This window comes from Pseudomonas sp. SH10-3B, from assembly GCF_019891415.1.
Taxonomy (GTDB): domain Bacteria; phylum Pseudomonadota; class Gammaproteobacteria; order Pseudomonadales; family Pseudomonadaceae; genus Aquipseudomonas.
In genome coordinates, this window is record NZ_JAFLXD010000013.1 from 1 (window position 1) to 114547 (window position 114547).

Sequence of the window (114547 nt, forward strand, 5' to 3'; positions counted from 1 at the left end):
GGGCTGCGCAGCAGCCCCAAAACCCGGCGCAGAGGCGTGCCTGATACACCGCATTTGTCTTCCTAAGGGGCGCTTCGCACCCCAACGCGGGGCAAGCCCGCTCGCCACAGGGGTCCCCGTTTACTGCGCGACAGCGCCACCTCCCACATTTGATCTTCATTGCTGCTGGCGGCTGCATCCGCCGCACCAGCCTTGCGAACCGAACCCCAACAACCACCACCACTCCACTTTGGGAGCTGTCGAGCTCCGGCGAGGCTGCGATAGCGGTGTGTCAGGCACCATAGAAGTTGGCAATGCCGCCTCCATCGCAGCCTCGCCAGGGCTCGACAACTCCCACATTGATCGTCACTGTGGCTGAGCACTGCGCCGGTCGCGCCAAATCATCACGATCTGTTTGAGGAGCCACGAATACCGCTATGAGTTTCCTCGGTACCTTCCGCTCCCTGCGCAGCCCCAACTACCGCATCTGGGCCGCAGGGGCGTTGGTCTCTAATGTCGGCACCTGGATGCAGCGCACTGCCCAGGACTGGCTGGTGCTGACCCAGTTGACCCCGCACAACGCTGCGGCGGTTGGCATCGTCATGTCGTTGCAGTTCGGGCCGCAGTTGCTGTTGCTGCCGTGGACCGGCTTTGCCGCCGACCACTACGACCAGCGCAAGTTGCTGATCGTCACCCAGGCGCTCATGGGTCTGCTGGCGCTGACGCTCGGGGTGTTCACCATCACCGGGTTTGTCGAGCTGTGGCACGTGTATGTGTTCGCGTTTTTGTCCGGCTGCGCGTCGGCGTTCGATGCGCCGGTGCGGCAGATTTTCGTCGCGGAGTTGGTGGCCGAGAAGGATTTGTCCAACGCCATCGCGCTCAATTCCACCTCGTTCAATATGGCGCGCATGATCGGCCCGGCCGTGGCGGGCCTGACCATCGCCTCGGTCGGTACCGGCTGGGCATTCCTGCTCAATGGCAGCAGTTTCTTTGCGGTGCTGGTTTCGCTGTTTTTCCTGCGGGTGTCGGGTCAGCACGCCAAGGTGCGGGCGCTGCGTACCAAGGGCAGCCTGACCGAGGGCCTGCGCTATGTGTGGGCGCGACCGGACTTGAAGGCGATCCTGCTGATGTTGTTTCTGATCGGCACCTTCGGCATGAACTTCCCGATTTTTATCTCGACCATGGCGGTGACTGCGTTCCATACCGATGCGCGCGCCTTTGGCCTGCTTTCATCGACGCTGGCCATCGGCACCATTGCCGGCGCCCTGCTGGCCGCCGGACGCGAGCGGCCGCAGTTCAGGTCGTTGCTCAACGGTGCGGCGATCTTCGGGATTGGCTGCACGCTGGCAGCCCTGGCGCCGAACTATTGGTTATTCGCCGTCGCGCTGGTGATCATCGGCGTCGGTGCCATGACCTTCAGCAACACCACCAACAGCCTGATGCAACTCACCACCGAACCCGCCATGCGCGGCCGGGTGATCGCCCTGCGCGTCGGCGTGGCCCTGGGTGGCACACCGATCGGTGCGCCTATCGTCGGTTGGATCGCTGACCACCTGGGCCCGCGCTGGGCGCTGGGGGTCGGCGCGTTGTCGGGCATCCTGGCAGTGGGGGTGGCGATCTACACCCTGCGGCATCGGTTGGATCGGCCCAAGTAACCCTCGCATCAGCCACCTTGTATAGGGGGGTGGGGTATGACACCATCCGTCCCACTATAGGTAGGGGGGGTATACCGTGAGCCATATCGCAGCCAACAAAGACAGCCTGATAAAACGGGTAAAACGCATCGCCGGGCAGATTCAGGCAGTGGAAAAAGCCCTGGAGTCGGACGCTGACTGCGCCAAGACCCTGCACCTGGTGGCCGCTACGCGCGGCGCCATCAACGGCTTGATGGAAGAGATCATCGAAGAACACGCCAGGGCGCACGTGGCAGACCCCTCCCTCAGCGAGGAAGAACGCAACAAGGGTGTCGAAGAACTGCTCGAAGCCATCCGGCGTTACGCCAAATGACGCTCATGACAAACCACGCCCACGACCATGTGTTCCTCGGCGCGGCCCACGAAGAGAACGCCAGGCGCACCCTGTGGGTGGTGATGCTGACGGTGGTGATGATGGTGGCGGAAATTGCCGCCGGTTACCTGACCGGCTCCATGGCCCTGCTGGCCGACGGTTTTCATATGGCCACCCATGCGGGTGCCTTGGGCATTGCCGCCGCAGCCTATGCCTACGCCAAACGCCACGCGCGCAGCCCGCGCTACAGCTTCGGCACCGGCAAAGTGGGCGACCTGGGTGGCTTCGCCTCGGCGCTGATCCTGGCGCTGGTGGCCCTGGGCATTGGCGTCGAGTCGGTGATCCGCCTGCTGGAACCCACCGAGGTGCAGTTCGGTACCGCGACCCTGATTGCCATCGTGGGCCTGGTGGTGAACATCGTCAGTGCGCTGTTGCTGGGACACGGCCATAGACACGGGCATGACCACGACGACGAACATCATCACCACGGCAACGACAACAACCTGAAGTCCGCCTATGTGCATGTGCTCGCCGATGCGCTGACCTCCGTGCTGGCCATCGCCGCGCTGCTGGCCGGCCGTTACCTGGGCTGGGTGTGGCTGGATCCGGTGATCGGTATCGTCGGCGCCATCGTGATTGCGCGTTGGGCCTGGAGCCTGATGGGCGCGACCGCCGGCGTGCTGCTGGATCAGACCGATGAGCACGTCGCTGCCGAGATCCGCGAGTTGGTCGAACACCCCGGCGACGCCAGGATTACCGACCTGCACGTATGGCGCGTGGGCCCCGACGCCCACGCGGCGATTGTGAGCGTGGTCGGCCAGCCGACGACGGATGCAGACAGCATTCGCGAGCGCCTCAAGCCGGTACATGAAGTGAGCCACCTCACCATTGAGTTTCGTTCGGCGTGAGTGCGCCCCTTTACCCCATTTCCAGGTGACACCTTGGCTAAAGACATCGAAAACCCCTGCGTCTCCACCTGCCAGCTCAGCGGCGACCTGTGCGTCAGCTGTGGCCGCAGCAAGGACGAAATCCGCAAGTGGAAACGCATGAAGCGCCCCGAGAAAATGGCCGCCGTGCAACGCGCAACCCAACGCTTGAAGGCATTGAAAAAAGCCAAGTAAGCCGCTTGATCAGGAGCGCCCAACCGACCCCGACACCGGCAGATTACCCAGCAATTTGAGCCCGGTGCTTTTCACGAAGGTGTCGTAGTCCATCGGCTTCTGGATGCGCGTTTCGGCGTTGGGCAGCACGTAGGCCCAGGCGCGCTGGCTGGAGGCGTCGTACACCAGCTTGAACAGGCGCGTCGGCACCCAGACCTTGTTGTCGCCGATGGTGCTGTAGCCTGGGTCGAACAGCGGCCCGGTGAACACATACACGTCACCGCCCGCGCGCACCGCGAACTTGCGTACGTCGGCCTCGACCTTGCTCCAGATCTTGCGGTTGTTGGTGGGGTCTTGGGGCACCATGTTCGACAGCGAGAAGGATTGGGCCATGGCACGCGCGTTGGGTGCGTCGGCGGCCGGAGCCTGGTGGCCACGGTCCATGGCCGGGTGCTGGCTGCGGTAGTCACTCAGCTCCGCACGGCCACTTTTGGGAATGCGTGGGTCGGCGTAGAACTGGTTGGTGCGCTCCTCACCTTTGGCATTTTTCAACTGCCTGGTGTTCAGGCGTTCGACCACCACCAGTGGGGTCTTGCTGGTTTGTGAGTAGAGCACCGCAAACGTCTCGGAACACAGCGCCAGCGGCTTCATCGACGCCGGGACGGTGGCCGTCTTGATCGGCGCAGCGCCAGGGAAGAGATCGGCGCAGCCATCGAATGAGGCGCGTTGCTCGGTGGGGGTGTAAGGGTTTGCCAGACTGCGGGCTTCTACAGCGGTAGAAAGCAAAACAAGGGCCGACAGCCCGACTGCGATGGTGCGTAGGTACATGCTTTAAATCTTATGGTGAGGGTAACGGATGAGCGCGAATGTTCGTGCGGGGCTTATGGACCCTGATTCGTGTGTTTGGTGCCGCGAGACTCACGGATAAGGTTGAACCTCTCCTACGCCTAGGGGCTCAGAACCCTACATCCTCGGGAGAAACCTATGACCCAGACCGCATTAGTCGTGGGCGCCAGCGGCATCGTTGGCAGCGCCATCACCCAGTTACTGCTTGAACACCAATGGCACGTTGCAGCCCTGTCCCGTCAGCCCTCGCAGGTGCCGGGGGTGATTCCGGTCGCCGCCGACTTGCAGGACCCGGCATCGCTGCAACAGGCCCTGGCCGATCTGAAACCCACCCATGTGTTCATCACCACCTGGTCTCGCCAGGCCACCGAAGCCGAGAACATCCGCGTCAACGCCGCCATGGTGCGCAACGTGCTGGACGCCGTGCGCCCCGCCGGGAGCGTGCAGCATGTGGCGCTGGTCACCGGCTTGAAGCACTACCTCGGGCCGTTCGAAAACTATGGCAAGGGCAGCCTGCCGCACACCCCGTTCCGCGAAGAACAAGGCCGCCTGGACGTCGAGAACTTCTACTACGCCCAGGAAGATGAAGTGTTCGCCGCCGCAAAAAAGGACGGCTTCACCTGGAGCGTGCATCGCCCGCACACCGTCACCGGCGTGGCGGTGGGCAACGCAATGAACATGGCGACCACCCTCGCCGTCTACGCCAGTGTCTGCAAACACACCGGTCGCGCGTTTGTATTCCCAGGCTCCCGCGTGCAATGGGACAGCCTCACGGACATGACCGATGCGCGGCAGTTGGCCCAGCAACAGTTATGGGCGGCCACCACGCCCGCTGCCGCCAACCAGGCGTTCAACATCACCAATGGGGACGTGTTTCGATGGAAATGGATGTGGGGCCAGATCGCCGATTATTTTGGCCTTGTACCCGCAGAGTTCCCGGCCAAACCCTCGCCGCTTGAGCACCAGATGGCCGATGATCAGGCGGCCTGGAGCGAGATCGCGGCCAAACACGGGTTGAAAGAAACCGACATCAGGCGCTTGGTCTCACCCTGGCACACCGATGCCGACCTGGGGCGTCCGATCGAGGTGGTCACCGATATGTCCAAGAGCCGGAAGATGGGGTTTACCGCCTACCAAGCCAGCGACCAGGCATTTTTTGATGTATTCGATCAGTTGCGTGAAGCGCGGTTGATCCCTTGAAGAAACTGGCCGCTATTCACTGGCGGCCGTTTTTCTTTCAGTGGCCGGCAACGTTCGGTTTGCCAGTACTGCGCGCCCCCGGTTTGAAGCCATGGGCGTGCGCCGCCGCAGTGATCAACAACGCCACGCCGATCAATACCAACATCGCCCAGGGAAATGCCGCCACGCCCCAGCGGTCCAGCAACACACCGCCTGCCACGCCGCTGCCAGCAATCGCGCTGTTCCACGCCACCACGTTCAGCGACAACGCCACATCCGCGCCGTCCCCCGCCGCATCCGCCAGGGCGGTTTGCAGCAAGGTCGCCGCGCCGCCGAAGCTCAGGCCCCAGACGGCCACGCCGAGGTAGATCACCAGTGGCACATTCCCCAGCACGCCGAATAGCACGCTTACCGCCGCGAACATCACTAGGCTAACCAGTACGGTGTTGCGCAATAACGGCTCGACCAACCTGGCCGTGATCCAAATCCCCGCCAACGCAGCGATCCCGAAGACCAGCAACACCAGGTCCACGCGCTCGGCCAAACCGGCCGGCGCCACGAACGGGGCGATGTAGGTGTACAGAATGTTGTGCGCCAGCATCCAACTGATCACCACGGCCAGCACGGGGCGAACGCCCGGCGTGGTCAGCACCTTGCGCAGCGACAGGCGTTGATGGGCGGGCTGCGGCGCGTAGTCCGGGACTTTCACCAGCACCCAGGCGATCAGCACCAAGCTCACGGCGGACATCAGGCCGAACGTGGTGCGCCAGCCCACCAGGCCACCGAGCCAGGTGCCCAACGGCACACCCAGCGACAGCGCAATCGGCGTGCCGACCATCGCCAGCGCGAGCGCCTTGCCCTGTTGATGGGGCGCAACCATGCGCCGCGCGTAACCGGCCAGCAGGCTCCAGGCCAACCCCGCCGCCACCCCGGCAAAGAAGCGCGCCACCAGGGTCACACCATAGTGGGACGACAGCGCGGTGATCGAGTTGAACAGCAGGAAACCGACGATGGTCAGCAGCAGTACATTGCGCCGGCGCCAACCACGGGTGGCGATGGTCATGGGGATCACCGCCAGCACCGAGCCCAGTGCGTAGGCAGTGACCATCTGCCCGGCCATCGACGGGGAAATCCTCAGGCCGTCGCTGATCAAGGGCAACAGGCCGGCGGGCAGGGTTTCGGTGACGATGCAGATGAAGCCGGTCATCGCCAGGGCGAGCAAGGCACCAATGGGCAGGCGCTCGGATGGGGCCGATAAAGTGAGTGAGGGGGTCACGGGAAACTCCTGGGGCGAGACTTAGATACTGATCGATCTAAATGTTGCAGGCGATCGGTGCACGTTGTCAACGACTTATGTATCGACTAGTATTTATCTCGCTTTCCCACCGGAGACCTGACATGGCACAAATGGGCCGCCCCCGCACCTTCGACCGCGAACACGCCGTGGAACAGGCCATGCACCTGTTTTGGCAGCATGGCTACGACGCCACTTCCCTGGCCCAACTCAAGGCGGGCTTGGGTGGCGGGATCTCCGCGCCGAGCTTCTATGCGGCGTTCGGTTCCAAGGAAGCGCTGTTCGACGAGTGCGTGCAGCGCTACCTGGCGACCTACGCCCAAGTCACCGAATGCCTGTGGGACGAAAGCCTGCCCCCGCGCCAAGCCGTCGAAACCGCGCTGCGCCAATCGGCGCGCATGCAGTGTGAAGACGGGCACCCCAAGGGCTGCATGGTCGCGCTGGGCGTAATGAGTGCGCCCAGCCCGGAAAATGCGCGGGTGGCCGATGCGCTGACCCAGTCGCGCCTGCGCACGCGGGCGGGGATTGTGGCGTGCGTGGAGCGCGCGGTTCGATTGGGCCAGTTACCGCAACACACCCAACCGGCCGTGCTGGCGAGTGTGTTTGACAGTTTTTTGCAGGGGGTTTCGATACTGGCGCGGGACAATGTGCCCCATGCGACCCTCGACGCGGCGATCAGTCAACTGCTGCTGAGCTGGGATGTTGCCGCGTCTATTGCACCGCCCATTCACCACAGCGCTGCCGCAAAAAAACCCTAACCCGCGAGCCGACTAGAACAACAATCGCGAAAAATCGCAGCAGGTTTGCGCCATGCGTGCCACGTCCTGGTTCAAGCCAAATTGGCGGTCCACCCGGTGCAACGTCACATACTGGATACTCGGCAGTTCCGGCTGCGTGACCAGTGCACGCAACGCCCCCTGCTCGATCAGGTGGGACAAACACGCCTTGGGCAAATAACTCACGCCTATCCCCGACAGCGCCAACCCCACCTGCACCAGCAAGTTATGGCTGGTCAGCGTGCGCGGCATCTGCACATTGTGCGCGGCCAGCCAACGTTCGTAGATCAAGCCGGTGCCTGACTGCGAGCCTTGGGTCAGCACGGTGTAGTCGGCCAGCACTTCCAGGCTTACAGGGTCGGGATGAGGGATCAGCCCTGGCGCGCAGATCCAGGCGTTTTCCACGCATTGCAGCGCGGTGCTGTGGAAGCGCGGGTCGCTGTAGACGTCCGGCACAATCACCAGGTCGAGCTGGTCGCTTTCCAGCTTGCGAAACAGTTCGCTGCTCAGCTCCACCGACGGCTCGATCTGCACTTTGGGGTAGGCCTGGCGCAGCGCTTCCACCAAAGCCGGCAGCCAGGTCAGGGCGGTGAGTTCGGTGACGCCGAGGCGAAAACGCCGCACCAGCACTTCGCGGGCGCTGACCCGTTCGAGCAGCTGGTCGCGGCTGTTGAGCAGGTCGCGGGCGTAGTCGAGCAACTCACCGCCCTTCTCCGTCAGCCGGGCGTTGCGCTTGCTGCGGTCGAAAATCTCCACATCGAACGTGTCTTCCAGCTCCTGGATGCGCTTGGAGATGGCCGACTGAGACATGTTCAGCTTGTTCGCCGCCGCTTCAAAGCTGCCCAGTTCGGCAATCCAGTACAGCGCATCGATTTGCTTGAAGGTGATCATGGCGGCCAACTCATGAGAAAAAGCGATGCTATCACATCATAAAATATCGCTAAAACTCTTCGATCATCACTCCTAAGATCCGGCCATAGCCCATCGCTATCTAACAACTCTGGAGATTTGCCATGTCCTTGCCCGGTTCACGCATCCTTCCCAACGCGCCCATGGCCCCGGCCGAACTGGTCGAGGCGTTTGCCCATGTCGTCACGCCGCATATCAGCGACAACCTCGGCCGGCATATCGGCGCCCGTGGACTCACGCGCTACAACCGCAGCGGCAAGCTGGTGGGCACGGCGATCACGGTCAAGACCCGTCCCGGCGACAACCTGCTGATCTACAAGGCCATGAGCATGCTGCAACCCGGCCATGTGCTGGTGGTGGACGGCCAGGGCGACACCAACAACGCGGTGATCGGTGAACTGGTCAAGCTCTACGCCCAGCAGCGTGGTTGCGTGGGGTTTGTGATCGACGGCGCGATTCGCGATGTCGCCAGCTTCGAAGACACCCCGTGCTACGCCCGCGCTGTGGTGCATACCGGCCCGTACAAGACCGGCCCCGGCGAAGTGAACGTGCCGGTGTCCATCGGCGGCATGGTAATCAACCCCGGCGACCTGTTGGTGGGTGATGAAGACGGCCTGGTCGCGTTCTCCCAGGCCGACGCCGCCGAAGTGCTGCGCCGCGCCGCGCAACATGCCGAGCACGAGGAAGCGGTCAAGGCCGAAATTGCCAGCGGTGCGGTGCGCCAGAGCTGGATCGACAAGGCCTTGAACAACGCCGGCCTGGTGTGAAGGAATCCGAGATGAGTACTGCCTTTTTGTCGGACCGCGTCCTGGGCATTGCGCCCTCCCCCAGCATTGCCGCCAACGCCCTGGTCACCGAGTTGCGCGCCCAGGGCCGCGACATCGTCAACTTCACCGTGGGCGAGCCGGACTTCGACACTCCGGCGCATATTCTTGAGGCCGCCAGCCTGGCGATGCACAGCGGTGATACCCATTACACGGCCACCACCGGCACCCTCGCGCTACGCCAGGCCATCTGCCTGAAACTGCAGCGCGATAATGATGTGGTGTATGGCCTCGATGAAGTCGTCGCCGGCTGCGGTGGCAAGCACATCATTTATCACGCGCTGGCCGCCACCTTGAATCGCGGCGATGAAGTCATCGTGCACACGCCGTATTGGGTGTCGTACCCGGACATTGCGCGGCTCAACGATGCCACGCCGGTGATCATCCCCGGCGATGAACACCTGGGTTTCAAGCTGTCACCCGCCGCCCTCGAAGAGGCGATCACCCCGCGCACCAAATGGGTGATCCTCAACAGCCCGAACAACCCCAGCGGCGCGGTCTACAGCGAAGCCGAGCTGCTGGCCCTGGCGCAGGTGTTGCGTCGTCATCCCCATGTGCTGGTGATGGCCGACGAGATCTACGAACACTTCGTCTACGGCGACGCCCGGCATGTGCCGCTGACACGCCTGGCGCCCGACCTCAAGCCACGCACGTTGATCGTCAACGGCGCGTCCAAGGGCTACGCGATGACCGGATGGCGCCTGGGTTTTGGTGCCGGACCGGCGTGGTTGATCGCGGCCATTGCCAAGTTGCTGTCGCAGACCACTACCTGCCCGAGCTCATTGAGCCAAGCCGCTGCGGTGGCAGCGTTTGCCGGTGACCAAGCACCTATTGCCGCGATGCGCGAGGAGTACCAGCAACGCCGCGCACTGATGCTGGAGCGACTGGCCGACATTCCCGGCCTGAGCATCATCCCGCCCGATGGCGCGTTCTATGTGTTCGCCAACGTCAGCGGCCTGATGGGTAAGCGCACCCCCGAAGGTGATCGCCTCGACAGCGACACCCAACTGGTGGACTACCTGCTGCGCGACTACGGCTTGGCCACGGTCAGCGGCGCGGCGTACGGCATGTCGCCGTATGTGCGCCTGTCGTTTGCGAGTTCGCAGGAAGTGATCGAAGAAGGATGCCGCCGCCTCAAAGACGCATGCCACGACCTGCGCTGACGGCCACCCGCAACACCCGGCGGCCAGCGGACGGCTGCCATTTGACTGCCTAGAACAACAACTTAAAAATCATTGATCTCAAATGAGGCATTCCCATGCACACGCCCCGTATCGCGCTGGTCTGGCAAATCATGATCGGCTTGCTCGCCGGTATCGCCATTGGTGCCCTGCTGCACCGCTTTCCCGAATCCCGGCCGTGGCTGGTGGACAATCTCCTGCAACCGGCGGGCGATATCTTTATCAAGCTGATGAAAATGATCGTGGTGCCCATCGTGTTTTCCTGCATGGTGGTGGGTATTGCCGGGCACGGTGACGGCAAGTCCCTGGGCCGTATCGGGGTCAAATCCCTGAGCTACTTTTTCTGCATCACCACCCTGGCGATCATCATCGGCCTGGTCATGGGCAACCTGCTCAAGCCCGGTGCCGGCACTGAACTGTCCAGCCTGCACGCGGCGAATATCACCCTGCCCACCAGCAACGGCGCCGGTCATAGCCTGGGGCAGATCATCGTCGGCATCATCCCCGACAACGTGGTCAACGCGATGGCCCAGGGCAGCCTGTTGTCGGTGCTGTTTTTTGCGGTGATGTTCGGCCTGGGCGTGGCGCGCTTGCCCGCCGAGCGCAAGGACCCGGTCATCGCACTGTTGCGCGGCGTCAGCGACGCGATGTTCAAGGTCACCTCGATGATCATGGCTTACTCGCCCATCGGCGTATTCGGCATGATCGCCGTGACCGTGGCCAACTTCGGCTTCAGCTCGTTGCTGCCGCTGGCCAAGCTGATCATGGTCAGCTATGTGGCCATCGCCTTCTTTGTACTGGTGGTGCTCAACCTGGTCGCGCGCGTGTGCGGGATCAACCTGTTCGCGCTGATGCGCCATATCAAGGATGAACTGGTGCTGGCCTTCTCCACCGCCAGCTCGGCGGCGGTGATGCCGCAACTGATGAAGAAACTCGAAACCTACGGCGTGCCGCCGTCACTGGTGAGCTTTGTGGTACCGGTGGGTTACTCGTTCAACCTCGACGGCGCCTCGTTGTTCCTCGGCATCGGCACGTTGTTCGTCGCGCAGTTGTATGGCATTGACTTGAGCCTGGGCGATCAGGCCTTGCTGGTGGTGACCATGGTGCTCACCTCCAAGGGCGCGGCCGGGGTGCCGGGGTTCATGTTCGTGATTCTCTCGGCCACCCTCGCCAGCGCCGGTCTGCCGTTGGAAGGCATCGCGTTTATCGCTGGGGTGTACCGCTTGATGGAGATGCCGACCACCGCACTGAATGTGCTGGGCAATGCGTTGGCGCCGTTGGTGATTGCCAAGTGGGAGGGGCGTGAGGTGCAGGCTGGGCATGAGTCGAGGGGGAGAAATGCTCCCTCGCTGTAATGTGAACGCTACGAATAAAGGCGCTCCGAAGAGCGCCTTTATTCATTTCAGCCTTACTGCTCGCTGATGGATTTCACCTCAGCCTTGGCAGCACCGCCAATCGCAATGCGCTTAGGCTTGGCTTCCTCCGGAACCACCCTGAGCAGGTCGATGCTCAGCAACCCGTTGGCGAGTTGCGCGCCCTGCACTTCAATGTGGTCGACCAGGCGGAACGACAAACGGAACGCACGCTGGGCGATGCCTTGATGCAGGTAGGTGATGCCCTCGTTGTGTTCACGCTTGCCACCGGCGACGGTCAACACACCTTTTTCCACCTGGATCTCCAGGTCATCCTCCACCAGGCCTGCCGCCGCGATGACGATCCGGTAGTGATCTTCACCGTGCTTTTCGACGTTGTGGGGTGGGTAGGTGGTACCGGCCTCGCTGCGAAGCGCCGATTCAAAAAGGTCGTTGAAACGGTCAAAGCCGACGGAATGACGGAACAGTGGGGCCAACGAAAGAGTAGTAGCCATTGCAAAATCTCCTGAGTTTTCTCCAAGTGATTTGAGACGCGACCCGTATTCGGCATCGCGTAAAACCTAAGTAGGTTCAGGGGAAAAAATTTCAAGCGGTGCCAGCAAAAAATTTTTTGGTGCTGTGATTGCTTGAAGAGAGGCTGTAGCGCTGGCGTTGATCACCCCGGAAAAATCCAAGGCAAAAAAAAGCCTGCATCGCTGCAGGCTTTTCCTATCTGGCTCCACGACCTGGACTCGAACCAGGGACCCAATGATTAACAGTCATTTGCTAGCTGTTAGTCGAAACGATGCCACGGAAGAGCGTGGTGGAGAGATAGGGTTACTGCATAGCGTGAGCCGCATGAACGCAGCACGCCACGAAAGTTAGTCGGGTTGGATTGGGTTGTCAAAGCGTGGCAAAGCAATGACTTGTAGGAAAAGGAGGCGGCGGCAGTCAGCTAACGGGCCGTCTCCAATGCGTGTCTGATCGCGTCGACCTCTACATGGCGGACTTCAGAGGGGGGTTGTAACAATACGGGGGAGCAGTAACAGAGTTCAGACTAAGGTTAAAACGACAAACCAGATAATAGAGTCGTGCCCCCTTTCTCTGTCTGAGAGTTCCCTTATTTTCTCACCTAAGTAGCCAGCCCTCTCGCCAACAAACTCCAACGCATGAGAACCAGCCATATTACTGATGGCCTCAGCTGAAACTTAAACATAGATCTTTAGTTGGTTAGTTATCGATCACCCACTTTTATACCCCAGAGCGCCACGCACAAAATTATCCAGCAGCAAATAAATGGCATCCTCTCCTCTGCCCATAATCCAGTCAGCAAAATATCAAGCATCTGAGGCAATCAGGAATCAACGCCAACAACTTGCATCATCCAGTCATCCCTAAGCCCAACCAAAATATTCATAACATTCGAATACGTTAAAAAAGGTATAGATAATGATATGTTAGATACCCCACAAACTATGTCCAAAGGAACAAAAAAATCCAAGTCACCTGAGTGACTAGCATTTGAGAATAACTCCACACTTAGGTGACTTCGGACACTAAAAATATCACCATAAAAAACCTTACACATCAACTCACCCCCCCCAAAAGCAAAACCATCCAGATATATATCTAACCGCCCTTCTTCAAGATTGGTAGAAAATATGACTTGGCCATCTTCAGCCTCCGTATAAAAATGGCCTCGACCTAAAGCCTGTATGCTTTTCATTCTTTTCTCAAGAGTTCGACGAATTTTCATTTTCCAATACCCTTTAAAAACTCCTTCAAGCCATCTTTTGTCGCTGGAAAGCTGAAGGAAAAGTTCTGATTGACATTATTAATGCTACCAGTCCCGAGCATAGAGCCTTCCGGTGATGCATAGCGCCCTCTCAACGTAATTGTTTTTGCGCCTTGGGACTGAGAGTAAGCAAGCATTTTCTTCAACGGCCCAACCAACTCAGCTGCGCCATCGGCGCCAACCCCGAAAAATCCTTTAGATGTTCCAACTGCAAATTCATCAAATATTATTTCATTATTATTCAGAGTGACTTTTGGCGAGTAAATCGTTCCTACACCATTCGCTGCATCAAAAGATGCTTTTCCTAAATCCTTGGGTATTCCTTTCGCACTAGCCTTGCCCACACCAAACAGGACAGCTGAGGGTCTGAACAGCCTACCATCCCCCCACCGCCACCGCCCAAACGACGCCCAGGCGCCGCTTGGGAACCCAACTTTACCGAGCCAGGGTTTCAGAAGCCGCAGTACGAGGGGACATCGACTGGCACCTTGACCTTCCAGATTGATGCGCGAATGTACAAGGGCCTGCGCAGAAACTGAAAGGATAGCCAGGCCAAGCGCCTTGAAGACAAGCTTCCCGAGATCCTCGACAACCTGGTCATTGCGGCAGCCTCTGCCAAGGTGGTTCGCGAAGAAGACGAGGCCCGTCGGCAAAAATGGGCGGAAGAAGACCGTGAACGTACCCAGACAGCACGGGAAGACGAGATCCAGCGCCGGCTTCGCCAAAGCCTGGTGACCCACACCGAACAGTGGGAGCGGGCCGAGCGGTTGCGACGTTTTATCAAGGCTGTGGAGCTGCGGCAGGAAGCGATGCCGAGCCCTGATCAAGCCAAGGCGTGGCTTGCCTGGGCTCGCGAGCAGGCAAATCGTTTGGATCCTCTTCAGCAGGAGCTGGGCGAGGTCACCGAGCTTGCGGTTGAGCTGGAGAGTTGGTTCAGCGAGTCAAGCTTTGGGCGTAAGGAAAAGGATTGGTGGGGGTGAAGCACCATTCGAAGACATCTACCCCCAAGCCCTCCACCGTAGCAAAGCGAAACCAAAAGCCATCCACCCACATACAAGCACTACTTTCAAGCGGTGCTTACCCAGCTAGGAGCAGCCGACCTCTCATATAAGAAAACATCGTTCACATCACACTCCGGGTACACCCATTTACTCCAGTTATCAATCAGCCACCTTGTCGAAATCCCGTGACCAGGAGCACGACTTTCGATAGGGAGCTGAATGAGCATCAACCCTGACTTATTACCAGACGCAACGACCAAAGAGTGCCCAAATTTCTCATCCGGGAGATCAACAACCATGAAGTCCACAACACTTTCATACGGCCAACTTGCTGGCAGTCTAAATATATAGCCGCGCGAAATCAGCTCACCTGCATACTCAACCAGCTTAACACATGCCATTACTTTACCCTCAGATCATGAGCACCAGAAGAGTCTTTTGAATTATCTACAGGACTAAGATCGAACTTAACCTCTCCCATATGCGCTCCGCTCCTACCATTTAACTGCTCGAATCTACCATGCTGGGTATCAACCGAATAGATAAAACCATCACCACCGACATAAACATCTCGCGAATTCATCCTACTGAGACGGCGATCTTTCTTCCACCCAAGCGAATCAGAAAGAAAATAGGAGTCAGACCAACATTCTAATTTTTAAAGAGTAATTCTGCTGGGCTTTATAAAAAAGTGGTCTGACCCCGATTTCTTGAGTTCCATCATCAACGGCTGAAGGCCTTCTACATTTAAGCTTTGCTCTTCGTCCAAGCTGCCTTGCAAGTCAAAATAATTCTCATCTAACTGTGCAGCTAAAGCATCTAGCCCAAAAACCTGATTAGTCGTGAGTTTATTACCAGATTGTAGATACCTAAGAGACTCGGCAAAAATAAAAACTTCTAGTGGGCAGTCCTGAAATCAGGTTCGCAAGCCACTTCTACAGCACGTCTTCGTTATTCCTCACTGACTACCTTAAGTTTTTCTACAAAGCTTTTCTCAACTATTTCTAAGCGCATAATTATTATTTAGTCTCTGGCAGTGGTTTTAATGACGCGGACACATCCTGTGCGCTCTTTAAACTACAACTGCCAAAATGTCAGACAGACGCCATATTCATCGAGAAGATCGTCAGCAATTTCAAACTGAAATACCTTCTCTGGAAAGGCATCGGATAAAGCGCGCTTCCAATATCTAGTGATCTGTTCAGCAAATAAATGACAAAGACGATAATCATCTTCCGACAGACCCACTTTAAATACGGGTCTGCCCGGTGCATCCTCCCACTTTGAAAAGAACTGATTTATTGAAAAAATATTTATGTATCGTTCAACGTCTCTACGCGATGTACTTTGTTCCAACACACTAGATTCGGTCTCAACCAGCCCGTTCAAATGAAATTTTTGTGGATCGTATTGCTGAGCGTTGGGCAGCCAGAAAATGTGACCATTGACCTCAATAAAATCAGGAGAGAGCAAACCCAGAACAGAAATTGCCTGTTCTAATGAAACCAAGTGCCCTACATATGAAAAAAACTCTCCGGAGCCAATATCTGAAACAAACAGACTCAACGACTCTTTAGAAATATTACCCTGATAAACCTTCATCATTTCAACCCCAAGCTATCAAAAACCGACTGAGGAACATTTCCCTGGTAGAGCAAGAAGGTGCATAGAGCGACGACAGCGAAGGCTGATTATCCAGATCATCGGCGCAGAACGCGCCCAGATTGACGCCAACCGTGGTTTTACCCGGCCCGCCTTTGGTTGAAACGACCGCAGTGACTTTCATGATATTTACCTCTGAATCGTAGGATTTGAGATGCATTCATGCTGGCCACGCTGTGCGCTTTGATCACCCCGGAAAAATCCAAGGCAAAAAAAAGCCTGCATCGCTGCAGGCTTTTCCTATCTGGCTCCACGACCTGGACTCGAACCAGGGACCCAATGATTAACAGTCATTTGCTCTACCAACTGAGCTATCGCGGAATGCGCCGTATGTTACTGATTGAAAAGGAGAAGTCAAGCTTTCCCTGAGAATCTGGCGGATTCATCCGCATGACCGGTTGAAAGCTGTTGCTCCTTGGCCAGCTCCAGCCACGCGCGCACGGCGGGTGGCAGGTGGGCGCTGGCGCGCCAGGCTAGGGCGATGTGCCAGTCTGTATGGGGTTCGTCGAGGGGGATCAGGGCGATGTCGGCGTGTTGGTGTTTGTGCGCCAGCATGCGTGGCAGGAAGGCGACGCCGAGACCGGCGGCGACCAGGTCAACGATGAAGTCGATCTGCCCGCTGCGCGCGGCCACGCGGGGTGTCACGCCTTTGCGCTCGCAGGCAGCGAGGATCTTGCCGTTCAGGGCGAAGCCGGCTTCGAAGAGGATGAACGGCGAGTCCGCCAGGTCGGCGAAGTCGATGCGTTGACGCTGGGCCAGGGGGTGGCTCCTGTGCAGCACGGCCATCAGCGGTTCGTTGCGCACGGGCTGATAATCGAAGCCTTCGTCGACCGGCAGCAGCAGTGCAGCGAGGTCGACCTCCCCCGCTTCCAGGCACTCGCGCAATCTTTTGCTGCCGTATTCGGTGAGTTCGATGTCGATGTCCGGGTAACGACTGCGATAGGTAGCAAACATCGTCGCAAACAGTACACCACACCCCACCGGTGGCAGGCCGATGCGCAGCACGCCGCGCTTGAGGCCACGCAGGTCGTTGATCTCGGCGACCAGGTCGTGGTGTTCGGCGAGCAGCACCAAGGCACGACGGTAGGCGATTTCACCGGCGGCGGTGAGTTCGTTGCGGTGGCCCAGGCGGTCGAGCAGCGGCATGCCGAGTTCCTCCTCCAGGGTCTTGACCGCCTTGCTCACCGTGGATTGGGTCAAGGCCACCACCTCGGCGGCTTGGGAGAATCCGCCCTGGCGCACCACTTCGACAAACGTGCGCAACGTTCTCAAGTTCATGGGTATTCCTTTAGCGACTGGATGCTAGCGATAAAAGTTGTTTTTATCATGACAGATAGTTGCCTATCCTGACCCGCCCAGCCTTGTGGAGATACGCTTCATGATCATCTCGTCCGCCTCCGACTATCGCGCAGCGGCCAAACGCAAGCTGCCGCGCTTCCTGTTCGACTATATCGACGGCGGCGCTTACGCCGAGCACACGATGCGCGCGAACAGTTCGGACCTGGCCGAGATCAGCCTGCGCCAGCGCGTGCTGCGCAATGTCGACAACCTGAGCCTCAAGACCACCCTGTTCGGCCAGGCGCTGGATATGCCGGTCATTCTCAGCCCCGTCGGCCTGACCGGCATGTATGCGCGGCGCGGCGAAGTACAGGCGGCCAAGGCGGCGGCGAACAAGGGCATTCCGTTCTGCCTGTCGACGGTGTCGGTGTGTTCGATTGAAGAGGTGGCGTCGCAGAGCCCGCAGTCGATCTGGTTTCAGCTCTATGTGCTCAAGGACCGTGGCTTCATGCGCAATGCATTGGAGCGGGCGCAAGCTGCCGGGGTTACCACCTTGGTGTTCACCGTGGACATGCCAACGCCCGGCGCGCGATACCGCGACGCCCACTCGGGCATGTCCGGGCCGTTCGCGGCGCAGCGGCGCATGCTGCAAGCCGTCAGCAAGCCGCAATGGGCGTTCGATGTGGGCCTGATGGGCCGCCCACACGATCTGGGCAATATCTCCAAATACCTGGGCAAACCCACCCATCTGGAAGACTACATCGGCTGGCTGGCCAATAACTTCGACCCGTCGATCAGTTGGAAAGACCTGGAGTGGATCCGCGAGTTCTGGAAAGGCCCGATGATCATCAAGGGCATCCTCGACCCCCAGGACGCCAAGGACGCGGTGAGTTTCGGCGCCGATGCCATCGTGGTCTCCAACCATGGCGGCCGTCAGTTGGATGGCGTGCTGTCCACCGCCAAGGCGTTGCCAGCGATTGCCGAAGCCGTGGGTGATAATCTGACGGTGCTGGTGGACTCGGGCATCCGCTCCGGGCTGGACGTGGTACGCATGCTGGCCCTGGGCGCCAAGGCTTGCCTGCTGGGGCGCGCAACCGCCTACGCATTAGCCGCCGACGGGCAGCAAGGAGTCGAGAACCTGCTGGACATCTTCGCCAAGGAAATGCGCGTGGCCATGACGCTGACCGGCGTCACGTCTATTGACCAGATTGACCACAACATCCTGGTGCAATCAGCCAAATAACTGACGTCACTGCTCAATGACTGTTTTTGAGGTAAAAAACAGTCATTGATTTATAAAGGTTTTTATTAATTTAAACGAAATGGCATGAATCTCGCTCTAACACCTTCCAAGCAGGTAAAGCGATGACAAGACGTGCGGCGGGGCCCAGGGGTTATAACCCTTTGCAAAGCGGTCTAAACTGTTTCCAATGTTTTACGGAACTGACGGAACAGTAAGACGCTTGGCACCCGCCACTCTCATCGAGCCTGTAAGACAGCTAAGTGCTTAGAGGCCGTTCTCTTATGAAAACACCAACCCAGACCAACGCAATTGACTTCGACAGTGCAAAATTGCAACGCCTGGGCTTTGGTCAGCCATCCCTCCTCCCACGCCGACCCACGACCGTCCCGCAACTTCGCCAGCAACTGGGCATGCTGCTGCAGACCAGCCTGGAGCCGGATCGCATCCTCGCGGTGTTTTTCCGTGAAGTTCAGCGCCTGGTGCCCCTCGACGCCCTGCACTATCGCCACCAGACCAGTGACCTGCGCCTGGAGTTCGGCCACCGTGGCCACCATTCGGTCAGCTACAGCCTGAGTCACGAAGGCGAGCACCTGGGCGAGTTGATCTTTCGTCGCAACCAGCGCCTGCTGGAAGAGGAACTCGGCCAGCTCGAATCCCTGTTGTCGACCCTGCTCTACCCGATGCGCAACGCGCTGCTGTACCGCGCCGCCACCCGCAGCGCCCTGCGTGATCCGTTGACGGAAACGGGCAATCGCATTGCCATGGACCAGACCCTGCAACGGGAAATCGATATGGCGCGCCGGCACATGCAGCCGCTGTCCCTATTGATGCTGGACATCGACCACTTCAAGAACATCAACGACACCCACGGTCATGCTGCGGGCGATAGCGTGTTGCGCGCCGTTGCCGCGGCGATCAAGAGCCAACTGCGTAATGTGGACATGGTGTTTCGGTTTGGCGGGGAAGAGTTTCTGATCCTGCTGTCCAACACCGGCCGGGATGCGGCGGCCATGGTGGGTGAACGCTTGCGTAAGGCGGCACAGGCCCAGGATTATTGGGCGGAAGGTACACGGATCGAATTGACGGTGAGCCTGGGCTGCTCCACCTTGCTGGCTGCCGAGTCTGGCGAAAGCCTGTTGCGCCGGGCCGACAGCGCCCTGTACGTGGCCAAACGCGAAGGCCGCAACCGCCTGGCGATGGCGGGGTAAGCACCCCGCCCGCCCTTACATCAGGCTTCGCTGGCGACGCGCGCCTGTCGCTCGCGCACCGCCACTGGCGCTTTCTCTTTCTCCAGGCGCATGCAACTTTCCAGGAACAGGTACATGTAGTCGTAGCTCTTGCACACGGCCTGGCGCAGCTCTACCTGCAACGCCTTGCTCGGGTTCATCCCGGCCAGGGTGCAGATGATTTCCAGCGCCTCCCAGGGGTGGGCGTCATCGTACTGCGCGTGCATCTTCAGCCACTTCATCGCACGTTTGCGCTCTTCCTCGGGGAAGGCGGCTGCGTAGACGCCGGTGGAACACACCACGGCCGACCACTCCCCAGTCGCCCCTTCAATGGCGTAGTTGGTCGCGGCAATCGCAACGATCAGCGAATCGGCCGAACTGGTATGCCAGCACCAATGGCTCAGTGCATGCAGCTCCGGGGGGACGTTCTGCGCCTGCAACTCTTCCAGGCTGACGCCATGGGCACGGGCCCAATGCACCCAATAATCGGCGTGGTTAAGTTCCACGCGAATATTGCGCATCAGCCAGCGGCGCGCCATGTCCTCTCCAGGGTGGCGGGCAAATTTGGTCTTGGTGAGGTTCTGTGCCATGTACAAGGCGAACTGTTCCACTACAGGCCAGCCACCGATCAGGTAATGGCGCATGGTCTTGGCGCTGAGCGTGTTATCACGCATGCGCTGGTACAGTTCGTGTTCGACAACGCGGCGCTTGCTCTCACTACAGTCCTGGATCAATTGCTGCGCCCAGGCGGGGTAACTTGAGGCTTCCATAAGCGGGCCGGTTCGGTTGAAGGTGTCGATCACAGTCGGGCTCCTTTTTAAGTGTGATGTACAGACCAGCAGAGATTTCAGCGGAATGTGCCGGGCGCCTTCAATAACAGAGGCTGCGGCCGTACAGGTCGACACTGCAGGCTGTCAAAGGTAAACAATTGCGGTCGTTCAATCAGGTAGCCCTGAGCGTAATCCACACCAATGTCGAGTAGAGCCTGTTCGATTTGCGGTGTTTCAACAAACTCGGCAATTGTGCGCTTACCCATGACATGGCCGATGTGATTGATCACTTCAACCATTGCGCGGTTAATCGGGTCGTCCAGCATATCCTTTACGAAACTTCCATCGATCTTCAGGAAGTCTACAGGTAAATGTTTGAGATAAGCGAATGAGGACATTCCGGCGCAAAAGTCATCCAGCGAAAAATGGCAACCTAAGGCCTTGAGTTCATTAATAAAGCGGATCGCACTGCCTAAGTTTGCAATGGCGCTGGTTTCGGTAATTTCAAAACAGATCATGCTCGGCGGAATATTGTAAGTATGAAATTTCTCGCGCAGGAATCCGAGAAAGTCATCATCGCCAATCGTTATACCTGACAGATTAATCGCACATATGGCCATGGGGCGGCCCGGACGCTCGTGGATGCAACGGGCGATAAGCGCAAATACGTTCTCCACCACCCAGCGGTCCAGGGACGTCATCAAACCGTAGCGCTCGGCGGCCGGAATGAAGCTGTCCGGCAGGATCACGCGACCCGCCTCATCGTGCAGGCGCAGCAGGATTTCAATATGCCCATTGCCGCCGTCGGTGTGCCCGAGCGGTGAGATTTCCTGGGCGTACAGGCAAAAGCGGTTCTCCTCCAATGCCATGTGCAGACGCTGTACCCAGGCCATTTCGCCAAAGCGCACGGACAGCTCGGAGTCATCGGCGTGGTACACCTGCACCCGGTTGCGGCCTTTTTCCTTGGCCATGTAGCACGCCATGTCGGCGGCCCGCAGGGAGGTCTCCAGGGTGGTCGGGGTGCTCGATATATGCACCAGCCCGATACTCACGGTGGTCATGAACGGCCGCCCCTTCCAGACAAAATGCAGGTTTTGCACGGTATGGCGCAGGCTTTCGGCGATTTTTTCCGCCACCGCTGCCGGGCAGTTCTCCAGCAGGATGCCGAATTCATCGCCCCCCAGGCGCGCCAGGGTGTCACCTTCGCGCAGGTCCGATTGCAGCAGCGCACAGATGTGCCGCAGCAGTTCGTCGCCTGCCGCATGCCCGCAGGTGTCGTTGACCAGCTTGAACTGGTCCAGATCCAGGAACATCAACGCATGCCGCCCGCTCTGCGCCTGCCCTGCCGGGTGCAGCACCTGTTCCAGGCGGTATTCGAACTCGCGGCGGTTGGCCAGGCCGGTCAGGGCGTCATGGGTCGCCTGCCATGACAGGTTGGCGATGTATTGACGCTCCTGAGTCATGTCATGCAGCACCAGCACCGCGCCCGAGATCTTGCCGGCGCTGCGGATCGGTGCCCCCACCAGGGTGACCGAGACCGTGCTGCCATCCAGGCGCTGGATCGTTTTCGAGTGTTCTCGGCCGCCGCTGAGTTGGCCCTTGACGATGTGTTCGATCAGGGTGAATCCGTCAGGCTGGGCATTGTCATCCAACAAATTGAACAACGCGGCCAGCGGCAGGCCCTGGGCCTGGTTCGAATTCCAATGGGTCAGCGCCTCGGCCGCTGGGTTCATATACGTGATCGCACCGTCGACATCAGTGGTGATCACGCCATCGCCAATTGACTCCAGGGTAATCTGCGCCCGCTCTTTCTCTTCCTGCAGCGCATCGGCGAATGCGTGACGCTGGGCCAGCAGCTTATGGGTTCGCAACAGCGCCAGTACGATCAGGCCCAAGGCCGTCGCCAGATTAGTGATGACCAGCAACCGCAGGATCATCCGCGAGCCTTCACCCAAGGCATCGCTGAAGGCCTTGGCCGCGGGTGTCACACCGTCGTTGATCGCGATGATGTGCGCCTTCCACTGGCGCACATCGTTAGCGCCGACCTGGTCGCGAGTGACCGCTTGGTGCATCTCGCGGGCGAGGTCATTGAGTTGAACCAGGTAGCCATCGCCGACCGTCCATAGCTGGATGGCTTTTTCCAGGTAGCTGAAATGGCGAAAGTTGAGGTACAGCCAAATCAGGCTGGAGACGTCATCCGGGTGGTTGCCGCCCTTGAGGATACCCAGGCGGGCCGCAGCAAGGTCGGGCACAGGACCGTCGAGGGCAATGCGCAGCTCGTGCCCGCCCTGAGGCACGGCAATGGCCTGCTGGTATTTGAGGTAGGTGGCTTCGTCGCGATTATCGGCGTAGAGGGTCAGGTAATAGATAGCGTCTTTCTGGCCCTTGGACCACAGGCTCTCGCCGGCCACATAACCACGCACGGCAGAAAGCATGTAGAGACTGACGCACCCCAACAATGCCTGGAACAACACCACGGCGATAAAGGGCCAGACAATGCCTAACAGCCTTGGCGTTCCTAGAATCCGCTTTTGCTTCATGAAGTCCCTTGCACATGCACTGCTGGATACGCACGCGAACATCCGGTTCCGATAGCTCAGCCTAGGCTAAATCAACGCACTTGTTGCAAGTGTCCATAGAGTTTGGCGTACAGGCCGCCATCGGCAATCAGTTGCTGATGATCCCCGTCCTCAGCAATGTGACCGCCGTCGAACACTAATACTCGATCGGCTTGTTTTACCGCCGACAGACGGTGAGCGATGATCAGTGTAGTACGGCCACTGAGGAAGCGCGCCAGTGCCTGGTGCAGGTTGTACTCGGTGGCGGCGTCCAGGGCAGAGGTCGCTTCGTCGAGGATCACCACCTTGGGTTCGGCCAGGACCATGCGTGCAATCGCAAGGCGCTGCCGCTGCCCGCCTGAAAAACGCACCCCGGAACGCCCCACCACACTGTCCAGACCCAAGGGCAGTGCCTTGACGGTAGCATCCAACTGGGCGATTTCCAGGGCCTGCCAACAGGCTTGGTCGCTACGTTCACGGCCCATGGTCAGGTTGGCGCGCACGGTGTCGTTGAACAGCGCCGGGTGTTGCAGCACCACCGCGACGTGCTCGCGAATGGTCTCCAGGCCGATCTCCTGCTGGGTGGCACCGCCGAAACGGATACTGCCCGCCAGCGGTGTGTACAGCCCGAGCAACAGTTGCACCAGGGTGCTCTTGCCTCCGCCGCTGGCGCCGACAATCGCCACCTTCTCACCGGGCGCGATGGTCAGGTTCAACTGGTTGAGTACCAGGTCTTCGCCGTAGCCGAAGTCCAGGCCACGCACTTCGATGCCCACGGTTTCGCGTCCGGTGAACGGGTCTTCACCGCCGGCGTACTGCGGCTCGTCGGCACGCGCCAGCAGTTCGTTGATCCGCGTCAGCGCCCCGCCCGCCGCGTAGTAGGCGTATTGCAGGTTGAGCAGTTGCTCCACCGGGCCGATCATGAACCACAGGTAGCTGAATACCGCGAGCATTTGGCCGATGGACAGGTCGGAAAACAGCACGGTGAGCATCGCCGCCGCACGGAAGATGTCGATACCAAACTGGAACAGCAAGCCACTGGCGCGGCTGGAAGCGTCGGTTTTCCATTGCGAATGAATGGCGTAGTCGCGCACTTCCTGGGCCCGCTGGCCGAGGCGTCCAAGGAAAAAGCCCTGGCGGTTGCCGGCGCGTACTTCCTGAATTGCATCCAGGGTTTCGGTCAGGGCCTGGGTAAAGCGCGAGGTGCTGTCGTTTTCCAATTTCTTCAGGTGCTTGACGCGCTTGCCCAACTGCACCGTGGCGTAGATCACCAGCGGGTTGAACAGCAGGATCAGCAACGCCAGTTGCCAGTGCATCCACACCAGGATCGCCGAGGTGCCGACCAGGGTCAGCATGGCCACCAGGAAACGGCTGAGGGTTTCGCCGACGAATTTGTCCAGCGTATCCAGGTCGGTGACCAGGTGGGTGGTGACGGTACCGCTGCCCAGGCTTTCGTATTCGCCGAGGGAAATACGCTTGAGCCGTTCGATCAGGCGCACGCGGATGCGGTACACGATGTCCTTGGCCAAGCGCGCAAACAACCGGGCCTGCACCACGTTGAACAGCAGCGCACCGCAACGCAGAAGCAGGGTCACCAGCAGCATCAGGCCGATATAGCCGGCGGCTTTCTGCCAGACCAGGGGCAATGCGTGGTTCATCACCTTGAGCGCGGCATCACCATGGCCCAGCAGCACTTCATCCACCAGCAGCGGGAGCAACAGGGGGATAGGCACGCTGCACAGGGTCGCCAACACGGCAACACCATTGGCGATCCACAGGGATTTCTTATGGCGCAGGGCCAGGCGACGAACTTCCGCCCAAGTCAGTCGATCAGTGCGTTTGGGCTGGTCATACACAGGCAGCTCGCTCCAACCAACGGGCGAGCAACGGCGACAGCTCGGACAGCGGCTGATAGCCGTTAGTCAGCAACGCCAACTGGCCGTTACGCTCGGCGAGCAAGGTCGGAAAACCGGCGATGCCCAGGTCCTGGACCCAGGTGAAATCAGCCGCCGTGGCGGCGTGCTGCTCGGCGCGGTCGAACGCGCCGGCAAACTCGATACGCGGGATGCCCGCCGCCTCGGCCAGCTCCACCAGCACGCTGGCGAGGGTCACGTCGCGCCCCTCGACATAAAACGCGCGCTGGATCAGGCCCAGCAAGGTCCATGCGCAATCCGGCGCCAGGCTGCGCGCAGTGACGATGGCACGGCACGCAGGCTCGGTGTCGTAGACAAAGCCGTCGGGCAACGCGCCGTCGCGCTTGAACGGCTGGCCGGTGGCGTCGGTGACCGCCTGCCAGTGCTCAAGGATGTAGCGCCGCGTGGTCGGCTCCAGTGCCGCACCACTGCCGGTACGCAAGCCGCCCACCACCAGGTGCACGTCCACGCCGGCCGCCTGGGCCTGCTCAACCAGCGCCTGCGCCACCGGGGCAAACCCCCAGCACCAGGAACACATCGGATCCATCACATAGAGCAGGCGCGCGGACATGGGTCAGGCCTCGGAAGGGGTTTGCTTGTAGTTGAAGCCAATCGGGTGCGGCATATTGCGGGCCTTGGCCAGTTCAATCTGCTTTTGCCGGTCGATCGCGCTGCGACGGGTTTTCTCCGGCAGCTTATCCCAGCAATGGGGGCAGCTGATGCCCGCCACATAGTGTTCGGATGCGCGGTCGGAGGCGCTCACCGGCGTGCGGCAGGCATGACATTGATCGTAGTCGCCTTCGCTCAGGTCGTGGCGCACAGTCACGCGATTGTCGAACACAAAACAGTCGCCCTGCCATTTGGTTTCGGCCTGCGGAACCTCTTCGAGGTACTTCAGGATGCCGCCCTTGAGGTGGTAGACCTCATCGAAACCTTCGCTGAGCATATAGCTCGACGCCTTCTCGCAACGAATGCCGCCGGTGCAGAACATGGCGACCTTCTTGTGCTTGGCCGGGTCGAAGTTGGCTTTGATGTAGTCGGGAAATTCGCGAAAACTGGTGGTTTTCGGGTCGATAGCGCCTTCAAACGTGCCGATTGAGACCTCGTAGTCGTTACGGGTGTCGATCAACAGCACTTCGGGGTCGCTGATCAGCGCGTTCCAGTCCTGCGGGTCGACATAGGTGCCGACTTTCTTGTTCGGGTCGACGCCTTCGACGCCCAGGGTCACGATCTCTTTCTTGAGCTTGACCTTGGTGCGGTAGAACGGCTGGTCATCGCAGTACGACTCTTTGTGGTCGATGTCGTCCATGCGTGGGTCGTTCTTCAGCCAGGCCATCAGGCCATCAATGCCTTCGCGGCTGCCGGAAACGGTGCCGTTGATGCCTTCTTCGGCGATCAGCAAGGTGCCTTTGATGCCGTTGTCGACCATCGCCTGCAGCAAGGGCTCGCGCAGGGCGACGTAATCTTCGAGGGTGACGAACTTATACAGTGCCGCCACGACAATCGGTTGAGTCATGGGTGTTCTCTCCAGGTGGCTACCCTCGTAAGGGGTGAACCGGATGCAAAAAAAACGCGCCGGCTAAGCGGCGCGTTGCGGATTCTAGCAAATGCAGGGTTTTAGCAACACCCGCGTATCAGCTATGCCCGCCGGCGCAGGTCGGCGAGGCCGGGGCTGCGTCGATTTTCACCCATTCTTCAGGCGTGTAGGTATGCAGCGCCAGCGCATGAAATTCGCTCATCAGGTCACCCAGGGTGGCGTAGACCTTCTGGTGGCGCTTGACGCGGTTAAGCCCCTCGAACTGCTGGCTGACCAGCACGGCCTTGAAGTGGGTCTGCAACCCACGGCTGTGCATATGGCTCTCATCCAGCACGCTCAAGTGGTCCGGGACCAGGGCGGCGAGCGCCGTTTCGATACGCTGTTGCATGGTCATTCCTGCTTACTTCTTCTTGGCCGGTGCAGCGGCTTTTGGCGTCAGCTCGTTGGTCATGTCTTCCAACAGCTTGTTCACCACCGGCACGGCGCTTTCCAGCTTGGCCTGGGTCATCTGGGCCGATTGCTGGGTCAGTTGCGGCATTTTTTCCAGGACTTTCTTGCCCAGTGGCGACTGGTAGAAGGCAACCAGGTCCTTGAGTTCGGATTCACTGAAGTTGGTGGTGTAGAGCTTGACCATGTCCGGCTTCAGCTTTGGCCAGCCGATGGCTTGGTCCAGGGCGGCGTTGGCCTTTGCCTGGTAGCTGTCCAGTACGGACTGCTTGGCGGCAGGCGCCTTGGTCTGTTCGAAACGCTGGGCGAACATTTGCTGCACTTGCATGTACACCGGGGTACCCAGCTTGTCGGCATGGGCCAGGGTAAGGAAGGCTTCGGCACTGGCGTTGTGGCTGGCGGTATCGGCAAAAACCTGGCCGCTGGCGCAAACCAGAGCAACCGCGGTACAGATGGCACGAAGACGAGTCATCGAGTTTCCTTTTCTAGCAGGCGAGGTAAGACCCCAAGGGCGCCCATTCTGCGCCTAAAAAACGCTGCGGCTCAACCCCGAGCCTTACCGGGCGCGGATTGCAGTGAATGAATCCGATGAAAAGTCTTTTAGGGAACCCCCCAGGCCGATCAGGGCCTAAACTGCGCAAACGAACCTGAAGGAGTGTGCCCGATGAGCCGTATCGAAACCGACAGCCTGGGAGAAGTGGAAGTCCCGGATGACGCTTACTGGGGCGCCCAGACCCAACGTTCGCTGGTGAATTTCGCCATCGGCGAGCAACGCATGCCCCTGGCGGTACTGCACGCGCTGGCCCTGATCAAGAAGGCTGCCGCTCGGGTCAACGACCGCAACGGCGACCTGCCCGCCGATATCGCCCGCCTGATCGAACAAGCCGCCGACGAAGTGCTTGCCGGTCAACATGATGACCAGTTCCCCCTGGTCGTCTGGCAAACCGGCAGCGGCACCCAGAGCAACATGAACGCCAACGAGGTCATCGCCGGCCGCGCCAACGAACTGTCAGGCAAGCCACGCGGCGGCAAGAGCCCGGTGCACCCCAACGATCACGTGAACCGCTCCCAAAGCTCCAACGACTGCTTCCCCACCGCCATGAGCATTGCGGCCGTGCAAGCGGTGCACAAGCAGTTGTTGCCGGCGATCAACACGCTGTCCGGCGGCCTCGCAGAATTGTCGGCACGGCATACGAAACTGGTGAAGACCGGCCGCACCCACATGATGGACGCCACGCCGATCACCTTCGGCCAGGAACTCTCGGCGTTTATCGCCCAGCTCGATTACGCCGAACGTGCGATCCGCAGCGCCCTGCCCCAGGTGTGCGAGCTGGCCCAGGGCGGTACGGCCGTGGGCACCGGGCTGAATGCGCCCCATGGCTTCAGCGAAGCGATTGCCTCGGAATTGGCCGCCTTGTCGGGCCTGCCCTTCGTCACCGCGCCGAACAAATTCGCCGCATTGGCCGGCCACGAACCGATCGTGACCCTGCACGGCGCCCTGAAAACCCTGGCCGTGGCCTTGATGAAAATCGCCAACGACCTGCGCCTGCTGGGCTCCGGCCCGCGCGCCGGCCTGGCGGAGGTGAAGCTGCCGGCCAACGAACCGGGCAGTTCGATCATGCCCGGCAAGGTCAACCCGACCCAATGCGAAGCGCTGTCGATGCTGGCCTGCCAGGTGCTGGGCAATGACGTGACCATCGGCATTGCGGCGAGCCAAGGGCATTTGCAGTTGAACGTGTACAAGCCGGTGATCATCCACAACCTGCTGGAGTCGATCCGTCTGCTGGCCGATGGCTGCAATAACTTCCAGGAGCACTGCATCGCCGGCCTCGAACCCGACGCCGCGAAAATGGCCGAGCACCTGGAGCGCGGGCTGATGCTGGTCACCGCGCTCAACCCACACATCGGCTATGACAAGTCGGCAGAGATCGCCAAGAAGGCCTACGCCGAGGGCTTGACCCTTCGGGAAGCGGCGCTGGACCTGGGCTACCTCACCGACGCTGAGTTCGACCAGTGGGTACGCCCGGAAAACATGCTGGGCGCCTAAGACGCCATACGTAGCCGCCGGGCCTTGAGCCCGGCGAGCAACGACGGCGCCAGCGCGACTGCCGCCGAGCCCATGACGACCACCAACGCGCCAAAATAGCCCAGGGCATTGATCTCTTCGGCCTGTACATAGTCCGGCCACAGCCACGCGGCCAACGCCACCGCCATAAAGGTCACCAGCGGCGTCAGGGCCAGGGTCGCACTCACCCGCGAGGCTTCCCAGTGGGCCAGGGCTTCGGCAAATGCGCCGTAGGCTACCAGCGTGTTCATGCAGCACGCGAGCAACAGCCAGCCCTGCAGCGGGCTCAGGTCCAAGGCCTCCAGCGGATGCGCCCAAGGCGTCAGCAGCACGGCGCAGGACAGGTAGATCACCATCATCACTTGCAGTGAGTTCCATACCGTCAACAACTGCTTCTGGCCCAAGGCATAGAACACCCAGACAGACGTCGCGAGCAGGATCGTCAGCACCCCGGCGGTGTAGGCGCCCAAAGACGTCAGCAATTCGTCCAGGCGTTGGTTGAAGAACAGCCCGAAACCGACGATCAGCACCACCAGGCCCACGCTCTGCCCGACGCTGAAACGCTCCTTGAACACAAACACGCTGGCGATCATCAAAAAGATCGGGCCCATCTGCACCACCAGTTGCGCGGTGCCGGGGCTGAGCAGTTTCAGACCCACCAGGTACAACACGTAGTTGCCCATCAGGCCGCACACCGCCATCGCCACCAGCCAGCCGCCCTTGGGACCAAGCACTGTACGACTGGGCAGGCGCTTGGTCGCGGCGAGGTACACGAACAGGCAACTGCCGGCCACTACCAGGCGAAACCAGGTCACGGTGATCGGGTCCATCACCTGCAACACCTGCTTGAGTTTGATCGGCAGAATGCCCCAGAGCAGCGCGGTCAGCAGGGTCAGGAAAAAACCGTAGACCCAGCGGCCGGAAGAGATATGCATGAGTGCCCCAGAAAATGCCAGAGGTGGAGGAGCGGCCATTCTAGGGGCAAGCGAACGAATTGGGATACGCCGCAGTTCAAATGTGGGAGGGGCGGTGCGACGATTCGACTTGCCCCCTCCCACATGTTGCTTAGCGTACGGCTTCAAACAGTCCCGTGGCGCCCATGCCGCCGCCCACGCACATGGTGACGATGCCATAACGCAAATTACGCCGTTGCAACTCACGCACTAGGTGCCCCACTTGCCGCGAGCCGGTCATGCCGAACGGGTGGCCGATGGAAATCGAGCCGCCGTTGACGTTGTACCGGGCGTTGTCGATTTCCAGACGATTGCGCGCGTACAGGCACTGCGAAGCAAATGCCTCGTTGAGTTCCCACAGGTCGATGTCCGCCACCTGCAAGCCCCGCGCCTTGAGCAGCTTGGGCACCGAGAACACCGGGCCGATACCCATCTCATCCGGCTCGCAACCGGCCACGGCAAATCCACGAAAAAACGCCTTGGGCTTGAGCCCCAGTTCCAGGGCTTTCTCCAGGCTCATCACCAGCGTCATCGAGGCGCCATCGGAGAGCTGCGACGAGTTACCCGCCGTCACCGAGCCGTCTTCGGCAAACACCGGCTTCAAACCGGACAGGCTGGCCAACGTGGTGTCCGGGCGGTTGCAGTCATCGCGGTCGACCACGCCGTCAAGGATCTGCACAGCGCCGGTATTCTTGTCCTCGACCTTGTACTTGACCGCCATCGCCACGATTTCATCGTCGAACAAGCCATCCGCCTGGGCCTGGGCCGTGCGCTGCTGGCTTTGCAGGGCGTAGAGGTCCTGCTCTTCGCGGCTGACGTTGTAGCGGCGGGCGACGATTTCGGCGGTCTGGCCCATGGGAAAGTAGATGCCCGGCACCTGCTCCTTGAGCAGCGGGTTGATCAGGTTATCGGTGTTGACGCTTTTCATGGTCAGGCTGATGGACTCGACGCCGCCGGCGACGATGATGTCGCTGCAGCCCGAAGCGATCTGATTGGCCGCAATCGCAATCGCCTGCAAACCCGACGAGCAGAACCGGTTGAGGGTCATGCCCGCCGTGCCGGTGCCCAATTGCGACAGCACGGCCACGTTACGCCCGATGTTGTAGCCCTGGGCGCCCTCGTTGGAACCGGCGCCGACGATGCAATCCTCGACCGACGCCGGATCGATACCGTTGCGGGCCAGCAGCGCGTTGACGCAATGGGCCGCCATGTCATCCGGGCGGGTCTGGTTGAATTTGCCGCGAAAGGATTTGGCCAGGCCGGTTCGCACGCTGTCGACGATCACTACTTCACGCATGGGCTACCTCGATCTTGTCGTTGTGGGGAGATGGATCGAGGATAGATCCAGGCCTGCCCCACCGCGACGATCATTCACCCGGCATATACAAAAGCATGGTGACAACCATAAACCTGTGGCGAGCAGGCTTGTTGTGGCAAGTGGGCTTGTGTGGCGAGCGGGCTTGTTGTGGCGAGCAGGCTTGCCCTGCGTTGGGGCGCGAAGCGGCCCTGATCCAGGCGCCGCGTTCTTTCAGGCAGACCTTATTGGCTGGTTTGGGGGCCGCTTCGCAGCCCAACGCGGGGCAAGCCCGCTCGCCACAACAGACCCACTTGCCACAACAGGCCCGCTTGCCACAGAGGGCTGCAGCCTGAACAACCCCAGGCCAGTGGTTACTTCTGTTTCTTCTTGTCGTGCTTGTCGGACTTGGCGAACGCCTCCTCCAAGGCCAGGTTGATGGTGCGCAACACCTTGACCCGCGCCCAACGTTTGTCATTGGCCTCCACCAGCGTCCATGGCGAGACTTCGGTGCTGGTGCGGTCGACCATATCGCCCACCGCCGCGCGGTAGTCATCCCATTTTTCGCGGTTGCGCCAGTCGTCTTCGGTGATCTTGAAGCGCTTGAAGGGGATTTCCTCGCGGGCCTGGAAGCGTTCCAGTTGGGTCTGCTTGTCGATGGCCAGCCAGAACTTGACCACGATCACGCCCGCGTCGCGCAGTTGTTCCTCAAAATCATTGATCTCGCCATAGGCACGCATCCAGTCTGCCGGGGTACAGAAACCCTCGATACGCTCCACCAGCACACGGCCGTACCACGAGCGGTCGAACACGGTGAATTTGCCCCGCGCCGGGATCTTCTGCCAGAACCGCCACAGATAAGGCTGGGCGCGCTCATCCTCGGTGGGCGCGGCAATCGGCACGATGTGGTACTGGCGCGGGTCGAGCGCGGCCGCCACCCGACGGATCGCCCCGCCCTTGCCCGCCGCGTCGTTGCCTTCAAAGACCGTCACCAGTGCGTGCTTGCGCATGCGTTTGTCGCGCATCAGGCCGGAGAAGCGCGCCTGCTCGGTAATCAGTTGTTCTTCGTAATCGTCCTTGTCCAGGCTCAGGGTCATGTCGAGGCTGTTGAGCAGGCTCATCTGGTCCACGGCCGACGGCAACGGCGCCGGGTTCATGCCGCTGGCCTTGCCCTTGGGTTGCTTGAGGGCGTTCTGCAGGCCTTCGAGCAGGATCTTGCCCACGGTGAGGCTGCGGTAATGGGCATCGACGCCTTCGATCACATGCCAGGGCGCGTAGTCGCGGCTGGTACGGCGCAGGATGCGCTCGCCGAAATGCACGAACTTGTCGTAGGTCTTGGACTGCTGCCAGTCCAGCGGGCTGATGCGCCAGCTGTGCAACGGGTCATCGGCCAGGGCCTTGAGCCGCGCCTTCATTTGCTTCTTGGACAGGTGGAACCAGAACTTGAAGATCACTGCGCCTTCATCGCAGAGCATTTTCTCCAGGCGCTCGGCACCGGCAATCCCCTGGTCGAGCCGCGCATCCTTGATCTCGCCGTGCACCCGGCTTTGCAGCATCTGGCTGTACCAGTTGCCGAAAAAGATGCCCATGCGGCCTTTGGCAGGCAGTTGGCGCCAATAGCGCCAGGCCGGTGGACGGGCCAGTTCTTCGTCGGTCTGCTGGTCGAAGGTGCGCACCTCGATCAGGCGCGGGTCCATCCATTCATTCAGCAGTTTGACCGTCTCACCTTTGCCGGCGCCTTCAATGCCGTTGATCAGGATGATCACCGGGAAGCGCTTTTGCTGTTGCAGCTCGTACTGCACCTCCAGCAAGGCTTCGCGCAGGGCCGGGACTTCGGCCTCAAAGGTGTCTTTGTCGATGGCGTGACCGATTTCGGCAGATTCGAACATGGGCGGCTCCGTTCCAGAATTCAGCAAGACTAGCGGATTGGGCAACGCGGCGTGCCAGGAAATTCCACCGCCGCTTGCCATGGATCAATGACGCGCCTGTTGATCGGCTAGAATGGCCGCCTTGCCTTTACCGAGCCGCCCATGAATCCGATCACCCACGCCCAGCTCGACTGGGATGACCAAGGTCGCCCGCACTCGCGAGTGTTCGATGACGTGTATTTCTCCGACCAGTCGGGCCTGGATGAAACCCGCTATGTGTTCCTCGAACAGAACCGTTTGCAGGAGCGTTTCGCCGCACTGCCGGCGAACGGGCGGTTGGTGATTGGCGAGACCGGCTTCGGCACCGGGCTGAATTTTCTCTGCGCCTGGCAGTTGTTCGAACAACACGCGGTGGCCGGTGCGCGCCTGCACTTTGTCAGCGTGGAGAAGTACCCGCTGAGTCACGCCGACCTGCAACGCGCCCTCGCCCTCTGGCCGGAGCTGGCGCCCTTCGCCGAACAGCTGCTAGCGCACTACATCGCCATCCACCAAGGCTTCCAGCGCCTGGTGCTGGATAACGGCCGCGTCACCCTCACGCTGCTGATCGGCGATGCCCTGGAGCAACTGCCGCAACTGGACGCGCAGATCGACGCGTGGTTTCTCGACGGTTTCGCCCCGGCGAAAAATCCCGAGATGTGGAGCGCCGAACTGTTCGCCGAACTGGCACGCCTGGCCGCGCCGGGCTCGACCATCAGCACCTTCACCAGTACCGGCTGGGTGCGGCGGCTGATCAATGCCGCCGGCTTCAAGATGAAACGCACCCCCGGCATCGGCCACAAGTGGGAGATTCTGCGCGGTGAGTTTCTCGGCTGGCCGACCGACACGCCGCAACCTGCCAGCCCCAAACCCTGGTTCGCGCGCCCTCCCATGCCCAACGGCGAGCGCCGCGCCCTGGTGATCGGCGGCGGCCTGGCCGGTTGCGCCAGCGCGGCCAGCCTGGCGGCACGGGGTTGGCAGGTCAGCCTGTTGGAACGGCATGACGGCCTCGCTCAGGAGGCATCCGGTAATCCACAAGGGGTGCTGTATCTGAAGCTGTCGGCACATGGCACGGCGTTGTCGCAGATGATTGTCAGCGGTTTCGGGCATACCCGGCGCCTGCTGGAGCACCTGCAACGGGGGGTGGATTGGGACGGTTGCGGCGTACTGCAACTGGCCTTCAATGCCAAGGAGGCCGAACGCCAGGCGCAGTTGGCCCAGGCATTCGCCCCGCAGCTGCTGCATCTGCTGGATAAGGCTCAAGCCCAGGCCCGGGCCGGTGTGGGCCTGGAGCATGGCGGGTTGTTTTTCCCCGAGGGCGGCTGGGTGCATCCGCCCGCGCTGTGCCTATGGCAGGCCCGCCAGCCAGGCATCGAAGTGCTGGCCCATCATGATGTGCTGGAGTTGCGCAAAGTCGACGACCACTGGCAAGCCTGGGACGCCGATCATCTGCTCGCCAGCGCCCCCGTGGTGGTGTTGGCCGGGGCCGCTGAAGTCAAACGTTTTGCCGCCAGCGCCGAGCTGCCCCTCAAGCGTATCCGCGGGCAAATCACCCGACTGCCGCAGACTGCCGCCAGCCGGGCCCTGGCCACGGTGGTGTGTGCCGAAGGCTATGTGGCGCCGGCCCGCCAGGGCGAACACACCCTGGGCGCCAGCTTTGATTTCAACAGCGACGACCTCACCCCTACCGCTGCCGAGCACGCCGGTAACCTTGAGCTGCTGCAAGAGATCTCTCCGGACCTGGCCGAGCGCCTGCACGCCGCCGACCTTGCCGCGCACACCCTGGAAGGCCGCGCCGCGTTTCGCTGCACCAGCCCGGACTACTTGCCGATAGTCGGGCCACTGGCCGACACCCTGGCGTTCGACCAAGCCTACGCCTCGCTACGCAAAGACGCGCGCCACACGCCGCAGGCCGCCTGCCCCTGGCTCGACGGCCTGTACATCAACAGCGGTCACGGCTCACGGGGCCTGATCACCGCGCCACTGTCCGGCGAGTTGCTGGCAGCATGGCTGGACAACGAACCGCTGCCGCTACCGCGCAGTGTGGCCGAAGCCTGCCATCCGAACCGGTTCGCGGTACGCGCGTTGATTCGCAGCAACACGGTAAAAACCCCTCGGTAAGTGCAGGCTCAACGCGACGGCGGCAAGGCACAGGCGTCCAGGTCATCGGCTCTCAACGCCGCCTCAGTCTGGCGTTCGAGCTCGGCGGATTCTGCCCGGTCCTGCTCGCCGCCGATCCTGTCGATTTCAGTTTTATAGGTGGCGTCATCCAGGGTTTCCCGCTTATCGAACAGCTCTTCGGAGCGCGCACGAAAGGGCTGGCTCAAGGCTTCGAACGCGTCGGGGTCAGTGATTTTCAGATACTTGACCCACCACGGCTGCTTGGCCAGATACTTCAACAGCTGCGGCGACAGCTCAGCCTCTTTCACCTGTGCCTCAGCGCGCCTGAGCATATGCTGGGTTACCCCGGCCAGGCTGGCGTAACGCATATGGCGAGGTTGCCCGGGCAAATGCAGGCGCTCGACCAAGCCCGTGCGAAAGGCCAGGTGCACCTCCAGCGGATCGAGCGCCGGATGCTCGGAGCTGTAGCGGCGGGCGATGGACGCCAACTGATCCAGGCGAAACAAGCCCTTGCCCAGGCTCAGCAACGGTTTGGCCGTGGCCTCACCACTCTCGACCTTTCGTACCGCCTCACGGACCAGGACCATGGTCTGCACGTCACTGAACGTCACCGCTGCGGAATCATCACAGTTCAATGGCGTGGCCGCCAGGTCGAAGACTGTCGTGCGCAATTCATCATCGGCCGCTATCGCGTCCAGCACTTCCCAGACCCGCGTCTCCATGTCCTCACGCACATACATGCTGTCTGCCGTACCTTCCAGGCCGGCCAGCAGGTTGAACAGCCCATCGGAAACCGGCTCATCCCAAAGCCCTTTCCACGTCGCCGCCTTTTCGGCATAGGCCGGCAAGCGCTCATCCCCCAGCCACAACGCCTTGGCCCGCTGCTCGTTGAGCCGGCCAATGTGATCCTCGAGAAAGCCCATGCCCTCGCCCGTCGCTGCCTTGTGGGTGCTCAGTAACTGACGGCTGGTGTCATCCAGTGGATTTTGATCCAGATGGATGTTCTCGGGTCTGTTGAGTGTCGAATCGAACAACCAGGCCGGCAGGCTGGCAATATCATTGCCCCGCAGGTCCAGGCGTTTGAGGCCCGGAATGTTCCTGATGCCCGCCGGCAGGCTTGTAAGACGGCAATTGCGCAACGCCAACGTCTGCAAATCAAGCATCTTGTGGACGATGGGCGGATCCAGCAGCGGGTTGTTGCTCAGGTTCAGCACCTTCAACGCCCTGAGGTCCGCGAGTTTGGTGCGGGTGTACTCCGTCAGTTGCAGCCGGTTATGGTCCAGGTACAAATAACTGAGCTGCTTCATCTGCTGAAGCACTTCAGGTAATCGCGTGAGCTGGTTGTCCGTCAGCTCCAGAGCGCGCACCCCCTTGAAGTGCCGGATAAAGTACGACACATCATCGTTAAGCCCCATCCGCTTGAGCGACAGTTGCTGCACATGATCGAATTGGACGTCCGGCGGCAGGGTCGGCAAGCCTGCCAGGGTCATGCCGTCAAGGGACAGGCTCGGGACTTTCCGACCTTCTGCATCGGACGCCACCGACGCATATCGCCAGCTGTTCTTGATCGCCTCTGCGGCTTGGTGCCGCGCCTGGCGGACGTCCCGCAGGGCCTGGTCCGAGCGCGCTTGCACCACCTTTTCCTTGGCCCACAGTTTCAGGGTTCGTTGCAGCTTCTCGTACTGCTCCTCACGCGCGCGCACTGCATTGGCACGGGCCAGGTCATCGCTGCCCAGGCCCTGCAAGAAGCTCGAAACGCGCACGCTGTCGAACCAGGGGTAGAGTTTCCTGACCTTATATTCCAACCCTCGCGGGAATCGCTGCGGCTGCGCCGGAATCGCCTGGATACACACGGGTGCACGCTCCTGCGGTAGCGCACGTTCCGGCCACAGGTAACGGGCAATCCGGCTTCGCTCATCCTGGGATTTGCTGATGATGGCGTGCCGCAAGTGGCTGGCCCTGCCGTTTCCGGTAAGGTGCATTGCGTCGAGTTGCTCGCTGGTCAAACAATCGAGCAGCGCCGTGTAGAAACCTTCCGAGCCGCCGGCCAGCGCCCCCAACGGCGCCCCTTGCCCATCGTGGGCACGAAACCCCTTGGCCGACTGAACTACCACGCGCGTCACAGCGACGTCTGAATCGCCGACCTGGGCCAGGACCTCGCCCCCCACGCGCTCACGGCGCACGTTCAGTGACATGTCCTCGGGCCAGCCGGGTAGCCGCCGCAGCAAGCCGGTAGCGATGCGGCGAGTAGCATCGTTGGCCAATTCCGGTACATACAGGCCCGTCAGGGCCTCGTCTTCTTCCAGCACCTCCTGGGTCTCCCGCGCCCATTGACTGAGGCGCAACGGCACGTGCCGGGTATGACGCAAGCGCAAGCGCTCGGCGCTGGAGGCTTTGCTCATGACCTCCCAGGCGAGCCGAATGGGCAACTGTGGATGACGATCCTTGAGCAACCCATGGTCCGTGCGGTCGCCGACGTCGGCATGCGCCCGCAGCCGTTCATACAGCGCTCGATGATTCTGCTTGATCGATGCCGTCAGGCGTTGCGTCAATATGGCTGGCTCCTCCCCAGGCTGAAAGGTGCCTTCCAGCAGTTTCAGCTTCTCCTCATCGTCCAGGGCGGCCAGCAACGTGGGAATGATCTGCCCGCTTTTCAGTTGCTGCGCAGTGAGGTGGATGCTCAAGTCTTCGTAGTCAAATGGCGCGGTGTCAGGGTGACGCTCAAGCACATACCCCTCATCGTCCAGCAGTTCGAAAAAACGCCCTTGGGGCCAGCCGTCCATCAGCGGCAGAGCCTGCATCTGCACATGAGAGGTGGTGGCATCGAGGGGGGCTTCATTTTCCATTTGCCAGACCAGGTCGCGAACACCCTGGTTCTGCCTGAAGCGCTGCGCACAGTCGCGAAGCCGCTCCGGCAGCGGCAGGTTGTCCCTGGCCAGTTGCTTCAGGCGAGACAGGTTCATATCGGTGATCGCAGCGATGTCGCGCAATTGCTCGGGAGTAAAGGATTTCAGGGGCGGGTCCAGGCGCCCCAGAATGTATTCGACATTTTCCCACTCATAAGGGCGTTCGAACGAGAACTGCCAACCGCCCTGAAAGTTGTGGCTCACGGGCGGCTGGTACGCCGATGCACGCCGCGGATGCACGGCTCTCCAGCGACCGCTGCGGGCATCGAAGGTGATCGAATACACCCCGCCGTCGATATTGACGTACGACTGGCCATCGACCTGATACACCCCGCGAGGGCCGGCCACGCGTCCTTGCAGCGAGATGGACCGGCGGTAAGGCTCGGTACGGGTCCGCCATAGTCGCGTGGTCTGATCCGGCATCCGCACGCCTTCGACCTTGTCATACAGCCTCGATGTGGAGGGTGTGGATCGCCACAACCGGCCCACCACTTTCGTACCCGCCGCGAACAACGCCATGGCGGCAAGGTTTTCAGCAACGTTGGTCAGGTGCCGGAGTGCTTCGTGCTTGTCTTGGTGGACCCAATCATCCACCCCTTCGAAGACCTCCCCCAGAATTTGCCCCACTGCCACGCCCATCATCAACTGGCCGATGACCGGCACCATCAGCCCCGCGACATTCAGCACCGTCAGGCCAATGTCCAGGTAGTTCTGAATGCGCAGGCGACGCGCATCGTCATCGGCCTGGGCGTTGGGCACTGCCAATACCAAGGCATCGAGCCGGAGTTTGCCGACACAGGCGTTGAAAAAAAACGTCGACAGGTTGCTCGTTACCGCCAGCGGCTCCACCCGCACCAGGGTTTTGTTCTGGTCAAAGCGTTGAAAAAAATCGAAGCGCTCGGACTCATCCAGATAGCAGGTGAAAAAACCTCGATAAGCGCTGACCTGGAGCTTGAGCGCCAGGTAGACCTTGAACTGCTCCAGGGACTCGTAGCGATACCACGGCCGCACCGGCTCATTGGGCATGTACACCACAATCGGGCCACTGGAGAAACCCTCGGCAGCACTGCTGGAAAACACCAGCACACCCCACAGGCAAGTCCCGTTGATATTCAGGCCCTGCCAGGTCAGCGGCTGGCCGTTGAACCACACGTTTGAAATGTCGCTGGCCGGCAGGTCGACCCTGACCACGCCGAGCAACAGCGCACGGGTGGGTGCGTCGATATCCCCCTTGCCATAGGCCACCTGCAGGTCGATCTGCATATCCAGGCAACGGGGGTGACCAACCTCCCGCACCGCCGGGTTATGCCCGCGCCCGGTGTCCACGCTGCCCTCGGTTGGGACGGGCAGGTTGAACACCTCGCGGATATGGGCCTGATACGCCTCGCCCAGGTTCAGCTCCCGGCAGTAACCGACAAAGGTATGCGCGGTTAGATTCTGCGCAATGGCGCGCCCCGGCCCGACACGCACGACCGCGTTGAACGGTATGCCCCCGACCTCGGCAGCGGCGTCGGAAAAGTTCTGCATCGCCGCCTGCAGCAGGCTGTGCCTCTCCAGGTTGATGGTCTCGATCAGCCTGCCGCCAAGGTCCGCACCCACGCCACTGAATGAGCGTCTGGGCAGATCCAGGGTGTCATGGTCGATGTCCAGCCCAGCCAGCCCTTTGGTCGCCAGCAAGGCCGTGAGGCGTTCGCGGCAAAACTGATCGAGGGGCTTGAGGCGGCCCAGCAGCCGGTGCAGTTTTTCCCGTGGCCGTTCACTGTCGGCGTGTAGCTGCTCAATGGCCTGGAGCACTTGGGAATCGGCCTTGACCCACCAGGCCGGCAACCGCTCGTACAAGACCTGCGCGGTATCCAAGTCACCGGTGACATCCAGCAATGCGCTCATCAGTTCGTCCCGAGTCACCGGCACGACCACCTCACTCAAATTACCTGTTTGCGTCATTAACAACGTTCCTTCATTGCGTTGAACAATGACGCCAGACGATAGGCGCACCTTCGCCGCAAAAGGGTTCAAATAACTGCGCATTTGCCCTGCGCACCCCACGACTATTTGCATCTGAACGCGACCTAATTACCCCCACTTCGACCCACGCCATACAGGCCGCAGGGCCACTGGCCGAGGGGTACGGCTTTTTGCCATATAACTTATTGTTCTAAAACTCCGCGTATAGCCTCGGGTCAGTCCCTAGGTACCCGCCTTTTTGGCGCGGGTCTTTCTATCCCTCCCCAACGGAAAAACCGGTAAGGAACCTATGTGCGGATTAGCTGGCGAGTTACGTTTCGATCTTCAACCTGCGGACCTCGCAGCGGTGGAGCGAATCACCCATCACTTGGCACCACGCGGCCCTGACGCGTGGGGCTTCCACGCCCAAGGGCCGATTGCCCTGGGCCATCGACGCCTGAAAATCATGGACCTGTCGGACGGCTCCGCCCAACCGATGGTCGACGCCCAACTGGGCCTGTCCCTGGCGTTCAACGGTGCGATCTATAACTTCCCGGAATTGCGCCAGGAGCTTGAAGCCCTCGGCTATGCGTTCTATTCCGGTGGCGACACCGAAGTGTTGCTCAAGGGCTATCACGCCTGGGGCGAAGCGCTGCTGCCCAAGCTCAACGGCATGTTTGCCTTTGCCATCTGGGAGCGCGATGCCCAGCTCCTGTTCATCGCCCGTGACCGTCTTGGCGTCAAGCCGCTGTACCTGTCGCGCACCGGTCAGCGCCTGCGCTTTGCCTCGGCGCTGCCGGCGTTGCTCAAGGGCGGTGATATCAACCCGATCCTCGATCCGGTGGCGCTCAATCACTACTTGAATTTCCACGCCGTAGTGCCTGCACCACGCACCCTGTTGGCGGGTATTGAAAAACTGCCGCCGGCCAGTTGGATGCGCATTGATGCGCAGGGCAACACCGAGCAGAAAACCTGGTGGACCCTGCCCTACGGACCCCATGAGGACGAGCGCAATCTCACCCTCGAAGACTGGACCGACCGCGTGCTCGACAGCACCCGCGAAGCCGTGGCCATCCGTCAACGGGCTGCCGTGGATGTCGGTGTGCTGCTCTCCGGCGGCGTCGACTCGAGCATGCTCGTCGGCCTGCTGCGTGAAGTCGGCGTGCAGGACCTGTCGACCTTCTCCATCGGTTTTGAAGACGCCGGTGGCGAGCGTGGCGACGAGTTCCAGTATTCGGACCTGATCGCCAAGCACTACGGCACCCGTCACCACCAACTGCGCATTGCCGAACGCGAGATCATCGAACAACTGCCGGCGGCGTTCCGCGCCATGAGCGAGCCGATGGTCAGCCATGACTGCATCGCCTTCTACCTGCTGTCGCGGGAAGTGGCCAAGCATTGCAAGGTGGTGCAGAGCGGCCAGGGCGCAGACGAGTTGTTCGCCGGTTACCACTGGTACCCGCAGGTGGATGGCGCGAGCGACCCGTATGCGGCTTATCGCGAAGCGTTCTTTGACCGCAGCTACGACGACTACGCCGCCACTGTCGCGCCGAAATGGCTGACCGCCAACGACGCCGCAGGCGACTTCGTGCGCGAGCATTTTGCGATGCCCGGCGCGGACGCCGCCGTGGACAAGGCGCTGCGCCTGGACAGCACGGTGATGCTGGTGGATGACCCGGTCAAACGTGTCGACAACATGACCATGGCCTGGGGCCTGGAAGCCCGCACACCGTTCCTCGACTACCGCCTGGTGGAGTTGTCGGCACGCGTGCCGGGCAAATTCAAATTGCCCGACGGTGGCAAGCAAGTGTTGAAAGAAGCCGCACGCCGGGTCATCCCGAGCGAAGTCATCGACCGCAAGAAAGGCTACTTCCCGGTACCGGGCCTCAAGCATTTGCAAGGCGACACCCTGAACTGGGTGCGCGAATTGCTGCTGGACCCGAGCCAGGATCGCGGCCTGTTCAACCCGGCCATGCTCGACCGCCTGCTCACCGACCCGCAGGGCCAATTGACCCCCCTGCGCGGCTCGAAATTGTGGCAACTGGCGGCGCTGAACCTGTGGCTCAGCGAACAAGGAATCTGATTGATGAAACCCCATGCAGCGGCTTACAGCCAACGCTTGTTGAAGGGCCAGGCGCCGACGTACGAGCGCCTGCAAGCGCGTCTGGCCGAAGATGGCAGCCCATTGGCCGCCGAGCCGATCGCCGTGCATTGCGGCTGGGGCCGGTTGTTGATCGGCCATACCTTCCCGGACCCGGCCAGCCTGGCCCAGGAGCTGCTCAACGAACAGCCCGGCGAGCGCGACATCGCACTCTACGTAGCGGCCCCCCAGCAGATCCTCGGAATCGATCCGCAGCAGCTGTTCCTCGATCCTTCGGACACCCTGCGTCTGTGGTTCAGCGACTACCGCCCGGCCACCCGTGTGTTTCGCGGCTTTCGGATTCGCCGGGTGCAGACCGAAGCCGATTGGCTGGCGGTGAACCAGCTGTACCAGGGGCGCGGCATGTTGCCGGTCGACGCCGCACGCCTCACACCGCGCCATGAAGGTGGCCCGGTGTATTGGCTGGCGGAAGACGAAGACAGTGGCACGATAATCGGCAGCGTGATGGGGCTGAACCATCAAAAAGCCTTTCACGACCCGGAAAACGGTTGCAGCCTGTGGTGCCTGGCGGTTGACCCGCAATGCACACGCCCCGGTGTCGGTGAAGTGCTGGTGCGCCACCTGGTGGAACACTTTATGAGCCGTGGCCTGAGCTATCTGGACCTGTCGGTGCTGCACGATAACCGCCAGGCCAAGAGCCTCTACGCCAAGCTGGGTTTCCGTGCGCTGACCACCTTTGCGATCAAGCGCAAGAACGGTATCAACCAGCCGCTGTTCCTCGGCCCCGGCCCGCAGGCGGGGTTCAACCCGTATGCGCGGATCATCGTCGAAGAGGCCCATCGCCGCGGTATTGATGTGCAGGTGGATGACGCCGACGCCGGCTTGTTCACCCTCAGCCATGGCGGGCGCCGCGTGCGCTGCCGCGAGTCGCTGAGCGACCTGACCAGCGCGATCAGCATGACCCTCTGCCAGGACAAGAGCCTCACCCACAAGGTGTTGAAAGCGGCGGGTTTGAAACTGCCTTCGCAGCAACTGGCGGGCAGTGCCGACGACAACCTGGAGTTCCTCGACGAACACCAGCGCATTGTGGTCAAGCCGCTGGATGGCGAACAAGGCCAGGGCGTGGCGGTGGATCTGCAGAGCATCGAAGAGGTGCAGCAGGCGATCGAAGCGGCGCGGCAGTTCGACAGCCGGGTGTTGCTCGAAAGCTTCCACGAAGGCCTGGACCTGCGCATTTTGGTGATTGGCTTTGAGGTAGTCGCCGCCGCGATCCGCCGCCCCGCCGAAGTGACCGGTGACGGCCAGCATTCCATCGGCGCGCTGATCGAAGCCCAGAGCCGACGCCGTCAGGCGGCCACCGACGGCGAAAGCAAAATCCCCGTGGATGCAGAAACCGAACGCACTCTGCACGCCGCCGGCTACGACTACAGCAGCATCCTGCCCCGTGGCCAGACCCTGGCCGTGCGCCGCACCGCCAACCTGCACACGGGCGGTTGCCTGGAAGACGTCACCGCGATCCTCCACCCCACGCTGATTGACGCCGCCGTGCGTGCTGCCCGCGCCCTGGACATCCCAATGGTGGGCCTGGACCTGATGGTGCCCGCTGCCGATCAGCCCGAGTACGTATTTATCGAAGCCAACGAACGGGCCGGCCTGGCCAATCATGACCCGCAACCGACAGCGGAGAAGTTTGTGGACCTGTTATTCCCCCATAGCCAGCCGACGGCTCAATAACCCTATGGCGAGCGGGCTTGCCACAACAAGCCCCTTAGCCACAACAGCCCCACTGGCCACAGCATTTGCCTTATTTCATCAGGAGTCTTTATGACCCGAACCATTCCCGAACCGGATCTCAACTACCTGCAAAAAGTCTTGCTGGAAATGCTCGCCATTCCCAGCCCCACCGGGTTTACCGACACCATCGTGCGCTACGTCGCCGAGCGCCTGGAAGAACTCGGTATCCCGTTTGAAATGACCCGGCGCGGCACGATTCGCGCCACCCTCAAGGGCCAGAAAAACAGCCCCGACCGCGCGGTGTCCGCGCACCTGGACACCATTGGCGCCGCCGTGCGCGCGATCAAGGACAATGGCCGGCTGACCCTCGCCCCGGTGGGCTGCTGGTCAAGCCGCTTTGCCGAAGGCAGCCGCGTCAGCCTGTTTACCGACAACGGCGTGATCCGTGGCAGCGTGTTGCCGTTGATGGCCTCCGGGCACGCGTTCAATACCGCCGTGGATGAAATGCCGGTGAGCTGGGACCACGTGGAATTGCGCCTGGACGCCTATTGCGCCACCCGCGCCGATTGCGATTCCCTGGGGATCGGCATCGGTGACTACGTGGCGTTCGACCCGTTGCCCGAGTTCACCGAGAGCGGGCATATCAGTGCCCGCCACCTGGATGACAAAGCCGGTGTCGCCGCCCTGCTCGCCGCGCTCAAGGCTATTGTCGACAGCGGCGAACCGCTGCTGATCGACTGCCACCCGCTGTTCACCATCACCGAAGAAACCGGCAGTGGCGCAGCGGCGGCCCTGCCCTGGGATGTGAGTGAGTTTGTCGGCATCGACATTGCCCCGGTCGCCCCCGGCCAGCACTCCAGCGAGCATGCGGTCAGTGTGGCGATGCAGGATTCCGGCGGGCCGTATGACTATCACCTGTCCCGCCATTTGCTGCGCCTGGCAGCAGATAACGACTTGCCCGTGCGTCGCGACCTGTTCCGCTATTACTTCAGCGACGCCCACTCGGCGGTGACTGCCGGTCACGATATCCGCACCGCCCTGCTCGCGTTCGGTTGCGACGCGACCCATGGCTATGAGCGCACCCATATCGACAGCCTGGCTGCGCTGAGTCGGCTGTTGGGCGCGTATATCCTCAGCCCGCCGGTGTTCGCCAGTGATGCGCAACCGGCCCAGGGTTCATTGGATCGGTTCAGCCATCAGATCGAGCACGAAACGCAGATGGAGAGCGACACCCGCGTGCCGTCGGTGGACAGCCTGGTCGGTCAGAAGTCCTGACGCTGGCAACTGCGGTCCCGGCGCAGTAGCATCGCCGGGACCCATCACCCGAGGCTTGTATGCTGATTCCCTACGACGCACTTGAAGTCGACACCCTGACCCGCCTTATCGAAGACTTCGTGACCCGTGACGGCACCGACAATGGCGACGACACGCCCCTGGAAACCCGCGTGCTGCGGGTGCGCCAGGCGCTGACCAAGGGCCAGGCGCTGATCGTGTTCGACCCGGACAGCGAGCAGTGCCAGTTGATGCTCAAGCACGATGTGCCCAAGCATCTGTTCGACTGACTCAGGGGTTAGTGGAGGACTGGGGTTGCGTGGCTTGACGCTCAAGGATCTTCTGGTAGACCTCGGCGCGGTGGACATGCACCCCGACCGGCGCAGCAATCCCGAATTTCACCTGGTTACCGTTCAACTCGAGAATGTGCACGGTGATGTCATCGCCGATGGAGATGATTTCGCCTACGGCACGGCTTAAGACCAGCATGGCGGTTGTCCTTATTGAATAACAGGACCCCGACCATGCGCGCTGGGTGTGGGTGCAGCAATGCCTCGCGGCAAAATCAGGCAACACCTACAAATGAAGGTAAATTGCCTGACAGACTAACCCCAAATCAGGCCTTAACAGCCTGGGCCTTGGCGCGCATCTTGTCGGCCATGGTGGTCATTTCGTCGTAGAGCAACTGCGGGTTCTTCTGCTTCAAAGCCCACGCCATCCGCCCTTGCTCATGGGGCAGGATCATGAACTCGCCCTGCGCCACGCGTTGATAGATGTAGTCGGCAATGTCCGCCGCCGAGATCGGCGAACTCTCCAACAACTTGCCCACCTGAGCCTTCATGGCCGGCGTCGGCCCACGGAATGAGTCCAACAGGTTGGTCTGGAAGAACGACGGGCACACCACGTGCACCCCGACTTCCTGCTGCTTGAGCTCCACCAGCAAACTCTCCGACAGCGCCACCACTCCGGCCTTGGCCACGTTGTAGTTGCTCATGGCCGGCCCCTGCATCAGTGCCGCCATTGAGGCGATGTTGATAATGCGCCCCTTGCTCTTTTCCAGCAGTGGCAGGAACGCCTTGCAGCCCTTGACCACACCCATCAGGTTGATTGCGATCTGCCAATCCCAGTCCTCCAGGGACAGTTCGGCAAAGAAACCGCCCGAGGCCACGCCGGCATTGTTGACGATCACATCGATGCCGCCCAGCTTCACTTCGCAGGCCTGGGCAAACGCGGTGAGCTGGCTGTAGTCGCGCACGTCGCAGCGCTGGATAAACCCATCGCCACCGGCTTCGCGCACCAGCTTCAGGGTTTCCTGCAGACCTGGCTCGCTGACATCCGACAAGGCCAACTGCCAACCCTCACGGGCCCAGCGCAGAGCGATTTCACGACCCAGGCCGGACCCGGCGCCAGTGATCATCATGCGGTTTTGCATAGGAAGTAGCCTTGTGGTTCACAGAGGAAGTGATCGGCAGTGTAGCGAAGGTTTTTCCTACACCCACGCACCATCAGATTGATGAATGCCCCAGGCAAACCACAGGCCGGGTCGGATGCCCGCCTATAGCCTAAGTTCAATCTTTTTCAATTAACCCAGCAGGGTTGTGAACGGATTAAACGAAATAAGGGTGTTTGCGAAATGCTTTAAAAAAACACGGAATTTTCTGTGAAGCCGCACAGTCGGAGTTGTTAAGGCGTCCGAAATAAAACACACGGGCCTCTCGTTAAATAACCGGTCTTGCACAAGGCCTATAAGGAAAACAAAACATGAGCCTAATTCTAATCATCATCCTGATCCTCTTGCTGGTTGGTGGTCTGCCAGTGTTCCCTCACTCGCGTAACTGGGGTTATGGCCCGTCGGGTATCCTCGGTGTAGTGCTGGTTGTGCTGCTGGTCCTGTTGTTGCTGGGCCGCATATAACCGCTACGCGGTAATAACCAAGCAAAAAAAAGAGGCCTTGAAAAAGGCCTCTTTTTTATTGCCGATTAATCAGTCCGGCTTACCGTTTACAACGCCTGCGGTGTTATCCAACAAACTCTTGGTCGCGGTTTGCAGGAACGATTCGAGTTTCTGCTTGAGTGCAGCCTCGTCCGGCGATTCAGCAATCACTTTACCGGTCGGGTTGGCACCCAGTTCGTATTGCCACAGCTTCGGTGGCATTTCCTTGGGCAGTACCAGAATGCGGTCTGCAGTCACCAACGCCACGGTCTGGTCGCTGCCGGATGGCTTGATCACGCCAAAGCCCTTGTCGCCTTCCGGCAGGTTCAGCAGGTCGCGGCCCCAGCATTGGTGCAGGGTGTCGCCACCCAGGCGGCCCATGATGGTCGGCACGATGTCGATCTGGGTGCCCACGGTGTGGTCACGCTCGCCGAACTTCTCCTGCATACCCGGTGCAATCATCAGCATCGGCACGTTGAAGCGGCCCAGGTCCATCTCGGTGATCTGCTGTTCGTTGCCGAAGCCGTGGTCGCCCACGATCACGAACAGGGTTTCCTTGAAGTACGGCTCCTTGCGGGCCTTTTCAAAGAACTGGCCCAGGGCCCAGTCGGAGTAACGCATGGCCGTCAAATGCTCGTTGAGGCTGCCACGGTCGGTGACTTTCTCCACCGGCAATGGCGTCGGCAACGCGTACGGCGTGTGGTTGGACAGGGTTTGCAGCAGTGCGTAGAACGGCTTGCCGCCCTCACGGGCCTTCAACTCTTCCAGGCCACGGTTGAACATGTCCTGGTCGGACACGCCCCACGTCGGGTCGGAGAACACCGGGTCGACGAAGTCGTTGCGGCCGATGAAGTTGGTCATGCCCTGGTTGCTGAAGAAGCCCGACTGGTTGTCCCAGGCGAAGTCGCCGTTGTAGACATACACGTCGTCAAACTTGCGCGCGCTGAGCAACTGCGGCAGGCCCGACAGCTTGTGGCTGCCTTCCGGGGTCTGCATCAGGTATTCAAAACCTGGCAGGTTCGGGAAGCAGGCCATGGTGGCGAACATGCCCTGGTGGGTGTGGGTGCCATTGGAGAAGAAGCGATCAAACAGCAGGCCTTCCTTGGACAGTTTGTCGAAGGATGGCGTGATGTTGCCGGGACGACCCAAGGCGCCTACCGAGTGACCGGCGAAGCTTTCCATCAGGATCACGACGACGTTCTTGATCGGCAGGGTCTTCTCGGCCGGTGGCGTGTAGTCACGGCGCACCGCGGCGATGTCGGTATCGACCAGTTTCTCTTGTGGCAGCACCAGCATGTCACGCACGGTCTGGGTGGCCAGCGGCTGGTCCAGGGTCGCCTTCCAGATGTTGGAGCGGTCTTCACCGAACCGCGCCTTGGCCGCCGCGATCAGCGACAAGGTGCCATTGAGGCCCAACTGGTTGGCGAAGTTCGAATCGGTGGTGTACACATCGCCCCAACGCAGCGGCGGGCCCTGGCGCAGGGTGCCTCGGGCGGCGACCACGGCGATCAGCAGGCACACCACGAACACCGCGATGCGGCTGTACCACGGCGCGACTTGGCGGGTACCGATGCTGCCACCGCTGAACGGGCCACGAGGGCGCGTGGCGCGGTCGGCGCCCTTGAATGCCATGCTCAGGATCAACGTGCCCACGGCCCACGCCAGCAGGTAGCGCACCACCGGAAAACCGTACCAGAGCATGCTCATCACGGTTTTCGGGTCTTCCTTCACATACTGGAAGACCAGGCCGTTGAGGCGCTGGTGGAACTCACGGTAGAAGTCCATCTCCATCAAGCCCAGGAACAGGGCGATGCTGGACGCAATGGTCAGCCAGAAGCGGAAGAAGCCACGCGCGGCCATGGCCCGTACGCTGAACAGTGCCAGCAGCAGTGGGATCAGCAGGTATACCACCAGGCGTAGGTCAAAACGCAGGCCGTTGGCGAATGCTTCAAGGAAGGTCGAGGCCGGCGTGTCGAGGATCATCTCGCGGTTGTAAGCCAGCAGCGCCAGGCGCAGCAGGGAGAACATCACCATCATGACCAGTGCGCAGAGCAGCGTGTACGCCAGATGGGATTTGACGGTCGGTTGCAGCAGGCGATTAGAAGCTCGCTGCTGACTCAGGGCGTCCGGGTTTGCCATGTCGTTTCAGGACCCATTGGAAGTTTAAGTGACGAAGTAGTGCAGTGGCGCGAATGGTGCCCGATCAATGCCATCAAGGCTATTAATTACTGAACGAGCACGACTGCCCCGCCTTTAAAAGCACCTGAAGCAGGGCATTGGCAGGGTCGATAAAGCCGGCGGATTGTCTTGGATAAGATGTGAAAATTGTGTGCAGCGAATATTTCGACACACAAATCTCTAGAGTGCGCTGAAGACCAATGTGGGAGGGGCGGTGCGACGCCCCTCCCACATTTACTGTGCCCGCTCCAAATTGAGTGCGGGGGTCAGATCCGCACGTTACCGCGCGGTCCTGCAATGGCCCAGATGATCAGGCCCAGTACCGGCAAGAGCAGGATCAACAGGATCCACAAGACCTTGGCGCCGGTACTCGCGCCGCTTTTGAACACGTTGATGATCGCCCAGATATCCAGCGCCAGGATGATCAGCCCGATCAAGCCATTAAAAGTGGAACCCATGGTGTCGCTCCTAAGTGAGGGCATGCCCTTGTAGGATAGTCAGCCCTGGCAGGGGTTCCGTTTTATTTCAGACGTGTACGGCAACCTTCAGCGCTTCGAGGGATGGCTCGGCCGTGATGCCGACTTCGGCACACAGCGCCAGTACACGCGGCAGGTCGTTGCCGAACACCAGCACCGCCTGGATCTCGTCGTCCAGCAATTGGCTGAAGTTGAGCAGCACATAACCGCCATCTTCCGGGCTCAGGGCGCTCATCTGGATCTGGATACGGTTCAACGCGGTGAGGTCTTCAGTCTTGGCCAGTTGCTTGGGCTTGAGGTTGAACGCCACGCTCGGACCAAACGACGCGACGATCTGCGCAAACAGGTCGCCATAGGTATCGGCCTGGAACAGCACGGTGTCCGGCAGGCTACCGACCACCACCCACTCCCCCAGCGGAATCGGGAAGCTGTCGTCGTAGTTGATATCCGGGTTGGCCGCCAGGAAGGCCGCCGGGTCGGCGTAGGCCTGGACGGCCTCCTCGGCGATGCGCGTGACCTCGTCCTCGCCCATGACCCCGGCGCTGATTTTGCTGATAAGTTCGACGAGGGCGGTTTTCATGGGGCGATCCTGTAGCGGGCTGGTTTTTGAGGGCGCACAGCCTACACCAGTTTCTCCAGCTGCGCCGCCGTGTCCTTCGCGCCCATGGTCTGCGCCGCCGCCAGCGCCGTCGCGCCCTGGGCATCGGTGGCCTTGGGGTTGGCGCCTTGGCTGAGCAGGTAGTCGAGCATCTCGACGCGGTTGAACATGGCGGCCATCATCAGCGCGGTACGACCGTCGGACGAGGCGGCCTCGATTGGCGTGCCCCCTTCAATCAGCGCCTTGACCACCGGCAAGTGACCCTTGAACGCCGCGCCGGCGATGGGCAGTTGGTTCTTGTCATTGGCGATCAGCGGGTCGGCCTTGAACTCCAGCAGCACTTTTACCGCTTCGGCATGGCCGTGGTAGGCAGACAGCATCAGCAAGGTGTCGCCGTTGTGGTTACGGAAGTTGGCCGGCAAGCCTTTGGCCAGCAGCGCGGCGAGCATGGCGGCGTCACCTTTGCGGGCCACGTCGAAGACCTGCTCGGCAAATTCGGCGGCTTCGTCTTCGGTCATTTGTTTGGCTTGATCTGACATGTGGGGGGCTCCTTGTCTGGTACTGAATAGGCGCCAGTGTCGCGATGGAGTTCCCCACTGTCATGGCTTTTTTGTCAAAAGCCCCCATAGGCACAATCAATAGCGGAACTGACCACCCTGGATCTGCGCCAACAGTTGCCCGGTGACCGGTACATAGCAGTCCGACCCCGGCAACCAGGCATACACCGGGTCATTGCCGGCCTTGTCCGGATCAAAAGCCTCTTCCTTGAGCCTGACCTTCTGGTACTTAAAGGTACCGGTGGTTTCCATCTTGACCTTGATGCGCAGGAAGAGCGGCACTGCATAGGGCGGCAATTGTCCGTGGGCGAATTGCAGCAACTCGCGCATGTCCAGCGAGGCCAGGGATTCACTCGGAGTGATGGCAACCATGCCTGCGCGGCCATTGGTGTTTTCGATCTCGACGCCATAGGCCACTACTTCGGCGATCTGCGGGTGTTGCAGCAGCACGTTCTCGACCTCGGTGGTGGACACGTTTTCACCTTTCCAGCGATAGGTATCCCCCAGGCGATCCACAAATTGCGCATGGCCGAAGCCGATGCTGCGCAACAGATCGCCGGTATTGAAGTAACGGTCGCCTTTTTCGAATACGTCGGTGAGGATCACCTTGCGATTCTTCTCCGGGTCGGTGTAGCCATCAAAGGGCGATTTGTCATCGATCCGGGCCAGCAGCAAGCCCTGCCCGCCCGTTGGCACCTTGCGCATAAAGCCATCACTGCCGCGCAGTGGCTCGCCGCTGTCATGGGCGTAGTCCACCAGTGCCCAATGCTGCAGGCAAAAGCCGATGGTGTTATCGAAATTCAACACGTTGGTAAAACCGATATTGCCGTCACTGGCCGCGTACAGCTCGCAGATATGCTCCACACCATAACGTGCCTTAAACTGCGCCCACACGCCGGGGCGCAAGCCATTGCCGACCATCTTGGTCACGCGGTTATCAAGGTCGTGTTCGCCGGGTGGCTGGTCGAGCAGGTAACGACACAATTCACCGACATAGCCGAGGGTGGTTGCGTTGAATCTGCGCGCATCGTCCCAGAACTGACTGGCGCTGAACTTGCGGCGAATGGCGAAGCCCGACGCCCCGACAATCGCCGAGCCCCAGCACACACACAGCCCGGTGGCGTGGTACAGCGGCAAGGTGCAATACAAGACGTCGTCCGGCCCCATGTCCAGCGCGATGCTGCCGAAGCTGACAGCGGTTTTGGTCCAGCGACCATGTTTCATGATGCCGGCCTTGGGCAGGCCGGTGGTGCCGGAGGTGTAGATATAGAAGCACGGGTCGTTGAAGAAGATCTGCGCGGTGCTGGCCGGGTTGTCCACCGGGCACTCGGCGCTCGCAGCCAACAGGTCGATATAACCCTGCGGCACTGCGCTGGATGGCTGATCGGCGACGAACCAGGTTCGATCAGATGCGATGCCCACCTGATCGCGCACCGCGTCATGGGCAGCCACCAACTCCGCGCCGACAATAATGGCGACCGGACTCACCAAGTTCAGGCTGTGCACCAGCGTCGCCTGGGTTTGCGCGGTGTTGAGCATCGCGCAGATGCCGCCCAGCTTGGCCACGGCCAACACGTTCAAGAGCAGTTCGGGGCGGTTTTCGATAAACAGCGCCACCACGTCACCCTTGCCGATGCCCTGGGCTTGCAGATGATGGGCGATACGGTTGGCGCATTGGTTGGCATCGGTGTAGCTGAACACACGGTCGCCGTACAGCAGAGCGTTGCCGTCGGGGTTGCGCAGGGTCGCTTGCTCAAAGTGCCAGCCCAACCCGCACGGCTGCGCGGGGTCGGTGACATTCGCGGCACGCATGCCACGCACTACGCGCGGCAGGGCGCGGACAATGGCCGGCACCTTACGCAGCAGCTTGCCCCAGGTGATCATGTCGTTCTGCGGGTGGCTCATGGAGGAACGTCCTTTTTCTTATTCTTCGTATGATCCAGAAGCACAGATCCCTCCGTAGGCCGAAGGTCCAATGCATTGCAGGAAAATACGTCAGCCCTTCTTCAGCTGTACACGCGGGATTTGAAAAGTTTTGTATCCCGAGCGATGCCCCCCACAAAAAAGGAATTTAGCTGCCCGCAGGCAGTCTTTATCAGTACCGGCGCGTCCATCCCACCCCGTTGAGTAACGCAAAATGCAGGATGCATGATGGCCATTCATGCAATTTGCACGAAACTGAAAATTGGCAATTTTTTTAAGCGATTGATTTATAAAGATATTTTAATAAATCATGAGCTGGCACAATCACTGCACCTATCACTCCATGCTTGCCAACTTGAGCCAACGGAGCTGATAGACATGAGCCTGATCCAAGATAAATTCGCTTCAGTATTCTCCAACTACGACGTCACCACCCAGCCACGTCCCGACGGCGGCATCCTATTGACCCTGCGCAACAGTGACGGCAAGCAGGTCAAGCGTTCGATCTCTTACCAGCAGCTGCACACCGCCGATCAATTGACCTGGGTGATCAGCGCGATTCGTCGCGACCTGGCCGAACAAGCCAGTGAACTGCCGCAAATTTCCATGCTGCAAAGCCAGAACCGCTTTGCCCTGCCGACCTACCATTCGGCGTAAGTACTGCAGCCCCATAGAAAAGGCCGCGACGCTATTGAGCGTCGCGGCCTTTTCTGTTTATCAGCATAAACCTTGGCGTACCGCCTCATTCATCGCCTGCACCCGGTTGTTCACGCCGAATTTGCCGTAGATATTGCGCAGATGGAATTTCACCGTGGCTTCGGAGGTGGCGCGAATCTGGCTGATTTCCCAGACGGTCTTGCCTGCGGAGGCCCAACGCAAGATTTCCAGTTCCGCAGGGGTCAATGCTTTTCCAGCCAAACTCAAACGCCTTCTAACGGCGTTGGGTACGGAATAGTGTGTTGGAAATGATTCCTTTGGGCCTCTCATTAGTTTCGCTCCCTTTTATTGGCTATCGCCCTATCACCCTTCGGATTTCTCCTATTGACAGGTGATATAAACGTTGAGGCCGCAAAGAGTTACATAACCAATGGAACTAAGGCGTAGGGCCCGCGATAAACAGCCAGGCCTTACAGGAATTTGAGTTTATTCCCACAACAACTTCCACCATGCGGGGGTTGAAGTTTTTGATACGTCGCTCTTAGTCATCCAGCCCAGGAAAGCGTCGGGCGATAGCGTCGCCCGTCAACGTCGGCACTGGGCTTTGCGCCTTATTGAAAAATCGCAGCGTTATACAGTGCGGGTTCTCACCCATATCAAACCAGTGCGCCATACCGGCCGGCACCACCAGCAGGTCGTTTTTCTCACACCGCACGGCATATACGTAGTCGCCAACATGCAGGTTGAACAAACCCTGGCCGGCGATGAAAAAACGCACTTCGTCTTCGCCGTAGCGGCGCTCATCCAGGAACTCGGCGCGCAATTCGGCTTTTTGCGGGTGGTCGCTCGTGACACGGGACACTGCCACCGCAGCGTAGCCGAGCGCGTCGATCTGCGGCTGATAGGCGGCAATCATGTCAGCATCGCTGGCACCCCTTTCGATCAGGCCAGGTTGCCAGCGCTCAAACCGCACACCGTGCTCGGCCAGGGTGGCGACGATGTCGTCGACATGGGTCAGGACCTTGTTCGGGGTATCCGGTGAAGCAACGGGGTAGACGGCGACATAGCTCATTGAAGGATTCCTTGGTTCTGCTCTTGCAGTCGAAAACCGATGATAACGGCAGCGGCCAGGGCTGCGACGCTGGCAATACTAAAGGTGAAGGTCGGTCCCAGCAGGTTCCAGCTGTAGCCGGAATACAACGCCCCCAGCGCACCACCGGTGCCGGCCAAGGCGGCGTACAGCGCCTGCCCCTGGCCTTGTTGTTTGGCGCCAAAGCTGCGTTGCACAAAGGCAATCGCCGCCGCGTGGAAGCTGCCGAACGTGGCGGCGTGCATCACCTGCGCCAGCAACAGCACCCACAGGAGTTCGGCAAAAGAACCCAGCAGCAACCAGCGCAGCGCCGCCAGCAGAAAGCTCGCCAGCAGCACCCGGCGTACCGAAAACCGCGTGAGGATGCGGCTCATGCCCAGGAACATCAGCACTTCCGCCACCACGCCCAGCGCCCACAGCATGCCGATCACGCCACGGCTATAGCCCAGGTGTTCCAGGTGCAGGGTCAGAAAGGTGTAGTACGGACCATGGCTCATTTGCATCAGCGCCACGCATGCGTAAAACGCCAGTACCCCAGGGCTGCGCAGTTGCTTGAGAAAACCGTCTGCCCCCAGGCGATTGCCCTGGGTCACAGGCTGCGCATTCGGCACCCAGAGGCTGGCACCGATGATGCCGGCCATGATCACCACGACCACCACCGGGTAGATATCCAGGCTCAGCCAGTCGAACAGGCGCCCCATGATCACCACGGTGAGGATAAAACCGATGGAGCCCCACAGGCGCACCTGGCTATAGCGTGAGGTCTGTTTGTGCAGGTGGGCCAGGGTGATCACTTCGAACTGTGGCAGCACCGCGTGCCAGAAGAACGCATGCAGGGCCATCACCAGGGCCAGCCAGGCGTAGGTATGGCTGATGAAGATCAGCGAAAAACTCAGCAAGGTGCACACCGCACCGAAGCGCACGATGGCCAGACGCCGGCCCGTGTAATCCCCCAGCCAGCCCCACAGATTGGGGGCCACGCAGCGCATCAGCATGGGGATGGCCACCAGCTCGCCGATACGCGCGCTGGAGAACCCCAGGTGATCGAAGTACAGCGCCAGGAACGGCGCCGTCGCCCCAAGCAGGGCGAAGTAGAACAGGTAGAAGCTGGAAAGGCGCCAGTATGGGAGGGCTGTCACCGCCGCGCCGTCACAGCTGGCCCAGCACCGGAGTACTCACGCGCACATCGGCGTTTTGCCCGCGATTGCGCAGCAGGTGGTCCATCAGCACGATGGCCATCATCGCCTCGGCAATCGGCGTGGCACGGATGCCCACGCACGGGTCGTGGCGGCCCTTGGTGATCACGTCCACCGGGTTGCCGTGCACATCGATCGAACGGCCCGGGGTGGTGATGCTCGACGTGGCCTTGAGTGCCAGGTGCGCAACAATCGGCTGGCCGGAGGAAATGCCGCCGAGGATGCCACCCGCGTTGTTGCTGAGGAAACCTTGCGGGGTCAGCTCATCGCGGTGCTCGGTGCCGCGCTGGGAGACGCAGGCGAAACCGGCGCCGATTTCCACGCCTTTCACCGCATTGATGCTCATCAGCGCGTGGGCCAATTCGGCGTCAAGGCGGTCGAAGATCGGCTCGCCCAGGCCTGGCTTGACGCCTTCGGCGACCACGGTGATTTTGGCGCCGACCGAATCCTGATCGCGGCGCAACTGGTCCATATAGGCTTCCAGCTCCGGCACTTTGTCCGGGTCGGGGCAGAAAAAGGCGTTGTCTTGCACGCTGTCCCAGGTCTTGAACGGGATTTCAATCGGGCCCAACTGGCTCATGTAGCCACGGATGACGATGCCCTGGGTCGCCAGGTACTTCTTGGCGATGGCACCGGCGGCCACGCGCATCGCGGTTTCACGGGCCGAGCTGCGGCCACCGCCACGGTAGTCGCGCTCGCCGTATTTGTGGTGGTAGGTGTAGTCGGCGTGGGCCGGGCGGAACAGATCCTTGATCGCCGAGTAGTCCTTGGACTTCTGGTCGGTGTTGCGAATCAACAGGCCAATGGCGCAACCGGTGGTGCGGCCTTCGAACACGCCGGAGAGGATCTCGACTTCGTCGGGCTCCTGGCGTTGGGTGGTGTGGCGGCTGGTGCCGGGCTTGCGACGGTCGAGGTCACGCTGCAGGTCTTCCAGGGACAGCTCAAGGCCGGGCGGGCAGCCGTCGACAATGGCGACCAACGCCGGACCATGGCTTTCGCCTGCGGTGGTGACAGTGAACAGCTTGCCGAAGGTATTGCCGGACATGCAGGGCGCTCCGTGAAATCAGTTGAATCAAGTCAACCGTAATAACTTAAGGCGGCCAGTATACGCAGGCTAATCGACTAGTTCATCCTCGAAACCTTACCGGTCGACATGGGTCCAACCGGCACCTCCCGAATAATGGCGCGATGATGCTACGAGTTTTACTGTTTACCCTCACCCTGTTTACCGCCGTGGCTCACGCCGCCTCCCCCGTCGTACTGCAACGCCCGATCAGCCTGGACACCGGTAGCGGTGAGCTGTTTGGCTCGCTGTTGTTGCCGCAGTCCGACAAGCCGGTGCCGGTGGTGTTGATCATCGCCGGCTCCGGCCCCACCGACCGCAACGGCAACAGCGCCGACGGCGCACGCAATGACAGTCTCAAGCGTCTTGCCTGGGTACTGGCCCGGCACAACATCGCCAGCGTGCGCTACGACAAGCGCGGTGTAGCCGCCAGCCTGGCCGCCACACCCGACGAACGCAACCTGACCCTCGACGCCTACGTGGCCGACGCGGTGGCCTGGGGCAAATTACTCAAGGCCGATAAACGCATGGGCCCGCTGATTGTGCTGGGCCACAGCGAAGGCGCGCTGGTTGCCGCCCTCGCCGCCCCCCAACTCGACCCGGCTGGAGTCATTTCCCTGTCCGGCAGCGCCCGCCCGGTGGATCAGGTGATCCGCCAGCAACTCGCCGATCACCTGCCACCTGCCCTGCTGCTGCGCAGCAATGAAATCCTCGATCACCTCAAGGCCGGCCAGGTGGATGCTGATGTGCCAGGCCCGCTGGAGGGCATTTTCCGACCCAGCGTGCAGCCTTATCTGATCAGCCTGTTTCGCGCCGACCCTTCAGCGGCCTTTGCGAAACTGCGCATGCCCGCATTGATCATTCAAGGCACCAACGATATTCAGGTAGGTGTCGGCGACGCTCAGCAACTGAAAAGGGCCAAGCCCGATGCCGAGCTGACCGTGATCGAAGGCATGAACCACGTCATGCGCATCGTGCCCAACGACGTAAAGCAACAATTGGCCTCCTACAATGACCCACAATTGCCTCTCGCCGCTGAGTTGGGCAGCCGGTTGGTGCGCTTTATCGACGGACTTCAACCCCGTTAAGCGACAATTTGCCTCCAGTCCTGCAGAAAGCGGCCGATAAGCCCAGGGTCGACAGCAAAAAGACTGTCGACTGGCAGGGCTTGGACAGGATCACACCGCATGACAACCACTGAAGCAACACCGGAACCGACCGCCGACACCCCGGCTGAAAAAACCGAGGCCGTCGACGCGGCTCCCCTGCCGTGGGCGGAGGTTCAGGCCGAGCATTTCAAGATGCTGCGCCTGGCCCCACTGGCTACCGACCGTGCCACCGGTGTGCGACCGTTGCGGTTCGTGCAGTTCGGCTATGCCGAGCGCAATGACAAACACCACAGCCTGTTGCGCATGGTCATCCAGTTGCCGGGGCAGCGGGTGCGCCGCGAGCAGAACCACCTGGATATCTGGGTGGATCACGATAAACATCGCGTGCATTTCGGCCCGGGCAACAGCCTGGAAATCGAACCGGCCAACCGTGGCATCGGTCGCTTCCTGGTGGCCCAAGCCTCGGCATGGGCGAAGAAGAACTGGTCACACTACCGCGTCGACGGCGTCGACCTGGCCAACAAGGACGCACTCAACGAAGCCACACGCCTGCGCCGCGATCACTTCCTGCGCGTCCAGGGTTTCGATGTGGCCTACGCCGATGTGCAACACCTCAAGGGCAACGTACAGCCCGGCAAGGTCAGCGATGTGCTGGACAGCTGGAACACCGAGAAGGTGCAGTTCGTGGAGATCCTTGAAGCTGCGCAGATGCTGCAACAGGCCGAGCACAACCTGTTGGAGCAGGAAGTGAAGCTGCGCAAGGAAGAAGAAAAGGTCACCAAGTTCAAGCGTGAGGACAGCGGGTTGCGGTTTACCATCACCTGCCTGGTGGCGTTTACCGTGTTTCAGGCAGGGTTGTTGATCTGGATTGCCACGCACCGGTAGCCGGCTGGAATGCAATCAAAATGTGGGAGGGGGCAAGCCACCTCCCACATTGTTTGTTCTGTAAGGCTGGTTAAACCCGAGCGGCGAAGATTGCCTGATGTTCACGGCACTGTTCGGCCGTGAGCATGAACACCCCATGCCCACCCCGCTGGAATTCCAGCCAGGCGAAGTCCACTTCCGGGTACAACGCCTCGACATGCACCTGGCTGTTGCCCACCTCGACAATCAGCAAACCCTTCTCGTTCAGGTGGTCCGCTGCCTCGGCCAGCATGCGCCGCACCAGGTTCAAGCCGTCGTCGCCACAGGCCAGGCCCAACTCCGGCTCGTGCTGGTATTCGTCCGGCATGTCGGCGAAGTCTTCGGCATCCACATACGGCGGGTTGGACACAATCAGGTCGAAGCGCTGGCCCGGCAGGCCGTCGAAGCCATCGCCCTGCACGGTGTACACGCGCTCGTCGACACCGTGGCGCTCGATATTCTGGTTGGCCACTTCCAGGGCTTCAAAGGACAAGTCGCCGAGCACCACTTCAGCGTCCTGGAACTCGTAGGCGCAGGCAATGCCGATGCAGCCAGAGCCGGTGCACAAGTCGAGGATGCGCGCCGGCGGCTGGGCCAGCCAAGGCTCGAAGCGGTTTTCGATCAGCTCACCGATGGGGGAACGCGGAATCAGCACGCGCTCGTCAACGATAAACGACATGCCGCAGAACCACGCCTCTTTCAACAGGTAGGCAGTGGGCACCCGTTCATGAATACGGCGATGCAGCAAACGCTGTACGTGAGAGATTTCCTCCTCTTCCAGGTTGCAATCGAGATAGCTGTCGGCAATTTCCCATGGCAGGTGCAAGGCGCCGAGCACCAATTGCCGGGCTTCGTCCCAGGCATTGTCGGTGCCATGGCCAAAAAACAGGTCTTCCCCATGGAAACGGCTGACAGCCCAACGGATGTGGTCGCGCAAGGTGCGCAGGCGGGAAGTGATCACGGGGGCAGACTCCTGGAAAAAACGACTGGCAATTCTAACAGCCTTCGCCTGTACCGACGATGTACGAAAACCTGCCGCCGTACGTCGGATTTCATCCAAATCGCCATCATTCAGTTAAACATCTGCCCCCCTTGACATGGCTGCACGCCAGCAACGGCGTACCTTACGATAGTAGCGATTCACAGAACCGCTCAGCCAGTGGACAATGGCGCAAAAGCCCCCCTCACAGGAGCCCCAGAATGTCCGTTCCAAAGACGATGTTTCAACTCAGCGGTCGTGGTTACGCAGCAGCCAACCTTGGCCATGCGACCCTCGTGATCATCGATGCCCAAAAGGAATACCTCAGTGGCCCGCTCGCGCTCTCAGGCATGGACGCGGCGGTCGGCAACATCAAGCAACTGGTCGCCGCCGCACGCAATGCCGGGCGTCCGATCGTGCATGTGCGCCACCTGGGCACCGTGGGCGGCCTGTTTGATCCCCAGGGCGAGCGCGGCGAATTCATCCACGGCCTGGAACCCGCAGGTGACGAAACCATCGTTGACAAGCTGCTGCCCAGCGCCTTCCACGGCACCGGCCTGGAAAAACACCTGCAGGACCTAGGCTCCCTGGACCTGATCGTCTGCGGTTTCATGAGCCACTCCAGCGTCAGCACCACCGTGCGCGCCGCCAAGAACCTGGGCTTTCGCTGCACCCTGGTGGAAGACGCCTGCGCCACCCGCGACCTGCCTTGCAAAGGCGGCGTCCTGAGTGCCGAGCACGTACAGCAGACCGAAATGGCCATCATGGCTGACAACTTCGCGACCCTCGCGCTGACCAAAGATCTGATCTGATCGTCCTTCTGATGAGCGGCGCGACGTGTTTATGGCTCCGCTCATCCGCAAATGCCTGTCATTTGCTGCAATTGCCTCTGGCCCAGGAACAACCTGTGTATCTTCCGGTCGAAGGGCCGATACCCTGGAGGAAAGGTCGGAATGAAGATATCCGATGGTTTTGACGCTCGTCGCTTGCGCCCCAAGGGCCCGAGCAACTGGCGTCTGCGCCTGGTGGCCGGCATTGCCGCGCTGCTGGCGATTGTAGGTGTGCTGCTGGCAGGTGCCGGTGGCGCCGGTTTGTTTGGTCACTCACCGGCCCTTGGCGAACTGAATGCCAGCCCCGGTGGCTCTGCCCTCCTGCTGGGCATCGGCTTGCTGGTGCTGTGGCTGGGCGTGTGGCTGTGGCGTCGCAGCCGTCGGAAGATGCGTCAGCCGTTGTCGCTGAACATCGCTTCGCACCTGATGAAAAAGCACGACTGATGGCGCATAGATAGCGTTTCCAGCGCCCTGGCCGCCGCGATTTAGGTAAACTGCCCGCCCTTCGCGGAGGCTGACATGCAAGACGACGATTTTTCCCTGTTCAAAAACGAGCTGCGCGGCGTCAAGCCGATCAAGCATGATCGCGCTGACACCGGCAAACCCAAGGCCGACCGCGCGCAGATTGCCAAACTGCGCCAAGCCGCGACCGTGCGCACCGACGCCACCACCGTGGATGGCCTGTCGGACCAGTTCGTCATCGACGTAGGCCCCGAAGACGAACTGATGTGGGCCCGCGACGGCGTGCAGGAAAGCCAGATGCGCAAGCTCAAGGTCGGCCAGATCCCGTTCGAAGGCAGCCTGGACCTGCACGGCATGAACGTGGAAAAAGCCCGGGAAACCCTGTGGGCTTTCCTTGCCGAAGCCACCAAGTTCGAAATCCGCTGCGTGCGCGTCACCCACGGCAAGGCTGTGCGGTTGGACGGCAAGCGGCCGATGATCAAGAGCCACGTCAACACCTGGCTGCGCCAACATGCCCAGGTGCTCGGCTTTACCTCGTGCCAGGCACGCCACGGTGGGGCGGGTGCGGTGTATGTGATGCTCAAGCGCACGATGATGGAAGGGCGCGACGAGTAACAAGTGCCATCGTCAGGCTTGCAGCGATGTGTCGGCCACCGTAACCTTGCGCTTTGCGAAAATCCCACAGGTAGTTTCATGTCCCTGGAACAGAATTACACCGCGATCCTCGGCCAACTCGGCGAGGACGTCTCCCGCGAGGGCCTGCTCGACACGCCTAAGCGTGCCGCCAAGGCGATGCAGTACCTTTGCCGCGGCTATGAACAGACACTCGAAGAAGTCACCAACGGTGCCTTGTTCAGTTCCGACAACAGCGAAATGGTGCTGGTCAAGGACATCGAGTTGTACTCGTTGTGCGAACACCACCTGCTGCCGTTTATCGGCAAGGCGCATGTGGCGTATATCCCGAGCGGCAAAGTGCTGGGCCTGTCGAAGGTCGCGCGGATTGTCGACATGTATGCGCGCCGCCTGCAGATCCAGGAAAACCTCAGCCGCCAGATCGCCGATGCCGTAATGCAAGTGACCGGCGCCCTGGGCGTGGCCGTGGTGATCGAAGCCAAGCACATGTGCATGATGATGCGCGGTGTGGAGAAACAGAATTCGTCGATGATCACTTCGGTGATGCTGGGTGAGTTCCGCGAAAACGCGGCCACCCGCAGCGAATTCCTCAGCCTGATCAAGTAACAGGCTGCGTAGGAAAAGACCGGCGTTCATCGCCGGTTTTTTTTCGCCCGCAGAATTAAGGTAAGCTGCGGCCCCTTCATCATGGGCAAGAGGTTTCAGCCATGTTCGTCAAAGCACTTCGAGTGGGCCTCGGCCACGTCATCATCGCCGGCGACTTCCTTACCCGCCCGCGTAAAAAGCAGCGCCCTGCCGAACAACAGGCCCAGGTGAACGCTGCGGCCAAGGACCTGACCCTGTATCAATTCCACGCCTGCCCGTTCTGCGTGAAGACCCGCCGCACCCTGCACCGCCTGAATGTGCCGGTGGCATTGAAGGACGCGAAGAACAACGAGCAGGACCGCCAGACCCTGCTGGAGCAAGGCGGCAAGATCAAGGTGCCGTGCCTGCGCATCGAAGAGAATGGCCAGACCACCTGGATGTATGACTCCAAAGTGATCATCGATTACCTGGACAAGCGTTTCGCGGCGATCTGACAGACCTGCTGAGATCCAATGTGGGAGGGAGCTTGGCCCTTCCCACATTCAGTTGGATGTTGGCAAATCCAGGTCCAGCTCCAGCAGCGCCGAACCGAGGCACTTGCCATGTGCATCCAGCGCCAGCGAGCGGGTCACGCCGCCGCGCAATATCCCCGGCAGTACGAAGTTCAGCGCTTGCACGTTGGGCAACTCATAACGCCGTACCGGCGCAGCGCCAGGTTCCAGCAAGCCCGCAAAAAACTCGGCCACGCGTTCGGCCGTGAGCTGCTCACGCAGCAACGGATAATCCTCGGCACGATAGGCAATGATCGAAATGTTCGAGGTATCGCCCTTGTCGCCGGTACGGGAATGGGCCAGCGTGTGCAGTTTCATGCTTCGATCCTCGGGTTGACCGCGTCACGGGGCAGCAGTAACGACGCCACCGCCACTACCTGCCGCACGCTCTTGCTTGCACCACCGCCGCCGGACGGGCCGTTGGTGTAGAGGGTTTCCACTTCATTGCCGACCCGCACCGCTTCGCTGCGTTCTTCACAGCGGGCAGCCACTCGCAGGCGTACTTCCCAGGGCTCCACGCTGCTGCGTGGACCGTGCAGCGAGTCCATGCCGATCAGTTCGGCGCGTACATCCTGCATCTTCACGCCCATCAGTTCCAAACGCTTGAGTACGACATCCCGCGCCAACTGCGCCCGTGCGACCGCGCCGGGGCCGCCGTAGGACATCTGCCCTTCGCCAATCCAGCCATCCAGATAGCCAACGCTCACCTTCAACTGCTCGGGCCGTGCGCGACCTCCCGCCCCCTGAGCGCGAACGCGATCCACAGCCTCTTCGACAAACCCCACGTTGGAGAAGTCGGCCGTCACGTCAGGCGTCAAATACGCCGCAGGGTCATGCACTTCGTAGATCAGTTGTTCTGTGCAGGTGGCACGGCTGACCCGCCCACCGGAGCCTGCAACCTTGGTAATCACGGCCTCACCGTCGGCATCGATCTCGGCCAACGGGAAACCCAGGCGCGCAAGGTCGTCCACATCCTTAAAGCCAGGATCGGCAAAATAACCACCGCTGACCTGCCCGGCACACTCCAGCAAATGCCCGACCAACGTGCCGCGCCCCAGGCGCTGCCAGTCGTCCACCGCCCAGCCGAATTCAAACACCTGCGGGGCGAGGAACAACGACGGGTCGGCCACACGCCCGGTGATCACCACATCGGCGTCGGCGCACAGGGCATCAAGAATGCCGTCGACGCCTAGGTAGGCATTCGCGGAAATCACCCGCGCGCCCAGTGAGCCCACGGTCTGGCCGTTATCCAGTACCTGCTCGGGGCGCAAGACGTCCAGCACGTCATCGCCCATCACGGCCACGACCTTGAGGCTCAAGCCCAGCGCATCGGCAATCCGCCGCACTTCGACCGCTGCCGACACCGGGTTGGCCGCGCCCATATTAGTGATCACCCGCAGGCGGCGCCGCCCTTCATAGCGGCCGACGTAAGGCAACACACGCTGCATGCGCTCACTGAGCAGCGGGTCATAACCACCCTGCGGGTCGCTGATGCGTGCCTGTTGCGCCAGGGCGATGGTGCGTTCGGCCAGACACTCGAACACCAGGTAATCCAGGTCGCCCAGTTCGGCCAGTTCCACGGCAGGTTCGATACGGTCGCCGGAATAGCCGGCACCGGAACCGATGCGCAAGGTTTTCATCTCAAATCACTCCCAGGAGCAACGCGGTCAGGGTCATCAACACCGACGCGGCAAACAGAAAAGGGATGGTGAAGCGCTGGTGATCGGCCAATTCGATCTTGCACAGGCCCACCAACAGGAAGGTCGCCGGGGTCAGCGGACTGACCGGAAAACCGGTGGTGTGTACGCCCAGCAACGACGCCTGGGCCACTTGCAGTGGGTCGACGCCCAAGGCTTTGCCGACTTCGGCAATCACCGGCATCACGCCGAAATAGTAGGAATCGGGGTCGAACAGCATGCTCAGCGGCATGGAAATAAAGCCCACCACCGCCGGGATCAGCTTGCCGTGGCCAGCCGGAATCTGCGCAACCGCCACTTCAGCGATGGCCTTGAGCATGCCCGTGCCTTGCATGATGCCGGTGAACACCCCGGCGGCGAGCAGGATACTGGCCATGGTCAGGGCGGTTTTAGCATGGGCATCGATGCGGGCGCGCTGGGCGTCGACGTTCGGGTAGTTGATGCACAGCGCCACCACGGTGCCGAGCATGAACATCACCACCGGGTCGACCCAGCCGGCGATCATCACCACCATGACCAGCACGGTCAGGACCAGGTTGACCCAGAACAGGCGTGGGCGGCGCAGCTTGATGTCGTCGTCGCTGAGCACCCGTTGCGGCACGGCATCCACCGTGGAGCCGGCACCCAGGCCGAGGCGTTTTTCTTCACGCCGGCCGAGCCACCAGGCGCAGGCAAAGACGAAGATCAGGCCGACGATCTGCACCGGGATCAGCGGCTGGAACAGGTCCGCCACCGGTACATGCAAGGCCGCTGAGGAGCGCAGCACCGGGCCGGTCCACGGCAGGAAGTTGACCCCGGCCGCCATCGCACAGACACAGGCGAGGATGCGTTTATCGATACCCAGCCGCGTATACAAGGGCAACATCGCCGGCACCGTCACCAGAAAGGTGACCGCCCCGGAACCGTCCAGGTGCACCAGCAGGGCCAGGGTCGCGGTACCGACCACAATCCGGGTAGGACGTGTCCCGACCGTGCGCAGGATGCGATCAATGATGGGATCGAGCATGCCGGCGTCGGTCATGATCCCGAAAAACAGGATCGCGAACACAAACATGCCCACTACGGGGGCGACGTTCTTGATGCCGCTAATGATGAAGGCACTGGTTTGCAGGCCAAACCCGCCGAGCAGCGCGGCGATGATCGGCAAGGCGATCAGGGCCACCAGTGGCGAAAGGCGTTTGCTCATGACGGCAGCGAGCAGGCACAGGATGGTAATGACACCCAGGGTAGCGAGCATGGGTTACTCCAGAGCGGCCTTGGTGGCCGGTTATTGTTTTCCCTGGAGTATTGGAAGCGCGCTAGTCTTTGTAAATTGGAATATTCACCCATCAGTGTTCGGAAAAACAAAATGAAGCCATGCTTATGAAAAACAGCATCCAACACATACAAGCGTTCCTTGCAGTGGCGCGCACCGGCAGCTTTACCAAGGCTGCCAACGAGCTGCATCTGTCCCCTTCGGCGCTGACCGTGCAGGTACAACAACTGGAAGACTGGCTCGGCGTCGTCCTGCTCGACCGCAGCCCCCGGCATGTGAGCATCACCGCCGCCGGCCAGGAAGCGCGCGGCCCGATGGAAAAACTGCTGCTGGACCTGGACAACATCGTCACCGGCTCCCGCGACCTCGCCGCCTTGCGCCGGGGCGTGGTGACCATCGCCGCCCTGCCCTCGGTCTGCGCCGGCAGCCTGCCACCGGTGCTCCGTCTGTTTCGCGAGCGTTTTGGCGGAATCGAAGTCCGCCTGCAGGACCTGGTGGCCCACCGCATTCATGCCCAGGTGCGCGCAGGCGAGGTGGATTTCGGTATCGGTGTGCGGGCGCGATTGAGCCATGGGCTGGCATTTGTCCCGGTGCTGAATGATCGACTCTGTGCGTTCGTACCGCTGGATCATCCGCTGACGCGGCATAAGCAGTTGACACTGGAACAACTGGCGCAACACCCGATCATCCTCACCGGCCGCGACAGCAGCGTGCGCGAACAAGTCGATGCGCTGTTCGATGCGACGCGGCTGACGATGAACGCCGGCATGGAGGCCAACTATATGTCGACAGTCCTGGCGTTGGTGCGCCAGGGGCTGGGGATCAGCGTGCTGCCCGAGTCAGCGGCGGACAGCCTGGAGGGACTGCGGCGCATCAGCATTGATCATCCGGGGGTCAACCGCGAGATCGGCTTGATCACCCGCAGCGCCATGAATTTAAGCCCGGCAGCGCAACGCTGCTTTGAGTTGTTGAAAGACGAACTGCGCTGAAGGCCGCGCACCCCGCTGAGATTGCCAGCCGACCGGAGCGCATGACTGCATGCGCCCGAAGTTCACCCTCTAGAAGATCGAATTAATCAATATAAAGAGCCGGGAAAGCGCCGTTGCAATTTCAAGCAAATCTCACTATTCGCCATGGATATGATCACGCTCACATGACGTTTAAAGGGTGTCAAATTCATGAGCGCTTCACCAAAAACGACACGGGCCTTCATTCTTTCAGCGCTGCAAAACATAGGCGTTACCCCAGATAAGTTGCAGGCCATCGATGACGGTGCGCAGATCTACGGACCCGAGGGGTTATTGGACTCCATCCATATAGTCGGGCTGATCTCGGAGATTGGCGAATGGGTCGACAGCCGCGCCGGTAACACTAAGAGTTTCTTCGATATCCTGGATGAGGATCTGTTCGAAAACTTCAAGGATATCAATTGGATTGAGTCGTTATTAAATGGAAAATTCAGTCATGTCAGCTTTTCCTCCTGATAGTCATTATATAAACGCCGACAAAATCGAAGACATCCCTTATAAACTCCTGGCCGATAAAGTGCCCACGCCCTTTTATGCCTACAGTGCCACGCAAATAAAAACTGACTTTGCCGAACTTAAACACGCATTGCCCGAGGGCATCGATTATTTTTATTCGCTCAAGGCTAACCCGAATAAATCCCTGGTCGCCCTATTACATAAAGCCGGCGCCGGCTGCGAAGTCTGTTCGCTGGTTGAATTGGAAATTGCACTACGCCAAGGTGTAGCGCCGGCCGAGATTATTTTCGTCGGTCCCGGCAAACATATTAATGAGCTGACCCAGTGTTGCCTCGCGGGTATTAAAGCCGTGGTGGTCGAATCCATCGAGGAAATGCATTTACTCAACGACATCGCGTCCAGCCTGGGGGTAACCCAGGCCATCGCGCTGCGTATCAACCCCGACTTTACCGGGGAAAAAGCCAAGTTGGTCATGAGCGGCAAGCCCCGGCAGTTCGGTATCGATGAACAACTGCTGCCACAGGCATTTGCCACGCTCGATCAGCTCTCGCACCTGCGCCTGGCAGGCCTGCATATTTACCTCGGCACTCGCATTCTCGACTGGCAGGCCCTTGCCAACAACACGCAAAACATCCTGGCACTGGCCGCCACGCTGCAACAGACCTATGAAACAGCGCTGGATTTCGTCGATGTGGGCGGAGGCTTCGGGGTGCGCTATTTCGACAAAGAGAAAGCACTCGACCTGGCCGCCTTGGGACAAGCCCTGCAGCCCATCGTGAACGATTACCGCAGGGCATTCCCACGCTGCAAAATCGTGATCGAACTGGGCCGGTTCCTGATTGCGCGGGCCGGCATTTTCGTCACGCGGGTCAACTACCTCAAGCCGTCCCGGGACGAGTGGTTTGCCGTGTGCGATGGCGGGGCCAACTGCCACGGCAGTGCCGCCGGCATCAACTCCCTGATCCGTCGAAACTTCCCGATGGCACGCCTCGGCCCCGCCACACCGGGCGAGCTGCATCGCTACCAAGTAACCGGCCCGCTGTGCACGCCGACCGACTTGCTGGGTGAAAACATCATGCTCGCCGAACTGCGCTCAGGAGACCTGATCGGCATCGGGCACTCCGGTGCCTATGGCGCCAGCGCATCGCCGGTGGGTTTCTTGAGTTTCGGTCATCCGGCGGAAGTTCTCGTGGAAAACGATCAGGCCTTTCTGATCCGCACGGCCGATGGCATAGACGCCCTGCTCGCCCCCCAGGTGTACCAACACCTGTCTTTGGCCAGCGCCTGAAGGAATCGTTATGTCTCTGCAGTTTGCGGCTACTCACATCCTGTGGCGCCAGTTCGAAAGGCACAGCGCTGCGCCTGCCGTAGACGACGCCCAGCTCAAACAGGTCAAGGACTTCGTCGAGGCCTTTTTCCACGCCCATGGCCATACCGCTCAAGCCCAGGACCGGCATGCCTCGCGCTGGTACGCCGCCCAGCACCTCACGTTCAGGGCAATGCTGACGCAATTGGTCGGTGAACTGGCCACCCAGATCCCGCTCAATGACGTGGAACTGGTGGTGCTGGCTCACTGGACACCAGACGTGGAGGTCGGCTGCTCGGTGACCAACGCCATCATTCACCAGACCAGCGCCCACGACGCCTTTGGCATCGCCATCAGCGATCACGGTCTGAGCAGCCCGTTCCTGGCGCTGCAAGCCATCGAGGACTACCTCGACGACACCAACGCTGGCCGCCCTGGGAAAAAAGCCCTGCTGCTGATCGCCGACCAGGACGCCATCATGTACCCCAGCCCGAGCCTGGAACGTTTCAATCCGGTGGCCAGCGCCTGCGTCGTGATGCTGCAAATGCGCGCAGACGAACCCGCCGACGGCCGAGCGACCGGCATCGTGTTCAAACAGTATCGAACCGTGCCTTTCCCGGCGACGCAACACGCACTGGAGACGCTGCTCAACAGGCTGGATATGTTCACGTCGATGGAAGAACACCTGCCCCTGTTGATCCTGACCACAGCGTGTTTCGCCGCACAGCTGCGCACGCACGCACAGTGGGCGAGCCACCGCATCGAGAGCTGGGACGACGCACTGCTCTGCAGCGCCCCGTGGGCGCGTTTACAACAATTGGCACCGAACAGCCACCGTATCCTGATGATGCAGCCCCAGGATAACGCGCTGAGCTGTGCAGGCCTTGTGGTGGGGGACTGAGATGTACATCCACACGATCACCAGCCTGGTCGCAGCGAACCTCACCCCGCTGCCAGCCCTGGCGCAAAAATATGCCTGGGGCGAACGCAACACGAAAATATTCAGCCGCTTCCATCGAATGGAATCGGCCAGCCTGTTCGAACACGAGGCGTTGCCGGACCTGATCATGCAATTGCTGCGGCAGTTCCAGGCCGAGTGCGACCCGGTATTGTTCGGGAACATTGGCTATGTCGCCTGGGCCCACTCCCTCAATTGCCCCAGCCCTTTTGACGTTGTCCCTGGCCTGGCCAACGACCTGCGCAGTTTGTTGGGTCGCCCGCAGGCTGAGTTTTTTTCTATCACCCAGGCATCGTGTGCATCGGCGCTGGTCGGGCTGAAGTTTCTCGACGCCAAACTGACGGCGGCACATGCCAGGCAGGACAAGCTCTGCGGCTTACTGATCACTGGGGAAAAGTGCTTCCACGACACCGTGCAATACGTCGATCAGAATGGCTACTTCGGCGAAGCCCTGTGCGCGACCCTGCTCAGCCCGGAACCCTCGCCCGGCGCCTTGCGCGTGAGTGCCGTGCATATCCGCCAACTGGCCGCCTATGGCACACGTCTGCGCGCGACGGATCGCGACAGCGAAAACGCCTACGACCACGCCTTTATCCCCACCATGGTCGAGACCGTACAGGGCGTACTGCAGCACGCCGGACGGCGTCCTGAAGAGCTGCGTACGCTGATCCCATACCACATCAGCCCGCCCACCTTCGACCGGATCGCCGACCGCGCCGGCTTTGCCCGGGACATCATTTACCGGCGCCATCTGCACCGCCTGGGCCACTGCTTTTGCAGCGATGCATTCATCAACCTGAAAAGCCTGCGGGCACACGGCGAGAACGCGGGCGCCGTACACCCCATCCTGGCCCTGGCTTCCGGTATCGCGGGCACTTTTGCCGCCGTCGTTCTTGAATTCAATAGTGAGGATGAGACATGAGCACAAACCATTTGAGCCAGTGGCTGGTGCAGGCCGCACAGCAGTTCCCGGATAAAACGGCGCTGGTGGAAGGCGAGAATGAAGTCACCTGGGCCGCACTGCATCAACGCGTGATCAATACCGCTGCCTACTTGCGCGAGCAGCAGGTTGAACGCGGTGACAGGGTCTTGGTGTGGCTCCCCAATGGGGTGGATTTCGTCGTCTGCTTCTGGGCTGTGCAGTTTCTGCAGGCGGTGTTTGTCCCGGTAAACCCGGACACACCGCTGGCACGGGTCGGCTGGCTGCTCGATAACGCTGAGTCACGCCTGTTGATTGCCCAGGCCGGCCAAGCCACCGCGCTGGCAGCGGAACACGCAACCCCGGCGTTGCGCATGCTGTTTGATCAACTGCCGGACACGCAGCCAAGCAGTTCGCCGCTGTTGTCCCTGGCGCAGATTGCGGCACTGGCACCGCCGCCGCCGCTGGCGGTCCAGGGTGCACTGGATATCGATCTGGCCTGCCTGATCTACACCTCGGGTTCCACGGGCGACCCGAAGGGCGTCATGTTGACCCAGCGCAACATGCTCAGCGCCGCGGACTCTGTCGCCAGCTATCTGCAATTGGAGGCCAGCGACCGGATTTTCTGCACCATCCCCATGAGCTTCGACTACGGCCTGTATCAAGCGATCATGACCGCCAGGATGGGCGCGACGCTGATTATCGAAAAGGATTTCAGCCGTCCGCTGTTTGCCCTCAAACAGCTGGTCAAGCACAAAGCGACCGTGCTGCCGATCGTGCCCACGCTGCTGGCGATCATTGCCCCGTTGGCCAAACGCTATGACTTCTCCTCCCTGCGCACCATCACCAACACCGCAGCGGCCTTGCATCCCAGCGATATCGACCTGTTGCTCTCGCTGTTCCCGCAAGCCCGGATTTTTTCCATGTATGGGCTGACCGAATGCCATCGTTGTACCTGGCTGCCTCCTGCCTTGTTGTCCGAGCACAAAGACAGCGTCGGCTATGCCATCCCGAACACCGAACTGTGGGTGGTGGATGATGCCGGCGTTGCCCACCGCAACAATGCCAGCGGCGAGCTGGTGATCCGTGGCGCGACCGTGATGCGCGGCTACTGGCGCAACCCGGAGCAGACGGCAAAGAAACTGCGCCCAGGTCCATTGCCCGGCGAGTCGGTCCTGTACACCGGTGACCTGTGCCGGCTGGATGAGCAGGGCCTGCTGTATTTCCTCTCGCGCAAGGACGACATCCTGAAAACCAATGGCGAAAAAGTCGCCCCTCGGGAAGTCGAGGCCGTACTCAGGCGCGTACCGGGTGTGCAACAGGTCGCAGTGATCGGCGTCGCCCACCCGATCCACGGTGATGAAATCGTGGCCTGTATCGAATGCGTCGAGCCCTTGGACATCGCGACGCTCAAAGCCTTTTGCCAGGTCCATCTTGAAGCCTATAAACGGCCACATCGCTATTACTTCAGCGAAGCCTTGCCGAAAAACCACAACGGAAAAGTCGATCGAGGCCAACTGGCCGTCCTCCTGCCGCGCCAGCAGAAAAACCTCAACGTCGGGTGCACACAAACCACAGGGAGTCACCATGCATACGCCAACCATCATTGAAGCCATCGGGCTGGTCCTGGAGAGTTCCGACCTCTCGGAACTGAGTGCCAAGACCCACCTGGAACGCGATCTGGGATTTGAGAGTGGCCTGTATATCGAACTGATCATGTACCTCGAAGAGCGCATCGAGGACTTGGTGCTCGACCCTGCCACCCTGGAGTTCCAGCACTTCGAAACGGTAGGCAGCCTGTCGAACTTCATTGAGCTCCAGCTCTCCAGCCGGGCGGCGTAAATGGACGCCTGGTCTGAACTCATTGCGGTGTTCATGCGCTTTGGAGGCCAATCGCATACCGCCTGGCGCCTCCATTCACTGACCTACAGTTATGAGGCGCTCAGTCAGCGTGCGCAGGACATCGCCGTTGAAATCGTGAGCCGGCAGCCGAACAGTCACACGCCGCTTGCGCCGGTCCTGGTGTATGGCCACAAGTCCTTCGACTTTCTCGCCGCCTGGTGGGCTTGCCTGCTCTGCGGCTGCCCGATCGTGCCGGTGGAGTCAGATAACACACCCGAGCGTCTGGAGCGGATCGCCCACACGGTCGGAGCACGCCTGATTCTCAACACCGACGCCCTCCCGCTGTGCGCCACAGACGCCCAGGTGGTCGCTCTCGCCGACGTGCCCTGGCAACACCATGATGAGACGGCGCTCCGGCATTTACTGGACGGTACCCGCCAGCGGTTCGACAACGGCACCGACACCGCACTGGCTTACATCATGTTTTCCTCAGGCACCACCGGGGAGCCCAAGGGCATTCAAATCAGCCTGGGCAACCTGGTGGACTTCGTGGCGTGGATCGGTCGCGACTTTGCGCTGCACGGCGCGATCAGCGGGAATGTGCGCTACTGCTTCGATGTCTGCCTGTTTGAGATCTGGCTTGCCTGGCAGTTTCTGCAACCGCTGTCGGTGCTCGATCATCGCGAGCTGATCAACACCCGCAAGATGATTGCCCAGCATGCGCAAATGGCGCTGACCTGCTGGGTGTCCACACCGTCGATGATGCGTCTCTACCTGCTCGACCCGACGTTCAACGCCCAGGCACTTACGCAATTGCGCCGCTTTATTTTCTGCGGGGAAACGCTGCCCAAGGAAATCGTCACCCAGCTATGGGCACGCTTCCCCGGCAGCGAGGTGATCAATACCTACGGCCCGACCGAATGCACCGTGGCCGTTTCTCAGGTACTGATCACCGCAGACATGGTGGCCTCGTCACTGCCCCTGCCGATTGGTCGGGCCAGGCCGGGCGCGATGCTGCACCTGGCGCCGCCCCTGGACGCCTCGGGCCGCGGCCAACTGTTGATCAGTGGCGAATGTGTCGGCCCTGGCTACCTCAACGCCGCACCCGCGCGCCAGGCCAACTTCAGCCAGCGCGCAGGCCGGGCCACTTATGCCACCGGCGATATCGGCCTGTTCGATGGCTCCTGGTACTACTTCCTCGGGCGGGAAGACGGCGAGGTCAAGATCCAGGGCCACCGTATTGACCTGCATGAAATCGAACGCTTCCTGCGCGACCACAGCCTGGTCGCCGATGTGGTGGTCGAGCCGTACTGGCGCAAAGGCAACGCCGAGGCGATCCAGGCCTGTGTGATTCTCAACGGCGCCTGTGAGTTGTCACAGCTTGGCAGCGCCATGCAAGCCCATTTCCCCCCGTGGGCTATCCCACGTTACTGGTACAGCACCCCACACACCGTACTCAATCACAACGGCAAGCTGGATCGTTCAGCGGCCCGCCAACTGGCTTTGGACAACGGAGATAAATATGTTTTTATCGCAAATCAAACCGCTGTTTGAGCGGCTCAAGAACCAGCACACGACTACCGCGCTGATCACCCAGCAAGGCACCTGCAGCTTTGCCGAACTGGGCCGGCGCACCGCAGCGATTGCCCAGGTGCTCGCACCATGGGCCGGCCGCAACGTGTTGATCCACGGCCATAAGCAAGTGGATGCGGTGGCGGCCATGCTGGCGTGTGTCAGCCAGGGATGCTGCTTCACGTTCGTCGACCAGGCCAACCCGGTTTCGCGGATTGAAAAGATTGCCAGCCTGACCGCTGCCGAACTGATCCTCACGGCGACATCACAGCCGCTGGAAGGGCTGGAGCGCTGGCCGCAATGGGTCTTGCCCAGCCTGGAAAACGGCGACCCGGCGTCACTGCCGCTCGAACCGGAACTGATCCAGCCGCTGTTTTATATTCTCCCCACGTCAGGCAGCACCGGCGAGCCGAAGGGTGTCGTCGTCAGCTACGAAAACTTCGCCGCGTTTTCGGCGTGGTACAGCCCGCTGGTCATCGACGATATAGCCCACGGCTGCCATGTGAACCACGCCTGTTTCTCTTTCGACATGGGCATTCTCGATCTCTTCCCGGTGCTGTGCCAGGGCCGCGCCCTGCTGATGCTGGATCATCGCCACAATATGCTGCCACGGCAAAATATCCATCTGATGTCGAGCCAGGCACAACACCCGGTCACCAGTTGGTTTTCGACCCCCAGCTTTGTCGACCTGATGTTGAAAGACCCGTTGTTCTGCCAACAACAGCTTGGGCAGTTGAAGCGGTTCTTCATGGCTGGCGAGCGTATTTCGCTGGGCCTGGTGACCCAACTGCAGACACGCTTTCCCGGGCTGGAGGTCATGCACGGCTACGGCCCCACCGAGGTCACCTGCATGACCCACGTGTTCAAGTTGGGCTGCCCGCCCGAACAGAGCGATGGCCTGCTGTCCCTCGGCAAAGTCTGTGGCACCAATGGGGTCAGGGTGGTGGATGCCGACGGCCGCGGACTGCCCGCCGGAGAGATGGGCCAGGTGCGCTTGTACGGTCCGCAAGTCGCCCTGGGTTACCTGCCCGAAGACCACCCGCGTAACGACGCCTTCAACCAGGACGAGTTCGGCCGCTATTACGCCACCGGCGACCGGGGGTTCCTGGACGACGATCAGGCCCTGTTCATCTGCGGTCGCGACGATGGCCAACTCAAGCTGCACGGTAACCGGATCGAACTGGCTGAAATCGAAAGCACGGTCTGCCGCTACATCGAGGTCACCCAGTGTTGCGTGATACCGGTCATGGAAGAAGGCAAGGCCGTCGACCTGCAACTCTTCATCCAGTTGAGCGATGACAGCGCCCACCACCGTGACGCATTGCGTCGCTTCCTGGCCGAACAATTACCCGGCTACATGATCCCGAAATCCATGTTCTTTTGTCAGGAGTTCCCTATCACGCTGCACGGCAAGATTGATCGCCAGCTCCTGGTGAAACGTCATACGGCCCAGCCTGAAATCGCCTGAGCGCCATCTGCAAGCACATATAAAAAACCCGCCGTCGCTGCTGCGAAAATGCCCGCCATTCTGTGCAGCAGCGCCGGACGGATGGCGGGCATAACAGGTTCTTTCAACGATAAAGGCCAGCGCGATGCGTTTTAATCATATCGGTTATGTGGTGTACGACAGCGATGCAACCACTGTTGCGGTTAAACCGTTTTTCCCGGTGATCGTTCGCTACAAAGAATACGTTGCCGCGCAAAAAGTCTTCATCACCCTGCTGGCCACCACCGACGGGAACAGCCAGATCGAGCTGGTCGAACCGCTGGAAAACAATCTGCCCCTGCGTGAGTTATTGGTTAAATCGGGCAAATCGTCGCTGCCTTACCATATCTGCTTCGAAGTGAACGACTTCGACGAGCAATTCAAAATCATGAAGATGGCAGGCTGGATCGTATTGACGCGCCCCTTCAGCGCCTTTGACAGCAATCACCGCGCCAGCCACCTCTATCACCCCGATGCAGGGGTTATCGAAATCATGTCGGGCCCGCTATGAGTCAACTTTACGATGACCTCTTCGCCGGGCAGTCCTGCCCGCTGGGCGCGGACGCCCAGCAGTTTGCCGACCAACTGCGCAACTTCGACGACATACGCCAGGTCATGAGCCGATGGCCGCTCGCCCAGACGTTCAACCACCTCGGGTTGCCGGCGCGATACCAGCCATCGTCAGGTACGCAGGTGCCCAACCTGGCGGCGCGCTACGAACTGTATGAAAAGATGGGGTTCGTCTCGCCGGTGCTGATGTTCTGTGCGCCTGGACCGAGCATGGCCGCCTACGTGGTTGCCGGGCTGGGCAACGAACAGCAACAGGACGCCTTTTTCGGCCAGTTTCAACAGGCACTCTGCTGGTCATGCTTTGCGATGACCGAACCCACCCAGGGCAGTGATGCAAGTGCCATGCAGACCACGGCGACAGCGGTGGACGGTGGGTTCCTGATCCGCGGGCAGAAGATGTTCATCGGCAATGCGACGATCGCCGACACTGGGGTGTTGTTCGCGCGTGCCGCGCCAGGCCCCCTGGGGATCAACGCCTTTGTGTTTACCCCGCAGCACCCCGCCATCACCCTGCGCCCACTGGCACTGAGCGGGCTGGATGGCGTAACCCTGGCGCAGATGCAGTTCCATGACCTGTTTATCCCGAGTGCGAATGTGCTCGGGCAGCACCTCAAGCCGACCCAACGTTTCGCACAATCGGCGATCAGCACCTTCGATGCGCTGCGCCCCTGTGTGGGCGCGCTGGCGCTGGGCGTGGCGCGGCGTGCGATGCATGAGTGGCAAGCGTGCGTCACGCCCACCCCGGCGCAATCGCAACAGCTGTCACGCCTGAAACGGCGCTGGCACGCCGCGTACCGTGAGGCACTGGCGGTCTGTGAAGCCTTTGACGCGCAACAGGCACCGAGAAAAAGCCCCGGCATGGTGAAAACCACCTGCGTGGTGCTTGCCGAAGACATTGTCAACCAACTGATCCACGCATTCCCGGCAGACCGATGGCCACTTCCGAAGGCGTTATGGCAGTCATTTTGCGATGTGAAAGCCTTTGAATACACCGAGGGCACGCGACAGATCCACCGGTTGAGCCAGAGTTTTTCCCCTCACCCCATTCGCCAGGAGTGCCAATGACCATCGCTCCCTTGCTGCAGGGTCAACTGGATATTGTCAGTACCTGCGAGGCCATTACGCCCGACAGCCGACACTTTATTGTCAACTGGCGCCAGCCGCACCAGGCGCCCTGGTATGAGCACTGGCCCCACCCCGACTGTGGCGAGCGCTTGCACGCCAGGGCCGTGGTGGAACTGTGCCGCAGCGTGGCCAGCGAGCCTTACCCGACACAGTTGGTCTACGACAGCCTTCACCCGGCCGCGCGCGGGGCCACGCCCCTGTTGCAAAGCCTGCTATCGCAATGCCCAGGGTTCATCGAAACCTGGGGCGTCAGCAGCGGACACTTCGATCCGCACTACGCGGCTGCGCTGGCGGGCACGCTGCTTCAACCCGGGCAACGCCTGCTTTATCTGCATGACCCGCTGCAGCGTCTGAATAACACCCCCGCGCCTCAACAGACGACGCTGCACTATCTGCTTTTTTCCGCACAACCCTCGGGGGCGCCATGGATTCCCAGCTCGCGTCACTGATTGAACGCCTGGCAAACCCTACGGTGTTGCCGATGCGGCCGACCGAGTCGCGACAGCTGGCGGCCATGCCCACCGAAGTGATCGACTGCGGCCCCTACCGCAGCAGGGTGCTTATCCGGGAAAACCACGAACCACGGGCCAAAAACGCACTGTTGCTGCACGGCTGGGGGGGCCATCCGCTGATGCTGGCCGAGGCACAAACGTTGCTGCAAGCCCAGGGCTATCGGGTCTACGCGCCCTTCCTGCTGGGTCATGACCCACGCACTCCGGCCAGCTGTGACCTGCCCGGCCAAAGCGCACTGCTGCTGGCGATGCAGGCACGATACGGCCCGTTCGACAGCGTGGTGGCCCATTCGGCCGGCGGGCTGATCACCGCAATGGCGCACTGGCTGGGGTTCAGCTTCAACCGCGTGGCCTTGCTGGCAGCCCCGGCCTCAGTGCCCAGCCTGCTGCTGCATTCCCTGCGACAGCACCGGGCGCCGGGGCATTACCTGGCGCCGTTGAGCGGCTATTTCCAAAGCCGCTATGGCCTGCCCGCCGACGTGCGCGCGGCACAGCCCTACACGTTCAGCGGCCCGCGCGTGCTGATCATGCACGGCAAGCAGGACCGCAGGATCAGCCACACCGATGCCGGGCACATCCACGCGCAGTCAGCGGATAGCCAACTGCATATGATTGAAGATACAGGCCACCTGGGCATTCTCTCGCATCAGCGTACCCGACAGGCGCTGACCAGGTTTCTCTGTGCGAAAAACGCCGACCATGAAAAAGGGAACCTCCATGTTGGGGCATATTGAATCCATTACCGTCTACGTTCCCGAACAGCGTAAGTCACTGGCCGAGTGCGCCAGCACCCTTGGACTGTCAGCGCTGGATGTCAGGATGTTCGCACGCTTCTATGGGCTAGAGAGCTTCCCGCGCCAGCCCGGCTCAGTGGATGACCTGATGCGCGCGCTCCTGGAGCAATTCGTCGCCGCTCATGCTGACCTTATCCCGCGTATCCGGCATGTGGTGCATGCCCATACCGTGCCGGCCCTGCGTCCTTTTGACCAGTCGGGCAGGGCCTTGCTCGATACGTGCGGGTTCAGCGCCGACACCGAGTATTGCAGCCTGACGATGGGCCACTGCGCGACCTCGTTACCGGCGGTGGAATATGCCTGCAGCCGTCTCGCCGAAGGGGAATATGCCCTGCTGCTGATTGGCGAGAAAGCCTTCCATCCCAGGGTTGAACTGATCGACGACACCACGATCATGGGCGAGGCCACCTGTGCCGTGCTGCTCAGTCGGTCGGGCGACCGCGCCAGGGTGACTGCCCGCTATAGCGCGCAGGCCGGTGAGTTCAACCGACACGAGGGCAATGAACCCAGCAATGACCCAGGATTCGCCGAGGCCTATTTTGCGTTTATCAGCGCGGGCATGCGCAGCGCCGCACAGCATTTCGATTGCGCCCTCGATGCAATGGACTGGATCGCTCCGCACAACGTCAACCTGTCTTCCTGGCAGAAAGTGGCCGACGAACTCGCGATCCCGCGCAGCCGGATTTTTCTCCAGAATATTCCCCGCTACGGCCATTGCTTCGGTGCGGATCCTTACCTGAACCTGGCCGCGCTCATCCGTGGCCGGCAGCTGTCTCCCGGCGACCGCGTGATGCTGGTCAGCGTCGGCATGGGGGCGACGTTTTCCTCGCTGTTGGTTGAGGTGCCCGCCGGCAACGAAATCCCGGTCTTTTGCAACCTCAAGCAATACCCGGATGTGAGGCCGAATTAAGTTAACGCTTAGTTCTTCCTCAACTCGAACGTAGCCACCTATGAGCGATATCACCCGCTGCTATCCACAACTTCACGCGCTGTCAGAGCGACTGCTTACCGCAGGCCAGCTCGCGGAAAGTGACCTCCAGCAAGCGATTGCCTATCTGGATCACCCGGAGCTCAGGAGCGTTGCCTGCATCGGCATACCTTCGCGCTTCAATCCCTGGGAAACCGCGGCATTTTCCAATGTCAGCTACGCCCGGCACCTGCAGATCATCGAGTACCTGAGCCGCACCGATGCCAGTGCCATGATGCTGTTGCCGGGAGCGTCCCTCAGTACCCGTGCGATCCTGACCCTGGGTGATGAACAGCAACAGGCGCGGTTTTTTGCCTGCTTTGCCGAACGCCCGGCGTGGACCTTTTTTGCCGTCACGGAGCCCCAGATCGGCTCGGATGCCGGCGCCATCGGCACTGAGCTGACCCACGGTGAACAGGGCTGGCGCCTCAATGGCACCAAGATGCTGATCGGCGGCGCCCTGTTGGCGAGCGCTGGGCTGGTGTTTGCGCGTTATCAGCAGAGCCAGCGACTGGTGATGGTGTTTCCCGATGACACCCTGCCCACCCTGCAGCGTGAGCCGCTGGGTACCGTCGGTTTGGCCGGTGCCGGATTAACGCGCCTGACCTTCAAGGATTACGCGGTAAAACAGGAAAATATCCTCGGGCACGAGCGCCGCGAACTGCTGCAGGGGCTCAACTCCCTGAGCCTGGTGTTCGAACGTCATCGCCCCATGGTGGCGGCCATGGCCCTGGGCACCACGTTCGGCCTGCTCAGCGCGTTGGACAGTCGCCCCCGGCCGGCCACGGTGCGACGCTGGGTCGCCGGGCAATGGCGCAACTATCATGCCGTCTATCAGCAGATGCTCACCCTGGCCGAGGGCTACAGCAACGGCCAGCACCAGCATGCCCTCACCAGCCAGCTCAAGCTCAATGCCAGCCGCCTGGTTGAGCAAACGGCGTGCCGCCTGCCCCATTGGCTGAACCCTGACGACTGGCTGGAAGACCGGTTGCTGCGCAAGCGCTATCGCGACAGCTTTTCGTTCGAATACATGGAGGGCACCAGCAATATCCACCGGCTCAATAGCTTCCGCCCGCCCGTCGCCCAGGGGGTAAGCCTGTGACGCTCTGCCTCGATCCTGCCGATATCGTGTTCCAGTCGTTTCATCACACCGAAACGCCGCAGCCGGAATGGGAAACCGAGATCCCGCATTGGCGTTCCTATGTGCAGCACTTCTTCGCGGCCAACGGCCAGACGCTCAGCCCGCAGGACGAGCGGGTTCCCGCCTGGATCAACAGCCCGGAGCGCGCGGCCTTCTGCGATATGATCGCCGTGCTGCTGCCGCGTTTGGCCGAGGTCATCGAGCCTGCACGGGTCAAAACCGTGCTGATGGCGCACTGGACGCCGGACCTGCACATGGGCACGTCAGTGGTGAATGCCGCCATCCATCAAATGGGGCTTTCCGCTTGCCTGGCGATGGCGATCAGCGACCGCGGACCGGACGCTGCCCTGTTCGCCCTGGACGGTCTCAATGACTGCCTGGCCGGCAAAGACGAGGACGGTCTGCTACTGATTGCCGAGCAGAAGACCCTGATGTATGCCTCACCTCTGATGGAGGCCCTGCAACCGCAAAATAATGCCTGTGTGTGCCTGGTGAACAAACAGCAACGCGGGTTGCGCTACCGGGGATTCAAGCGTGCGTCCCTTGCACAATGGTCCGCTGGATGGCTGTCGCAGGCGATCGAGCAACTGGGCCTGGCCAAGGGCCGCGTGACCCTGATCGGTCCTACCCGGCTGCTGGAGGTCGCGCCCGCCGATGCTCACGCGTTTGCGATCAACCCGCACCTGGTGTGCGCGGCGCCTTTCGTTGCCTTGCGCACGCTTTGGGAACCGCAGCGTGACTACCTGCTGATCAGCGAAAACGACAATGGCATCAGCGTCTGCGGGCTCGCCGCCGCAGAAGGCCCACGATGAATATCGCTGCGCTGGCCACGTATATTCCACCCGCCAGGGTGTCGATCGATCAGGTCATTGCTCATCGCGGCGGCAACCCTGCGGAAGCCCGGACCTTTGGCCAATTGTTCGGCCTGCGACAGGCCTCTACCCTGGCCAATGAAGAAAGCGCCGAAGGGTGTTTCCAGGCCCTGCTGCAACAACTGGCAGCGAGCCTGGATGACGGGGAGCAGATCGACGCGGTCATCTTGATCCAGGGCCTGCCGGCCGGCTCCTGGCGCCAAAGCGTCAACCTCGCCGCCCTGCGGCAGCAGTCGAACGTTATCGCCGCCGATGCGCCATTGCTGTACCTGAACCAACAGAACTGCGCCACCGTGTTCTGGGGGTTACGCCTGGCCGAACGCTTGCTGGCGGGCGGCAAGCATCGCTGTATCGCGCTGCTGGTGGGCGACACCTTGGCCGACTTCGACCTGGCCGAACGCTATGTACCCGGCTGCACAATGATCGGCGACGCGTTCGCAGCCGCCCTGCTCAAGCCCGGTGGCGGCCAGCGGCAGGTGTCGGGCATCCAGTGTTTTTATCATCCCGGGTTCTGGCAGGGCCTGGATGGCAGCCGCGAAGACATCAAGCGTTTTTATCAGTCCCACAACGACCTGGTCGCACACGCGTTGGCCACCTACCCGCAAGACCTGCGCAAGCGTGCCTGGCTGCTGCCGCACAACATCAACCGCCTCAGCTGGCAAACCTGGCTGCGCCACCCTGACAACCACCACCAGGCTGTCGCCACCGACCTGATCAGCGATTGCGGGCACTGTTTCAGCGCGGACCCGCTGTTGCTGCTTGAGCGCTATGCGCCCCAGGACACCGGCCGCCCTGCCCTGCTGCTGTCGGTCGGCCTGGGTGGCTGGGTCGGTTGCGCCGCTGTGACCTCAGACGCCTCACCGGAGCCCGTTCATGCCCAGTAACCCGAATGAAATCCCGACTTTCAGGCCGTCCGCAGCTCAGTATGCACAACTGGGCTTCCTGAAAATTGCTGAAAGTGCCTGTCGCCAGCATGGAGATAAGGTGTGGATCGCCGACGACGATGATCAAGCACTGTTGCTCGCGGGCGCTCGACATATCCGGTTTTTCCTCGATAACGAAAGCAGCTTTCCCAAGGAGCTGGCAAACAGCACGTCAGCCAGGCGGATACTGCTGGGCCAATCGCTGATCACTGCAAGGGAGGGTGAAGAGTGGAGCCTGGCGCGAAAATTGACCTTGGCGACGGTCAATCCCAAATTGGCGTTGCTGAAAAAGGGCACCCACGATGCCGCCCAATGGCTGGTGGACCGGTTCCATGAACCGCAGACAGACTCCATGCAGGAAATCTGCCTGCAGTGGGCCTTGAGGTGCGTTGCGCAGGGCTTCGTCGGCACCACGGCCAGCACTGCGCAGCTTGACATCCTGATGGTCCACTTTCGCCGGATCTACCTTGAACTGATCGTCGCCGAGTCGAGCGTGGATCATGCCCAGTTGTGCCAACACCCCGCCCTGGCCACGTTCCGTGAGGCACTGGAGTCCATGGTCGGGCCATTGATAGCTGCCCAGGCTGACGCCACCCAGAACGTCGCCATGTTGCAACGCTTCTGCCAGTCCCTGGATGTCAATGCCCAGCCCCAGGAACGGGAGCGGGCGGTCAGCCTGTTGCTGGGTAACCTGGCGGCCAGCGTGGACAACACCGGGATCGCATTGCTGTGGTGCCTGGCCCACGTGTCACGGCACCCCCACTACCAGGACCGGATCCGTGAAGAACATCAGCGCGGCAAGCGCGACATGGCCAGTGCCATCGTCAAGGAAACACTGCGCATTACGCCCGTCACAGCTTTTGTCGAACGCTGCACCCAAGACCCACTCGTGATCGACGGTGCGGTGATTGCGCCGGGCACCAAAGTGCTGTTTTCACCCTGGCTGGTGCATCGCAACGCCTCTTACTGGCCCGAGCCCCTGAGCTTTCGGCCAGAGCGTTTTCTTGAGGGCCGGAAGATCGCGCGGGAGCACTTCATCCCTTTCAGCGTGGGCAAGCGCAACTGTGTAGGCATGGCGCTGGCACTCGACCAACTCACCTCGGCGATTGAAACGCTGTGCTGCCATGTACGCCTTTCGCTCGCGCCCTCGACTGCCCCTGCGGCCCTGACGCCGACGTATGCGCTCAATGTGATGCCCAGGGGTGCTATCTGTTTCACCATCGAATCCGTAGACAAGGCCACCGCGCATGAATGCATCGCCTAGCCCGGCGGGAGCTGCAATCCCGAAGCTCAGCGTGTTTTGCTTTTCCGATGTCGCCCGGGACAGTTTTGCAGAGAAGTATGAGCAATTGCTGAGCACCGCCAGGCTGGCGGATGCGCTGAACTTTCATGCTATCTGGACGCCTGAACGGCACTTCCACACCTTCGGTGGGATGTTTCCCAATCCGTCTGTCATCAGCGCCGCGTTGTCGGTCTGTACACACCGTATCGCAATCCGCGCCGGCAGCGTGGTGCTGCCCTTGCATGATCCGCTGCGCGTCGCTGAAGAGTGGGCGCTGGTGGATAACCTCTCGCGCGGCCGGGTCGGCGTAGCGTTTTCAGCGGGTTGGCAACGTAATGATTTCGTCCTCAATGCGCAGAATTACCGTGAGCGCCATGCGGTGCTGTTCTCGGCTCTGGAGCAGGTCCAGGCGCTGTGGCGCGGTGAGTCCGTGACGCGCCATGAACTGTCCCTGCCGGCGCAGCCGGAACCGGTCGCGTTGCAAACCTGGCCGCCACCCTTTCAGCGCACCATCGGGGCGTGGGTCACCACGGGAAGCAATCCCCTGTTGTTCAGCGAGGCAGGAAAACGTGGCTTGAATGTGCTGACGCACCTGGTTGCACAAAGCCGTGAACAGTTGCAGGAAAACTGCGCCAGCTATCGCCTGGCGCGCCAGGAAGCCGGCTTGGACCCGGCAGGCGGCACGGTCACGTTGATGATGCATACCCAGGCCGGAGAAGACCGGGCATCGCTGTTGCCACGCCTGCGCCCGGCCCTGACGGGCTATCTGCGTGCGTTTATGCAGCTGTCGGAAAACCTCAATACCCCCTCTATGCTTGATCAGGAAAAGACCGACAAAAAGCAGGCCTACGAGCTCAAGTGGGGCGTGGAGAAGTACCTCAACCATTACGGTTTGTTTGGCTCTGCCGCCGAGTGCCTGGAGCAGCTCACGCAGCTCAAGCGCGAAGGCATCGACGAAGTGGCTGGACTGGTGGACTTTGGCATGCCCCAGGACAGTGTTGAAACAACACTGCGCACATTGGCGACATTACTGTGAAAGAGGGAGGTCCCCCTACCTCTTCGACGTAGCGCTGTCGCGCAGCAAACTGGGATCCGTGTGGTGAGCGGCTCGCCACAGGAATGCAGTCGCCTGAAATTGTTTATGCACCACCCAAGACTCCAGGGTGAAATTTTAACCCTTTGAAATCAGTAAGTTATTTTAAGTTTGATAAGAGGTCATATGAACAATCTGAGAACGCTGAAACTGATGCTGGCATTGCTGGCGGGCACGGCCGGCAATGCAGCACTGGCCGCCGAAAAAACTTTGCCCCTGGACGCCTTCGACAGCGTTGAAGTCCGCCAGGGCATCAACCTGTCGATCAAGTGCGCTGCCGCGCCTTCAATGGTGGTTTCAGGCTCAGCCGCCGCCCTGGAAAAGCTCAAGATCAGCAGCAAAGACAAGGCGTTGTTACTGGTCAATGAGGCGGGTGAGAATGATCGTTTTGTCTCCCACACGCTGGATATCACCCTGTACACCAGCAAGCCGCTGACCGGGTTGGTGGGCAAGGCCGGGGTAAACATCGTGGCGCCTGCGTGCGCCGTCGACTCGAGCAAACTGACGGTCGCCGGCAGCATGGGCGCCGACATCCAGATCGAAGGCAAGACCGCAGAACTGGTGCTTGATCTGGCAATGGGCGGTACCTTCAACAAGAAACCGCTGCCCTTCACCGCCGATGTGGCGACTGTGCGCATGAGCATGGGCGCGCAATCCTCCCTGTGCCACATTCCACGGATCAACGGCAGCCTGTCTGCCGGCGCACGCCTGTCTGTCAGCCCATCCGCTCAAGTCGATACCGGCGCCACGGGCTCTTTTGCCAGCGAAATTTCCACCTCTGACTGCACGTAAGCGAGGGGGTGTAAACAGCCTCGCTCGTTCAATGGCCGGCAAGTTGCCATTGAACGGGCGAGTGCTGCGGCGCACCGATCGCCGTGTACGCGAGGCAAAACCGCTCTTGCCCTCGGACCTCGCAATAATGAATCTGCCCCACGTCGACGGCAGGCTCCACCACGACCGGCGCCAACCCGCTCGCGCCCGCCGGGGGAATGATACAAAAGCCCGCCAGCGACTGGCTCAGCCCTGTCCCACGGGCCTTCAGCCACGTTTCCTTGAGGCTCCAGAGCCGGGTAAAGCGCACCAGGTAGTCGTCTTCGTCAAGCGCCAGCCAACGTTGCTCATCCGGGTGGAAGAAACGCTGGGCGACGGCTCTTTTTACTGCGACTTTGCCGCTGACCTGCTCCAGGTCAACCCCGACTTCCAGTTCCCGACACAGCGCGATCGCGGCCGAATGACCGCTGTGGCTCAAGTTAAAACGCAACCACGGGTGGTCAGGCAACCAAGGCTTACCGGCCGGGGTCCTGGCAATACGCAAGTGATCGACCGGGATCGCCAGGCAGGCCGCCAGCACCTGGTGCAACCAGTGTTGCGCCTGCTGGCGAACCGTCATGTCCGGCCCCGCCTGGTCAAAATGCCGAAGCAGGCACACCCCCCGACCGGCGTGCAGTTCAGGCAGGGGATTGCAGGGGTAAATTGATGATGACTTTGCACCCGGTCTGGTCATGGCGATTTTCCAAGGACAAATAACCGCCGTGACTTTCAGCAATTTGCCGACACAGGATCAGGCCAATGCCGGTGCCGTTGGGCTTGGTGGTATAGAAGGGAACGAACAGATTCTTTGGATTGGTCAGTCCTAGGCCGCGGTCCAGGATGATGATCAGCAGGCGGCCTTTCTCCTCGGCCCACTCGATATCGATACTGTCGGTGCTGCTGCCCATGGACTCATCGGCGTTTTTGATCAGGTTGATCAACAGCTGATGGATCTGTACCCGGTCGAGGCTGGCCATCAACGGACGCGGTCCGCTCAGGGTAATCACCCGGTGGGAAAACAGCAGCGGCAACTCGGCAACCAGGACCGCCAGATCCACCTGTTCCCTCAAGGGCGGCGGCAGTTTGCTCAGTTGCCGATAGCTACTGATAAACGCGATCAGTTCGCGCGCGCGCCGGTTGATGAGGTCGATGCCCTCGGTAAAGCCGGGTGGCAAGTTGTCGGAATGATGCCGGTAGTGTTGCTGCAGCATTTGACTGATCGACGCGATGGGGCTGAGGGAATTGTTGATTTCATGGCTGATGACGCGCAACAAGTCTTGCCAGGCTTTTTGCTCTTCCTGGCGCAGCATGTCGTCAACGTCACTGACAAACAGCAGCACGTTCTGCAGGCCGTCGACCATGTAGGTGTCACTGCTGACTTTGTAGCGACCCGGCCGTCCTTCGTGATCGGAAACGACCGGATGCTCAGTGTTGGCGTTGTGCAAAAGGCTATCCAACTGCCAGGTGCTGGCAGTACTGCCGATCAGCTTTTCCAGGGATGTGCCCAACATCCGCGACGCGGCGCTGTTGCACCAGATCAACCGATGGCCGGCGTCCAGGGCAAAGATGGCAACGGTGATATTGGAAATGACTTTTTGCAGCAGGAAATCCATCTCTCGTTGCTGCTGGCGGTGGCGCGACAACTGGCTGGAAATATCATTGATCTGCTCGATGACCCCCTCGAAGGCCCCTGCCCGGTTAGTCACCCCGCGCAGGCTGAAGTCTTCCTGTTCGACCGCTTCGAGCAAATTGGAGATGACGTTTATCTTGTAGAGCAACTGCTGGAAAAAGTGATACGAGAAATACACCAGCGTCACGCACAAAATAAACAGGGTGAAGCACTTGAGGTAAATGGACTGGTGCGGGAAAAGCCACAGCAGCAGGTAAGCAATAATTCCACCTACCGGCGCCAGGCTGCACAGCAGCAGATGGCGTACTTCAAACGAGTCGTAAAATTTACTCATGGCAAATTTTTAATTTCTCAAGCCGGCGGTAAAAAGCGCTGCGGCTGAGCCCCAGCGATTCGGCCGCCTTGACCGCATTGCCATCGTATTGACGCAGGCGCTGTAACAGCAGGGTTTCCTCGGCTTCGGCCAGGGTGCAGGCGTCTGTCAAGTCTGCCGGCAGGATACTGGCCGTGCCCTGGGTATTCGGGGAGGCGCCCGAAAACGGCAGGCAGAGGTCTTCCAGGTCGATCACATTGGCGCGGCACAGCAACACGGCGCGCTCCAACAGGTGGCTCAGCTCGCGGATGTTTCCGGGCCATGAGTAATCAAGCAACCCCTGGCGAGCCTGGGGCAATAAGATCGGCCGGGGTTTGTTGTACTTGCGCGCAAAACGCTTGAGGAAGCGCTCGGTCAGCGGCTCGATATCTTCCAGACGCTCGCGCAGGGGCGGCAGTTGGATCTGGATCAGGTTCATCCGGTACAGCAGGTCCTGGCGGAACCGCCCTTCTGCCACGGCTTTTTCCAGGTCCGAGTTGGTCGCGGCGATGATCCGGCATTGAGTGGTCTGGGTTCGCGAGGAACCGACACGCTCAAACTGCCGTTCCTCCAACACTCGCAGCAACTTGACCTGCTGGGTCAATGGCAGATTGCCGATTTCATCCAGGAACAGGGTGCCCTTGTCCGCCAGTTCAAATCGGCCGATACGGTTCTCGCGCGCATCGGTAAAGGCACCTTTGACATGGCCGAACATCTCGCTTTCAAACAGCTGCTCGTTGATGCAGCCCATGTTCACTTCGACAATGCTGTGCTCGGCACGCGCGGAAATCTGGTGGATGTAGCGCGCGAGCAGGCTTTTACCGGTGCCATTTTCGCCCAGGATCAACACGCTGGTATCGGTCACTGCAACCTGTTCCACCAGGCTGACCAGGCGTTTCATCGCCGGCGAGCGAACCACCCACTCACCGTCCATATCGTCTTCGAGCGCCAATTTGAGCAGCTTGTTTTCTTCGCGCAGGCACTCGCCGGAACGACGCGCCTGGCTCAGGGTTATCTGCTGCTGAACGATGCTCAGCAAACGCTCGTTGTCCCAAGGCTTCTGAATAAAATCGGCCGCCCCCGCGCGCATGGCGTTGACGATAATGTCGACGCTGCCCCATCCCGTCATCGCTACAGCCGGCAGGTAATCGTCGAACTTCTTCATTTCGGCAAGCAACTGCAGGCCTTCCATGCCCGAGGTGGTGTCCTTCTGGAAGTTCATGTCCATCAGTACAAGATCGAAAGGCTTGGCCGATAAATGGGCAAGCAAGCGATCGGCCTGGGTTTCCACCGTCACGTCATATCCCTGCATACGCAAGAGGATATCGAGGCTGGTCAGGATACCGGCGTCATCATCTATAACCAGGATGTGTTTTTTATCGTTCATTCCAAGCTTCCAACTTGCACCGCCGTGCCTGTGAGCACGGCGATCGTTTATTCATAACGAATCGCGTCAGCGGGCGACATATTGGTGGCCCGTCGGGACGGCAGCCAGACCGCCAGCGCCACGACCAGCGAAATCATCAGTGCCACCATGCAGAACAGAAGCGCAAAGGGCGTGTTTCCATTACCCAGGACGTGCGTCAGTTTAGGCGCCACGAAGAAGGCCAGCGGCAAGCCGATGATAAGACCGGTCAATAACTGCTTGCCGCCCTGGAGCATCAGCATACGTAACAAATTATTCTCCGTGGCCCCCATGGCCATGCGTACGCCAATTTCCTGCGTGCGCTGGTTGATCAGGTTGCACATCACCGCATAAATGCCTGTTGCCGCCAGTATCATCGCCACGAAGCCAAACAACATGAAAAGATTGGCAATAAAATGCAAGCCGGCGGTATTACGTGCCAGGCGTTGACTCAAGGTCTGGATCTGATTGACGGACAGATTGCTGTCCAGCTGGTGGACCGCACTGATCAATGCTGGCCCAAGCGTTTCCGGGTGTTGAGCGCGCAGTACCAGCATCAACGAGGACGCCGATTGCTGCTCCAGGGAGCGGTAGACCGTAGTGCGATGCCGGAAGGCGCTGAACGGACGCCCATGAATCACGTTGGGCACTACGCCCACGACGTTATACCAGCGTTGATCATCACCCTCGCGGAACCGCAGGCGCTTGCCGATGACATCGCGTTCGCCAGGCCAGGACTGCTCGGCAAAAGACTGGCTGACCACCACCACCGGCTGTGAATCCTGGGTGTCATTGTGGGCCAGTTCCCTGCCCGCAATGGGCGTGATCCCCATTGCCGATAAGCTGCCGGGCATGACCTGCACATCATTGACCATCGGGTACGACCAGCGCTCGTTAGTGTTGTTGTTCGACGAGTCGACATCTACCTGACGCGGAACAGTGAACTGTCCTACAGCACTGGTCGTCAGTGCCGCACTTTCAACGCCCGGAATCGCCGCTGCTGCGTCCCGCAAGCGCTGATAAAACAGGATACGGCTTGCATCATCCGGGTAGCTGTTGACGTTGAGGTGGATCTGCCCGGTCAGGTAGTTGCGGGTGTCTACGCCGTAGTCAGCCCGGGTCGCCTGATAGACCAGCAACGCAAACAGCGCACTGATGCACAAGATGGAGCAGGACAAGCCCACTTCAAAAATCACCAGAATCCGCGAGACCCGGCCAGCGCCACGGCTCTGCGCGCCACGGGTGCCATCGCGCAACACATCGTTGAAATTGCCACGGACAATTTTCCATGCAGGCAGTGCGCTGGTGAGCACCGCCGTGAGGATCACCAGGACAAGTGCATTGACCACCAACAGGTGATCGAGTGACAGCTGCCACCAGAACGGGATTTTGTTGGGAACGAAACCCGGCAGTATCTGATTGGTGATCTCCAGGCCCCATGCCGCCAGCAACACCGCCACCACGCCGGACAAGAAACAGATAAACAGGCTTTCCCACATCATTTGCAGCACCAGGCGGCCAGCAGGCGAGCCCAACGCCACTCGGATCGCTATTTCCTTGGAACGCTCAGTCGTTCGTGCCAGCAAGAGGTTGCCGACATTGCAGCACGCCAGCAGCAGCACAAAACTGACGGCGATCAGCATGACGATGAAGATCGGTGTGGTCTCCTCCCCCATGAAGTTTTCCTGGAACGTCAGCACCTGCGCTGAAAGCCCCTTATTGCTTTCCGGATGCTCCTGCGCCAGTGACTGCATCACGCGATTGAGGTCGCGATTGGCGTCCCCAAGGGTCACGCCCTCCTTCAAGCGCGCATAGACAGACACTTCCGGCGCGCCTTTACGCACCAGGTATTGCGAAGGCTCAAGCTGTGACGGCAGCCAGAGGTCATGGAAAAAGGGAAAGGCAAAATTCTGCGGCATGATGCCGACGATGCGCGTGTGAACGCCGTTGATGGTGATATCGCGGCCAATGAGTTGCGCATCGGAAGCAAAATAGTTCTGCCACATCGTGTAGCTGATGACCGCCACGGGCGCGGCTCCGGACTGCACGTCTTCGTTATTCAGCACCCGGCCCATGAACGGCTGGACCCCGGCGTAGGAGAACATCTCAGGCGTATTTCTGATGGCCATATAGGAAACGGCCTTGCTGCCATCGCTGATATCCGCACGCTCCGCGTAGAAATACCCCACATCGTCGAGCTGGGAGGTACGCGCCTTGATGTCGCTGTAATCCAGGTAGTTCAGCCCGGAATCACTCAGGCTCACGCTGTTCACGGTCGGATTGACCAACACCATGCTCTTGCCGTCGGGATAGGGCAGCGCGGTGAACATGATGGTGTTGATCACCGAAAACATATAGAGGGTCAGTGCCAGCCCGCAGGACATGATCAGCACGGTGACAAAAGTGAAGCCGGGGCTTTTGAGCAGTAACCGCAGGGCATAACGAATGTCAAAAAGCATCTTATGCTTCCTTCACCAGGGTCAGTTGCCGCGCCAGTTCTCCATCGCCGACCACCTTGCCGTCAGACAGGACAATACTGCGCTGGGCCCGCTCCGCCGAACGAGGATCGTGGGTCACGATGCAGATCGTGGCACCCTCCTGATGCAGTTTGTCGAGGATGTCCAGTACCGCTTCTGCGTTATGCGAATCCAGGTTACCGGTGGGTTCGTCCGCCAGCAGGATGGTGGGATTGCCCACAATGGCCCGGGCCACTGCGACACGCTGCTGCTGCCCGCCAGAGAGTTGTGAAGGATAGTGACGGCTGCGGTGGGACATGTTGACCTTGGCCAGCGCCTCGGACACGCGTGCCTGGCGCTCTGTCTTGGAAATATCACTGCGGTAGGTCAGTGGCAGTGCGACATTTTCTTCGATCGTCAGGTCACTGATGAGATTGAACGACTGGAAGATAAACCCGATGTCGCGGTTGCGTACCTGTGCACGCTGTTTCTTGGAAATGTTTTCGACGTTGTGACCCGCCAGTTGATAGGTGCCGCTGGAAGCCGTGTCCAGCAACCCCAGGACAGAGAGCAGGGTCGACTTCCCACACCCCGAAGGCCCCGATATCGCCACGTACTCGCCCTTTGCAATGGTGAGCGTGATCTTGCTGAGCGCATGGGTTTCGATTTCGTCAGTAAGGAAAACTTTATTGACATCCGTCAGTTCAACCAAAGGTTCCATCATCGTTGTCTCCTGGGCATTGTTCCGTTGGCAGGCGCGCGCTGCATCATTTTGCGATTGCAATCTGATCGGCCCCCTGCCACGCAGTGCTGTCACTGAGAATTATTTTGTCGCCAGCCTTGAGCCCGCTGGTGATCTGGATGTAGTCCGCAGAACCTTGCCCGAACACGACTTTCATTTTGGTCGCTGAACGGCTCTTTTCATCCAACAGGTAGAGCATAGAGGGCAAGTTACTCTGCGCGAACGGTGGGCGCTCGACATAAAGCGAATTATTGATTTTGGTCACGGCGATCAACCCATCGACACTCAGGTCGGGACGCGCCTCTTGTGGCAACGGCTCATTGAACGTTACATCCACCTTGACCGTACCGTTGGTTACCGCTGGATCCACCCTGGAAAGCACACCGGCGAAACGGCTGCGGCCCGTGTTGATGGTGACGGCCTGCCCGACCGCGAGATCGCGCGATTGCAACTCAGGCACCTTGAGTTCGGCATACAGTTCTTTCTCTTTGGCCAGACGGGCAATATCACTGCCGACTGTTACCCGCTGACCAGCCTGGACTTTTACATCCTGCAAGATGCCATCTATCGGTGATTTAACCTTGAGTGAATCCACCTCCTGCTGGCTCAATGCAACTTGCGACTCCATTTTATTCAGGCGCATGAAGTTGGCCTTTTTGTCCGCTTCGACACTGAGCTTAAGTGTCTTTAATCGCCGCTCTTCAAAACCGACCTGCTGAGTGTACTGTTGCGTCAGGATGCGCGTGGTTTCATATTCGAGCCGGGGCACGGCCGCTATATATTTTTTCTGGGCGGCCAGGCGCAAGGTAGAGCTGAGCAGCCGACTCTTCGCCTCCAACATCAACGCCTCTTGATTCAGTACTTTATTTTGCAGTTCAGCATTTTTTGCCTCGGTTTCCGCGCGGCGCGCATTCAGTTCCAATTGGTTCTCCTGAAGTCGCTGTTCAAGCGTCGGGTTGCTCATGACAACCAGCAACTCTCCCTTGCTGACTTTCGTCCCGGCTTTATAAACCACCTGCTCCACCCTGGCGTCGACGTTTGCCGCCACCCAATTGATATCCAAGGGTAACAGCACACCATTGCCACGTACTTCGACGGCGAAATCACCATACTTGACTTCGGCAATTGTCACGCTGCTACGCGCCACCTGATAAGGGGAGAACTGGTAGTTGTAGATCACCAGCAACAGCACCAGCAAAAAGACCCCGCCAGCGATGGCCTTACTGTGCTTTTTCAATATGCGTTTATTTCCCGGCTGCGGGATCGAGATATCCATGGCTCTACCAATATTAAACACTTGAATACGCCAAAGCACTTTCCATGCCAGAACAACAAAATCACATAAACCACTGATATAAAACAAATAAAATCCAATCCATGAAATGCTCTACCCGCTTTCAGCTGCGGGCCGTCTCATTTTCGGAACGCCAGTCACACCGATACCTTTTATTAGCTGATTTCAATAGCGAAACCCCACGTACGCGCCTGTCCCAATAGTGGGACGCAAAATAAGCACAACAATAAAACCTTTGCGAAAATGGGATTGCCTATTCCCGAAATCGAAAAAGGCAAAAAAAATACTTAACAAACAGTTACTTGAAAGCGCCGAAAATCTGGCATAGCAATTGCGTACTCATGAAGGAGTCAACACGTGATCCCAATAATAAAAACCTTCGCCATTGAGCGCTGCAGAACGGAGTCTGTATGTGGGAAATTAAAATCTCGAATGCTGAAAAAAACGGCTTCACTCAAAAAATAATGGACGACTTGTATAAACGTCATTTTGAGATCTACGGCAAACACGCACACACTGAAAAAGCGCTGTGCATGGTCAACGCGATCAACTACATCCTGGAAAATATTTCCGAGGAGATCACGTTGGAAGACCTGGAAAAAATCTGTGGCAAAACCCGATTCGATATTTGTCGAATGTTCAATCTGTTTTACAACGTAACGGCCATAAAGTGGATGTGGAAAGTCCGACTTGCCCTGGCGAAGGAGTTTATTCACCTGGCCCCGGACTGGTCATTGACCGACATTAGCTATGCTTGTGGTTTTTCCTCATTGCCGCACTTTTCCCGGAGCTTCAGTAAGACCTATAACGAAACGCCGTTGAAGTTCAAACAGTACGTCATGAAGTCGGTCAGGCAGGAAGCCAAGAAAGAATCGTCCGAATATGACTTTATCTTTGGCATGCAACGGATTGGTTTCTCGCGCAATATGCTGATCAATAATATCAATTCGATATAACCCATCAATCAGCCAGGCGCGGAATCAGTACTTGAGGGGAGGTGGAAACAGCCAGGATGTGACAGTGGGTATCGCCGAGTGGCGCATACCCACTAACCCTTCGAACCCTGGGCTCCCAGGTTTAACGTGGCGCGCAGGCGTAATACGGGATCAGGTATCGCGGCATAATCCTCCTGTGCTGTCGCGTCCAGAAACGCTGCAATACGGCCGAACACTGCAGCATCGCGCAATGCACCGTTGTGCCCTTTGCCTTCGGTGACGATCAGTTTGCTTTTGCCCAGTACATGGCTAAGGACCATGGCATCCGCCAGATCGATACTCACGTCACCCTTGTCATGCACTATCAGCACAGGCTGTTTTATCTTTGCGATTAACTCCGGCCCGATCTTATCGGGGTTGACGCCGTAACGCAGTCGGTAGAGTTGTTTCATCGATGTCGCAATATGCTTGGGCATTTTGTTGTTGAGCACAAAACTGTCGAGCATCTCGCCGAAGCTGCACGGACTGCTGATCAGGATCATTCGCTTGAGGGGCAGCCCTTGCAAGGCAGCCATGCAGCCCACCAAGCCGCCGGACGAATGACCGACGACCACTGAAAAAGGACCGTATTGCCGCTCGATATCGAGCACCGCCTTGGACAGATCGTAGAAAGACACACCCTTGCCGGGAGACACCCCATGCGCCGGCAGGTCTGGCGCGAAGACGGTGTACCCTTTGGCCTGCAAACGCTGGGCAAGGTGTCGGAGCATGATGCTTCGCCCGTCCCAGCCATGCAGCAGTAAGACTTTCTCGGCGTGCTGCTCGGGTTGCGGGTAAATGAACATTTTCACGAACGTATGCCGCCAGCTGAAGTTCTCCTGCCGACACTGGCTGAGCAACATCATTTCCGCGGGTTTGTAGGGCAACGGCCGGGTCTTTTCAAACAGATGCAGGGCATACAGCGCTGACAGGTAGGAAGACATCATGTCCAACGAATACAGGTCGAACAGCCTGATGTAACGGCAGACGCGTACATAGTGCGTGGTGGGCCGGACCCTGGCCTTCATCAGCAATGTCGGCCGAAGCCGCATCACCACCAGCACGCGAAGGTAATTCTGGTGGATCAACGAAACGACCAACAGCAGCGGATAGATAACACTAAAGAACATGCTCGCTCCCGATTTTATTCGCGAGCCGCCAGTACTCATTGGCAAAGGCCAGGAAGTAAAGGGTACTGAACCCGATGATGATGCTCAGGATCGCATTCAGGTTTGTGAAACGGTCCCAACCCACCAACAGCACGATCACCATGAGCAACTCTATGATCACCGTTAAGATCAGCACACGACGCGCCTGGTCCAGTTGTTCGAGCAATGCCTGCAGAGACGCCACGAATGCCGTGAGAAAAAATGTCGGCAGTAAGATCAGCATCATCTGGCTGCTGGCTTCCCGGATCGGCCCATCCCCGGAAAGAACGCCTATCAGTGTCTTTTCACTGAAATAGACGCCAACCGTGAGCACAAGATAGAGCCCGCCGATAAACATCAGCCCGCGGTGCAACAACCGCTTGAGTCCCTCACCGCTGCTGATGGTCAACCGCTGGTTGATCAATATCGCCAGCGCCGAACCGCAGGCCACGGCGGGAATAACAATGAACATCCTGATCTTGGTAATGATCAGGAACGCGGCGACATACTGCTCACCCAAGGTGCCTATCAGTGGAAACACCAGAAGGGAGCTGAAGAAGACCACGATAAAAGACGCGAAAATCGGCAAGCCAACCTGTTGAAGCAAACCTTTCAATCGCGGTACGAACGCCTGCGGTCGGTCATCCTGTTGCTGGTGACCGACCCGCCATACCAGCCATATCGCCACCGGGATCAACAGGCCGGACGCCAAGGCATTGGCCACGATAATGGAATAGAACCCCAAGCCGTAGACATGGTAGCCGGTGTAGCAAATACCGGCATTGAGGACGATATAGGCAATCACCAGCAGCATGCTCACGGCACTCTTGCCCTGCCCTCGCAGCGCGCTGTTGCACATTTCCAACTGAATGAACGGCAACATCGACAGGAAGTAGAGGGGCAGCGCCTCGCGGTAAAAGCCGCCGCCGGACACGGGCAGCAGCTTCTCCAGCCAAGGCGCTGAGAGCGCAATCGTGCCGCTGAGCAAGGCGACAATCACGATACCCAGCACGGCCAGAATCGACGTTGCCGTCAAGACTTTCTGTTTTGACCAGAGGTTCAAGGAACGGGCGCTGAATACCTGGTTACTGATCGCCAGGCATTCGAGGATCGCCAGGAACAAGAAGCTGAACGGCTGGATCATTGACAGCCAGTAAATCGAGGTGGTCTCGGCGCCGTGCCCCAAAATGGCGGTCTGGATATTCTGCGAAAACGACACCGCGACGGCCACGATAATCATGGGCCAGGCCAGCTTGAGCAGATCCGCGATATCCCGTCCCATCCCCTGGCTTTGCGACAGGGCAATACCCGGTGATGTCGTCACACGGCCTCCCCCAGGCTCTCGCGCCGTGGCAGGCCGTCACGGCCATTCGTTTTGCCATACAGGCTGTAGAACATCATCGAGAGGTAAGACAATGTGTGCGTCGCACCAAGCAGATAGCCATGCCCGCCCATGAGTTTTTCCGCGCGATTGGTCAGCTGGGTGATCTGCCAATGGTCTTCTTCGGCATCCTGGAAATCCTGGGCGGCGATGCGCATTTCCCACTGCAGTACCAGCAGGCTGCACTGGTTGCTCAGGTCCGCGAATTCAGCCTTGATCAACTGATGGCGAGTGGTTTTCGTACCAAAGCTGCGCCGCTCGGACAAGTGCGTCCAGCTCATGCCCAGCATGCGCGTGAGCAACCCCAGACGGGCAGCGATAGAGACCGTCAAGCGGGTCCCCTCGTCGACGACCGCCGGCTCCCCGCCCAGGAACTGAAGATCCAGGCCGAGGGAGGCAAGTACTCTGTCCGCCTGCGGTGACTGGCCATGCGCCGGCGTTCGGTCGCCAGGCACAAGTTGATAGCCCTGGCTGAATGCGCGGCGGGCCTGAGGGGTCAGTTCAAGGCGTAACAGCCGCACCGCTTCTGCGGGCTCATGGCCCGCAAACAGCTGATAGATAGGGTTGAACGGGCCGTCAGGCATATGAGCTCTCCACTTGCAGGTGCTGCTCAATCCAACTGATCAACTTACCCACGGTGGTAAAGGCATCCTGATTGATTTGATCGGGTTCAAACATCAGGCCTGGGACTTTTTCTTCGAGCGTCAACAAGAACTGTACAAACAATACCGAATCCAAATCCAGATCTTCGTTAAAGTCCGTGTCGCTATTGACCGACACGGCCGAAGCCATAACATCGTTGAGCGCTTCATTAACCGCCAAGAGAAGATGTGACATGTAAAACCTCGTTAGTGTGGTGTTTTTTCGATTAAAGCACAGGAGAGCGTGACGCCCATGCCCATGGTAAGGCAGAGAATTCTTTTACCCGCGAACGTTTCCAACAAGACCGACAAATTAAATAAGACATCCGAACAATAAGCATGCCCATAGTTGCCAATATGCTGAGTAAATAAAACACCCTTGAAGTTCAGCTTGGCCGCCACCCGTTGCAGCATGGGCAGATCCAGGTTGCCTGGAACGATGGCGTCGATACTGTCTGCCGAGACATTGAAGGTATCCAGCGCATGGAGATAAAAATCCTGATAGTGCTGCTCCAACGACGCATATAACTCGCGCCGGCGCACCGCAGGTTCCTGCCGGTAATTATCATAAAAGGACGCCAAGTGCCGGACGGCCGTATGCGTCACCGCCCACTGGGCGGGCCCTGCATTGAGCAGCATCGCCGCAGGCACTTCGGCCATGACGCCATTGTCGAGTCGGCTGATAGCACTGTGAAAAGCCTTTTCTCCGGTAAGCAGGAGCATGGGCTCAGCGCGTTTGACCAAGCGGTTCTTTAATAAATGAATCGCCGATAAGGCAGACGCACAATGGTTCAAGCTGACGCTCAATACTTCCCAATGACCTATTCCACAGGCCTGTGCAATCTCTTCCAGCCAATGATTATCAAAGAACGTGTTATGCGTTTGTGTCTTGGCATACACCAGGCAGCCTTTGACTTTTTTTATATCAGGGTTCGCCACCAGTAGCGCGCCGAGTGTTTCCAGCAGCATGTGCGCATGGGTTCTGGTAGACATTCCGACTGAGCATAAAGAGTAATACCGTTGAAGTACCTTACAAGCCCCCGGCTTTAAATCATGGGACTGTTCAAGCCTGTTCAAGGGGACTAATGAAATACGATCCGGCAACCAACATAAATAATTAATTGGCAGCATACGTTCCCACATGGAGTAATTTTTAGTGCATATAGAAATTACCCACATCGTCCCAGAAACGGAGTGTGCTTTTTGCCTCCAATTGCTGAAAAGGCATTAATTTCCCATTTGCAGGTCCCACAAATGGAATTTTAAATAACTCACGAGCGCGCCGACGACCGCAACCTGGGTGGCGCAATCATCGGCCCCCAGGCGCCCGCAGATCAGTCCAGCATGGCGACATGCTTGGGATGGCTGGCGACCCGTGCCAACCACGCCTGCACCCCCGGATAGGCATCCAGGTCAAAACCGCCTTCGCCGGCCACATGGGTGTAGGCATACAGCGCCACATCCGCGATGGAGAACTGGTCGCCCACCAGGTACGGCGTCAGCTGCAGTTGGCGTTCCATGACCTTCAATGCCTTGTAACCGCCCTTGTGCAGCTTCTTGTATTCCTCCAGGCGCTCTTGCGGCAGCCCCAGGTAAAACTGGATAAACCGCGCCACCGCAATATACGGCTCATGGCTGTACTGTTCGAAGAACTGCCACTGCAGCACTTGGGTGCGCAGGCGCGGCTCGGTGGGCAGAAACTCGCTGCCATCGGCAAGGAAGTTGAGGATCGCGTTGGACTCCCACAGGCAGGTACCGTCTTCCAGCTCCAGCACCGGGATCTTGCCGTTGGGGTTCTTGGCCAGGAATTCAGGGGTCTCGGTGTCACCGTTGAGGATGTCGATATCCACCCATTGATACGGGATGCCCAGCAGGTTGAGCATCAATTTGACCTTGTAGCAGTTGCCCGACTTGTAATCGCCATAAACCTTGTACATGGGGCTCCCCTTATGCCGCTTGCGCGTGCTGTGCTTGACGGACCACCGCGGCCAGGCGTTTGAGCCCTTCGTCCAGGCGGGCCGGGTCGATATGGCTGAAATTGAGCCGCAGTGAGCCTAAGTGCTGGTCCGGCTCGGAAAAGAACGGTTCACCGGGCATGAACGCGACTTCCTGATCGAGCGCAGGAGCCAACAAGGTGCGGGTATCGAGCGGCTGTTTCAAGGTCAGCCAGAAGAATAATCCGCCCTGGGGCACTTGCCAGTCGGCCAGTTCGCTGAAGTGGCGTTGTAATGCAGCCTGGAATGCGTCGCGGCGCTCGCGGTAGAAACTGCGCAGTTCCACCAGGTGCTGCTGGTATTTCTGCGTGCCGATCCACTGCATGGCCTGCCACTGGCCGACGCGATTGGTGTGCAGGTCCGCCGATTGCTTGAGCTTGAGCAAGTGCGGGAACAGATCGGGGCTGGCAATCAGGTAACCCACGCGCAGGCCGGGCAGCAGGGTCTTGGAGACCGTGCCGGTGTAGATCCAGCTGGCTTTTTTCAAGCGGCCGACGATGGGCTGCGCACTGCCGCCGTCGAAGGTCAGCTCACGGTAAGGTTCGTCTTCGATCAGGGTCACGCCGAACTCATCGAGCAACGCCGCGACAGCCTCGCGCTTGGCCTCGCTGTAGCGCACGGCCGAAGGGTTCTGGAACGTCGGGATCAGGTAGATGAATGCCGGGCGATGACGCTCGAGGTTGGCGCGCAGGCTGGCGAGGTCGGGGCCGTCTGCCTCCAATTGCACCGTGAGGCAATCGGCGCCGAACAACTGGAAGATCTGCAGCGCGGCCAGGTAGGTCGGACCTTCCAGCAGGATCTTGGTGCCCTTGTCGATATACAGCTTGGCCGCCAGGTCCAGGGTTTGCTGGGAACCGCTGACCACCAGCACCTGACTGGCCTGGCACGGCACACCCAACGCACGCGCTTCGGCGGCCAGCAGTTCACGCAACTGCGGCTCGCCTTCGCTCATGCCGTATTGGCCGATGTTGAGCGGCATGTCATCCCAGTCCAGCGCGGGCAGCATGGCCTCGGCCGGCAGGCCACCGGCGAACGACATCACTTCCGGGCGCTGGGCTGCGGCGAGGATTTCACGGATCAAGGAGCTTTTGAGGCGCGTAACACGTTCAGAGAAGGCCATAAGGTCACCGCTAGCGAAGCCTGTGGGAAATACGTCAAACTGGTTGACCGAAATTACGACAGCTTGAGCGGATACGTCAACATGCTTGACCTTAAAAACCAAAGCAGCCAGCAACAAGCCATGGAAGCGTTCTTCTTCGGCTACCAGGCGTTCACTGCCAAAGCCGATGAAATGCTTGAACGCCGTGGCCTGAGCCGGGTGCACCAGCGCATCGTGTTTTTTATCGCACGCTACCCCGCGTTGAGCGTCAAGGAACTGCTGGAATTGCTCGGTGTGAGCAAGCAGGCGCTGAACATGCCGCTACGCCAATTGCAGGAGATGCACCTGGTGGACAGCGTTGCGTCCGAGGCCGACAAGCGCAAACGCCTGCTGGAATTGACCGAGGAAGGTGTGCGGTTCGAGCAGTCGCTGCGCCGTGAACAGGTGAAGTTGTTGCAGCGCGCCTTCGCCGAGGCTGGGGAAGAAGCGGTGACGGGCTGGCTCGCGGTGAATCAGGCACTTGCAGGCCAGCCTTGATGCCCCGGTGGCGAGTGAGCGCTGCCTTTCATCCTTTTCACACAGAAAATAGAAAACATTATTTGCTTTCTTTGTATACAAAAGCATAATTCGCTTCGTGCGAGTTTCTGACCTATTGGTCAACAAACCCCGCCGGCACCTCACAGCGCACCGCGCTGGACATAACAATAAAATGCTTGAGGAGTACTCGCTGTGGATAGCCGCAAATCCGAAGCCCCGACGCTGGACCTTGCCCCCTCACAGAACGGCTGGCTCGAACGCCTGTTCAAACTGCGCTTGCATGGCACCACAGTGAAGACCGAGCTGATCGCCGGCCTCACCACCTTCATCACCATGGCCTACATCATCTTCGTTAACCCCAACATCATGGCCGACGCCGGCATCGATCACGGTGCGGCGTTCGTCGCCACCTGCATCGCCGCCGCCCTGGGCTGCCTGTTGATGGGCCTGTACGCCAACTGGCCGGTGGGCCTCGCACCGGGCATGGGCCTCAATGCGTTTTTCACCTACACCGTGGTCGGCACCATGGGCTACCACTGGGAAACCGCGCTGGGTGCGGTGTTTATTTCCGGCGTGCTGTTCATGGGCCTGACACTCTCCCGGGTGCGCGAATGGCTGCTCAACAGCATTCCGGTAAGCCTGCGCCACGCCATGGGCGCCGGCGTCGGGTTGTTCCTCGGGGTAATCGGCCTGAAGACCGCCGGCATCATCGTTGACAGCCCCGCCACGCTGATCAAGCTCGGCTCGCTGCACGAGCCGGCGCCGCTGCTGGCGGCAGTGTGTTTCCTGCTGATCGCGATCCTCAGCTACCACCGGGTGTTCGGCGCGATCCTGATCAGCATCATCGCCGTGACCCTGGCCGGTTGGGCTCTCGACCTGGTGCACTACAACGGTATTCTCTCCACACCTCCGAGCCTGGCACCGACCTGGATGGCCATGGACATAAAAGGTGTATTCAATGTCAGCATGATCAGCGTGGTATTTGCCTTTCTTTTTGTGCACATGTTCGATACCGCCGGTACACTGATGGGCGTTGCGCAGCGCGCCGGGCTGGTGAATGCCGACGGCAAGATCGATAACCTGTCCCGCGCCCTGAAGGCCGACAGCGCGTCGAGTGTGTTCGGTGCCATGGTCGGCGTGCCGCCGGTGACCAGCTACGTGGAAAGCGCGGCCGGTGTTGCCGCAGGTGGCCGTACCGGGTTGACGGCGGTGACGGTCGGCGTGTTGTTTGTGGCAGCCATGTTTTTCGCGCCGCTGGCGGGCATGATCCCGGCCTATGCCACCGCAGGCGCGCTGATCTACGTGGCGATGCTGATGATGGCAAGCATGGCCCACATCAATTGGGATGAGGCCACCGACAGCATTCCGGCCATCGTGACCGCAATCATGATGCCCCTGACCTTCTCGGTCGCCGACGGCATCGCCCTGGGCTTTATCACGTATGTGGCGCTCAAGGCGGGCACCGGCAAGTACCGCGAGATTTCCGTAAGCCTGTGGGTGCTGTGCGCAATTTTTATCGCTAAGTTCGTCTTTCTGTAAAAAGGAGCATGCAATGAGTCTGGAAACCTGGCTGCTGTTCAGCGGCGCTGCGCTGGTGGTGATCCTGATCCCGGGGCCGCTGTCGTTGCTGATGATCAGCAACAGCCTGAACTATGGCCTGCGCCGCTCGTACCCGGCATTTCTCGGTGGGGTGATTGCCTCGATCTGCCTGTTGAGCGCGTCGGCCCTGGGCCTGGGCGCATTGCTGCTCGCGTCGGAAAAACTCTTCAGCGCCCTGAAGATTGTCGGCGCGCTGTACCTGTTCTACCTCGCCTGGCAGAGCTGGCAGCAGTCACGCCAGCCATCCCAGGGGGCGACAGTGCCGCAGGCTGCGCCGGTGCCGCGCTTTCGCGCGCTGTTCGGGCGCGCTTTTGTGCTGGGGGCCAGCAACCCCAAGGACATCCTGTTTTTCGCCGCCTTTTTGCCGCAGTTTCTGAGCAGCCAGCAACCCTTCCTCCCGCAATTGCTGATCATGATCGCCACCTGGACCCTGCTCGACCTGCTCTGCAAGCTGGCCTACGGCCTGGGCGCCCATGGCGCTGCGCGGTACCTGCGCAGTGGCAGCGGTCAAAGCTGGTTCAACCGCGTCAGCGCTGCCCTGTTCGGCAGCGCCGGTGTGGCTTCGCTGGTCAAGGCTAGAGTGGCGTCACTCTGACGAAATAAACCGTTGGAGGCAGATTCCCCAGGCTAGGCCATTGAATGCCTGTGACGATCGGAACGAGGCGCTGTTCGACCATGGCGCTTCGGACCGTGGCGGCCAAGACTGAGTCCCGGTAGGCGTTGATAGCCGTATTCAGCCAGGAATCAGTCAGCCTCATATTCAATTGAACGCTACCTCGCTCAAGCCACTGATAGGTCATGTAATACACCTGGTTTGAACGTGGATGAGTCGCCACCAGTTCATGCATCTGAACATGGCCTCGCCTTATCTGCCACTCGTGAAGACTGAACCCCTGCTGCTCAAGCACTGACCTGACGGCCGCGCGTTGCGCGGTTTTTCGCTCAACCGCCAACGACATACCACCGGACCGGAGCCGCGCATCCAACGCCACGGAGGGCCTGAAGTCGACACGCGTGAAACCTGGGGTCTTGCCTTCGTAACCAATGAACACTGACGTCGGCTTCCTTTGCAACGGCCGTAGCATCCTCAGCAAATCATCCGTCTGACCTGGCCTCAAGGGATTTAGCGTCAACCAATCGTCCAGCGTCGCACGCAGGTTGAGCAAATGGCTGGCCGTTGCAGAGCGCGAGGAGTCCGACAGCTCAAGCACCCGGGCCACTGCAAACTTGCGGCTTTTACTCGTCAGCCCTGGAAACGCCCTGCCGACCTCGGACTCCGGCGGCCCCGTGAACAAAGGGGAATGAAGCTGCCACTCACCCGTCGCGGTACGCGTCGCCGGAAGCGGTTGTTCACCCAGTGCCGTGGTTGTCCATCGTTCAATGTCCACGCTGACCTTTGAAACCAGTGGCTCATGCTTGCCGATAAACACGATATCGCTCAGCGGCGCGTGCTCACCCTGGTGGAGCACCCTGTAATAACCCGCCCCCGATTGCGTGGGCGTGTCATACCGGCGCCCCACGTAAATGACGTCATAGGCAAATCCTGGAGGTTCCACCGGCACATGGAATACGCCTGAAGCCGAAGAGTTCAACGACTGCGCGTCGGGAGCCGGTGTACGCCAACTGAACCAGTGATCGGCCGGTGCGGATGACTGGCGAATCCGGTTGTGCGTGGCGATGCGCACACTGGGAGGCCGCCAGCTCGGCGCCTGGTCCGGTGCTCGCCACGGGCTGAGTCCCCCGGAACTCGGACCGGCCACGGGCGCATCCGCCCCCAGCAGCCATTCCTTGGGCGAGTAAATCGTCAGGATCAGCTCATCCGCTCCCGGCGCGTCGTGGTTTTTCAGGCGGAAAAAGTCTTCGCCCTCACGGCGGTAAATCGGGTAATGATGCGTTTCGTCCCCTAAGAAGTGCTCGCCGCGCCGAACGTACAGGCCTTTTTCTCCAGGCCCCTGCAACCCAACAGCGTTTTGCGGCCTGCCCGGGGTACGAAACCGTTCCAGAGGCTTGAGCCGCGTGACCGCAGAAGACGACTGGGGCACGTTGAGAGGCCACCCAAACTGCGCGAGGGTTGAACGATGGATGCGACCCAGGCCTGCACCTATCGACGGCACCTTAGGGCGGACCATAGCCCCCGGCTTCGCCTTTGGACCCGGCAAAAAAAACAGCAACAGGTCTATCGCTAAAAGCACCGTGCCAAATGCCACGTCCACCGCGACCAGAGGATCACGCGTGCGGTGATAGTGCCGCGCGGTCAGCAGCAGCTCATACAGTTGGTTACCCAAGCCAAAAAACGGCGAGACAATCGACAGCAAGGCTCGCGCCCGGCTATCCGCCTCGGCCTCCAGGCGCTGCTCGCGGTACTTCTCCAGACTCTTGCTCGACCGACTGCCGGCCTGTGCCTGACGGTGCAGATCAGTCGCCCGTGCCCGGTATAACAACGCCCTGGCATCACTGTGTGAGGTAGGTACCAACACCAACCAATGCAGCGGGTCACTGGCTATCTGCTCGAGGATCTGTTTTTCAATGTCCTCGACAAGCGCAGTGGGCACCAGGTGTTTGACAGAGAATGATCGAACAAACTCGGCACCGTGCCAGAGCCCCTTCAACAGGGCGCGATCAGGGCGCAAATCGGCCGGATCGAACAACGCCCCGTGTGTTTGCCCCGGATGCGGGTTGATGGCTTCAAACGCCCAGCCGGGTGCGATGTGCCGCGCCAGTGCGGTGACGTTATCGGGCGATGCCCAGTGACGGTTCAGGTATTCCTGGGCCGCTTGCAGGTTGGCATGCTCACTGAGGCTCATGGCATCCGGCGCGGCGGGCCAGTAAACCACGCAGCGTTGGGAAAGCCGGTCATGAATCACCAGGATGCCGGCGAAGTAACGGTCATGCTGCAGGGTATGGCCCACCAGATGCACGATGCACAGTTGCAATTGATCGCCGTGCGCCAGCAAGTCCTGAGGAACGCGTGCCTTCATGGCGGTATTGAAAAAGCGCTGCGCATCCAGCGTAAATCCGCGTCGAACCGCCGAATACAGATCGGCGTCGGCACCTGCCAGCAAGACGCGCCTCAAGAGTTGAGGCACACGCGTGTCGGTACCTGGGGAATAAAACACACGGTCGATCAATGCCGCATAACGCCCGCCGATATCCAGCGAGAACACCATATTAATCAAGTAGTCCGGGCTGAGTTGCTGCTTCCACGCCGGTTTCAGGTACTGGGCATACCGGAAACGCCACCACGTGGGCATCATCTGCGGGTCGAGGTTATGCAGCGCCAATTGCAGCAGGCTGAACCGCGAACGCTCAGCGCTTGGCGTCAGGACTTCCTTGCGATCACCCACCGTACAGCTGCTTTCCCAACCACAGACCTGGCTGTCGACGTGGTCGGGCATTTCGATAAACGGTGTGTCGATGTCCAGTTGCGGGTACAGATCGTCCTCGCGTAACCGCGCAATCAACAACTCACGGGCATAGGTGTGCAGAGCCGGTAACCGCTGTTTAAGGTGTTCCTCAAACGCCAGCACGCTGCCCAGGGAGTGACGCAGCAGGTGCTTGAAGCGTTTGCGCTGGGCCACGCTGGACTCGGTCAGCCAGGTTGGCAGTTTTTTCTTCGCGCTCGCGGCTTTGCGCACCAGATCCAAATTCACCCGTGCCTGGATCAAGGCATCGCTGACCGGTGCATTCAGATGCTGCTCCAGTTCGACCGCCAGCAGCAGGCGGCTCAATGGACCATCCTCGGTTTCACTGAATACACGGGCGCCGCCATCAAGGCCCTTGTACAGGCTGCCGTAACTCTTGAGCAGCCGCTTGAACGCCAGCAGCACAGGGTTGCCCTCAATGGTTTGGTAACGCACCGCCAGGGTTTGGTTGGCAGTGTGCTCACGCACGCCCTGGCGTTTTTGTCGCTCGACATAGCGTCGCAGTATCGATTCATCTCGGCTGCCAAGGCTGGTTTTGATCCCCACGGATAACGCGCCAAGGCTGTCAAATACCGTCACACCGCCCTCTCGCCCGAAAGCACACAAAACCACCGGCTCTCGTCGCTCGGGATCGCTGAGCGCCGCGTTGCGGGTCACCGCAAACAGGCTATGCAACGGATAATCGGCATCGGCTTCGGCCCCCACCAGCACCGACAGCACACAGGTCTCGCTGCCCACCCGCTTGCTGCCCAGCGGCGTACCCAGCACTTCGAGCAGCAGGTCGCGGTGGGCCGTGCGGACCAACTTGAGTCGGTGTTGCAACTCGATTTCGCCACGCAGCCAGTCGGTCCAGAGCTGGATGACAGAGGCCAGGCGATGGCGTTCACCGCTGGGTTTGGCCTTCCAGAACGCGACGTCGAACAGCTGCAGTTGCGCACCCTGCAACAGCGCGCACAGGGTGTCCGCCGTGGCCTTGAGTTGCGCTTCCAGCGTCACGAAATCACGCATGGCTTGGGTATCGTCCAAAGGATCCTGCGGGTTCAGCAGCCTCATCAGACCTTTTTCATAGCGTTTGACCTGATACAGCGCAGTGTCCATCGCCAGCCACGGCGCCGTACTGGCGAAAATGATCTCGTGGCGCCGCCGATGCTGATCCCAGGCCTGCAATGGCTGGCGAATACTCCCCAGCCGTGGTCTGCCCACCCAGTGTTTTCGGCCACGCTCGATGTAGGCGAGAAAACGGCCGGCGTCCGTCCCTAAAGGCTGTCGCGCAGCGGAAAAAACCTGCGCCAGGTTGATCGATACCGCACAGGCCAACTCGTTTTCCCATTGGCTCTCCAGCACCGCCTGGGCGCTGAGCACAAACACATCACCCCTCAACGCTGAACCTTGCCACTGCGCTGCCGCGGTCATTTGCGCCGGACACACCTCATGCCGTCGCCGCAAAGGCAGGCACTGCCACAGGTCATCCAACAACGCACTATTGACCAGCGCCACCAGGCCGCACTGCAGTTGGCTGAGTGACGGGTACTCGTAATAGTTGCGCGTCAAACCTGGCAGGTACATCACGTGCGGTGACTGCGCAGGGTCATCCACGCGATAGATATGCAACGCACCGGGGATTGGCATCAGCCGCGGGCCCACACCGGGCCACATCAACTGCCTTGCCTGGAGGCTGGCCCACGGCTCGCCCGCGCGTTGCCGCGCCTGCGCCGTCGGCGCATCCACCAGCGCCTGGACCATGGCCCTCCCGGCAGTCGATAACTCGTCCAGTTGCCATGCCACAAAAGCCTGGTCGGCGAACGCCTGCTGGTGCAACTCGCACCAGCGCTCCTGGCGCGTCAGCCACGATCCCGGCACCAGCGCCTGCCAATAGTCGCTGTACGCCTGGGCAAGCCGACCAAACAGGTTCAGCGCAATCACACGCTGACACGCCTCCAGCGGCGTAAAAGGTAAAACGCGCGCGGGATCGTCCTTGAGGCTGAGGGTGGTGTAGTGGTTGAGATTGATCGGCACCGAAGGCAGTACCAACAGGCGCAGTGTGCGGTCGGTCAGGCTTTCGACTTTTTGCGCGGCCGCAGGCGGTTTGGGTTCGGTGAGCAACAGGTTGTCCGGGTCCAGATCAAAGGCCTTGCGCAACTCGGCGCGGATTACCCGCAAGACCCTGGGCGCTCCCAGGATCAGGCGCGAGCGTAATTTGGCAGACTCTGCACTGCGCACATCAGCGGCCGCGAGCCGGTTGATCAACAGACTGGGATAGGGGCTGGCGTTGATCCGCCGCGTCAGTTCAGTGCGCATCGCCTGCCATGCATCGTCGTCAGGCACATCGGAATCGTCAGGTAAGGTCACGGCGGTATCTGCGTCGAGGAAAACACCTAGCCTATGCAGCACGTGCCCTCACAAGGCGCTAGATAATTGAACGCACCCCGGGCAAAAAAAAGCCCGCAGTGTGGGCGGGCAAAAAACCAACGAAGAGCTTTGGGGGTGTGAAGCGAGGTGACGACTCAGCTACCGCGATAAGTGGAGTAGCTGTAAGGCGAAATCAGCAGAGGCACGTGGTAGTGATCCTGTTCGGCACTGATGCCAAAGCGCAGCACCACGACGTCGAGGAAGGCCGGCTCCGGCAATTGCACGCCACGGGCGCGGTAGTAGTCGCCGGCGCTGAATTGCAACTGGTACACGCCGCTGCGGTAGTCATCGCCCTGCAACAGCGGAGCGTCACAGCGGCCGTCGCTGTTGGTCACGGCGGTGCTCACAAGCTCAAGCTGTGCGCCTTCGACGCGGTACAGCTCAACCTGGATGGCGCTGCCGGGGCAGCCGTGGGCGGCGTCCAGTACGTGTGTGGTCAGTCGTCCCATGGGGCGGGGCTCCCTTGCATGAAGTGAAATAGGCTGCACCTTTACGGGGCGTGAAAAAGCCGTGGACGCAACGATTAAGACACTTTTAATAAAAATTGTACACAATAAAAATCACAAAGTTTTGCACACCCTAGCGTACCTCGATCCTCAGCGCGATTTCTCAGCAAGCCTTGCTTTTAAAAGACCTTTTGTCCGTTTACTGACCAACTGGGCAAGTTTCTTGCAATGCTAAGCGACGGCATCCGCGTAGAAAAAATGCGGAAATACAGGCTTACAAAGCGACCATCAAGTTGTATACAATCAGCCCATCGCTGTGACGCCACCCAGTCTTTCCGCTGGCCGCCACACACTTGCTACCACGAACAAGAAGGAAGACTGCAGTGAGCGCTGACTACCCACGCGACCTGATCGGTTACGGCAGTAACCCTCCTCACCCCCATTGGCCGGGCAAGGCGCGCATCGCGCTGTCGTTCGTACTCAACTACGAAGAAGGCGGCGAGCGCAACATTTTGCACGGCGACAAAGAGTCCGAAGCCTTCCTCTCGGAAATGGTCTCGGCCCAGCCACTGCAAGGCGAGCGCAACATGAGCATGGAGTCGCTGTACGAATACGGCAGCCGTGCCGGCGTGTGGCGCATCCTCAAGCTGTTCAAGCAATTCGACATTCCGCTGACCATCTTCGCCGTGGCCATGGCAGCCCAGCGCCACCCGGATGTGATCCGCGCCATGGTCGAAGCCGGCCACGAGATCTGCAGCCACGGCTACCGCTGGATCGACTACCAATACATGGACGAGGCCCAAGAGCGCGAGCACATGCTCGAAGCTATCCGCATCCTCACCGAACTGACCGGTGAACGCCCGTTGGGCTGGTACACCGGGCGCACCGGCCCGAACACGCGGCGGCTGGTGATGGAGGAAGGCGGCTTCCTCTACGACTGCGACACCTACGACGACGACCTGCCCTACTGGGAACCCAACACTCCCAACGGCAAGCCGCACCTGGTGATCCCCTACACCCTGGACACCAACGACATGCGCTTCACCCAGGTGCAGGGCTTCAACAAGGGCGATGACTTTTTCGAGTACCTCAAGGACGCGTTCGACGTGCTGTATGCCGAAGGCGCCGAGGCTCCGAAGATGTTGTCCATCGGCCTGCACTGCCGCCTGATCGGCCGTCCGGCGCGCCTGGCCGCGCTGAAGCGCTTTATCGAATACGCCAAGGGTCACGAACAGGTCTGGTTCACCCGCCGCGTCGACATTGCCCGCCACTGGCACGCCACCCACCCGTTCCCGGGAGCGGCCAAATGAGCACCTTCCAGACGCTGAAACCCTCGACCTTGAGCCGCGACGCCTTCGTCCACGCCTTCGCCGACATCTACGAACACTCGCCATGGGTGGCCGAAAAGGCCTTTGAGCTGGGCCAGGATGCCTCGATCGACCAGATCGAAACCCTGCACCAGCGCATGAGCGACATCCTGTTGAGTGCTGATCATCAAAGCCAACTGGCCCTGATCAACGCTCACCCGGACCTGGCCGGCAAAGCGGCCGTCCAGGGCCAACTCACCCAAGCCAGCACCGATGAGCAAGCTGGCGCGGGGATTCACCAATGCACGGCCGAAGAGTTCTCACGCTTCACCGAGCTGAACGATGCCTACAAGGCCAAGTTCAAGTTTCCCTTCATCATGGCGGTAAAAGGCAGCAACCGGCATCAGATCCTGGCCGCGTTCGAAACACGCATTCACAACTCGGTAGACGCTGAGTTCAAATGCGCACTGGCCGAGATCAACAAGATCGCGTTGTTCCGTTTACTGACCCTCTAAACGACCATCCCCAGCCACTCTATTTAAGGCAGACAAGAAGAATGAAAGCTTACGCCGTACCTTTCGAGAAGTTCGTCAACCTGGCCGACGCTCGCCTGGGCACCAAGATCATCTCCGTGACGGATGACTGGTTCGCCGACGCCAACCGCCTGTTCCAGCCGACCCCGGCCGTGTGGAAGGAGGGCGTTTTCGATGACAACGGCAAGTGGATGGACGGCTGGGAGTCACGCCGCAAGCGCTTCGAAGGCTACGACAGCGCTGTGATCCGCCTGGGCGTACCGGGTTCGATCAAGGGCGTGGACATCGACACCTCATTCTTCACCGGCAACTACCCGCCGTCGGCGTCCCTGGAAGCCTGCTTCCTGGCCTCGGGCGAGCCTGACGACAACACCCAGTGGGTAGAAGTCCTGTCGGCCGTCGAGTTGCAAGGCAACAGCCACCACTACCACGAGATCAGCAACGACCAGGCGTTCAGCCACCTGCGTTTCAACATCTACCCGGATGGCGGCGTGGCCCGTCTGCGCGTGTACGGCGTGCCGTTCCGCGATTGGTCTTCGGTGGGCGACAACGAACAGATCGACCTCGCCGCAGCCTTGAACGGCGGTCGCGCATTGGCGTGTTCCGACGAGCACTTCGGCCGCATGAGCAACATCCTCAACCCAGGCCGTGGCGTCAACATGGGCGATGGCTGGGAAACCGCCCGCCGTCGCACGCCAGGCAATGACTGGGTGATCGTCGCCCTGGGCCACCCCGGCGAAATCGAGAAAATCATCGTCGACACCCTGCACTTCAAGGGCAACTACCCGGACACCTGCTCGATCCAGGGCGCCTTCGTGAAGGGCGGCACCGACAGCCAGATCGAAACCCAATCGCTGTTCTGGCGCGAGCTGCTGCCGGCGCAGAAACTGGAAATGCACGCCGAACACACCTTCGCCGAGCAGATCAAGGCACTGGGCCCGATCACCCACATCCGCCTGAACGTGTTCCCGGATGGCGGTGTGAGCCGCCTGCGCGTACTGGGTAAAGTTTCGAAGTAAGCAGTGAACCCCTGTGGCGAGTGGGCTTGCCCCCGCTCGCCACAGGAACTGAATGACACAACACAGAATTCGGATAAGAGACAGCCATGCGCACACTGATGATCGAACCCCTGACCAAAGAAGCCTTCGCCCCTTTCGGAGACGTTATCGAAACCGATGGCAGCGATCACTTCATGATCAACAACGGGTCGACCATGCGCTTTCACAAGCTGGCAACGGTAGAAACCGCACAGCCTGAAGACAACGCGATCATCAGCATCTTCCGCGCCGACGCGCTGGATATGCCGCTGACCGTGTGCATGCTGGAGAGACACCCACTGGGCAGCCAGGCCTTTATTCCGCTGCTCGGTAACCCCTTTCTGATCGTGGTCGCGCCACTTGGCGATGCACCTGTATCAGGCTTGGTCCGCGCCTTCGTCACCAACGGCAGGCAGGGCATTAATTACCATCGCGGCGTCTGGCACCACCCGGTGCTGACGATCGAAAAGCGGGATGACTTCCTGGTGGTTGATCGCAGTGGCACAGGCAATAACTGCGATGAGCATTTTTTCAAAGAGGATGAGCGGTTGATCCTCGCCCCCCACCAATAAGAGAAGGCCGGATCACCCGACAACAAGGGTGACAGGCGAGAGGTAAAGACTGTGGAAGCACATCTGTTGGAATGGCTGAACCTCAGCGTGCGCTGGGTTCACATGATCACTGGCGTCGCCTGGATCGGCGCTTCGTTCTACTTCGTCTGGCTGGAAAACAACCTCAACCGCGTCAACCCCAAGGACGGCCTGTCCGGTGACTTGTGGGCGATCCACGGTGGCGGTATCTACCACCTGGAAAAATACAAACTGGCCCCGCCGACCATGCCGGACAACCTGCACTGGTTCAAATGGGAAGCCTACTTCACCTGGATGTCGGGCGTCGCGCTGCTGTGCGTGGTGTTCTACCTCAACCCGACGCTGTACCTGCTCGCCCCTGGCAGTAGCCTCAGTGGCAGCGAAGGCGTATTGCTGGGCATCGGCTCACTGTTCGCCGGTTGGTTCATCTACTCCTTCCTCTGCGACTCGGCCCTGGGCAAACGCCCTGCCCTGCTCGGCTTGATCCTGTTCGTGCTGTTGATTGCCGCCGCGTACGGCTTCAGCAAAGTGTTCAGCGGCCGGGGTGCGTACCTGCATGTAGGCGCAGTGATTGGCACCATCATGGTCGGTAACGTGTTCCGCATCATCATGCCGGCGCAGCGCGCGCTGGTGGCGGCGATCGCCGAGAACCGCACGCCTGACCCGGCACTGCCGGCCAAGGGGCTGCTGCGTTCACGGCACAACAACTACTTCACCCTGCCCGTGCTGTTCATCATGATCAGCAACCACTTCCCGAGCACCTACGGCAGCCAATACAACTGGCTGATCCTGGCCGGGATCGCGGTGGCGGCGGTGTTGGTACGGCACTACTTCAACACTCGGCATAACAGCCAGAAGTATGCGTGGACCTTGCCGGTTGGCGCACTGGCGATGATTTGCCTGGCGTATGTGACCGGGCCCAAGCCGGCCGAACCGATTGCCAAGGCACCTGCGGCCATCGAGTACCAACCGTTGCCGGAAACCGCATTGGGCGGTGGCTTGAAACCCGCCGCGCCTGCGGCGACCGAACCTGCTGCGGCACCTGCGCCTGCCCAGGCAACGATTGATTTCGACAAGGTCCACGGGGTGATCCAGGAACGCTGCGCCGTGTGCCATTCGGCCAAGCCCACCAGCCCGTTGTTCAGCACAGCGCCGGCCGGGGTGATGTTCGATACCCCGGCGCAAATCCAGCAACAGGCGGCGCGTATCCAGGCGCAGGCGGTGGCGAGCCAGATCATGCCGCTGGGCAACATCACCCAGATGACCCAGCAGGAGCGGGATTTGATTGGCACTTGGATCAACCAGGGGGCGCGTACCAACTAACTAACAGATTCACATAGTTCCAATGTGGGAGGGCAAGCCCCCTCCCACAGGGGACTGCAGTGATTTAGAGATTGCGTTCCACACAACACAACAATAAAAAAGATCCGAGGTGTTGCATGACCGAGTTAGTCGAACCGCAGATTCCTGCCGCGCCCGCCATGGTGCGGCTGCCCCTCTTGCAACTGATTCTGGTAGGCCTGCAACACGTCTTGCTGATGTACGGCGGCGCCGTCGCCGTACCTCTGATCATTGGCCAGGCCGCCGGCCTGAGCCGTGAAGAAATCGCCTTTCTGATCAACGCCGACCTGCTGGTAGCCGGCATCGCCACCCTGGTGCAGTCGTTCGGCATCGGCCCGGTGGGCATCCGTATGCCGGTGATGATGGGCGCCAGTTTCGCCGCCGTCGGCAGCATGGTCGCCATGGCCGGCATGCCCGGTATCGGCCTGCAGGGGATCTTCGGCGCCACCATTGCCGCGGGGTTCTTCGGCATGCTGATCGCGCCGTTCATGTCCAAGGTCGTGCGTTTCTTTCCGCCGCTGGTAACCGGCACGGTGATCACCGCGATTGGCCTGTCGCTGTTTCCGGTGGCCGTGAATTGGGCCGGTGGCGGCAGCGCGGCGGCCACCTTCGGCTCACCGATTTACCTGGCGATTGCCGCCCTGGTACTGGCCACCATCCTGCTGATCAACCGCTTCATGCGCGGTTTCTGGGTGAATATCTCGGTGCT

Annotated in this window: 106 protein-coding genes, 2 tRNA genes and 1 pseudogene (1 of these 109 cut by a window edge); 57 read left to right on the forward strand and 52 right to left on the reverse strand. The window is 60.2% G+C overall.

Annotated elements, in window-relative coordinates; genetic code table 11:
- Positions 1-416 precede the first annotated feature (416 nt).
- The 4 genes from J1G35_RS12240 to J1G35_RS12255 all read left to right on the forward strand — a co-directional run bounded on the left by J1G35_RS12240 (position 417) and on the right by J1G35_RS12255 (position 3107).
- Positions 417-1634: an MFS transporter gene (locus J1G35_RS12240; RefSeq protein ID WP_223015078.1), complete on the forward strand. Its 1218-nt coding sequence runs from the start codon at positions 417-419 to the stop codon at positions 1632-1634.
- 76 nt (positions 1635-1710) lie between these two features.
- Positions 1711-1986, forward strand: a complete 276-nt coding sequence (locus J1G35_RS12245; RefSeq protein WP_032885919.1) for a metal/formaldehyde-sensitive transcriptional repressor — start codon at positions 1711-1713, stop codon at positions 1984-1986.
- The gene (gene dmeF / locus J1G35_RS12250; protein ID WP_223015079.1) at positions 1983-2894 is read left to right on the forward strand and encodes a CDF family Co(II)/Ni(II) efflux transporter DmeF; all 912 of its coding nucleotides are present in this window, start codon (positions 1983-1985) and stop codon (positions 2892-2894) included. Before J1G35_RS12245 ends, dmeF begins: the two co-directional genes overlap by 4 nt.
- Before the next feature lie 33 nt (positions 2895-2927).
- Positions 2928-3107 carry a DUF1289 domain-containing protein gene (locus tag J1G35_RS12255; protein WP_053130903.1) on the forward strand — a complete coding sequence of 60 codons (180 nt, stop codon included), beginning with the start codon at positions 2928-2930 and terminating at the stop codon, positions 3105-3107.
- Between the two features lie 9 nt (positions 3108-3116).
- Here the strand turns inward: J1G35_RS12255 and J1G35_RS12260 are convergent, their stop codons facing one another.
- On the reverse strand, positions 3117-3914 hold the full coding sequence (locus J1G35_RS12260; RefSeq protein ID WP_223015080.1) for a DNA/RNA non-specific endonuclease: 798 nt from the start codon (positions 3912-3914) through the stop codon (positions 3117-3119).
- A 156-nt stretch (positions 3915-4070) separates the two neighbouring features.
- Here J1G35_RS12260 and J1G35_RS12265 point away from each other — a divergent pair, with 156 nt between their 5' ends.
- The gene (locus tag J1G35_RS12265; protein WP_223015081.1) at positions 4071-5132 is read left to right on the forward strand and encodes an SDR family oxidoreductase; all 1062 of its coding nucleotides are present in this window, start codon (positions 4071-4073) and stop codon (positions 5130-5132) included.
- Positions 5133-5169: 37 nt separating this feature from the next.
- Here the strand turns inward: J1G35_RS12265 and J1G35_RS12270 are convergent, their stop codons facing one another.
- A complete protein-coding gene (locus J1G35_RS12270) occupies positions 5170-6387 on the reverse strand; it encodes an MFS transporter (RefSeq protein WP_223015082.1) in 1218 nt (405 codons plus the stop codon).
- Positions 6388-6509: 122 nt separating this feature from the next.
- On the opposite strand from J1G35_RS12270, the gene J1G35_RS12275 reads away from it, so the two are divergent.
- Entirely contained in the window at positions 6510-7163 is a 654-nt protein-coding gene (locus tag J1G35_RS12275; RefSeq protein ID WP_223015083.1) for a TetR/AcrR family transcriptional regulator, read from the forward strand.
- A 12-nt stretch (positions 7164-7175) separates the two neighbouring features.
- Here the strand turns inward: J1G35_RS12275 and J1G35_RS12280 are convergent, their stop codons facing one another.
- Positions 7176-8072 carry a LysR family transcriptional regulator gene (locus J1G35_RS12280; RefSeq protein ID WP_223015084.1) on the reverse strand — a complete coding sequence of 299 codons (897 nt, stop codon included), beginning with the start codon at positions 8070-8072 and terminating at the stop codon, positions 7176-7178.
- 122 nt (positions 8073-8194) lie between these two features.
- Between J1G35_RS12280 and J1G35_RS12285 the strand changes: the two genes are divergently transcribed.
- The 3 genes from J1G35_RS12285 (at position 8195) to J1G35_RS12295 (ending at position 11450) form a co-directional block, all read left to right on the forward strand.
- Entirely contained in the window at positions 8195-8857 is a 663-nt protein-coding gene (locus tag J1G35_RS12285) for an RraA family protein (protein WP_223015085.1), read from the forward strand.
- A gap of 11 nt (positions 8858-8868) precedes the next feature.
- On the forward strand, positions 8869-10077 hold the full coding sequence (locus tag J1G35_RS12290; protein ID WP_223015086.1) for a pyridoxal phosphate-dependent aminotransferase: 1209 nt from the start codon (positions 8869-8871) through the stop codon (positions 10075-10077).
- 95 nt (positions 10078-10172) lie between these two features.
- Positions 10173-11450: a cation:dicarboxylase symporter family transporter gene (locus J1G35_RS12295; protein ID WP_223015087.1), complete on the forward strand. Its 1278-nt coding sequence runs from the start codon at positions 10173-10175 to the stop codon at positions 11448-11450.
- 53 nt (positions 11451-11503) lie between these two features.
- Here the strand turns inward: J1G35_RS12295 and J1G35_RS12300 are convergent, their stop codons facing one another.
- From J1G35_RS12300 to J1G35_RS12315, 4 genes are all read right to left on the reverse strand, one after another.
- A complete protein-coding gene (locus J1G35_RS12300; RefSeq protein WP_053130927.1) occupies positions 11504-11962 on the reverse strand; it encodes an Hsp20 family protein in 459 nt (152 codons plus the stop codon).
- A 219-nt stretch (positions 11963-12181) separates the two neighbouring features.
- Positions 12182-12275, reverse strand: a tRNA-Asn gene (locus tag J1G35_RS12305).
- Positions 12276-12801: 526 nt separating this feature from the next.
- A complete protein-coding gene (locus J1G35_RS12310; protein ID WP_223015088.1) occupies positions 12802-13203 on the reverse strand; it encodes a hypothetical protein in 402 nt (133 codons plus the stop codon).
- Positions 13200-13586: a hypothetical protein gene (locus J1G35_RS12315; RefSeq protein ID WP_223015089.1), complete on the reverse strand. Its 387-nt coding sequence runs from the start codon at positions 13584-13586 to the stop codon at positions 13200-13202. The genes J1G35_RS12310 and J1G35_RS12315 overlap by 4 nt, the downstream gene beginning before the upstream one ends.
- 276 nt (positions 13587-13862) lie before the next feature.
- On the opposite strand from J1G35_RS12315, the gene J1G35_RS12320 reads away from it, so the two are divergent.
- Positions 13863-14222: a hypothetical protein gene (locus tag J1G35_RS12320; protein ID WP_053128165.1), complete on the forward strand. Its 360-nt coding sequence runs from the start codon at positions 13863-13865 to the stop codon at positions 14220-14222.
- A 1098-nt stretch (positions 14223-15320) separates the two neighbouring features.
- Here the strand turns inward: J1G35_RS12320 and J1G35_RS12330 are convergent.
- The 4 genes and pseudogenes from J1G35_RS12330 to J1G35_RS12345 form a co-directional block, all read right to left on the reverse strand.
- Positions 15321-15848, reverse strand: a complete 528-nt coding sequence (locus J1G35_RS12330) for a hypothetical protein (protein ID WP_262417271.1) — start codon at positions 15846-15848, stop codon at positions 15321-15323.
- A 97-nt stretch (positions 15849-15945) separates the two neighbouring features.
- A pseudogene (locus tag J1G35_RS12335) lies at positions 15946-16029 on the reverse strand (ParA family protein); the annotation flags it as partial.
- 121 nt (positions 16030-16150) lie between these two features.
- A tRNA-Asn gene (locus tag J1G35_RS12340) sits at positions 16151-16226 on the reverse strand.
- Between the two features lie 33 nt (positions 16227-16259).
- On the reverse strand, positions 16260-17183 hold the full coding sequence (locus J1G35_RS12345) for a LysR family transcriptional regulator (protein WP_223015090.1): 924 nt from the start codon (positions 17181-17183) through the stop codon (positions 16260-16262).
- Positions 17184-17283: 100 nt separating this feature from the next.
- Here J1G35_RS12345 and lldD point away from each other — a divergent pair, with 100 nt between their 5' ends.
- Positions 17284-18426 (forward strand): FMN-dependent L-lactate dehydrogenase LldD, encoded by a 1143-nt coding sequence (gene lldD, locus J1G35_RS12350; RefSeq protein WP_223015091.1) that lies wholly within the window; start codon positions 17284-17286, stop codon positions 18424-18426.
- A 281-nt stretch (positions 18427-18707) separates the two neighbouring features.
- The gene (locus J1G35_RS12355) at positions 18708-19634 is read left to right on the forward strand and encodes a GGDEF domain-containing protein (protein ID WP_223015092.1); all 927 of its coding nucleotides are present in this window, start codon (positions 18708-18710) and stop codon (positions 19632-19634) included.
- Positions 19635-19654: 20 nt separating this feature from the next.
- Here the strand turns inward: J1G35_RS12355 and J1G35_RS12360 are convergent, their stop codons facing one another.
- The 7 genes from J1G35_RS12360 to J1G35_RS12390 form a co-directional block, all read right to left on the reverse strand.
- A complete protein-coding gene (locus tag J1G35_RS12360; RefSeq protein WP_223015093.1) occupies positions 19655-20455 on the reverse strand; it encodes an iron-containing redox enzyme family protein in 801 nt (266 codons plus the stop codon).
- 44 nt (positions 20456-20499) lie between these two features.
- The gene (locus J1G35_RS12365) at positions 20500-22962 is read right to left on the reverse strand and encodes an EAL domain-containing protein (protein WP_223015094.1); all 2463 of its coding nucleotides are present in this window, start codon (positions 22960-22962) and stop codon (positions 20500-20502) included.
- A gap of 71 nt (positions 22963-23033) precedes the next feature.
- Positions 23034-24836: an ABC transporter ATP-binding protein gene (locus tag J1G35_RS12370; protein ID WP_053129438.1), complete on the reverse strand. Its 1803-nt coding sequence runs from the start codon at positions 24834-24836 to the stop codon at positions 23034-23036.
- Positions 24829-25431 carry a DsbA family protein gene (locus J1G35_RS12375; protein ID WP_172681448.1) on the reverse strand — a complete coding sequence of 201 codons (603 nt, stop codon included), beginning with the start codon at positions 25429-25431 and terminating at the stop codon, positions 24829-24831. Before J1G35_RS12375 ends, J1G35_RS12370 begins: the two co-directional genes overlap by 8 nt.
- A gap of 36 nt (positions 25432-25467) precedes the next feature.
- Positions 25468-26409, reverse strand: coding sequence for a rhodanese-related sulfurtransferase (locus tag J1G35_RS12380; RefSeq protein ID WP_053129432.1), 942 nt, complete (start codon positions 26407-26409; stop codon positions 25468-25470).
- 118 nt (positions 26410-26527) lie between these two features.
- Positions 26528-26824 carry a BolA/IbaG family iron-sulfur metabolism protein gene (locus J1G35_RS12385; protein ID WP_223015095.1) on the reverse strand — a complete coding sequence of 99 codons (297 nt, stop codon included), beginning with the start codon at positions 26822-26824 and terminating at the stop codon, positions 26528-26530.
- 6 nt (positions 26825-26830) lie between these two features.
- Positions 26831-27349 (reverse strand): DUF2059 domain-containing protein, encoded by a 519-nt coding sequence (locus J1G35_RS12390; protein ID WP_003236690.1) that lies wholly within the window; start codon positions 27347-27349, stop codon positions 26831-26833.
- A 192-nt stretch (positions 27350-27541) separates the two neighbouring features.
- Here J1G35_RS12390 and J1G35_RS12395 point away from each other — a divergent pair, with 192 nt between their 5' ends.
- Positions 27542-28924, forward strand: coding sequence for a class II fumarate hydratase (locus J1G35_RS12395; RefSeq protein WP_223015096.1), 1383 nt, complete (start codon positions 27542-27544; stop codon positions 28922-28924).
- On the opposite strand, the gene J1G35_RS12400 is transcribed toward J1G35_RS12395, so the two are convergent.
- The 3 genes from J1G35_RS12400 to pap form a co-directional block, all read right to left on the reverse strand.
- Positions 28921-29877: a DMT family transporter gene (locus tag J1G35_RS12400; protein WP_223015097.1), complete on the reverse strand. Its 957-nt coding sequence runs from the start codon at positions 29875-29877 to the stop codon at positions 28921-28923. The two genes, J1G35_RS12395 and J1G35_RS12400, sit on opposite strands and share 4 nt — an antisense overlap.
- Before the next feature lie 130 nt (positions 29878-30007).
- Positions 30008-31192, reverse strand: a complete 1185-nt coding sequence (locus tag J1G35_RS12405) for a thiolase family protein (RefSeq protein WP_223015098.1) — start codon at positions 31190-31192, stop codon at positions 30008-30010.
- A gap of 371 nt (positions 31193-31563) precedes the next feature.
- Positions 31564-33078, reverse strand: coding sequence for a polyphosphate:AMP phosphotransferase (pap, locus tag J1G35_RS12410; protein WP_053129417.1), 1515 nt, complete (start codon positions 33076-33078; stop codon positions 31564-31566).
- Positions 33079-33219: 141 nt separating this feature from the next.
- Between pap and mnmC the strand changes: the two genes are divergently transcribed.
- Complete coding sequence (mnmC, locus tag J1G35_RS12415; RefSeq protein WP_223015099.1) at positions 33220-35214, forward strand: bifunctional tRNA (5-methylaminomethyl-2-thiouridine)(34)-methyltransferase MnmD/FAD-dependent 5-carboxymethylaminomethyl-2-thiouridine(34) oxidoreductase MnmC; 1995 nt, start codon at positions 33220-33222, stop codon at positions 35212-35214.
- Positions 35215-35222: 8 nt separating this feature from the next.
- On the opposite strand, the gene J1G35_RS12420 is transcribed toward mnmC, so the two are convergent.
- On the reverse strand, positions 35223-40064 hold the full coding sequence (locus tag J1G35_RS12420) for an NEL-type E3 ubiquitin ligase domain-containing protein (RefSeq protein ID WP_223015100.1): 4842 nt from the start codon (positions 40062-40064) through the stop codon (positions 35223-35225).
- 310 nt (positions 40065-40374) lie between these two features.
- Here J1G35_RS12420 and J1G35_RS12425 point away from each other — a divergent pair, with 310 nt between their 5' ends.
- The 4 genes from J1G35_RS12425 to J1G35_RS12440 all read left to right on the forward strand — a co-directional run bounded on the left by J1G35_RS12425 (position 40375) and on the right by J1G35_RS12440 (position 45461).
- Complete coding sequence (locus tag J1G35_RS12425; protein ID WP_223015101.1) at positions 40375-42147, forward strand: N-acetylglutaminylglutamine amidotransferase; 1773 nt, start codon at positions 40375-40377, stop codon at positions 42145-42147.
- Between the two features lie 3 nt (positions 42148-42150).
- Positions 42151-43899 carry an N-acetylglutaminylglutamine synthetase gene (gene ngg / locus J1G35_RS12430; RefSeq protein WP_223015102.1) on the forward strand — a complete coding sequence of 583 codons (1749 nt, stop codon included), beginning with the start codon at positions 42151-42153 and terminating at the stop codon, positions 43897-43899.
- 90 nt (positions 43900-43989) lie between these two features.
- Complete coding sequence (locus tag J1G35_RS12435) at positions 43990-45174, forward strand: osmoprotectant NAGGN system M42 family peptidase (RefSeq protein ID WP_053129400.1); 1185 nt, start codon at positions 43990-43992, stop codon at positions 45172-45174.
- Between the two features lie 59 nt (positions 45175-45233).
- Complete coding sequence (locus J1G35_RS12440) at positions 45234-45461, forward strand: YheU family protein (RefSeq protein ID WP_003236706.1); 228 nt, start codon at positions 45234-45236, stop codon at positions 45459-45461.
- A 1-nt stretch (position 45462) separates the two neighbouring features.
- On the opposite strand, the gene csrA is transcribed toward J1G35_RS12440, so the two are convergent.
- Entirely contained in the window at positions 45463-45660 is a 198-nt protein-coding gene (csrA, locus tag J1G35_RS12445; RefSeq protein WP_223015103.1) for a carbon storage regulator CsrA, read from the reverse strand.
- A 127-nt stretch (positions 45661-45787) separates the two neighbouring features.
- Complete coding sequence (locus J1G35_RS12450) at positions 45788-46603, reverse strand: SDR family oxidoreductase (RefSeq protein ID WP_223015104.1); 816 nt, start codon at positions 46601-46603, stop codon at positions 45788-45790.
- A 329-nt stretch (positions 46604-46932) separates the two neighbouring features.
- On the opposite strand from J1G35_RS12450, the gene J1G35_RS12455 reads away from it, so the two are divergent.
- The gene (locus J1G35_RS12455) at positions 46933-47085 is read left to right on the forward strand and encodes a DUF3309 family protein (RefSeq protein ID WP_015885095.1); all 153 of its coding nucleotides are present in this window, start codon (positions 46933-46935) and stop codon (positions 47083-47085) included.
- A 69-nt stretch (positions 47086-47154) separates the two neighbouring features.
- Here J1G35_RS12455 and J1G35_RS12460 read toward each other — a convergent pair whose 3' ends face one another.
- The 5 genes from J1G35_RS12460 to J1G35_RS12480 all read right to left on the reverse strand — a co-directional run bounded on the left by J1G35_RS12460 (position 47155) and on the right by J1G35_RS12480 (position 52817).
- On the reverse strand, positions 47155-49242 hold the full coding sequence (locus tag J1G35_RS12460) for an LTA synthase family protein (protein WP_053129391.1): 2088 nt from the start codon (positions 49240-49242) through the stop codon (positions 47155-47157).
- Positions 49243-49547: 305 nt separating this feature from the next.
- A complete protein-coding gene (locus J1G35_RS12465) occupies positions 49548-49739 on the reverse strand; it encodes a PLDc N-terminal domain-containing protein (protein WP_003172956.1) in 192 nt (63 codons plus the stop codon).
- Positions 49740-49806: 67 nt separating this feature from the next.
- Positions 49807-50337 (reverse strand): hypothetical protein, encoded by a 531-nt coding sequence (locus tag J1G35_RS12470; protein WP_223015105.1) that lies wholly within the window; start codon positions 50335-50337, stop codon positions 49807-49809.
- A 41-nt stretch (positions 50338-50378) separates the two neighbouring features.
- Positions 50379-50894 (reverse strand): ankyrin repeat domain-containing protein, encoded by a 516-nt coding sequence (locus tag J1G35_RS12475; protein ID WP_141155662.1) that lies wholly within the window; start codon positions 50892-50894, stop codon positions 50379-50381.
- Between the two features lie 96 nt (positions 50895-50990).
- Positions 50991-52817 carry a long-chain-acyl-CoA synthetase gene (locus tag J1G35_RS12480; RefSeq protein WP_223015106.1) on the reverse strand — a complete coding sequence of 609 codons (1827 nt, stop codon included), beginning with the start codon at positions 52815-52817 and terminating at the stop codon, positions 50991-50993.
- Positions 52818-53213: 396 nt separating this feature from the next.
- Here J1G35_RS12480 and J1G35_RS12485 point away from each other — a divergent pair, with 396 nt between their 5' ends.
- Positions 53214-53492 carry a DUF3509 domain-containing protein gene (locus tag J1G35_RS12485; protein ID WP_027603943.1) on the forward strand — a complete coding sequence of 93 codons (279 nt, stop codon included), beginning with the start codon at positions 53214-53216 and terminating at the stop codon, positions 53490-53492.
- Between the two features lie 60 nt (positions 53493-53552).
- Here J1G35_RS12485 and J1G35_RS12490 read toward each other — a convergent pair whose 3' ends face one another.
- The 4 genes from J1G35_RS12490 to aroC form a co-directional block, all read right to left on the reverse strand.
- Entirely contained in the window at positions 53553-53822 is a 270-nt protein-coding gene (locus tag J1G35_RS12490) for a helix-turn-helix transcriptional regulator (protein ID WP_053129373.1), read from the reverse strand.
- A gap of 211 nt (positions 53823-54033) precedes the next feature.
- Entirely contained in the window at positions 54034-54564 is a 531-nt protein-coding gene (locus J1G35_RS12495; protein WP_223015107.1) for an acireductone dioxygenase, read from the reverse strand.
- Positions 54561-55721 carry an MFS transporter gene (locus tag J1G35_RS12500; RefSeq protein ID WP_053129369.1) on the reverse strand — a complete coding sequence of 387 codons (1161 nt, stop codon included), beginning with the start codon at positions 55719-55721 and terminating at the stop codon, positions 54561-54563. Before J1G35_RS12500 ends, J1G35_RS12495 begins: the two co-directional genes overlap by 4 nt.
- Positions 55722-55731: 10 nt before the next feature.
- Complete coding sequence (gene aroC / locus J1G35_RS12505) at positions 55732-56823, reverse strand: chorismate synthase (RefSeq protein WP_053129368.1); 1092 nt, start codon at positions 56821-56823, stop codon at positions 55732-55734.
- Positions 56824-56966: 143 nt separating this feature from the next.
- Here aroC and J1G35_RS12510 point away from each other — a divergent pair, with 143 nt between their 5' ends.
- On the forward strand, positions 56967-57929 hold the full coding sequence (locus J1G35_RS12510; RefSeq protein ID WP_053129364.1) for an alpha/beta fold hydrolase: 963 nt from the start codon (positions 56967-56969) through the stop codon (positions 57927-57929).
- A gap of 99 nt (positions 57930-58028) precedes the next feature.
- Complete coding sequence (locus J1G35_RS12515) at positions 58029-58835, forward strand: hypothetical protein (protein WP_223015108.1); 807 nt, start codon at positions 58029-58031, stop codon at positions 58833-58835.
- A gap of 70 nt (positions 58836-58905) precedes the next feature.
- On the opposite strand, the gene prmB is transcribed toward J1G35_RS12515, so the two are convergent.
- Complete coding sequence (gene prmB / locus J1G35_RS12520) at positions 58906-59814, reverse strand: 50S ribosomal protein L3 N(5)-glutamine methyltransferase (protein WP_053129360.1); 909 nt, start codon at positions 59812-59814, stop codon at positions 58906-58908.
- Positions 59815-60053: 239 nt separating this feature from the next.
- Between prmB and J1G35_RS12525 the strand changes: the two genes are divergently transcribed.
- The 5 genes from J1G35_RS12525 to J1G35_RS12545 all read left to right on the forward strand — a co-directional run bounded on the left by J1G35_RS12525 (position 60054) and on the right by J1G35_RS12545 (position 62836).
- Entirely contained in the window at positions 60054-60644 is a 591-nt protein-coding gene (locus tag J1G35_RS12525; RefSeq protein ID WP_053129358.1) for a cysteine hydrolase family protein, read from the forward strand.
- Positions 60645-60785: 141 nt separating this feature from the next.
- Positions 60786-61106, forward strand: coding sequence for a hypothetical protein (locus J1G35_RS12530; protein WP_053129356.1), 321 nt, complete (start codon positions 60786-60788; stop codon positions 61104-61106).
- 75 nt (positions 61107-61181) lie between these two features.
- Positions 61182-61739: a Smr/MutS family protein gene (locus tag J1G35_RS12535; protein ID WP_105162625.1), complete on the forward strand. Its 558-nt coding sequence runs from the start codon at positions 61182-61184 to the stop codon at positions 61737-61739.
- Positions 61740-61817: 78 nt separating this feature from the next.
- A complete protein-coding gene (gene folE / locus J1G35_RS12540; RefSeq protein ID WP_003442011.1) occupies positions 61818-62363 on the forward strand; it encodes a GTP cyclohydrolase I FolE in 546 nt (181 codons plus the stop codon).
- 101 nt (positions 62364-62464) lie between these two features.
- Positions 62465-62836, forward strand: coding sequence for a glutathione S-transferase N-terminal domain-containing protein (locus J1G35_RS12545; protein ID WP_027603930.1), 372 nt, complete (start codon positions 62465-62467; stop codon positions 62834-62836).
- Between the two features lie 48 nt (positions 62837-62884).
- On the opposite strand, the gene J1G35_RS12550 is transcribed toward J1G35_RS12545, so the two are convergent.
- Genes J1G35_RS12550 through J1G35_RS12560 form a run of 3 tightly spaced genes read right to left on the reverse strand, consistent with a single transcriptional unit; the run spans position 62885 to position 65827 of the window.
- Positions 62885-63211 (reverse strand): hypothetical protein, encoded by a 327-nt coding sequence (locus J1G35_RS12550; RefSeq protein WP_053129352.1) that lies wholly within the window; start codon positions 63209-63211, stop codon positions 62885-62887.
- On the reverse strand, positions 63208-64533 hold the full coding sequence (locus J1G35_RS12555) for an acyclic terpene utilization AtuA family protein (RefSeq protein WP_223015109.1): 1326 nt from the start codon (positions 64531-64533) through the stop codon (positions 63208-63210). Before J1G35_RS12555 ends, J1G35_RS12550 begins: the two co-directional genes overlap by 4 nt.
- A 1-nt stretch (position 64534) precedes the next feature.
- A complete protein-coding gene (locus J1G35_RS12560) occupies positions 64535-65827 on the reverse strand; it encodes a citrate:proton symporter (protein ID WP_053129349.1) in 1293 nt (430 codons plus the stop codon).
- A gap of 125 nt (positions 65828-65952) precedes the next feature.
- On the opposite strand from J1G35_RS12560, the gene J1G35_RS12565 reads away from it, so the two are divergent.
- From J1G35_RS12565 to J1G35_RS12660, 20 genes are all read left to right on the forward strand, one after another.
- Entirely contained in the window at positions 65953-66834 is an 882-nt protein-coding gene (locus J1G35_RS12565) for a LysR family transcriptional regulator (protein ID WP_053129348.1), read from the forward strand.
- 189 nt (positions 66835-67023) lie between these two features.
- On the forward strand, positions 67024-67329 hold the full coding sequence (locus J1G35_RS12570; protein WP_053129346.1) for a hypothetical protein: 306 nt from the start codon (positions 67024-67026) through the stop codon (positions 67327-67329).
- Entirely contained in the window at positions 67295-68617 is a 1323-nt protein-coding gene (locus J1G35_RS12575) for a diaminopimelate decarboxylase (RefSeq protein WP_262417272.1), read from the forward strand. Before J1G35_RS12570 ends, J1G35_RS12575 begins: the two co-directional genes overlap by 35 nt.
- A gap of 10 nt (positions 68618-68627) precedes the next feature.
- Positions 68628-69536: a hypothetical protein gene (locus J1G35_RS12580; protein WP_223015110.1), complete on the forward strand. Its 909-nt coding sequence runs from the start codon at positions 68628-68630 to the stop codon at positions 69534-69536.
- Between the two features lies 1 nt (position 69537).
- Complete coding sequence (locus J1G35_RS12585) at positions 69538-70515, forward strand: 3-oxoacyl-ACP synthase (protein WP_223015111.1); 978 nt, start codon at positions 69538-69540, stop codon at positions 70513-70515.
- Positions 70512-72122 (forward strand): class I adenylate-forming enzyme family protein, encoded by a 1611-nt coding sequence (locus J1G35_RS12590; protein ID WP_223015112.1) that lies wholly within the window; start codon positions 70512-70514, stop codon positions 72120-72122. The genes J1G35_RS12585 and J1G35_RS12590 overlap by 4 nt, the downstream gene beginning before the upstream one ends.
- Positions 72100-72354 carry a phosphopantetheine-binding protein gene (locus J1G35_RS12595; RefSeq protein WP_053129331.1) on the forward strand — a complete coding sequence of 85 codons (255 nt, stop codon included), beginning with the start codon at positions 72100-72102 and terminating at the stop codon, positions 72352-72354. The genes J1G35_RS12590 and J1G35_RS12595 overlap by 23 nt, the downstream gene beginning before the upstream one ends.
- Positions 72355-73908 (forward strand): AMP-binding protein, encoded by a 1554-nt coding sequence (locus J1G35_RS12600; protein ID WP_223015113.1) that lies wholly within the window; start codon positions 72355-72357, stop codon positions 73906-73908. It begins immediately after the preceding gene.
- Positions 73877-75394: an AMP-binding protein gene (locus tag J1G35_RS12605; protein ID WP_223015114.1), complete on the forward strand. Its 1518-nt coding sequence runs from the start codon at positions 73877-73879 to the stop codon at positions 75392-75394. The genes J1G35_RS12600 and J1G35_RS12605 overlap by 32 nt, the downstream gene beginning before the upstream one ends.
- 124 nt (positions 75395-75518) lie before the next feature.
- A complete protein-coding gene (locus tag J1G35_RS12610) occupies positions 75519-75923 on the forward strand; it encodes a VOC family protein (RefSeq protein ID WP_053129326.1) in 405 nt (134 codons plus the stop codon).
- Positions 75920-77047: an acyl-CoA dehydrogenase gene (locus J1G35_RS12615; RefSeq protein ID WP_223015115.1), complete on the forward strand. Its 1128-nt coding sequence runs from the start codon at positions 75920-75922 to the stop codon at positions 77045-77047. The genes J1G35_RS12610 and J1G35_RS12615 overlap by 4 nt, the downstream gene beginning before the upstream one ends.
- Positions 77044-77556: a hypothetical protein gene (locus tag J1G35_RS12620; RefSeq protein WP_223015116.1), complete on the forward strand. Its 513-nt coding sequence runs from the start codon at positions 77044-77046 to the stop codon at positions 77554-77556. The genes J1G35_RS12615 and J1G35_RS12620 overlap by 4 nt, the downstream gene beginning before the upstream one ends.
- Complete coding sequence (locus J1G35_RS12625) at positions 77532-78353, forward strand: alpha/beta fold hydrolase (protein ID WP_223015117.1); 822 nt, start codon at positions 77532-77534, stop codon at positions 78351-78353. The genes J1G35_RS12620 and J1G35_RS12625 overlap by 25 nt, the downstream gene beginning before the upstream one ends.
- Positions 78337-79323 (forward strand): 3-oxoacyl-[acyl-carrier-protein] synthase III C-terminal domain-containing protein, encoded by a 987-nt coding sequence (locus tag J1G35_RS12630; protein WP_223015118.1) that lies wholly within the window; start codon positions 78337-78339, stop codon positions 79321-79323. The genes J1G35_RS12625 and J1G35_RS12630 overlap by 17 nt, the downstream gene beginning before the upstream one ends.
- Before the next feature lie 40 nt (positions 79324-79363).
- Entirely contained in the window at positions 79364-80482 is a 1119-nt protein-coding gene (locus J1G35_RS12635; protein WP_223015119.1) for an acyl-CoA dehydrogenase family protein, read from the forward strand.
- A complete protein-coding gene (locus J1G35_RS12640; RefSeq protein ID WP_223015120.1) occupies positions 80479-81333 on the forward strand; it encodes a hypothetical protein in 855 nt (284 codons plus the stop codon). The genes J1G35_RS12635 and J1G35_RS12640 overlap by 4 nt, the downstream gene beginning before the upstream one ends.
- Positions 81330-82277 carry a 3-oxoacyl-ACP synthase gene (locus J1G35_RS12645; RefSeq protein WP_053129310.1) on the forward strand — a complete coding sequence of 316 codons (948 nt, stop codon included), beginning with the start codon at positions 81330-81332 and terminating at the stop codon, positions 82275-82277. The genes J1G35_RS12640 and J1G35_RS12645 overlap by 4 nt, the downstream gene beginning before the upstream one ends.
- Entirely contained in the window at positions 82267-83580 is a 1314-nt protein-coding gene (locus tag J1G35_RS12650; RefSeq protein WP_223015121.1) for a cytochrome P450, read from the forward strand. Before J1G35_RS12645 ends, J1G35_RS12650 begins: the two co-directional genes overlap by 11 nt.
- Positions 83564-84634 carry a MupA/Atu3671 family FMN-dependent luciferase-like monooxygenase gene (locus J1G35_RS12655; RefSeq protein ID WP_223015122.1) on the forward strand — a complete coding sequence of 357 codons (1071 nt, stop codon included), beginning with the start codon at positions 83564-83566 and terminating at the stop codon, positions 84632-84634. Before J1G35_RS12650 ends, J1G35_RS12655 begins: the two co-directional genes overlap by 17 nt.
- Positions 84635-84817: 183 nt before the next feature.
- Positions 84818-85483 (forward strand): DUF2807 domain-containing protein, encoded by a 666-nt coding sequence (locus tag J1G35_RS12660; RefSeq protein ID WP_223015123.1) that lies wholly within the window; start codon positions 84818-84820, stop codon positions 85481-85483.
- Positions 85484-85511: 28 nt separating this feature from the next.
- On the opposite strand, the gene J1G35_RS12665 is transcribed toward J1G35_RS12660, so the two are convergent.
- Genes J1G35_RS12665 through J1G35_RS12690 form a run of 6 tightly spaced genes read right to left on the reverse strand, consistent with a single transcriptional unit; the run spans position 85512 to position 93449 of the window.
- Complete coding sequence (locus J1G35_RS12665; RefSeq protein ID WP_262417273.1) at positions 85512-86081, reverse strand: 4'-phosphopantetheinyl transferase superfamily protein; 570 nt, start codon at positions 86079-86081, stop codon at positions 85512-85514.
- Positions 86082-86139: 58 nt separating this feature from the next.
- Entirely contained in the window at positions 86140-87465 is a 1326-nt protein-coding gene (locus tag J1G35_RS12670) for an ATP-binding protein (protein ID WP_053129295.1), read from the reverse strand.
- Entirely contained in the window at positions 87458-88870 is a 1413-nt protein-coding gene (locus J1G35_RS12675) for a sigma-54 dependent transcriptional regulator (RefSeq protein WP_223015124.1), read from the reverse strand. Before J1G35_RS12675 ends, J1G35_RS12670 begins: the two co-directional genes overlap by 8 nt.
- Before the next feature lie 47 nt (positions 88871-88917).
- Positions 88918-91347, reverse strand: a complete 2430-nt coding sequence (locus J1G35_RS12680) for an ABC transporter permease (protein ID WP_223015125.1) — start codon at positions 91345-91347, stop codon at positions 88918-88920.
- Between the two features lies 1 nt (position 91348).
- Positions 91349-92068, reverse strand: a complete 720-nt coding sequence (locus J1G35_RS12685; RefSeq protein ID WP_218187623.1) for an ABC transporter ATP-binding protein — start codon at positions 92066-92068, stop codon at positions 91349-91351.
- Positions 92069-92111: 43 nt separating this feature from the next.
- Positions 92112-93449, reverse strand: a complete 1338-nt coding sequence (locus tag J1G35_RS12690; protein ID WP_262417274.1) for an efflux RND transporter periplasmic adaptor subunit — start codon at positions 93447-93449, stop codon at positions 92112-92114.
- A gap of 341 nt (positions 93450-93790) precedes the next feature.
- On the opposite strand from J1G35_RS12690, the gene J1G35_RS12695 reads away from it, so the two are divergent.
- Positions 93791-94336, forward strand: a complete 546-nt coding sequence (locus J1G35_RS12695; protein ID WP_053129284.1) for an AraC family transcriptional regulator — start codon at positions 93791-93793, stop codon at positions 94334-94336.
- A 92-nt stretch (positions 94337-94428) separates the two neighbouring features.
- Here J1G35_RS12695 and J1G35_RS12700 read toward each other — a convergent pair whose 3' ends face one another.
- The 7 genes from J1G35_RS12700 to J1G35_RS12730 form a co-directional block, all read right to left on the reverse strand.
- The gene (locus J1G35_RS12700) at positions 94429-95484 is read right to left on the reverse strand and encodes an alpha/beta fold hydrolase (protein WP_223015126.1); all 1056 of its coding nucleotides are present in this window, start codon (positions 95482-95484) and stop codon (positions 94429-94431) included.
- On the reverse strand, positions 95474-96826 hold the full coding sequence (locus J1G35_RS12705) for an MATE family efflux transporter (RefSeq protein WP_223015127.1): 1353 nt from the start codon (positions 96824-96826) through the stop codon (positions 95474-95476). The genes J1G35_RS12700 and J1G35_RS12705 overlap by 11 nt, the downstream gene beginning before the upstream one ends.
- A complete protein-coding gene (locus tag J1G35_RS12710; RefSeq protein ID WP_223015128.1) occupies positions 96823-97467 on the reverse strand; it encodes a hypothetical protein in 645 nt (214 codons plus the stop codon). Before J1G35_RS12710 ends, J1G35_RS12705 begins: the two co-directional genes overlap by 4 nt.
- Entirely contained in the window at positions 97460-97720 is a 261-nt protein-coding gene (locus tag J1G35_RS12715; RefSeq protein WP_223015129.1) for a phosphopantetheine-binding protein, read from the reverse strand. Before J1G35_RS12715 ends, J1G35_RS12710 begins: the two co-directional genes overlap by 8 nt.
- An 11-nt stretch (positions 97721-97731) precedes the next feature.
- Positions 97732-98493 (reverse strand): 3-oxoacyl-[acyl-carrier-protein] synthase III C-terminal domain-containing protein, encoded by a 762-nt coding sequence (locus J1G35_RS12720; protein WP_262417275.1) that lies wholly within the window; start codon positions 98491-98493, stop codon positions 97732-97734.
- A gap of 365 nt (positions 98494-98858) precedes the next feature.
- Positions 98859-99461 (reverse strand): glutathione S-transferase family protein, encoded by a 603-nt coding sequence (locus tag J1G35_RS12725; protein ID WP_053129269.1) that lies wholly within the window; start codon positions 99459-99461, stop codon positions 98859-98861.
- A 10-nt stretch (positions 99462-99471) separates the two neighbouring features.
- The gene (locus tag J1G35_RS12730) at positions 99472-100638 is read right to left on the reverse strand and encodes a PLP-dependent aminotransferase family protein (protein ID WP_223015130.1); all 1167 of its coding nucleotides are present in this window, start codon (positions 100636-100638) and stop codon (positions 99472-99474) included.
- An 81-nt stretch (positions 100639-100719) separates the two neighbouring features.
- Between J1G35_RS12730 and J1G35_RS12735 the strand changes: the two genes are divergently transcribed.
- The 3 genes from J1G35_RS12735 to J1G35_RS12745 all read left to right on the forward strand — a co-directional run bounded on the left by J1G35_RS12735 (position 100720) and on the right by J1G35_RS12745 (position 103348).
- The gene (locus tag J1G35_RS12735; RefSeq protein WP_223015131.1) at positions 100720-101154 is read left to right on the forward strand and encodes a MarR family transcriptional regulator; all 435 of its coding nucleotides are present in this window, start codon (positions 100720-100722) and stop codon (positions 101152-101154) included.
- Between the two features lie 192 nt (positions 101155-101346).
- Entirely contained in the window at positions 101347-102693 is a 1347-nt protein-coding gene (locus tag J1G35_RS12740) for an NCS2 family permease (protein WP_223015132.1), read from the forward strand.
- A gap of 13 nt (positions 102694-102706) precedes the next feature.
- Entirely contained in the window at positions 102707-103348 is a 642-nt protein-coding gene (locus tag J1G35_RS12745; protein WP_053129259.1) for a LysE family translocator, read from the forward strand.
- Here the strand turns inward: J1G35_RS12745 and J1G35_RS12750 are convergent.
- Both J1G35_RS12750 and uraH read right to left on the reverse strand, forming a co-directional pair.
- Positions 103329-108524, reverse strand: a complete 5196-nt coding sequence (locus tag J1G35_RS12750; RefSeq protein WP_223015133.1) for a DUF6543 domain-containing protein — start codon at positions 108522-108524, stop codon at positions 103329-103331. The two genes, J1G35_RS12745 and J1G35_RS12750, sit on opposite strands and share 20 nt — an antisense overlap.
- 155 nt (positions 108525-108679) lie before the next feature.
- Complete coding sequence (gene uraH / locus J1G35_RS12755) at positions 108680-109033, reverse strand: hydroxyisourate hydrolase (RefSeq protein WP_053129253.1); 354 nt, start codon at positions 109031-109033, stop codon at positions 108680-108682.
- Positions 109034-109413: 380 nt separating this feature from the next.
- Here uraH and puuE point away from each other — a divergent pair, with 380 nt between their 5' ends.
- From puuE to J1G35_RS12785, 6 genes are all read left to right on the forward strand, one after another.
- On the forward strand, positions 109414-110340 hold the full coding sequence (gene puuE / locus J1G35_RS12760; RefSeq protein ID WP_223015134.1) for an allantoinase PuuE: 927 nt from the start codon (positions 109414-109416) through the stop codon (positions 110338-110340).
- A complete protein-coding gene (gene uraD / locus J1G35_RS12765) occupies positions 110337-110852 on the forward strand; it encodes a 2-oxo-4-hydroxy-4-carboxy-5-ureidoimidazoline decarboxylase (protein WP_223015135.1) in 516 nt (171 codons plus the stop codon). The genes puuE and uraD overlap by 4 nt, the downstream gene beginning before the upstream one ends.
- A 41-nt stretch (positions 110853-110893) precedes the next feature.
- On the forward strand, positions 110894-111889 hold the full coding sequence (gene alc, locus J1G35_RS12770; protein WP_053129245.1) for an allantoicase: 996 nt from the start codon (positions 110894-110896) through the stop codon (positions 111887-111889).
- A gap of 86 nt (positions 111890-111975) precedes the next feature.
- Positions 111976-112479 carry an ureidoglycolate lyase gene (locus J1G35_RS12775; protein ID WP_027603915.1) on the forward strand — a complete coding sequence of 168 codons (504 nt, stop codon included), beginning with the start codon at positions 111976-111978 and terminating at the stop codon, positions 112477-112479.
- Between the two features lie 51 nt (positions 112480-112530).
- Entirely contained in the window at positions 112531-113820 is a 1290-nt protein-coding gene (locus J1G35_RS12780) for a urate hydroxylase PuuD (RefSeq protein WP_053129242.1), read from the forward strand.
- A 116-nt stretch (positions 113821-113936) separates the two neighbouring features.
- Positions 113937-114547 carry the beginning of a nucleobase:cation symporter-2 family protein gene (locus J1G35_RS12785; protein WP_053129238.1) on the forward strand. The gene runs 739 nt beyond the window's last position, so the window shows 611 of its 1350 coding nt (coding positions 1-611); it begins with the start codon at positions 113937-113939; the stop codon falls past the right edge of the window.

What these genes read in the sequence shown, in the direction of transcription:
- J1G35_RS12240 (WP_223015078.1), top strand. Translation starts at nt 417, where the DNA reads ATGAGTTTCCTCGGTACCTTCCGCTCCCTGCGCAGCCCCAACTACCGC.
- dmeF (WP_223015079.1), top strand. Translation starts at nt 1,983, where the DNA reads ATGACGCTCATGACAAACCACGCCCACGACCATGTGTTCCTCGGCGCG.
- J1G35_RS12260 (WP_223015080.1), bottom strand. Translation starts at nt 3,914, where the DNA reads ATGTACCTACGCACCATCGCAGTCGGGCTGTCGGCCCTTGTTTTGCTT.
- J1G35_RS12265 (WP_223015081.1), top strand. Translation starts at nt 4,071, where the DNA reads ATGACCCAGACCGCATTAGTCGTGGGCGCCAGCGGCATCGTTGGCAGC.
- J1G35_RS12275 (WP_223015083.1), top strand. Translation starts at nt 6,510, where the DNA reads ATGGCACAAATGGGCCGCCCCCGCACCTTCGACCGCGAACACGCCGTG.
- J1G35_RS12280 (WP_223015084.1), bottom strand. Translation starts at nt 8,072, where the DNA reads ATGATCACCTTCAAGCAAATCGATGCGCTGTACTGGATTGCCGAACTG.
- J1G35_RS12285 (WP_223015085.1), top strand. Translation starts at nt 8,195, where the DNA reads ATGTCCTTGCCCGGTTCACGCATCCTTCCCAACGCGCCCATGGCCCCG.
- J1G35_RS12290 (WP_223015086.1), top strand. Translation starts at nt 8,869, where the DNA reads ATGAGTACTGCCTTTTTGTCGGACCGCGTCCTGGGCATTGCGCCCTCC.
- J1G35_RS12295 (WP_223015087.1), top strand. Translation starts at nt 10,173, where the DNA reads ATGCACACGCCCCGTATCGCGCTGGTCTGGCAAATCATGATCGGCTTG.
- J1G35_RS12300 (WP_053130927.1), bottom strand. Translation starts at nt 11,962, where the DNA reads ATGGCTACTACTCTTTCGTTGGCCCCACTGTTCCGTCATTCCGTCGGC.
- J1G35_RS12310 (WP_223015088.1), bottom strand. Translation starts at nt 13,203, where the DNA reads ATGAAAATTCGTCGAACTCTTGAGAAAAGAATGAAAAGCATACAGGCT.
- J1G35_RS12330 (WP_262417271.1), bottom strand. Translation starts at nt 15,848, where the DNA reads ATGATGAAGGTTTATCAGGGTAATATTTCTAAAGAGTCGTTGAGTCTG.
- J1G35_RS12345 (WP_223015090.1), bottom strand. Translation starts at nt 17,183, where the DNA reads ATGAACTTGAGAACGTTGCGCACGTTTGTCGAAGTGGTGCGCCAGGGC.
- lldD (WP_223015091.1), top strand. Translation starts at nt 17,284, where the DNA reads ATGATCATCTCGTCCGCCTCCGACTATCGCGCAGCGGCCAAACGCAAG.
- J1G35_RS12355 (WP_223015092.1), top strand. Translation starts at nt 18,708, where the DNA reads ATGAAAACACCAACCCAGACCAACGCAATTGACTTCGACAGTGCAAAA.
- J1G35_RS12365 (WP_223015094.1), bottom strand. Translation starts at nt 22,962, where the DNA reads ATGAAGCAAAAGCGGATTCTAGGAACGCCAAGGCTGTTAGGCATTGTC.
- J1G35_RS12375 (WP_172681448.1), bottom strand. Translation starts at nt 25,431, where the DNA reads ATGTGTTCCTGGTGCTGGGGGTTTGCCCCGGTGGCGCAGGCGCTGGTT.
- J1G35_RS12380 (WP_053129432.1), bottom strand. Translation starts at nt 26,409, where the DNA reads ATGACTCAACCGATTGTCGTGGCGGCACTGTATAAGTTCGTCACCCTC.
- J1G35_RS12385 (WP_223015095.1), bottom strand. Translation starts at nt 26,824, where the DNA reads ATGACCATGCAACAGCGTATCGAAACGGCGCTCGCCGCCCTGGTCCCG.
- J1G35_RS12390 (WP_003236690.1), bottom strand. Translation starts at nt 27,349, where the DNA reads ATGACTCGTCTTCGTGCCATCTGTACCGCGGTTGCTCTGGTTTGCGCC.
- J1G35_RS12395 (WP_223015096.1), top strand. Translation starts at nt 27,542, where the DNA reads ATGAGCCGTATCGAAACCGACAGCCTGGGAGAAGTGGAAGTCCCGGAT.
- J1G35_RS12400 (WP_223015097.1), bottom strand. Translation starts at nt 29,877, where the DNA reads ATGCATATCTCTTCCGGCCGCTGGGTCTACGGTTTTTTCCTGACCCTG.
- J1G35_RS12405 (WP_223015098.1), bottom strand. Translation starts at nt 31,192, where the DNA reads ATGCGTGAAGTAGTGATCGTCGACAGCGTGCGAACCGGCCTGGCCAAA.
- pap (WP_053129417.1), bottom strand. Translation starts at nt 33,078, where the DNA reads ATGTTCGAATCTGCCGAAATCGGTCACGCCATCGACAAAGACACCTTT.
- mnmC (WP_223015099.1), top strand. Translation starts at nt 33,220, where the DNA reads ATGAATCCGATCACCCACGCCCAGCTCGACTGGGATGACCAAGGTCGC.
- J1G35_RS12420 (WP_223015100.1), bottom strand. Translation starts at nt 40,064, where the DNA reads ATGACGCAAACAGGTAATTTGAGTGAGGTGGTCGTGCCGGTGACTCGG.
- J1G35_RS12425 (WP_223015101.1), top strand. Translation starts at nt 40,375, where the DNA reads ATGTGCGGATTAGCTGGCGAGTTACGTTTCGATCTTCAACCTGCGGAC.
- ngg (WP_223015102.1), top strand. Translation starts at nt 42,151, where the DNA reads ATGAAACCCCATGCAGCGGCTTACAGCCAACGCTTGTTGAAGGGCCAG.
- J1G35_RS12435 (WP_053129400.1), top strand. Translation starts at nt 43,990, where the DNA reads ATGACCCGAACCATTCCCGAACCGGATCTCAACTACCTGCAAAAAGTC.
- J1G35_RS12440 (WP_003236706.1), top strand. Translation starts at nt 45,234, where the DNA reads ATGCTGATTCCCTACGACGCACTTGAAGTCGACACCCTGACCCGCCTT.
- csrA (WP_223015103.1), bottom strand. Translation starts at nt 45,660, where the DNA reads ATGCTGGTCTTAAGCCGTGCCGTAGGCGAAATCATCTCCATCGGCGAT.
- J1G35_RS12450 (WP_223015104.1), bottom strand. Translation starts at nt 46,603, where the DNA reads ATGCAAAACCGCATGATGATCACTGGCGCCGGGTCCGGCCTGGGTCGT.
- J1G35_RS12455 (WP_015885095.1), top strand. Translation starts at nt 46,933, where the DNA reads ATGAGCCTAATTCTAATCATCATCCTGATCCTCTTGCTGGTTGGTGGT.
- J1G35_RS12460 (WP_053129391.1), bottom strand. Translation starts at nt 49,242, where the DNA reads ATGGCAAACCCGGACGCCCTGAGTCAGCAGCGAGCTTCTAATCGCCTG.
- J1G35_RS12465 (WP_003172956.1), bottom strand. Translation starts at nt 49,739, where the DNA reads ATGGGTTCCACTTTTAATGGCTTGATCGGGCTGATCATCCTGGCGCTG.
- J1G35_RS12470 (WP_223015105.1), bottom strand. Translation starts at nt 50,337, where the DNA reads ATGAAAACCGCCCTCGTCGAACTTATCAGCAAAATCAGCGCCGGGGTC.
- J1G35_RS12475 (WP_141155662.1), bottom strand. Translation starts at nt 50,894, where the DNA reads ATGTCAGATCAAGCCAAACAAATGACCGAAGACGAAGCCGCCGAATTT.
- J1G35_RS12480 (WP_223015106.1), bottom strand. Translation starts at nt 52,817, where the DNA reads ATGAGCCACCCGCAGAACGACATGATCACCTGGGGCAAGCTGCTGCGT.
- J1G35_RS12485 (WP_027603943.1), top strand. Translation starts at nt 53,214, where the DNA reads ATGAGCCTGATCCAAGATAAATTCGCTTCAGTATTCTCCAACTACGAC.
- J1G35_RS12490 (WP_053129373.1), bottom strand. Translation starts at nt 53,822, where the DNA reads ATGAGAGGCCCAAAGGAATCATTTCCAACACACTATTCCGTACCCAAC.
- J1G35_RS12495 (WP_223015107.1), bottom strand. Translation starts at nt 54,564, where the DNA reads ATGAGCTATGTCGCCGTCTACCCCGTTGCTTCACCGGATACCCCGAAC.
- aroC (WP_053129368.1), bottom strand. Translation starts at nt 56,823, where the DNA reads ATGTCCGGCAATACCTTCGGCAAGCTGTTCACTGTCACCACCGCAGGC.
- J1G35_RS12510 (WP_053129364.1), top strand. Translation starts at nt 56,967, where the DNA reads ATGATGCTACGAGTTTTACTGTTTACCCTCACCCTGTTTACCGCCGTG.
- J1G35_RS12515 (WP_223015108.1), top strand. Translation starts at nt 58,029, where the DNA reads ATGACAACCACTGAAGCAACACCGGAACCGACCGCCGACACCCCGGCT.
- J1G35_RS12525 (WP_053129358.1), top strand. Translation starts at nt 60,054, where the DNA reads ATGTCCGTTCCAAAGACGATGTTTCAACTCAGCGGTCGTGGTTACGCA.
- J1G35_RS12530 (WP_053129356.1), top strand. Translation starts at nt 60,786, where the DNA reads ATGAAGATATCCGATGGTTTTGACGCTCGTCGCTTGCGCCCCAAGGGC.
- J1G35_RS12535 (WP_105162625.1), top strand. Translation starts at nt 61,182, where the DNA reads ATGCAAGACGACGATTTTTCCCTGTTCAAAAACGAGCTGCGCGGCGTC.
- folE (WP_003442011.1), top strand. Translation starts at nt 61,818, where the DNA reads ATGTCCCTGGAACAGAATTACACCGCGATCCTCGGCCAACTCGGCGAG.
- J1G35_RS12545 (WP_027603930.1), top strand. Translation starts at nt 62,465, where the DNA reads ATGTTCGTCAAAGCACTTCGAGTGGGCCTCGGCCACGTCATCATCGCC.
- J1G35_RS12550 (WP_053129352.1), bottom strand. Translation starts at nt 63,211, where the DNA reads ATGAAACTGCACACGCTGGCCCATTCCCGTACCGGCGACAAGGGCGAT.
- J1G35_RS12555 (WP_223015109.1), bottom strand. Translation starts at nt 64,533, where the DNA reads ATGAAAACCTTGCGCATCGGTTCCGGTGCCGGCTATTCCGGCGACCGT.
- J1G35_RS12560 (WP_053129349.1), bottom strand. Translation starts at nt 65,827, where the DNA reads ATGCTCGCTACCCTGGGTGTCATTACCATCCTGTGCCTGCTCGCTGCC.
- J1G35_RS12565 (WP_053129348.1), top strand. Translation starts at nt 65,953, where the DNA reads ATGAAAAACAGCATCCAACACATACAAGCGTTCCTTGCAGTGGCGCGC.
- J1G35_RS12570 (WP_053129346.1), top strand. Translation starts at nt 67,024, where the DNA reads ATGAGCGCTTCACCAAAAACGACACGGGCCTTCATTCTTTCAGCGCTG.
- J1G35_RS12575 (WP_262417272.1), top strand. Translation starts at nt 67,295, where the DNA reads ATGGAAAATTCAGTCATGTCAGCTTTTCCTCCTGATAGTCATTATATA.
- J1G35_RS12580 (WP_223015110.1), top strand. Translation starts at nt 68,628, where the DNA reads ATGTCTCTGCAGTTTGCGGCTACTCACATCCTGTGGCGCCAGTTCGAA.
- J1G35_RS12585 (WP_223015111.1), top strand. Translation starts at nt 69,538, where the DNA reads ATGTACATCCACACGATCACCAGCCTGGTCGCAGCGAACCTCACCCCG.
- J1G35_RS12590 (WP_223015112.1), top strand. Translation starts at nt 70,512, where the DNA reads ATGAGCACAAACCATTTGAGCCAGTGGCTGGTGCAGGCCGCACAGCAG.
- J1G35_RS12595 (WP_053129331.1), top strand. Translation starts at nt 72,100, where the DNA reads ATGCATACGCCAACCATCATTGAAGCCATCGGGCTGGTCCTGGAGAGT.
- J1G35_RS12600 (WP_223015113.1), top strand. Translation starts at nt 72,355, where the DNA reads ATGGACGCCTGGTCTGAACTCATTGCGGTGTTCATGCGCTTTGGAGGC.
- J1G35_RS12605 (WP_223015114.1), top strand. Translation starts at nt 73,877, where the DNA reads ATGTTTTTATCGCAAATCAAACCGCTGTTTGAGCGGCTCAAGAACCAG.
- J1G35_RS12610 (WP_053129326.1), top strand. Translation starts at nt 75,519, where the DNA reads ATGCGTTTTAATCATATCGGTTATGTGGTGTACGACAGCGATGCAACC.
- J1G35_RS12615 (WP_223015115.1), top strand. Translation starts at nt 75,920, where the DNA reads ATGAGTCAACTTTACGATGACCTCTTCGCCGGGCAGTCCTGCCCGCTG.
- J1G35_RS12620 (WP_223015116.1), top strand. Translation starts at nt 77,044, where the DNA reads ATGACCATCGCTCCCTTGCTGCAGGGTCAACTGGATATTGTCAGTACC.
- J1G35_RS12625 (WP_223015117.1), top strand. Translation starts at nt 77,532, where the DNA reads ATGGATTCCCAGCTCGCGTCACTGATTGAACGCCTGGCAAACCCTACG.
- J1G35_RS12630 (WP_223015118.1), top strand. Translation starts at nt 78,337, where the DNA reads ATGTTGGGGCATATTGAATCCATTACCGTCTACGTTCCCGAACAGCGT.
- J1G35_RS12635 (WP_223015119.1), top strand. Translation starts at nt 79,364, where the DNA reads ATGAGCGATATCACCCGCTGCTATCCACAACTTCACGCGCTGTCAGAG.
- J1G35_RS12645 (WP_053129310.1), top strand. Translation starts at nt 81,330, where the DNA reads ATGAATATCGCTGCGCTGGCCACGTATATTCCACCCGCCAGGGTGTCG.
- J1G35_RS12650 (WP_223015121.1), top strand. Translation starts at nt 82,267, where the DNA reads ATGCCCAGTAACCCGAATGAAATCCCGACTTTCAGGCCGTCCGCAGCT.
- J1G35_RS12655 (WP_223015122.1), top strand. Translation starts at nt 83,564, where the DNA reads ATGAATGCATCGCCTAGCCCGGCGGGAGCTGCAATCCCGAAGCTCAGC.
- J1G35_RS12660 (WP_223015123.1), top strand. Translation starts at nt 84,818, where the DNA reads ATGAACAATCTGAGAACGCTGAAACTGATGCTGGCATTGCTGGCGGGC.
- J1G35_RS12665 (WP_262417273.1), bottom strand. Translation starts at nt 86,081, where the DNA reads ATGACGGTTCGCCAGCAGGCGCAACACTGGTTGCACCAGGTGCTGGCG.
- J1G35_RS12670 (WP_053129295.1), bottom strand. Translation starts at nt 87,465, where the DNA reads ATGAGTAAATTTTACGACTCGTTTGAAGTACGCCATCTGCTGCTGTGC.
- J1G35_RS12675 (WP_223015124.1), bottom strand. Translation starts at nt 88,870, where the DNA reads ATGAACGATAAAAAACACATCCTGGTTATAGATGATGACGCCGGTATC.
- J1G35_RS12680 (WP_223015125.1), bottom strand. Translation starts at nt 91,347, where the DNA reads ATGCTTTTTGACATTCGTTATGCCCTGCGGTTACTGCTCAAAAGCCCC.
- J1G35_RS12685 (WP_218187623.1), bottom strand. Translation starts at nt 92,068, where the DNA reads ATGATGGAACCTTTGGTTGAACTGACGGATGTCAATAAAGTTTTCCTT.
- J1G35_RS12695 (WP_053129284.1), top strand. Translation starts at nt 93,791, where the DNA reads ATGTGGGAAATTAAAATCTCGAATGCTGAAAAAAACGGCTTCACTCAA.
- J1G35_RS12700 (WP_223015126.1), bottom strand. Translation starts at nt 95,484, where the DNA reads ATGTTCTTTAGTGTTATCTATCCGCTGCTGTTGGTCGTTTCGTTGATC.
- J1G35_RS12710 (WP_223015128.1), bottom strand. Translation starts at nt 97,467, where the DNA reads ATGCCTGACGGCCCGTTCAACCCTATCTATCAGCTGTTTGCGGGCCAT.
- J1G35_RS12715 (WP_223015129.1), bottom strand. Translation starts at nt 97,720, where the DNA reads ATGTCACATCTTCTCTTGGCGGTTAATGAAGCGCTCAACGATGTTATG.
- J1G35_RS12720 (WP_262417275.1), bottom strand. Translation starts at nt 98,493, where the DNA reads ATGCTGCTGGAAACACTCGGCGCGCTACTGGTGGCGAACCCTGATATA.
- J1G35_RS12725 (WP_053129269.1), bottom strand. Translation starts at nt 99,461, where the DNA reads ATGTACAAGGTTTATGGCGATTACAAGTCGGGCAACTGCTACAAGGTC.
- J1G35_RS12730 (WP_223015130.1), bottom strand. Translation starts at nt 100,638, where the DNA reads ATGGCCTTCTCTGAACGTGTTACGCGCCTCAAAAGCTCCTTGATCCGT.
- J1G35_RS12735 (WP_223015131.1), top strand. Translation starts at nt 100,720, where the DNA reads ATGCTTGACCTTAAAAACCAAAGCAGCCAGCAACAAGCCATGGAAGCG.
- J1G35_RS12745 (WP_053129259.1), top strand. Translation starts at nt 102,707, where the DNA reads ATGAGTCTGGAAACCTGGCTGCTGTTCAGCGGCGCTGCGCTGGTGGTG.
- uraH (WP_053129253.1), bottom strand. Translation starts at nt 109,033, where the DNA reads ATGGGACGACTGACCACACACGTACTGGACGCCGCCCACGGCTGCCCC.
- uraD (WP_223015135.1), top strand. Translation starts at nt 110,337, where the DNA reads ATGAGCACCTTCCAGACGCTGAAACCCTCGACCTTGAGCCGCGACGCC.
- alc (WP_053129245.1), top strand. Translation starts at nt 110,894, where the DNA reads ATGAAAGCTTACGCCGTACCTTTCGAGAAGTTCGTCAACCTGGCCGAC.
- J1G35_RS12775 (WP_027603915.1), top strand. Translation starts at nt 111,976, where the DNA reads ATGCGCACACTGATGATCGAACCCCTGACCAAAGAAGCCTTCGCCCCT.